This window comes from Paraclostridium sp., assembly GCF_051657365.1.
Lineage (GTDB): Bacteria > Bacillota > Clostridia > Peptostreptococcales > Peptostreptococcaceae > Paraclostridium.
On sequence record NZ_JBOFKN010000223.1, the window covers coordinates 1 to 103,283 of the forward strand.

Genomic DNA, 103,283 nt, shown 5'->3' on the forward strand with positions numbered 1-103,283 from the left:
TTTATGATGAATGACCTATTTTAAGATAGCCTCTTTTTTATAAAGAAAATAAATATAAATAATAAAAAAATCTATAATAAATTTAAATATACATACGTAGAATGAAATATAGACATATAAAAAGATAGATAAATATAAGACATAAGAAAATATTTAAGGGGGAGATATTATGCCAAATATAGTCTTAACAAGAATTGATAACAGACTAATACATGGGCAAGTAGCAACAATGTGGTCTTCTAGTGTAGGTGCAAATTTACTGTTAGTAGCAAATGATGAAGTAGCAACAAATGAATTTAGACAGGGGCTTATGGATATGGCAGCACCAAGTTTTGCCCAAACTAGATACTTTACAATAGAAAAAACTATAAACATAATACATAAAGCTAGTGAAGCTCAGCATATAGCTATAATTTGCGAGAATCCTCAAGATGTTTTAAGACTTGTAGAGGGTGGAGTTCCTATTAAAAAAGTAAATATAGGAAATATGCATATGGCACAAGGTAAAAGACAAGTTTCAAAAGCGGTATGTGTAGATGATGATGATGTGATTACATTTCAAAAGCTTAGGGAGTTAGGTGTAGAGCTAGAAATCAGAAGAGTTCCAAGTGAATCTGCTGAAAGTATAGATGGATTATTAAAATAAAGGGGAGGGAATTTTATGGAACTAGGATTTATGCAAATTGCTTTAATCTTAATTGTAACTTTTATAGCAGCTATAGACCAGTTTAACTTTTTGGAATCATTATATAGACCTATAGTAATGGGACCTATAGTTGGTGCTATAATGGGAGATTTAAATACTGGACTTATAGTTGGTGGATCTTATGAACTTATGATGATAGGAGCTATGCCTGTAGGAGGAGCTCAGCCTCCAAATGCTGTTATAGGTGGAATCATGGCAACTGTATTTGCTATAACGTCAGGATTAGATACAAGTGCAGCATTACCTGTAGCAATACCATTTGCATTATTGGGGCAATATGCTGTAACAACTTTATTTACAGTAATGTCACCATTAATGAGATTATGTGATAAGGCAGCAGAGCAAGCTAATCCAAAAGGAATAGATAAAGTAAACTACATGGCTATGGGAATACTTGGGGTATCATTTGCGTTGATAGTTTTAGCAGGATTATTAGCAGGGCAAGCAATAGGCGATACACTAACTCAAGTTTTACCACAACAAGTATGGACTGGATTAGAAGCTGCTGGAAAGATGATGCCAGCATTAGGATTTGCAATGTTACTTAAAGTTATGTTGAGCAAAGAATATGTAATATTTATGATGTTAGGATTTGTTTTAGTTGCATATTTAAATTTACCACTTTTAGCTTTAGCTATAATTGGATTAGTTGTAGCTGTATACGATTTTAATGCAAGTATAAAAACTAAAAATATTGGAGGAGGTATGAGTGATGGCATCTAATATAAAAAAAACAGCAATGATTCATACTGAATATATAGACAAAACAGAAGGTGAGACATTAGATAAAAAAACATTAAATAAAATGGCATGGAGATCTATGTTTTTACAAGCATCATTTAACTATGAAAGAATGCAAGCTGGAGGATGGTTATACTCTATACTTCCAGGGCTTCGAAAAATACACAAAAACAAACAAGATTTAGCTACTTCGATGAAACATAATTTAGAGTTTTTTAATTGTCATCCATTTTTAATTACATTTGTAATGGGGATAATTTTATCATTAGAGCAAAAGAAAGCAGATGTTCAAACTATACGTTCTTTAAGAGTAGCAGCTATGGGACCATTAGGTGGTATAGGAGATGCTATATTCTGGTTCACATTACTTCCGATATCTGCAGGAGTAGGAGCTAATTTGGCACTTGAGGGAAGTATAGCAGGGCCTATAATATTCTTGTTAATGTTTAATGTTGTTCACTTAGGTCTTAGATTTTGGTTAATGCATTGGTCATATAAGACTGGTACTGAGGGTATAACGAAGCTTACTAAAAATGCTAAAGAATTTACAAGAGCAGCAACTATACTAGGAATGATAGTTGTTGGAGCATTAATAGCTTCTTATGTAAATATAAATATAGTTACAGAAATACCTATAGGTGAAACGGCATTAAAAGTACAAGAGATACTAGATGGAATAATGCCAAAACTTTTACCGCTTGGATTAACTTTTGGAATGTATGGATTAGTTAAGAAAAATGTAAGTCCTATGATAAATATATTAATAATGGTAGTTATAGGTATAGTTGGAGCTTATATAGGATTATTCTAGGGGGAATCAAATGATTATAATAACAGGACATGGAAATTTTGCATCTGGATTAAAGAGTAGTTTGAATTTAATAGTTGGAGAATCTGATTTTGTAAAAGTAGTCGATTTTATAGAATCTAAAACTCCAAAAGAATTAAAATTAGATATTAAAGAGTTAGTAGATGATTTTTTAGGGGATAGAATATATATATTTACAGATTTAGCTGGTGGAACACCTTTTAAGGTTAGTTGTGAATTAGCATTAGACAACAATAAAATAGAAGTATTTTGTGGAACAAACTTACCTATGCTCGTAGAGTCTGCAATGATGCTATCCTTAGGATGTGGAATTGATAGCAGTTTAATAAAAGAAACAGGTATAAATAGTATAAATCCTAAAAAGAAAGTTGTAGATTTTACAGATGAAGGGATATAATAAAGAGTAGCTTATGCTACTCTTTTTTTATATAATGAAAAATATAGAAAAATGACATTATAAAAAAGGGTGTAAACATGGGCTTGTTTAAGAGGAGGTAGATAGTACATGAATATTCAAGTTCAAATATTAAAATATATACAAACATTTAAAAGTCCTATATTAAATATGATATTTTTAATTATAACTATGAGTACAGAAACACCGGTTATATTTATAGTTGCTTCTATTTTATATTGGTGTGTAAATAAAAGATATGGACAACGATTAATATTTGCATTAACTGGAAATATAGCTTTAAATACAGGCGTTAAAGAATTTTTTAAAGCACCTAGACCAATAGGTGTAAAAGGAATTGAATCTATGAGAACATCAACCGCCACAGGATATTCATTTCCAAGTGGTCATACTCAAATAGGAACTACATTTTGGGTAAGTATAATGAGTATAGTCAAAAATAGATATGTATATATAACTGGAACTATTATATTTTTAGGAATAGGAATATCTAGATTATATTTGGGAGTTCATTGGCCTATAGATGTATTATTTGGATGGATATTTGGTATAGTATTTACTATTACTTGTAATTACATATTGCATAAGGTAGAACAAAATGAAAAATATAGATACTTTAATTTTGTACTAATACCTATGGTACTATGGATATTTGTAGTAAATAGTATTGAATATGTAAAAATGGTTGGCTTAATAAGCGGATTTATAATAGGTTATATAATAGAAAAAGAATATATAAAATTCAATGTAGATGTTTGTATGAAGTCAAAAATATATAGATATTTATTTGGAGTTATAAGTTTAGGTGCAGTTTATATTATTTTAAAATTAATTATGCCATCAAATTATATAGGTGGATACTTAAGATATGCATTATTAATGATATACGCTATGGCTGGTGCACCATTATTATTTGAAAAATTTTGGAAGGAATGATAGATTTGAAAAAAGTAATCGTAATAGGTGGAGGAGCAGCAGGTATGCTAGCAGCTTCAACGGCAGCTAGTATGGGACATGATGTTACTTTATTAGAGAAAAATGATAGATTAGGAAGGAAGTTACTTATTACAGGAAAAGGTAGATGTAATATAACTAATGATTGTGATATAGAAGAATTGATAGAAAATGTACCTACCAATAGTAAATTTTTATATAGTGCATTTTATACATTTACAAATGATCAAGTTATAGATATGTTTAACTCTCTTGGAGTAAAAACAAAGACAGAAAGAGGAAAAAGAGTATTTCCAGAAAGTGATAAAGCTAAAGATGTAGTTGTAGCACTTGAAAAGCAAATGAGACAAAATAAGGTTGAAGTAATTTCTAATGCTAAGGTTGAAAAAATACAGCAAAGAAATGGTAAAGTAGAAAGTGTAATATTAAGTGATAAAAAGGTAATAAAATGCGATAGTGTTATAGTTGCAACTGGAGGTGTTAGTTATCCTAGAACTGGATCTACAGGGGATGGATATAAATTTGCCAAAAGCTTAGGACATACAATAGTAAAGCCAACACCTTCATTGATAGGGTTAGAAACTATACAAGATGTATATAGCCTTAATAAACTAGCACTTAGAAATGTTTCTATAAAAGTAATAGATAAAAAGGGAAAAAATATATATGAAGATTTTGGGGAAATGGAATTTAGTGATGTTGGTATAGAAGGTCCCATAATAAGATCTGCTAGTTGTAGAATGAAGTCTTTTGAAAATGAAACATACAAGGTTTTATTAGACTTGAAACCAGCTTTAACAGAAGAAACACTAGATAAAAGAATACAAAAAGATTTTAAAAAATACACTAATAAAAAATTTGAAAACAGCTTGGATGATTTATTACCTAAAAAATTGATACCGTACATAATAAATTTAAGTGAAATTGATAAGGATACAGTAGTACATCAAATATCTAGAGAGCAAAGAAAGCATTTAGTTAACTTACTGAAAAATATAGAGTTTAATATTAAGAAGTATAAGTCTATAGATGAAGCAATAGTAACATCAGGAGGAATAAAAACTAATGAAATAAATTCATCAACAATGGAATCTAAATTAATAGAAGGTTTATTTTTTGCAGGTGAAGTTATAGATGTTGATGCATATACAGGTGGTTTTAATCTTCAAATAGCATTTTCAACTGGATATTTAGCGGGAATAAGTTGTTAATAAATTTTAATAGATTTTGTAGTTTTAAAATATATTTTTTTAAAAAATAAGTATATAAAAAAAACAAATTGGCATAATAAGAACATGAACAACACAAACAGTAAATGGAGCTAAAAGTTGTTCAAAATAAATTTGCAAATTTAAAAATAAAAACTCCATAATTACTACAAAACTAATAAAGTGAGGTAATCAACATGACAAACTACAACCAAAAAGCAGTACCAGAAGCTAAAACAGCATTAAAACAAATGAAATTAGAAATAGCTAATGAATTAGGAATGTCAGATTATGAAGCTGCTGATAAAGGAAATATGACAGCAAGACAAAATGGATATGTTGGTGGATACATGACTAAAAAATTAGTTGAAATGGCAGAAAAGCAAATAAGCGGACAACAAAAGTAAAGGATTAAAAGAAGGAAGGTTCATAACCTTCCTTTTTTATTTTTTAAAACTATTATAATTTTAGGTAAAATAAAAGGAAAGAGTAAAAAAAAATAATCTGGATAAAATACTATAGAAATTAAATATATTAAAAGGAGTACAGATTATGAATATGAACTTTCAAGAAGTAAAAACAAAATTTATAAATGGGGATTTAGATGAAAAAATAAAAATATATACTACAACTGATGGGCTTACAGTTGAGCAATTTAAAGAATTATTAAAATACTATCCTATACAACATCTTAGCAAATTAGAAAAAGCTCTAGGCTAAGAAAAAACACTAAGGCTTTACTTCGCCTTAGTGTTTTTTTAATTTATTTACGTAATTATAAATTTTTTCATTGCCTAAATCTATTGTTCCTGTAGATAAATATTTTGATATGCTTAAAACATCGCTATTATTTAAATATTGAGCAGGTATATTTAATTCATATCCAGTTTCTAAAAGTAAATTTTTAAGTTGTATTTGTTGAGTTATAGTAGGTTTTATATTAGTAGAGATTGGATTTTTTCGTTTTGAATTTTTTATGTTTTCATTTTGTGTTTTAATTAAAGTATCTATATAACTTATGTATGAACTTTTAAAGTCTTCTTCATTTAATATATCTTGGTCTATTATTGTAGATATATCTTCATTTTCTAATATTGTATCCGCGAAACTAGTAGCTGTTAACTTACCTGTTGTAATACCTTTTTGGTACTTTCTTAAAATTTTTTTAGTATGAGAATAAATTTTACTGCGAGTTTCTAAATCTAATTGTTCTATATTCATATAACCACTCCTTATTATTTAAATTCGCATATTATATAGTATTAACAAGTATAAACATATTTATAATTGTAAACATTATAAATATGTTTTTAAAAGGAGGTAATTTAAGTGATAAATGGAATAATTAAGCTATTTTATTCTGAAATAGTTAAAACAAAGATGAAAAGTATGCCAAATAAAGATTATTCTTTACGAGAAGAGTTTAAAGATATAAGTAATATAGGTATGAAAATAGATAATTTTTTTATCTTAGTATTTAAAATAATATTAATGCTATCAATGCTATTTATAGCATTGAGTATTAATTTGTTGTTTGGTATAGGTGTGATTTTAATTATGATTACATATGTTTTGTATAAAACGTATGTAGAAGCACAAGTTAAAGATCAAGTAAAAGATGGAATGGGGTATATAAAAAACAATATAGAACAAGGAACTCAAAATATAGTTACTGATAAGATAAAACAAAAGATTAATGCATTAATAAGTTTGCTATTAATAGGAATATTTTCAAATTTTAACTACATAATAATAGGTTGCTTTATATTAGTTTTTATGTTTACTATAAAAGATATATATAGTAATATTAATAAATAGACTAATATAAAGAGGGGAGATGAAATACCTATATGAAGTACTATAATGAGAATGAAAGACTAAAGCGTGTTGTAGAAATATCCACCTTAGTAACTGAGTCTAACAATTTTTTTGATATAAAAGACAAGATTATAGAAAAGATGTTAGATGTAGTGCACCCAGCAAAAGCATGTGTAAATTTATTTTATAAAAATAATTATGAGTATGCTTATTTAGTGTGTTCTCAAACTTTAAACTATATATCACAAGTGTTTCCTATGGATAGACCAATAGGGGTTAAAATAAACTTTAGTGAATACCCACGATATATACATGAAGCAGTGGAAGAGCAAAGGGTTGTGTATGTAGAAAATGTATTCGAAGATGAAAGAGCCCTTAATGAAAGAGATTTAGCAACACAAGAAGGGTATGTAGGCAGAATAGTATTTCCCCTAATAGTGAATGAAAAAGTAACGGGTTTTATGACTTGCTTTTTAACGGCTGAAGATAAAATAAGTGATGAAGATATGAACTTTATATCATCGGTAGCATCGCTTATAAGTTTATCTATAGAGATAACAAGTAAAAATAATGATATTCAAACATTAATAAATAAACTAAGAGCTGCTATAGCATCTATAAATGAGGCTACTAAAAAACTATATCTAAATAAAGATATAAAAAGTTTCTTAGACCATCTAAGCAAACAAGCTTGTAATATTACTAATAGTAAAGAATCGGCGATAATCATAAATAGTAAGGGAAAAAATAGACAAGTATTTAGCTCTTACAGCTCACAAGGTGACAAATTGATAGAAGCATACTCTGTTTTAGAAAAATTGGTAGATGATAAAGTTACGGGAACATACTCTAATGAAGTAAGTAAGGACGAAAACGTAGGAAATGTAAGGACGTATATATATCATAAATTAATGAGTAAAAATGAAGTTATTGGATATATAGCGTGTACTAATAGTAAAAACTACACTAAAGATGATTTAAATATATTAAGTATTCTTGCAAAACAGGTATCGGTTGCGATGCAATTATATGAGTATAGCAAAAGTGAAGTAAAGCATCATGTTTTAGAAAATGAACTAAAAGTTTTAAACCAACAGCAAAAGCTTATAATGAATAAAGGAAATAAAGAACTAGGAGAAAATAGAGAGTTAACATATTTCCATAAACCTGCTAAAGTTGTAGGCGGAGACTTTTACCATACTATAAGAAAATCTGATGGTACAATTGTTACTATTTTGGCGGATGTAATGGGGCACGGTATAGTGTCTAACTATATGGTTGCTATGGTAAAAGGTGCTTTTCAGGTATTAGCGAATCAATTTAATAATCCTAGTGAAATAATGGAAAATATAAACCAATTTTTATTTGATGAGTTTGATAAAATGGGAGTTTTTGCAACTTGTGTAATTAGTGTTATAAAAAATGATGAAAACAAAATGACTGTATCTAATGCAGGGCATTATTATCCTATAGGTGTAGACTATGAAAATAATGCAAGTTTTATAAAGTGTAATAAGGGTATTCCTATAGGTATATTAGAAGATGTTGAATATTTAGATAAAGAAATTGATATATCTAAATATAAATCAATTTCTTTATATACAGATGGAATATTAGAAATAAAAAATGAAGATAAAGAAGAATTTGGGGTAGAAAGATTGAAAAAATTCTTAGAAAAAAATAGTAATGTAGATAAAGAACAGAAAGTTACTAATTTAAAGGCTGAATTATGGGATTTCTCTAAGAAAAGCAACTTTGAAGATGATATATTATTAGTTACCCTTAGAGAAAAATAAGGAGATTAATATGGTAGAAGTTGATCCAGAAGTTTTGATAATAAATGGAAGTCCAAGAAAAAATAAAAATTGTTATAGTATAATAAATGAGATAATAAAAAATTTAAAAGAAAATAATATAAGTTTTAAAGTCTTTAATATATATGACATGAATATAGAATATTGCACAGCTTGTGGGTTTTGCGAAAAAACTGGATACTGTAAATATAAAGATGATATGACACCTATGTATGATATGTTTGATAAATCAAAAGGAACTATAGTGGTAAGTCCTGTACACTTCGATTGCATATCAGCTAAATTAAAAACTGTAGTTGATAGAACTCAAGCAATATATGCAAGTAAATATATACTTAAAAATCCGTCTATAGATAGAACTAAAAAGCGAATAGGTATGTATATTGCAATTGGAGGAAGTGAACCCTATAAAACTCAATTTGAGGGTGGACAAATAGTAATGAATTTCTTCTTTAAAAGTATAAATACTAAACTTATGTATAATTCATATATAAATAGTAGTGATAAAATACCGTTTGATGAAAATGGAAAAGCATTATGCAATATAACTGAATATATGAAAAATTATGTCGAAAATATAAAAGAGCTTGAGTAAAAACAAGCTCTTTTTGTAGCATAAAATATAATAAAAAGGAGTAAAAATATGCTTAGATATATAACTAGTGGGGAGTCTCATGGTAGATGCTTAACGGCTATAATAGATGGGATTCCAGCTAATATGAAAATAGATATAGATAAAATTAACATAGAGATGAAAAAACGTCAGTCGGGATATGGTCGTGGTGGCCGCATGAAAATAGAAAGTGATAAAGTAGAAATACTAAGTGGAACTAGAGGTAGTGTAACTATAGGTAGCCCGATAGCTATGCAAATAATAAATAGAGATTATGAAAATTGGACCAACTATATGGATCCTATAGGTAATATAGATAGAGAAAGTAAAAAGGTCAGTGATGTAAGACCAGGACATGCTGATTTAGTAGGGTCATTAAAGTATAATTTTGATGATGCTAGGAATGTTTTAGAAAGATCTAGTGCAAGAGAAACTGCTAGTAGAGTTGCAGTAGGAGCTTTATGTAAGCAGGTGTTAAATGAATTTAATATTGAAGTTACATCTCATGTAGTACAAATAGGTTCTGTTAAAATAGACAAAGTTCATGATTTTAACTATATAAAAAACAATGTAGATTATAGTCAAGTAAGATGTGTAGATCATGATATAGAAAAGATTATGATAGAGGAAATAGATAATACAAAAGCTAATAAGGATACGTTAGGTGGAGTTATAGAAATAAGAGTTAAAAATGTACCTCCTGGACTTGGATCGTATGCACATTACGATAAAAAAATTGATGCACATATAGCTATGAATATTATGAGCATACAAGCTATAAAAGGGGTAGAAATAGGAATAGGATTTGATGTTGCGAGCAATAAAGGATCTGATGTTATGGATGAAATATACTACAACGAAAAAAAAGGAATATATAGGAATACTAATAGATTGGGTGGTATAGAAGGTGGAATGACAACTGGAGATGAAATAATCATAAGATGTGCAATGAAACCTATTCCAACATTGTATAAGCCTTTAAACTCAATAAATATAAATACACTTGAAAATTATAAAGCAACAGTTGAGAGATCTGATACGTGTGCTGTACCTGCATGCAGTATAGTCTGTGAGAATGTAATTGCATTTGTAATATTACAATTTTTCTTAGATAAATTTGGACAAGATGATATAGAAGATATCAAAAATAATTTTAATTCATATATGAATAGGTTAGGTGAAAGAGGATGGAAAAATCTATAGTAATTGATTATAGTTATGAAAATTTAGAATTGGAAAGTAAATATGATAAAATTTTAATAATAACAGATAAAAACGTATACAATCATCAATTTAAGTCGCTTATAAGCAATTTGAACCATGATGATATTGAAGTTTTTACAATAAAAAACGGAGAAGAATCAAAAGCATTATATGTATATGAAGAGATAATAAAATTTTGCATAAAAGTAAATATAACTAGAAAATCATTAGTAATTGCTTTTGGAGGTGGGGTAGTAGGTGATTTAGCTGGATTTGTTGCATCTACTTATATGAGAGGAATTGATTTAGTTCAAGTTCCTACGACATTATTATCACAAGTAGATTCGTCTGTGGGTGGAAAAACAGGTATAAATATAGGTAATATAAAAAATATAATAGGTACATTTTATCAGCCTAAGCTTACTTATATAAATGTTAATTCACTAAAAACATTAAAGAATGAAGATTACTTAGGTGGATTAGGAGAAGTTTTAAAATACGCATATATATATGATTATAACTTTTTAAAATATATAAAAGATAACTCAAATAAAATATTAGAACAAGATGAAAAAGTTTTGTTTAATATTATAAAAAAATGCACAGATATAAAATGGTATATAGTTAGCAAAGATGAAAAAGAAGGTGGACTTAGAAAAATATTAAATTTAGGTCATACTTTCGGTCATGGAATAGAAAAAATTTGCAACTTAAGTCATGGAGTAGCTATTAATATAGGTACAAATATGGCTTTTATTATTGCATTAGATAAAGGGTTTATTGATTATAATTATTATGAAGAATTTATTGATATATCTAATATATTAAATTTACCAACTACATTTAAAATAGAAAATAGTGAAGAAATATTAAATATTATGAAGAGTGATAAGAAAAATAGTTTTGGAAATATAAACTTAGTTGTACCTGTAGGTAGAGGAAAAGTAGAGATTATTGATGATATAACTGATGATGAAATATTAAATGTGATAAAGAGGTGTAATAATGCTTAAGGGAAGTTTTGAATTAATAGGAGATAAATCAATATCACACAGAGCTATAATGTTTTCCTCAATTGCTAAGGGAACTACTAAGATAAGTAATTTTCTCATGGGGCAAGATTGTTTAAGCACGATTGATTGCTTTAGACAAATGGGAGTAAACATATATATAAATGATGATAATGTCGTTGTAAAAGGTGTTGGACTTAGAGGACTTAAGGAACCTATAAATACTTTAGATGTAGGAAATTCTGGTACAACTATAAGATTAATGATGGGTATACTTGCAGGAAATAAATTTAAATCAACTATAATAGGCGATGAATCTATAGGTAAAAGGCCAATGAAAAGAGTAACAGACCCTCTAAGGTTAATGGGATGTGAAATAAATGGAAAATGTGATGCTAATTATACACCTATAAACATACACGGAGGTAATTTAAAAAAAATAAATTATAAAATGCCTGTTGCATCGGCTCAAGTAAAATCAGCTATTATTTTAGCGTCATTATACGCAAATGAACCTAGTACTATAATTGAAAAATCAATAAGTAGAAATCACACGGAAATAATGTTAAATTCATTTGGAGCAGATATAAAAACTAATGAGTTAGAAATAAATATTAATCCTGTAGATGAACTTTTCTCAAGAGAACATATAAATGTTCCTGGAGATATTTCTTCAGCAGCGTTTATCATAGTTGCAGCAAGTATTACTAAAGGGTCGGAAGTTATAATTAAAAATATAGGATTAAATAATACGAGAACAGGTATACTAGATGTTTTAAAAGCTATGAATGGAAACTTTGAAATTATAGATAAGAGATTAGTAGGAGGCGAATTAGTAGGAGATTTAGTTGTTAGATATAGTGAAAACTTAATAGGAACTACTATATCTTCACATTTAATACCTAGGTTAATAGATGAAATACCTGTAATAGCAGTTTTAGCAACTCAAGCAGAAGGTGAAACAATAATAAAAGATGCAAAAGAACTTAAGGTTAAAGAAAGTAATAGGATAAAAGCTGTGGTAGATAACTTGAAAAGTATGGGAGCAGATATAGAAGAACTAGAGGACGGAATGGTAATAAAAGGTAAAAGTAAGCTAAAAGGAGCTAATATAAAAACATTTAATGACCATAGGATAGCTATGGCATTTTCAGTAGCATCACTTGTATCTGAAGGAAAAACTATATTAGATAATACCTCTTGCATAGATATATCTTTCCCTGGTTACTATAAGCTAATAGATAATTTATTAAAGTAAAATTAGAATAAAATTTGATTTTATTAGGAATATTATGTATAATTGTAATGCAATATTTAAAAAAACTTAGGAGGACTTTAAAAATGAAATTACCAATAGCATTATCAAACAAACACGTTCATTTAAGTCAAGCTGATATAGACGTATTATTCGGAGCAGGTCATCAATTAGTAGAATTCAAGCCATTAAGCCAACCAGGTCAATATGCTTGTGAAGAGAAAGTTGATTTAGTAGGACCTAAAGGAACAATAAAAGGAGTTAGAGTTTTAGGACCAGCTAGACCTAACACACAAGTTGAGATATCTTTAGCAGATGGATTTGTTTTAGGTGTTAAAGCTCCAATAAAAGAATCTGGTGATATAGCAGGAACTCCAGGAGTAAAATTAGTTGGACCAGCAGGAGAAGTTGAATTAACTGAAGGTGTTATTGTAGCTTCAAGACATATACATATGAGTCTTGACGATGCAGCTAAATTCGGAGTTGAAGATAAGCAATTAGTAAAAGTTAGAACTTTCGGACCAAGATCTATAGTATTCGAAAATGTATTAGTAAGAGCTAATGCTAACTTTGCACTAGAAATGCACGTTGACGTTGAAGAAGGAAATGCAGCAGCTGTTAAAAACGGAGAAATGGTAGAATTAATAGCTGAGTAATATAAATAAAAAAAGCATGTGATTTTCACATGCTTTTTTTTATTTATAAAAGATAATTTATAGTTAATATTTATTATCCCAAATCTGTATGTTCTAAAAAATCAATTCCACAACTATACATAGTTTCTAATACGGGTATTAACCTTTCCCCAGATTCTGTTAAACCATACTCAACCTTTGGAGGAACCACAGGATATACCTTTCTATATATAATATGATGAGACTCGAGACTTCTCAATTGCTGAGTTAGCATTTTTTGCGTAACATCAGGTAGCTTTCTTTTTAAATCACTAAACCTAAGTGGATTAGGTGTTAAATACCAAAGAATTAATATTTTCCATTTTCCCGAAATCATTTTGTGAACTAAATTTATAGGGCACATTTCATACTTATTACATCTTTCATTCATATGACATTTAGAATGATCTTGAACTTCTAGTTGAATTTTCATTATAACCACCTTAAATCTAATAGTATACTTTTAGGTACTATATAACAAAAAAGTACCTACTTGTTAGAAAGATATCTAACTGATATCATTATACCATCAAATACCGAAGCTATCTATGAGTAAAATCTTTTTGAATTTTGAAAGAGATATACTACTTTTAAAATTATAATAAATAATGATGTATATATAAAAATATATACATATTTGCTATAATAAAATAGCATTATAATACAAAAAGGAGATATATTTATGAATAATAATATAGCAAAAATGATTGATCACACAGTTTTAAAAGCTGTAGCAACTACAGCGGATATAAAGAAATTATGTAAGGAAGCTAAAGAGTACAATTTCTTTTCAGTATGTATAAACCCAGCAAATATAGAACTTGCTAAAAAAGAACTAGAAGGGTCTGAGGTTAAAGTATGTACGGTTATAGGATTCCCTTTAGGTGCAAATACTTCAGAAGTTAAAGCTTTTGAAACGAAAGACGCTATAGAAAAAGGTGCAGACGAAGTAGATATGGTTATAAACATAGGAGCATTAAAAGATAAAAATTATGACTATGTTTTAAATGATATAAAGGCAGTTGTAGATGCAGCTAACAAAAATGCATTAGTTAAAGTAATAATAGAAACTTGTTATTTAACTGATGAAGAAAAGAAAATAGCTTGTGAGCTATCTGTTAAAGCTGGAACTGATTTTGTAAAAACATCAACAGGATTTGGAACAGGTGGTTCAACTCCTGAAGATATAAAACTTATGAGAGATGTTGTTGGACCTAATATTGGAGTAAAAGCTTCTGGAGGAGTTAGAACTCAAGACGATGCTAAAGCTGTAATTTCAGCTGGATGTTCAAGAATAGGAGCTAGTGCTTCCATTGCAATTGCTAAAGGTGAAGATTCAAATACAACTGGCTACTAAAAAAATTTAAAAAAGTGTTTAAAGTATACAAAGTTGGGTATTTATATAATGTTAAGCTTTAAAGTATACAAAAACCAAAAAATATATAATAAAATAGAAGGATTTTGTAATTAAATGTAGAAAACATTAATTAGGAAGTTCAAAACTATTCAAAATATTTACTCATTATAGAATTAAAAGCTATTTTGTGAGGAATATACAAGGAGGATACATACTATGGCAAAATTTATGAAAACAGTAGATGGTAACACTGCTGCTGCTCACGTTGCATATGCATTTACAGATGTTGCTGCAATATACCCTATAACTCCATCTTCAAACATGGCAGAATCAGTAGACGAGTGGGCTGCGCAAGGAAGAAAAAATATATTTGGACAAAAAGTTAAAGTTGTAGAAATGCAATCAGAGGCAGGAGCTGCAGGAGCATTCCACGGTTCATTACAAGCTGGAGCATTAACAAGTACTTTTACTGCATCACAAGGTTTATTATTAATGATACCAAATATGTATAAAGTAGCTGGAGAGTTATTACCTGGAGTATTCCATGTAAGTGCTCGTGCTTTAGCATCACAAGCGTTATCAATATTTGGTGACCATCAAGATGTTATGGCTGCAAGACAAACAGGATGTGTATTATTAGCTTCTGGATCAGTTCAAGAAGTTGCTGATATAGCACCAGTTGCACATTTAGCTGCAATAGAAGGTAGATTACCATTTATACATTTCTTTGATGGATTTAGAACATCTCATGAAATACAAAAAGTTGAATTATTTGAATATGACGACTATGCTAAATTATTAAATATGGAAGCTGTTCAAGAATTTAGAAACAGAGCGTTATCACCAAATCACCCTGTTACTCGTGGTACAGCACAAAATCCTGATATATTCTTCCAAACAAGAGAAGCTTCAAATAAATATTACAACGATATAGTTGGAACAATTGAAAAATACATGAACCAAATGTCTGAGTTAACTGGAAGAAAACATGGATTATTTGATTACTATGGAGCAGAAGATGCTAAGTATGTAATAGTAGCTATGGGTTCTGTAACAGAAGCTATAGAAGAAACAATAGATGCATTAAATGCACAAGGAGAAAAATATGGTTTAGTTAAAGTTCATTTATATAGACCATTCTCAATGAAACATTTTATGGAGTCTATGCCTTCAACAGTTGAAAGAGTATGTGTATTAGATAGAACTAAAGAGCAAGGAGCACCTGGAGAACCATTATACTTAGATGTTAAATCAGTATACTATGGAAAAGAAAATGCTCCTATGATAATAGGTGGAAGATACGGATTAGGATCAAAAGATACTACTCCTACTCATATAAAAGCAGTTTATGAAAACTTAAAATCAGGAAATCCTAAAGATCAATTCTCAGTAGGTATAGTTGATGATGTTACTAATACTTCTTTAGAATTATCAGGAGATTTAAGAATAGCTCAAAAAGGAACTGTAAGATGTAAGTTCTGGGGATTAGGATCTGACGGTACAGTTGGAGCTAATAAACAAGCTATAAAAATAATAGGTGATAACACTGATAAGTATGCTCAAGCTTATTTTGCATATGACTCTAAAAAATCTGGTGGTATAACAATGTCTCACTTAAGATTTGGTGAAGAGCCTATAAGATCAACTTACTTAATAGATGAAGCTGACTACATAGCTTGTCATAATCAATCATATGTATATCAATATGATCTATTAAAAGGATTAAAGAAAGGTGGAATATTCGTACTTAACACTATATGGAATGAAGATGAGTTAAACGAACATTTACCTGCAGCTATGAAAAATTACATGGCTAAAAATGATATTCAGTTCTATACAGTAAATGGTACTAAATTAGGACAAGAAATAGGACTTGGAAATAGAATAAACATGATAATGCAATCTGCATTCTTCAAACTAGCTCAAATAATACCAGAAGCTGAAGCTGTAGAATACTTAAAAGATTCTATAAAGAAAGCTTACGGTAAAAAAGGAGAAAAAATAGTTAACATGAACTATAACGCTGTTGACGCAGGTATGAATGCTTTAGTTAAAGTAAATATACCAGCTAACTGGGCAGATGCTAAAGATAGTGTTAAAGAAGAAGTTAATGAACCAGCTTTCGTAAAAGATATAGCAAGACCAATGAATGCTCAAGAAGGTGATGATTTACCAGTAAGTGCATTTAACGGAGTTGAAGATGGTACATTCCCAGTTGGATTAGCTGCATACGAAAAAAGAGGAGTAGCAGTAAACGTTCCTGAATGGATAGTTGACAACTGTATACAATGTAATCAATGTGCTTACATATGTCCTCATGCATGTATAAGACCAGTTTTAGTTAATGAAGAAGAAATGAAAAATGCTCCAGAAAAATTCGATACTAAGAAAGCTATAGGTAAAGGATTCGAAGGATTACAATATAGAATGCAAGTAAGTGCAATGGATTGTACAGGATGTGGAAACTGTGCTGACATATGTCCAGCTAAAGAAAAAGCTTTAGTTATGAAGCCTCTTGATACTCAAGAAGTTGAAATTGAAAACTGGGCATTCGCAGTTGATACTAAGAAAGTTGCTCCAAAAGGAGATTTAGTTGCTCCAACTACAGTTAAAGGAAGTCAATTTAGACAACCACTTATAGAGTTCTCAGGTGCTTGTGCTGGATGTGGAGAAACGCCATACATCAAGTTAGTAACTCAATTATTCGGAGATAGAATGATGATAGCTAATGCTACTGGATGTTCTTCTATATGGGGAGGATCAGCTCCATCAACTCCATATACTGTTAACCATGAAGGTAAAGGTCCATCTTGGGCAAACTCATTATTTGAGGATAATGCAGAATATGGATATGGAATGTTCATAGGAGTTAAGCAAATGAGAAGTAAATTAACTGAAACTATGGAAGAATTAGTATCTATGGAAATATGTGATGCAGCAAGAGAAGCATTCACTAATTGGTTAGAAGCTAAAGAAGATAGTGAAGCATCTGTTAAAGCAAGTGAAAAAGTTCTTGAAGTATTAGCAAATGCTCATAATATAGAAAATGCTGAAATAAAAGCATTAGTTGCTGAAATAGAAGCTAGAAAAGATTACCTAGTTAAGAGATCTCAATGGATATTAGGAGGAGATGGATGGGCTTATGACATCGGTTACGGTGGATTAGATCATGTTCTTGCTTCTGGTGAAAATGTAAATGTATTAGTATTTGATACAGAGATATACTCTAATACAGGAGGTCAAGCTTCTAAAGCTACACCAGTTGCAGCAATGGCTAAATTTGCAGCAGCAGGTAAGAGATCTAAAAAGAAAGATTTAGGTATGATGGCTATGTCTTACGGAAACGTATATGTAGCTCAAGTAGGTATGGGTGCAGATAAGAATCAATTAATGAAGGCTGTAGTAGAAGCTGAGAAATACGATGGACCATCATTAATAATAGCTTACTCTCCATGTATATCTCATGGTTTAAAAGAAGGTATGGGAAGAGCACAAGCTAACATAGATCAAGCTGTTAAGTGTGGATACTGGCATTTATACAGATTCAACCCAACTTTAAAATTAGAAGGTAAGAATCCATTTACATTAGATTCTAAAGAGCCAACTGAAAGCTTCAGAGATTTCTTAATGAAGCAAGTAAGATACGCTGCTATAGCAAAACAATTCCCAGATGTAGCTGAAGAATTATTTGAAATGGCAGAAGATAATGCTAAAGATAGATATGAAGGTTATAAAAAATTAGCTCAAAACTAATTTGTAATATAAATAGAGAGGATTGATTCCTCTCTATTTTTTTATGTTTGCACTTTTTGCAATAAAAATAGCACATGAGACAATTTATATTTTTGTACTATTGTTATATAATAATATACGTATAAATTTTTTTATTGAAGGAAGGTTTAATTTTATGTTACTAAGAGAAGTAATAAAAGATATAGAAGTAATAGATACTAAAGGTAATTTAGATATAGAAATAGATAATATACAATATGATTCTAGAAAAGTAGAAAGTAATGGATTATTTATATGTGTAAAAGGATTTACTGTTGATGGGCATGATTTTATTGATAAAGCAATAGAAAAAGGTGCAAAAGCATTTTTAGTAGAGGAAGATATAGATAGAGAAGGAATAACTTTTATAAAAGTTAAAAATACTAGAGAAGATATGGCAAAGGTTGCAGATAATTTTTACAAACATCCGAGTCAAAGATTTGAGGTAATAGGAGTTACAGGTACGAATGGAAAAACTAGTATAACTACATTTTTAGATGAAATACTAATTTCTGATAATAATAAAGTTGGATTAATAGGGACTATAAAAATATCTGATGGAGATAAAGAAATAGAATCTAATTCTACAACTCCTGAAAGTAGAGATTTACAGCAATATTTCGATAAGATGATAGATAATGGATGTAAATATTGTGCTATGGAAGTTTCATCTCATGCGCTAGCTTTAGACAGAGTGGCACAAACTAAGTATAAAGTAGGGGTATTTACAAACTTAACTCCAGATCACTTAGATTTCCATAAAGATTTAGATGACTATAGAGATGCCAAAGAAAAATTATTTTATATGACTACAAATGCTAATGTCATAAATATAGATGATAATGGTGGAAAAACAATATATAATAATATTAAAAATTTAGATACTAAGTGCTATTCTTATGGAATAGATAATGAAGCTGATTTTATGGCTAAAAATATAAAAATAGAAGCAAGAGGAGTTTCTTATAGACTTATAACTCCAACATATGAAGAAGACGTATTTGTTCCAGTACCAGGTAAATTTACAGTTTATAATACATTAGCAGTTATAGCTACTTGTTATGCTTTAGAAATACCTAAAGAAATAGTTATAGATGGATTAAAAAATACTGGTGGAGTTGCAGGTCGATTTGAAACTATATCAAATGATACGGGAATAAGTGTTATAGTTGATTATGCACATACTCCAGATGCACTTGAAAATGTTATAAAAACAGCTAGGGAATTTGCTAAGAAAAGAATAATAACTGTATTTGGGTGTGGAGGAGATAGAGATACTACTAAGAGACCTTTGATGGGAGATATAGCTCAGAAATATTCAGATGTATGCATTGTAACATCAGACAATCCTAGGACTGAAGATCCAAAGATTATAATAGATGATATTTTAGAGGGACTAGATAAAAACAAAAATAATTATAAAGTTGTAATAGATAGAAAAGAAGCTATCAAAGAAGCTATAGAGATGGCACAAAAAGATGATGTAATATTAATAGCTGGAAAAGGTCATGAAAATTACCAAATAATAGGCAAGGTTAAGCATCATTTTGATGACAAAGAAATAGCTAATGAATTTTTAAATATGAGATAAGACATAAAAAAAGGAAGAATTTCTTCCTTTTTTTATTTGGATAAATATAAAAAAGATGTATCAGAGGTTAATTACCAATGATACATCTTTTTTATATTATACGTTAAATCTGAATAATATAACATCTCCATCTTTAACTATATATTCTTTACCTTCAAGTCTAACTAAACCTTTGTCTTTAGCAGCAGTCATAGTTCCGACTGTAACTAAGTCATTAAACGCTATAGTTTCTGCTCTTATAAATCCTCTTTCTATATCAGAGTGTATCTTACCACCAGCTTGAGGAGCTTTAGTTCCAACTTGTATAGTCCAAGCTCTAATCTCTTGAGGTCCAGCTGTTAAGTATGATATAAGTCCAAGTAATGAATAAGAAGACTTTATAAGCTTGTCTAAACCTGATTGCTCAAGTCCTAGTGTTTCTAAGAATTCTTGCTTTTCTTCGTCAGTATCAAGCTCAGATATTTCAGCTTCTATTTGAGCACAAACAACAACAACTTCAGCATTTTCAGTTGCAGCAAATTCTCTAACTGTATTTACATATTGGTTGTTTTGAGCTTCATCAGCTAAATCATCTTCACTTACGTTAGTAGCATATATTACTGGCTTAGAAGTAAGTAAGTTTAATGAATCAACAAAAGTTTGTTGATCTTCAGTAAATTCCATAGTTCTAACACATCTGCTATCTTCTAAAGTAGCCATTATTTCTTTTAAGAACTCAAGCTCAGATGCTAAAGCTCTATCAGATTTAGCCGCTTTTTGAGTTTTTTGTATTCTTCTTTCTAATATTTCTATATCAGAGAATATTAATTCTAAGTTTATTGTTTCTATATCTCTTAAAGGATCTACAGAGCCATCAACATGGATAACGTTAGGATCCTCAAAACATCTTACAACGTGCACTATTGCATCAACTTCTCTTATGTGAGATAAGAATTTATTTCCAAGACCCTCACCTTTAGAAGCACCTCTAACTAAACCAGCTATATCACAAAACTCTATAGCAGTAGGTACAACCTTTTTAGAGTCGTATAATTTTCTTAATTGTTCTAATCTTTCGTCTGGAACAGCCACAACACCTACATTGGGTTCTATTGTACAGAAAGGGTAGTTAGCAGATTCTGCACCTGCTTGAGTTATTGCATTGAATAGTGTACTTTTACCTACGTTTGGTAAACCAACTATACCTAATTTCATATTATATCTTCCTCTCTTTTTAAGTCTCTAGTTTGTTTTAATTTAGACATACATTCTAATTATACATCATATATATTAGTGATGCAAATTATACTTTTGATGGGGTTGATTTAATGGCAATACCAATATGTTCAGGTTTATTGTTAGGATTAAGTATTATATTTGATGGGTATATGGAAAATATATATATTATAGCATCGACTTTTATAATATATACATATTTTGCTTATTACAAACGTGAATATAAAAAATTTATATTTGGAGTTTTAATTGGAATTTGTATAATTAATATAGCTACAATATGTTTGATAAAAGACGATATAAAATCGACAACTTTAGAAGTTGAAGAACAAAATAAGAATGAAACTGTAGTAATTCTTTTATATGATGGAGAAGATAAAAATTATAATCTAAGTGAAAGAGCTAATGAAATATATTTTGAACAAGGATATAAAGCTTACTTAAATAGTTTATACAATTTAAATAAGTATAAAGGATATTATGAAAAACTAGGGTCAAGTGATTTTAAAGATACTGCAAATGATATAGCTATAGGATTAAGAGAAAAACTAGATGATAATTATAAAGTTCTAAATACTTATATGTATACTAATCCATATTTAGAAAACACATTAAATGAAGTTATATTACAAGGTTATAAAGAGATAATTTTATGTCCTATGTTTATAACAGAAGGAAAAGATTTTGAGGTGTTTAATAAAAGATTACAAGGTATGGAACTTAGTAAGTATGGCGTAAACTTAGAGATTACAGATGTTTTTTATAAGTCTAATAATTTGGCTAAGTCATACACTGATGAAATTGTGGGAAATATAAATAATAAGGATGTAGATGCAGGGGTATTATTGATAGGTTTAGAAGATGAAAATAACTTAGAACAAGATATAATTTTTAGAGAAAAGATTAAGTATTACATAGAAAAAGAAAAAAATGCTAAAATTCAAATAAAATTACCTCTTTTAGAAAATAATAAAAACGATATAATTAAATCAGGAGAGCAACTTCTAGAATTTGGAATTGATGTATTGCATTTAGTTATACCTACATGCACAATTGATAATATGTATAATAAAAATTTAGTTGAAAGCATTTTACAAGAATTAGATGGTTCGGATGTTAAATTTCATTATATATATCCTAAGGATAAAGTTAAAATCTTGGTTGAAGAAATATACAATCAAATATCACTAATAAAAAAATAGGAGGAAAATATGAACGATATAAAAAAAATAAATTTATGTGAAAATGTAAATTTAACATTAATAAATTCTAAAAAATTCAAAACAAATTTAGTAAGTGTATACATACAAAGAGTATTAGACAAAGATGAAGTTACTAAAAATGCGCTAATACCAAATATAATTACTAACGCAAGCGATAAATATAAAACTTTACGAGATATGTCTAATAAATTAGAAGACTTATATGGGGCATCTATATTAGCGGATGTAAGCAAAAGAGGTGAAAGACAAGTTCTAAATATTAAATTAGTTACAACTAATGAACAATATTTAGATGAACCAATATTTACAGATGCTATAGAATTTTTAAATGAGATAATTAACAATCCTTTAGTAAATGATAATGGATTTAGTGAAGAATATCTTAAGCTAGAAAAACAGAACTTAAAAGAAAGAATTAAAGCTAAAATAAACGATAAAGGTAGATTTGCACTTGAAAGATGTTTTGAAGAAATGTGCAAGGATGAAAGATTTAGCATAAGTGAGAATGGATATATAGAAGACATAGATGCTATAACTGCAAAAGAACTATATAATCATTATAGAAATATTTTAAAAACATCTCCTATTGATATTGTAATAGAAGGTGAATTCGACGAAGCAAAAGTAGTGGAAATAGTTAAAAATAAATTTAAGTTTGATAGAGGTTCTATAATAGATATACCTAGAGAAAAATATGAAAAGGAAGTTACTTCAGTAAAAAATATAGTTGATAAAATGGATATAACTCAAGGTAAATTGGTTATGGGATATAGAACTAATATAGATTTTGCAGATGCAAATAAATATTATCCTCTAATAGTTGGATGTAATATATTAGGTGGTGGACCACATTCAAAGATGTTTATAAATATAAGAGAAAAAGAAAGTTTATGTTATTATATATATTCCTCTATAGAAAAGTATAAAGGAATACTATTTATATCGTCTGGTATAGAAACTCAAAATTATGACAAAACAACAGACTTAGTTAAAAAACAAATAGAAATGATAATAGACGGGAGCATAAGTGATGAAGAACTTGCAAACAGTAAAATATCACTTATAAGTTCTATGAGATCATTAACTGATAGCATAGGTGGATTATCAGATTTTAAATTTGCTCAAGATATAGGTAAAACAAATTTAAGTATAGACGATATTATAAATTATATAGACAAAGTAACTAAAGAAGAAATAGTTAATGTATTTAAAAATTTACAATTAGATACTATTTATTTCTTAAGAAACTAGGAGGACTATATGGAAAAGATAGTTAATGATATATTAAAAGAAGAAGTTTATTATGAAAAATTAGAAAATGGTCTTGATGTATACTTCATGCCCAAAAAAGGATTTACAAAGAAATTTGCAGTTTTAGCTACTAACTATGGATCAAATGATTTAGAATTTATTCCTATAAATAAAAAAGAAAAATTCAGAGTGAATGAAGGGATAGCCCATTTTTTAGAACATAAAATGTTTGAACAACCAGATGGAGGAAATGCATTTGATAAGTTTTCTAAGTTAGGAGCTAGTGCAAATGCTTATACTAATTTCACTATGACAGCTTACTTATTTTCGTGCACAGATAATTTTTATGAAAGTTTAGATCATCTTATAGATTATGTTCAAACACCATATTTTACAGATGAGAATGTAGAAAAAGAAAAAGGTATAATAGAACAAGAGATAAAAATGTATAATGATGATCCAGATTGGAATGTATATTTTAACTGTTTGAAAGCTATGTATTCTAATTATCCAGTTAATGTGGATATAGCTGGAACAGTAGATAGTATATATAAAATTACAAAAGATGAACTCTACACTTGCTATAATACTTTTTATAACCCGGGAAATATGGCTTTATTTGTTGTAGGAGATGTTGAAACTGAAAAAGTAATGGAAATTGCGAGAAAAAGTAATCATTATGATGTCGATAAATTAGAACAGGAAATAACTAGATTTTATCCAGAAGAGCCAGAGAGTGTTAATAAAAAAGAAATTACAGCTCAGTTCCCTATATCTATGCCAATGTTTAATATAGGATTTAAAGATAATTATATAGGAATAAAAGGTAAAGCATTATTAAAAAAAGAAATAGTAACAGAAATATTATTAGATATGATTCTAAAAAGAGGTAGTGAGATTTTTGAAGAACTATATATGGATGGGTTAATAAATGACAATTTTGGATGTGGATTTACATCTCAAATTGATTATGGATATACATTAATAGGTGGAGAATCCAATGACCCTAAAAAAGTTAGAGATATTATTATGAAATATATAAACAAATATCAAAATGAAGGTTTATCAAAAACTGACTTTGAAAGAGTTAAAAAGAAAAAAATTGGGCAGTTTATAAAGTATTTCGATTCAGTAAACTTTATAGCTAATAATTTTATATCATATAAGTTTAAAGATATAAATTTACTTGATTACTTAGATGTAATAAAAGAAATTGAATTTAACGAGGTTGAGGAAAGATTAAAAAATCATTTAAAAGAAGAGTTTTGCGCTATATCAATAGTAGAACCTAAATAAACATAAAAGTGCTAAAATTTTAGCACTTTTTTTATTATATAAAATAAAGGAAATTGATGGTTAATAGGTAATGTGGTATCATTTAGTTTATAAAAGGAGGTAATAAGTACATGATAGATATACATTGCCACATATTGCCGAATGTTGATGATGGGTCTAAAAGCCTAGAAGAATCAATAGAAATGGCGAAAATAGCACAAAATGAAGGAATAAAGACAATAGTTAATACATCTCATTATCACCCTGACTTTAAATATAAAAAAGGACAAGAATTAAGTGAGGTTCTTAATGATTTTAACAATACTTTAAAAAAACAAGGTATAAATGTAGATATAATATTAGGAAATGAGTTATATTTTACTGATGATTTAATTGGAAATTTACAAAATTTAGATTTTAATACTTTGAACAATAGTAGGTACTTACTTGTTGAATTTTCACCAAATAATTTTCCTAAAAACTTGGTGGATGTAGTATATGAAATTAAGTTAAGAAAATATATACCTATATTAGCTCATGTTGAAAGATACCCTAAAATACAAGAAAATCCAAATTTAATTTATGATTGTATAAATGAAGGTGCATTAATTCAAATAAATGCAGCTAGTGTAATAGGGAAAAATGGAAATGAAGCTGAAAAGGTAAGTGAAATACTTTTAGCAAATAACATGGTTCATTTTATAGCAACAGATGCACATAGTAGTACAAAGAGAAGACCTTTATTAAAAGAAACTTATAATTATATAACTAAAAAATATAGCGAAGATGTTTCTAAAAAATTATTTATAGAAAATCAAAAATGCATTTTGGAAGATCAAGATTTACATTTTGTAGAGCCTAGAGAGTATATAGAAAAAAAGAGTTTACTTAAAAGATTATTTAAAAGGTAGGTATTAAATTATGGATAGAATTGCATTTACTATATTTGGAATAGATGTAATGTGGTATGGAATACTTATGGCTACAGGGATGATTTTAGGTACATTGATAGCATTGAAAGAAGCTAGAAGAGTTGGAATAAAGGAAGATGATATACTAGATTTAGCTATAATTGCTATACCAGTAGGTCTAATATGTGCAAGATTGTATTACGTATTATTTAATTGGGAATATTATTTTAGTAACCCATCTCAAATATTAAACTTCAGAGGTGGAGGAATGGCCATTCATGGAGCTTTAATAGGTGGGGTTATAGCTGGGTACATATTCGCAAGATACAGAAAAATAAACTTTTTTAAATTAGCAGATACAGTAATCATTGGTATGCCTTTGGCTCAATCAATTGGGAGATGGGGTAACTTTATAAATCAAGAAGCACATGGTGGACCAACAAATTTACCATGGGGAATAATTGTAGATGGAGTTAAAGTTCATCCTACATTTTTGTATGAGTCTATATGGGATTTTGGTATATTTATATTTTTATGGATATTTAGGAAAAAGAAATCTTATGAGGGTCAAGTTATAGTTTTATATGCTATACTATATTCTCTTGGTAGATTTTTTATAGAAGGTCTTAGAACAGATAGCCTTATGATAGGTCCACTTAGAATGGCTCAAGTTATAAGTTTAGCAGGAGTAATAGGTGGTATAATAGTTCATATATATTTATCAAAGAAAAGCAAAAAAGAAATAGATAACACTAAGGAGCGATAAAATATGGAATTTCATCACGTATCAGTACTCTTAAATGAGTGTATTGATAATTTAAACATAAAACCAGATGGTATATATGTAGACTGTACAATGGGTGGAGCTGGACACTCAAAAGAGATAGTTAAGAGATTATCTAAAGATGGATTATTTATTGGATTTGATCAAGATATAAATGCAATAAATACAGCTAAAGAAAGATTAAGTGAATATAGTGACAGAGTTAAGTTTGTTCATAGTAATTTTGAAAATCTAAAAGAAGAACTTGAAAAATTAGGTATATATAAAATAGATGGAGTGCTTGCAGATTTAGGAGTTTCTTCGCACCAATTAGATGAGGCAGATAGAGGATTTTCTTATATGCAAGATGCACCTCTAGATATGAGAATGGACATAAGATGTTCTTTTTCAGCTCACGATGTAGTGAATACATATAGTGAAGAAGAGCTAGCAAAGATAATAAAAGATTATGGAGAGGACAACTGGGCAAAGCGTATAGCTAAGTTTATAGTAGAATCTAGAGAAGAAAAGTCGATAGAGACTACTGGAGAATTAGTAGACATAATAAAAAAGGCTATACCTAAAAAGGCAAGAATTGATGGGCCACATCCAGCAAAAAGAACTTTCCAAGCGATAAGAATAGAAGTCAACAATGAGTTAGGTGTTATAACTGAAATGATAGATGATGCCGCATCCGTTATGAACGAAGGTGGTAGGATATGTATAATAACATTCCATTCACTAGAAGATAGAATTGTAAAAAATGCATTTAGAGATTTAGCTACAGATTGTATATGTCCATCACACTTACCTATATGTCAGTGCGATAAAGAATCTTTAGTAAAGGTTATAACTAGAAAACCGATACTACCAACAGATGAAGAAGTTGAAGTTAACCCAAGATCAAGAAGTGCTAAATTGAGAGTTTGTGAAAGAATATAAAAGTCTAAGCGAGAGCTTAGACTTTTTTGTGTTTTATTGAATTAATTTTGTATCAATACATAAAAGGAGGCGCTATATAAAAAGCAAATATAAATATATAACTATTTTTATAAAAATTAAGGAGTTATATTATGAAAAGAAAAAAGAAAAAAGAAAATATAAATGAATATAGAGCAAACAAAAAGAATAATTATAAAAGAAGGATATTAAAAAAAATATTAAAGGGATCTATTAAATTAGGGTGTGTAGCATTTGTATTTTTATTTATATCGACATGTATGTATGGTTATAGTGAAGTATCTAAACTGAAATATAAAATAGGTGAGTTAGAATCAGTATTACATAATAAAACTATAGAAAAAGATAATATACAAGTAGAGATAGATTTACTTACTAGAAGCAAAGAAATAGAAAAAAAGGCTAATGAAGAATTGGGAATGGATTATCCTTTGGATAATCAAATAAAGTATATAGAAGTATCTAAGTAGGGGGGAGTTAATTGAGTAAAATAAAAAGGTTGAGCAAAAAAAGGTTAGTTGTTGTACTGATAATGGCATGTGTTGTATTTTTTATGCTTATATTTAGAACTGGGTATTTACAAATAGTAAAAGGGGATTGGTTAACAGCGAAGGCTCTAGATCAACAAACTAGAGATATACCTATAGAACCTAAAAGAGGAACTATATATGATAAAAATATGAAGGAACTAGCTGTAAGTGTTACTAAGTATACTGTGTGGGCTAAACCTGTTGAGGTAAAAGATAAAGAAAAATCTGCAAAAATAATAGCTCAGATGATCGGTGAAGAATATGATGACGTTTTAAAATTATTAAAAAGAAAAGACATGGCATTAGTTAAAGTTAAAAGATGGATAGATGATGAAACTGCTGCTAAGATAAGAGATTCTAAACTACCTGGGATATGGGTTGCTGAAGATAATCAAAGATATTATCCTTATGGTAATTTTGCTTCTTATGTATTAGGACATACTTCAGATGATGCAACAGGTATAGCTGGTATAGAAATGCAGTATGATAAACATTTAAAAGGTAAATCGGGTAGACTTATTGTCAGTACAGATGCATCAGGAAGAGAAATTCCTCATGGAATGGAAAAATATTATGAGCCAGTTCAGGGGAATGGATTAGTTTTAACAATAGATGAAGTAATACAACATTATACAGAAAAAGCAGTTCAAAAAGCATATGAACTTAATAATGCAAAAAGAGTTACGGCTATAGCTATTGATCCGAAAACAGGGGATGTATTATCTATGGCATCTAAACCAGATTATGATCCTAATCAATCAAGAACTCCTATATATCCATATTATGAAGAAGAGTTAGATGGTTATAGTGATAAAGATAAAATAAAAGGATACTTTTCTATGTGGAGAAATCCAGCAGTTAGTGATACATATGAGCCAGGATCAACTTTTAAACTTGTAACTTCATCTGCAGCTGTAGAAGAGGGCGTAATCAAAGAAGGTGAAAAATTTACTTGTAACGGAACTGTTACTGTTGCAGGACAAAAGATAAGGTGTTGGAGACATTATAAACCTCATGGAGCTCAAGAATTTAAGCAAGGTGTTCAAAATTCTTGCAACCCAGTATTTGTAGAATTAGGGCAACGTTTAGGTGTATCTAAAATGTATGATTACATAGAAGCTTTTGGATTTATGGATACTACGAAGTTGGATTTACCTGGAGAAGCTAAAGGAATTTTATATAATGAAAAAAATGTTGGACCTGTAGAGTTAGCAACTATATCATTTGGCCAATCTATTTCAGTTACACCAATGCAATTAATAAGTGCTATAGGGGCTATTGCAAATGACGGTAAGCTTATGCAGCCTAGAGTAGTTAAAGAAATGGTAGATAACCAAGGAAATGTGACAGAAACTATAAATCCTAAAGTGGTTAGACAGGTTATATCAGAAGATACATCAAAGAAAATGATGGAGATAGTTGAATCTGTTGTTAGTGAAGGATCTGGAAAAGCTGCATATATACCAGGTTATAGAATTGGAGGTAAGACAGGAACAGCTCAAAAGGTTATAGATGGTAAATATGCACAAGGTAAGTATATATGCTCGTTTGTAGGAATTGCTCCATGTGATAACCCAGAAATTGTAGTTCTTGCTATAGTAGATGAACCAACAGGAGTAAGTGCATTTGGGAGTACAACAGCAGGACCTATAGTGAAAGAAATAATGAATGATTCGTTAAAATATTTAGGGGTTGAGCCTAAATATAATGAAGATGAAAAACAAGAGTTTGAAAAGGAAAAAGTAAAAGTTCCTAATATTATAGATTTAAGCATAAAAGATGCAATTAAGGTTTTAGAAGAAAATAAATTGAAACCTATACAAGACGTAGACACTGAAATAAAAGGCAGTGCTAAGGTTGTAGATATATTTCCAAAACCGGGGGCAGAAGTTTCGATAGATTCAGGAATTGTAATATATACAGATAATTAAAGATAGAGGCATTAATAAACATCTTCAAAAAAATTAACATATAGTATATAATTAATGAGTTGATAGTTTAAGAGCAATGTATATAGTTCTATATACATTGCTCTTTATTAGGATTTCTAAAGGTTTACAAAAGTGTAAAGTATTTGATATTCTATAAAATTACATACTAAAATATTATAAATATAGATGATGAACGTATCAAAAAGATTTATAATGTGTTAGTAGACTTATTTAGAAGGAGGTTTAAGTATGGAATCTTTATCCATAAAAGAACTAGTGGTGGCATCTAATGGAACATTAGTAAAAGGTAATGAATTAGATGAAATAAAAAATATAGTTATAGATAGTAGAAGAGCTACAGTGGAGGATGTTTTTATAGCTATAATAGGCGAAAATTTAGATGGACATAAATTTATGCAAGCAGCTCTTGAAAATGGATGTAAAACTTTTATAAAAAATAAAAGTAATGGCATAAAAATTGTAAGTTCGGATATAAATTTAATAGAAGTAGAAGACACAACAAAAGCACTTGGAGATATTGCTAAGTTTTACAAAGAAAAATTTAATATACCATATATAGGAGTAACAGGTAGTGTAGGAAAAACTACAACTAAAGATATGATATATGCAGCTATATCTAATGAATTTAATACATTAAAAAATGAAGGTAACTTTAATAATCATATAGGTGTTCCGCTTACATTATTTAACTTAAATTCTAAACATGAATGTGCAATAATCGAGATGGGGATGTCGCATTTTAATGAAATAGAGTATTTAGCTAATATAGTAAATCCTAAAATAGGTGTTATATCAAATATTGGATTATCTCATATAGAAAACTTAGGATCTCAAGAAGGAATATTAAAAGCAAAACTAGAAATTACTTCTAATTTTGATAAGTCTAATACTTTAATAGTAAATGGAGACGATGAGTACTTAAAGAAAATATGTAAAGATGAACTAGGATATGATATAAAGACATTTGGATTTAATAAAAATAATGATATATATTGTTTAGATTACTCTATAAACGAGGAAAGCCTAAGATTTACATGTTTTATAGAAAATAAAGAAGTAGAAATATTTATACCTACTGTAGGTAAACATAATATATATAATGCTATGGCAGCTATTCTTGTAGGATTAAGTCTAGGAATGGATTTAGACGATATAAAAAATGGATTAAGAAATTTCAAGGCAAGTAAAATGAGGCTAGACATAATAAAAAAAGATGATTTGACAATAATCAATGATGCATATAATGCAAGTCCTGATTCTATGAATGCGGCACTTGATATATTAGGTAGATATGAAAAAAAACGAGTTGCAATACTTGGAGATATGTTTGAGATGGGAGAACATTCTGAGTATGGACATAGGCTTGTAGGTGGATATGCAATAAATAATGTAGATGTCCTAATTACTATAGGTGAAAGTTCTAAATATATAAGTGATGAAGCGATTGAATTAGGTATAGACAAATTAAATGTTCATCATTTTTACAATAAAGAAACAGCAATTGAAAAATTAAATGATATAATAGGTAAGGATGCTGTAGTTTTAGTTAAAGCATCTAGAGGTATGCAGCTAGAAAATATAGTACAATATTTAAACAGGTAGATAACATTAAAGAAACAGCCAGCAAGGGAGAGGAGTTATATTATGTTAGGAATAACAGAACTTACGTATACAGCGATGATTTCATTTCTTATAGTTATTATATTAGGTCCGATATTTATACCTATGTTAACTAAATTTAAATTCGGTCAAACGGTAAGAGATGATGGACCACAAACACATTTACAGAAAAACGGAACACCTACTATGGGTGGAATAATGATGATAGTAGCAATATTAGTTACGATTCTTACTAGAATGAAAATAAGTTCAGACATGACTATGGGACTTTTATGCATAGTAGGATTTGGATTTGTAGGATTTGTAGATGATTTCTTAAAAATAAAATTAAAAAGATCATTAGGGTTAAAAGCATATCAAAAGTTATTATTACAAGTTGCATTAGCTACATTATTAGCATATTATCAATATACTAATTCACCAAGTGCTACTCAATTTATAATACCTTTTACAAATATTACATTTAACTTAGGAGCTTTATACGTTCCTGTGATGGTATTTATAATACTTGGTACTGTAAATGCAGTTAACTTAACAGATGGATTAGATGGATTAGCATCAGGAGTAACTGTTATAGTTTCTTCTTTCTTCATGTTACTTGCAGCTAGCTATGGATATACAGATGTAGCAATACTAGCAGCAGCTACTATAGGAGCGTGTATTGGGTTCTTAGGGTTTAATTCTTACCCTGCAAGGGTATTTATGGGAGACACAGGTTCTATGGCCTTAGGAGGTGCTGTTATATCATTTGCAGTACTTACAAATAGTGTTTTAATAATACCTATAGTTGGAGGTATTTATTTTGCAGAAGCAATTTCTGTTATACTTCAAGTTGGATCTTATAAACTAAGAAAGAAAAGAATATTCAAAATGGCACCAATACATCATCACTTTGAACAATGTGGATGGCCTGAGACTAAAGTTATATTTGTATTTTGGATAACATCTATAGTATTAGCTTGGATAGGTATAATAGCAGTATTCTAATTTACGGGGGTAAGAACAATGGACTTAAAAAACAAAAATGTCTTACTTGTAGGACTAGCAAAGACTGGAGTATCTACTATAAAGAAATTAGATAAGTTAGGCTCAAAAATTATAGTAAATGATATAAAGTCAGAAGATGAATTAAAAGATATAATAAAACAAATAGAAAATCTAGAAAGTGTGGAATACATTTTAGGGCATCATTTAGAAAATGTAGATAATATAGATTTAACTATAGTATCTCCAGGAGTTCCTCTAGATTTACCGTTTATACAAAAACTAAAAAATGCAAAAATTAAAATAATTGGAGAAGTAGAATTAGCATATAAGCTATCTAACAATCCTACATTCATAGGAATAACAGGTACAAATGGAAAGACAACAACAACTAGTTTGGTTGGAGAGATATTTAAAAAAGCAAATAAAGATACATATATAGTGGGTAATATAGGAAACCCAGTTATAGATACTGTAGATTTAGCAGATGAAAAATCTTTTCTTATAACAGAATTGAGTAGTTTTCAGTTAGAAAGTACAGAAGATTTCAAACCTAAAGTAAGTACAATAATAAATATAACTGAAGACCATTTAAACAGACATCACACAATGGAAAATTATATAAATGCTAAAGCAAGAATATTAAAGAACCAAGATGCAAGTGATTTTTCAATATTAAATTATGATGATTCTACAGTAAGAGGTTTAGCGAATAATACAAATGCTAAAGTTTTATTTTTCTCACAAAAAGAAAAAGTAGAACAAGGTGCATATCTAGATGAAAATAATAATATAGTTATAAAGATTGACGGAGAAGAAATAATTTTCTTAAATAAAAATGAATTAAGTTTACCTGGAAATCATAACTTAGAAAATGCTATGGCAGCTACTTTAATGGCTTACGTATCAAACATAGATTTAAATATCATAAAAGATACTTTAAAAACATTTAAAGGTGTAGAGCATAGATTAGAGTTTGTAACAAACAAAGATGGGGTAATGTTTGTAAATGACTCAAAAGGAACTAATCCAGACTCAACTATAAAAGCTATAACTTCATATGAAAGACCGATAGTTTTAATAGCTGGAGGTATGGATAAGCAAAGTGACTTTACAGAGATGCTTAGCTATGCGACTAAAAATGTAAAAGCATTAGTATTATTAGGAGAAACAGCAGATAAAATCGAATTAAGTGCAAAAAAACAAGGTATCACTAACATAATAAAGGTTAATGATATGAAAGAAGCTGTTAAAAAAGCTTATACATTAGCTGAATCAGGAGATGTAGTTTTATTATCACCAGCTTGTGCAAGTTGGGATATGTATCCAAACTTCGAGGCGAGAGGATTAGACTTCAAAGAAAATATATATAAGTTATAATATATACTGGGAATGGAGGTAGGTCTAATTAATGCCTAAAGAGATAGTAAAAAAACGTGTTAGTAGGGGGATAAAAACAGATTTTGATAATGTTGTATTTTATACAACTATGTTGTTAGTATTTATAGGAATCATAATGGTTTTTAGTGCTAGTTTTATACAATCTACATTTAAACTAGATGATTCCTATTATTTTTTAAAAAGAAATGTAATTTATGCAACATTAGGATTTATTGTAATGATTTTCACGTCTAAAATTAATTATAGATTTTGGTATAAAAATTCTAAAAAATTAGGAATTGGAGTTATTATTTTGCTTTTGTTGGTTCTTTCTCCATTAGGAACTTCATTAAATGGAGCGCAAAGATGGTTAGGATTTGGAGGATTAACTATACAACCAGCAGAGTTAGCCAAGTTCGCAACTATAATAATAACTGCAAAACTAATAGAATTAAAATACGACAAGATAAAATCTTTAACTAAAGGAGTTATACCACTTCTTATAATACCTTGTATTTTCTTCGTATTGATAATATTGCAGCCTAACTTATCAACTGCAGGAACCGTAATATTAGTAACATTTGTTATGATATTTGTTGCAGGAATGGATATGAAAATTGTATATGCTATGTTTGGGGCTGGAGTTGCATTGTTTGGTGCAATGGTTTTAGCTGCACCCTATAGACTTGCTCGTGTTACATCATTTTTAGATCCATTTAAAGATCCATTAGGTTCAGGATATCAAGTTATACAAGGATTATATGCACTAGGTTCAGGTGGGTTATTTGGGCTTGGGCTTGGAAAGAGTAGACAAAAGTATTTTTACATACCAGAACCACAAAATGATTTTATATTTGCCATAATTGGTGAAGAATTAGGACTTATAGGCTGCGCAATAGTAATAATGCTATTTGTATTTTTAGTTTATAGATGTATAAGAATTGCAATAAGATGTCCTGATGTATTTTCATGCATGTTAGTTGTTGGAATAGGAGCTCAAATTGGTATTCAAGCTGCATTAAATATTGCAGTTGCAACATCATCAATGCCAGTTACAGGAGTAGCTCTACCATTTATAAGTTATGGAGGAACATCGCTTATAATATTTATGGCAGCAATAGGGATAGTACTTAATGTCTCTAAACATGTAAAAATGAATTAGACAGGAGATGGAATAAATGAAAGTTTTATTATCTGGCGGAGGTACAGGAGGTCATGTATATCCTGCAATAGCAATAGCAAATAAAATAAAAGAAGAAAATCCAGATGCTGAAATAGTTTTTGTTGGAACTGAAAAAGGAATTGAGTCTGAAATAGTTCCTAAGTATGGTTATGAATTAAAAACAGTTACAGTTCAAGGATTTAAGAGAAAAATAGATTTTGATAATGTTAAGAGGGTTTTTAAATTATTTAAAGGATTAGAACAATCAAGAAGAATTGTAAAAAAATTCAAACCAGATGTTGTTATAGGAACAGGCGGGTATGTTAGCGGACCTGTATTATTTAACTCATCTATGAGTAAAGTACCTACTATAGTTCATGAACAAAATTCTTTTCCAGGTGTAACTAATAAGATTTTAGCTAAAATGGTAACTAAAGTTTTAACTAGTTTTGAAGATTCTCATGTAAGATTTCCAGAAGAAACTAGAAATAAACTAGTACTTACAGGGAATCCAGTTAGAAAAGAAATACTTGTATCTAGAAAAAATGTATCTAGAAGAAAACTAGGAATACAAGAAGATAAAAAAATGATCTTATGTTATGGTGGTAGTGGAGGATCAAGAAAAATAAATGATTCTATGAAATTAGTCATAAGAAATCTTGTTAATGAAGATATAGCGTTTATATATGCAACTGGTAAAAACTTCTATCAAGGATTTATGGATGATATAAATGATTTAAATTTAAAACCATATCAAAAAGTTGTCCCTTACTTAGAGGATATGGCAAGTGCGTTAGCTGCCTGTGATATAGTTATAGGAAGTGCTGGAGCTATATCATTAGCTGAAATAACTGCATTAGGAAAGCCGTCTATAATAATACCAAAAGCATATACAGCAGAAAATCATCAAGAATATAATGCTAAGAGTGTAGAAGGCAAAGGTGCAGGTATCGCTATATTAGAAAAAAATCTTACTCCAGAAACTTTAAATGATACAGTGTTTAAATTATTAGGAGATAGAGAATTACTGATGGATATGGCTAATGCAAGCAAAGAAATTGGTAAGCCAGAGGCAATAGATATAATCTATAAAGAAGTTATGGAAGTTTATAATAGAAATAATAAACCAATTAAAAAAGTAAGTAGCCCAGAGATAGAAAAAAATGATCAAATAGAAACTGGAGCTAAAGAAGTTAAAACGATTGGAATAAAAAATAAAAAGTAACATATTTCCCCCCTAGGACATAGTATTAAAAATATAAGAAAGTTATATTTTAGCCTTAAATACTTGCTACTAGGGGGGAATAATTTTGTCAAAATATATAATTAATGGAGGCAATAAAGTAGAGGGGAGGCTATCTATAAGAGGAGCTAAAAACTCTGTGCTGCCTATAATGGCTGCATCTATATTAAATGAATCTGAGAGTATAATAAACAATATTCCTAATATATCAGATGTGCATGTAATGATAGATATACTAAAAAGCATAGGATGTAGAGTTGAATATAAAAATTCTACTTTATATATTGATAGTTCGAATATAGATAATAATAGTGTTAAGGAAGAATATATGAAGATGCTTAGGTCATCTATAATAGTAATGGGAGCTATGATAGGAAGATTTAAGGATATAAACATAAGTTATCCGGGCGGATGTTCTATAGGATCAAGACCTATTGACTTACACTTGGAAGCTTTAGAAAAATTAGGAGTTAATATTACTGAGGAAGATGGATATATATATTGTAATAGAGATGAATTAAAAGGTAGTATTATAAATTTATCTTTTCCTAGTGTCGGAGCAACAGAAAATGCGATGCTTGCTGCAGTTAAAGCAAAAGGAACGACAATCATAAATAATGCTGCTAGAGAACCAGAAATAGAAGACTTGCAACAATTTTTAAACTCTATGGGAGCAAAAGTTAAAGGAGCAGGAACAAATTGTATAAAAATTGAAGGTGTTGATAAGTTAATGGCTGCAAGTCATACGATAATACCTGATAGGATAGCTATAGGGACTTATATGATAGCAAGTGCTATAACTGGTGGTGTCCTAGAGGTAGATCGTGTTATAAGAGCGCATATGGATCCTATAGTTAAGGAACTATCTAATGCGGGGTGTACTATTGAATATAAAAATAATGGATTAATAATGACTCCACCTAAACAAATATTGCCTATAGATATTATAAAAACATATCCACATCCTGGATTTCCAACAGACATGCAGTCGCAAATGATGACTCTACTTTGTTTTGCTAAAGGTCAAAGTATACTTCAAGAAACTATTTTTGAAAATAGATTCATGCATTGTAGTGAACTTATAAAAATGGGGGCAAATATAAAGACTATAAATGAAAATAGTTGCAGGATAAAAGGTGTAGAAAGATTAAATGGAGATGTTGTCAAAGCTATGGATTTAAGAGGTGGGGCAGCATTGATACTGGCAGGATTAGCTGCTGAGGGTGAAACTGAAGTTTTAAATATTAATCATGTTGAAAGAGGATATGAAGATATAGAATTTGTATTAAAAAACCTTGGAGCTGAGATGAAAAAAATATAAAAAATGATGAAGAAATCCAATTAGTTGTATGTTACTATTGCGATTTCTTTTTTTTGAAAATTAAATTTGGACAGCTTAGCTTTAATTGAAAGGAAATTATTTAAATTAGTAGTATTTTATATATAGGAGTTTTATGCAAAAATATGATTTTGTTTGTATGAATAAAAATTATGTGAATCTAAAATTGTAAATTGTCAGGGGCGTTTTTTATAGAGAAGGGGTGAAACATGAAAAAAAATAAATATAGGATAAATAAAAGAGGAAAAATAACTCTATATTCCTTTATACTATTGGTAATATTGTCCGTATATATATGTATTAGTAGTAGTATTTTTGAGTTGAAAGAAATTAAATTAAGTGGAAATGAAAAATTAAGTAAGAAAGATATTATAGCTACATCAAATTTAAAACTAGGTGGAAATTTATTTCAATACAATATAGAAGATATAGAAAAAAGCATCTCGAATAATGCTTATATAAAGGACGTAAAAGTTAAACGTAAAATCCCAGATAAACTAGAGATAAATATAATAGAAAATAAAGAAGATGCTATAGTGAAATTAGGGAAAAATAATATATACATACAAAACGATGGGTTGATCTTATCTGAAAGCACTAAAATAACAAATGAAAATATACCTATAATAACAGGTATTAAATTGGAAAAAAATAAAGTTAAAGAACATATTGATATAATTGGAGAAACTAAACAAAATTTGTTGATTTTGATGTTACAGTGCTTAGGAAATAACAATATGAATAGGGAAATTGAAATGATAAACATTAATAAAAATGATGTAAAGATGAAAACTAATGATGATATTAATATAGATATAAAGTTAGACGATAATATAGATTATAATATAAAAAAGTTAAGACAAATATTGGTAGATTTAAAATCTAATAATATAAAAAATGGGAATGTTGATTTAACAAATAAAGAACAAGCGATATACTCTCCTTGATATGAAAGGTAATTTGAGATACAGGAGTCAGTATAAAGGATTAGTTATGGTGAATTCTTTCAAGTATTGAACAAAAAGGTAATATATTTACAAATTCTTATAAAAACATGCATAAAAAACTTGAATAATATAGGTGTTTCAAAGTAAAATATAGAAGGTGAATATTTATGATATAGGTAATTGGAGGCATTGCATTAGTAATAATAGTGGAGTATTATATTCCCATAACATATACAATGTATTACTTTTTATATATGTCAGTTCAATATTAGCTGTAATGGATTTTATTTTGAAACGATAAAATCTAGTTTTAACAATAATTATGATAACATTATATTTATAACTGGTTTTTTATGGGAATACATTGATTGCAATATTTTTAACTTATATAGGTGATAAATTAGGTGTTCCTATGTGTTATGTAGCAATATTAGTGTTTGCAACAAGATTATTTGACAAATTGTCAATTATAAGTAGATATATTATATCTAATTTATCCAATAAAAAAAGAGGAAAATAAACTTTTTTGTGGAATAACTTAGTTAAATATTAACAAAATGCTAATATAAAATGATATAATTAATACATAGATTTACTTTGAATATTAAATAAGGAGGTTTATAGATGCTAAACTTTGACGTAGAAATGGATAACTTTGCAAAAATCAAAGTAATAGGCGTAGGTGGCGGTGGAAACAACGCTGTCAATAGAATGGTTGAAGCAGAACTTAAAGGTGTTGAGTTTATAGCTGTTAATACAGATAAACAAGCTTTGTATACATCTAAAGCTGAGCACAAAATACAAGTTGGCGAAAAACTTACTAGAGGTCTAGGCGCAGGAGCTAACCCAGAGGTTGGTAAAAAATCTGCAGAAGAAAGTAAAGAGGAAATATTAAAAGTCCTTGAAGGTGCGGATATGGTATTTGTAACTGCAGGAATGGGCGGAGGAACAGGAACAGGAGCTGCACCAGTAGTTGCTCAATTAGCAAAAGAAATGGGTATACTTACTGTTGGAGTAGTAACAAAGCCTTTTGCATTTGAAGGTAAAGTAAGAATGAAAAATGCAGAACAAGGTATAAAAGAATTAAAGACTAAGGTAGATACTTTAATAACTATACCAAATGATAGATTATTACAAATAGTTCAAAAGAATACATCTATGTTAGAAGCATTTTCTATAGCTGATGATGTATTAAAGCAAGGTATAGAATCAATATCTGATCTTATCGCTGCACCTGGACTAATAAACTTAGACTTTGCAGATGTTCAGTCTATAATGAAAGAAAAAGGGCTAGCTCATATGGGAATGGGGAAAGCTCAAGGTGAGAATAGAGCGATAGAAGCTGCAACTCAAGCTATACAATCACCATTATTAGAGACATCGATTAAAGGAGCTAAGGGTGTTTTACTTAACATAACAGGCGGAGCTAATTTAGGTCTATTTGAAATAAATGAAGCATCTACGTTAGTTCAAGAGTCTTGTGATTCGGAGGCTAACATAATATTTGGAGCTACAATAAAAGAAGATTTAAAAGATGATCTTGTTATAACTGTTATAGCCACTGGATTTGAAGATGGACAGGATATGGAATTAGATTTTAATAGAAATAATGCTGGTAATCAAAATCCAGGATTTCAACAACCTAATATGAATAATCATATAAATAGAGAAGCTCAAAGACCAGTTATGCAAGAAGCTAAAAAAGAAGAAGAGCCTGTTGCTAAGCAAAGCACAAGTTCATCATATATAGAAAATGATGATATGGAAATACCAACATTTTTAAGAAGAAGAAGATAATCTTATCTTCTTTTTTTTTGCATTTTTTTGTTTTATTAGAGAATAAATTAATTACAATTCGACTATCAATTATGACATAAAACTCACATACTTTAAATTATAATATAGTTAAATGTTTAAGGGGGGATGATGGTGTATGTCGAGTATTATGCAATTGAGAACTTACTAATAAATTATATTATAATAAGCTGTACAGCTATTCTGACTAAAAACTATACTACTAATAAGAAAAAATGGAGTGGAGCTATATTAGGTATGGCATATTCTATTGCATATTTATTTCCTAATCTAAGTTTGATGTTTACATTGCCTATGAAAATACTAGTGATATTAATAGTTGCTAAAATTACCTTTCAATATCAAACTTTTCAAGAATATATACGGATTTTATTAGTATTTTATTTTGTTAATATATTCATAGCAGGCAGTTCTTTTTTTATAATATATTTTACAGGAACTACACATATGACCATATCTTTTATAATTTTAGTATCTTACATAAGTGGAATTATTCTTAAATATATTTATAACGACATAAAAGAGTTGAAATACATGAGTAGTATGAAAAAAGATATAAAGATATGCATAAATGAAAATGAAGTAGAATTAAAAGCTTTAGTAGATACAGGTAATTTACTAAAAGACCCTATAACTAAACAGGAAGTAGTAATTATAAGCGCTAATAAATTATATGAAATTTTACCAGAAGAATTCCAAAAGTTAGATTTTAAAAATATAAATATGACTACAATAAATAAAATTATAGAAGATGTAGATGAAAATATATCATATAGAATTAGACTTATACCTGTAAAGCAAATCAATGATGAAAATTTAGTCATAGGGATAAAGTCAGATTATGTACATGTTGATGGTCATAAAATACCTAATGTAATTTTAGGGCTTTCAAATTTTAATGAAGATGGATATAGTGCTATTTTAAATCCACAATTGCTAGTTAGTATATAAATTCAAAGGGGGAGAGTTTATTGAAAATATTAGTACGATTAAAAACAAAAGTTATAAGTTACATCTTTAGCGTTTTATCTAAGTTAGGGTTATTAAAACCAAAAGGATTATATTATTTAGGAGGTGTCAATATTTTGCCACCACCTCTTTCTAGTAAAGAGGAAGCAGAATTATTACAAAACTTAGAAAATGATGAGAGCATTAAAACTATTTTGATAGAAAGAAATCTTAGATTAGTTGTGTACATATCAAGAAAGTTTGAAAATACAGGGATTGATGTTGAAGATTTAATATCTATAGGCACAATAGGATTAATAAAGGCTGTAAATACATTTAAATTAAATAAAAATATAAAATTAGCAACGTATGCATCTAGATGTATAGAAAATGAAATATTGATGTATTTAAGAAAAAATAATAAGAAAAAATCAGAAGTTTCATTTGATGAACCGTTAAATGTAGATTTAGACGGCAATGAGTTATTATTATCTGATATTTTAGGCACAGAAAATGATGAAATATATAAAGTTATAGAAGAAGAGATAGATAAGGATTTATTAGTTATGGCACTTGATATCCTATCAGATAGGGAAAAACAAATTATGGAATTGAGATTTGGATTATCGACTAAAGGTGATGAAAGAACTCAAAAAGAAGTAGCTACAATGCTAGGAATATCTCAATCATACATATCAAGATTAGAGAAAAAAATAATATCAAGGCTAAAAAAAGAAATGAAAAAATTTGTATAGTATATAAATAATTCCTCTTAAAAAGTATAAAAATATACTATCTGTAAATAATTGTATAAGAAATACTTTTTAAGAGAGGACTGAGAAAAATGCAAATAAACAAAGTTGAAATCTGTGGAGTAAATACCTCTGAGTTACCAATTCTTAAAAATAATCAAATGACGGAACTTCTTATTAAGATAAAAGATGGAGATGACGTAGCGAGACAAGAGTTTGTAAGAGGAAATTTAAGATTGGTACTAAGTGTAATTCAAAAGTTTAACAATAGAGGGGAAAATATTGATGATTTATTTCAAATAGGTTGTATAGGACTTATAAAAGCAATTGATAATTTTGACTTAAGTCAAAATGTAAGATTTTCAACTTATGCAGTCCCTATGATTATAGGTGAGATAAGAAGATATCTAAGAGACAATAACCCTATAAGAGTAAGTAGATCCTTAAAAGATATTGCATACAAAGCGCTTCAGGTTAGAGAAAGGTTAGTAAGATCTAACTCTAAAGAACCGACTGTTTCTGAAATAGCTAAAGAATTAGAGCTAGAGGTAGAGGATGTAGTTATGGCTTTAGATGCTATACAAGATCCTATATCATTGTTTGATCCAGTTTATCAAGATAATGGAGATGCAATTTTCGTAATGGACCAGGTTCAAGATAAAAAAGATACAGATGAAAACTGGTTGCAAGAAATAGCACTTAAAGAAGCTATAAAAAAATTAAATGGACGAGAAAAGTTGGTTTTAGATTTGAGATTTTACAAGGGAAGAACTCAAATTGAAGTTGCTGATGAAATTGGAATTTCTCAAGCACAAGTTTCTAGAATAGAAAAAAATGCACTTAAAAATATGAGAAAATATATATGATATTTTATGCAAAAGCAACAATGCTTTTGCATATTTTTTTTACTTAATTGAAAACTCATATTAATTGTAAAAAAATGTAAAAGGTGTTATAATTTATAATGAATTATCTAAACAAAGAAGGAGAATTAAATGTTAAGCTCGTCATTATCTTATATTATAATAAGAAGTTTTCCAGAATGTGCATTATTAATATTAGCAAGTTATATATTACTAGGCATAAAGTTAAACTTTAAAGAGATGCTTAAACAGTCTATTTTATATTTAACTGTTTTAACTTGTATAAGAATGTTGCCTATAAGTTTTGGAATACATACTGTTTTAAGTATGTTTGCGTTAGGCATTATTTTATATAAGTTGAAGAATCAAGATATAATAAATACTATATTAACTATATCAAAGATATTTGTATGTTTAGCTATGAGTGAAGGAATATACATGTTAATTATTAATAATATTATGGGTGTTCCTACTGAAGTATTGACAGATAATACAAGGATATCAAGTGCATTATTAACACTACCATCATTATTAATATTTATTATATTAGTTGTAATTTTAAATAGAATAACTAAAAAATTAAGCAAGAACCATTAATATAATTAAAATAGGGGAAAAAATATGTCTGTTATAGAAAAGGTTTCCTATAATATTTCAAATAAAATAGGAAATAAAGCTAATAAGAGTAAAGATGAAATCGAAGTTATTAACTATGGGTTGTTTATGGCTATTCACACTTTAGTATCTATAATAATTACTATTATAGTAGGTGTATTAATAGGTAAATTAAATGAAATTTTATTAATATCTTTAGTTGCTTCGAGTTTAAAAAGGTGTTCTGGAGGAGTTCATGCAACATCTCCAAATAGGTGTTTGATAATAGGGGTTATAACATCAATAATATTTACATATATAAGTTTGATTTTTGGAAGATATAGTGATTTAAAAAATTTAATAATATTTAGTGCATTAATATTAAGTACATGCTATTTTGTTTTTTATAAAAAAGCTCCTGTAGGAACTAAAAATAAACCATTGAAAAAGGAATCTATAAGAAAAAAATTAAGAAAAAAATTATTTATAACTCTCAACTTATATTATATATTAATAGCAATATTTATATTATGTATGTTTGAAAATCTTATAGATTACAATTTTATAAATTATATATATTGTGTAGAATTGGGAATTGTATTGCAATGCATAGCCTTAACTAAGTTTGGAGAATATACTATTTTAAAATTAGATAGTATTCTTACATATAAAAATATATAGGGGGTTTAGTTATGAACTTTTTAGCAAATTTATTTTCAGATTTTGCCATATCTTTAGGAAATGGAGCAAGCACTATGTGTTCTTTGATGTTTTTTGAACCAGAGATGCCAAAATCAATGAGAGAAGAATAATAAATATAAACCATGAGGTATATTCCTCGTGGTTTATTGATTATTACAAAAGATTAGGTGAAAATAATGAATGAATTTGAAAGTATAAGAAATAAAAAAATATTTGAGATGTTAGCTATAATAAAAGTTATATATATTCTTTTAGGTATCGTAGCTATGATAAGTTCGCGTAAAAATATGAATAGTTTAAATTACATTATAGTAACTGTATATACTGTATCTATAGCATCACTAAGTATAGTATACTTTATGTGGTTATCAAAAAGACAATATAAAATAAGAAATGATATAGCTAAACCGAGAGATAATATAGAAACTATTTTACTAATGTTAATTTGTACGGTTATTATAATAGCTACAGGAAAAGAAAATAGTCCTTATAAATTTTTATATATTTTTATAATTATAATATCTTCTATACAATTTGGAAGGAATTATGCTATATATGTTTCTATAATATGCTCTATGTTAATATATGGAGTAGATATAATATCTATATATTTTGGAAGTGGATTTGGTGAAGTAGGAAAAGAATTACTTACTGGTTATTTTCAAATAGATATAGTAATAGTAAGTGCATTTTTAGTTACATCGTGGATACTTGGGATGTATGTGAATATTGAAAAAGAACATAGTCATGAATTACAAATACTAGCTAATGTAGATGAACTTACGGGTCTTTACAACCATAGATATTTTCAAGAATCTTTAGAAAATATAATGGAATTAGCTGATGAAAATAAAACGTCTGTATCCTTGTTATTTATGGATATAGATTATTTTAAAAACTATAATGATATAAATGGGCATCAAGCTGGAGATTTATTATTAAAAGAAATTGGAAATATATTAAAATCAAGTATAAGAGAAAATGATGTTGTGGCAAGGTATGGTGGGGAAGAGTTTGCAGTCATACTTCCAGATACTAATGAAGAGGATGCTGTAAAGGTAGGAGAGCGAATAAGAGTAAGTATAGAACAAACCTATTTTTATGGACAAGAAAGCCAACCGAATCATAATATGACTATATCTATAGGCGTATCATCTTATCCATTAAGAGCTAACAATAAACACCAGTTTATAAATACGGCGGACGATGCATTATATAGAGCAAAATCATTGAATAAAAATAGAGTAGAAGTATATTACAGTGTGCTAGAAGAAATAGCGGATCATATATACATAGATGAAGAAACAGGGAAATCTTTAAAACGATTTATAAATATGATAAACAAAAAAGATAGATATACTTATGGACATACAGAAAGAGTGGTAATATATTTAGGATGGTTTGCTAATTACTTAGAGCTAAATGAAAAAGATAAGCTTAATTTAAAGCTTGCAGCATATCTTCACGATATAGGGAAAGTAGAAATTCCAGAAGAAGTATTAAATAAAAAAGAGAAGCTCACTGATTCTGAATATGAAATGTTAAAGCAACATCCAACTCTAGGTGTAGAATTAATAAAACATATAAAATCATTTGAAGAACTACTTCCTCTTATAAAACATCATCATGAAAGGTATGATGGAAGAGGATACCCAGATAAGTTGTCTGGAGAAGATATACCATATTTAGCAAGGGTTATATCTATAGCTGATAGCTTTGATGCTATAACGTCGCATAGACCGTATAATGTCAGAAGAGGACATGCGGATGCGATAGAAGAACTTAAACGATGTGCTGGTTCTCAGTTTGATCCAGAGCTTGTTGATAAATTTATAAAAATGATAGAATTAAAAAATAATTAAAAAATGGCCAAGAAGGTCATTTTTTTTTATTCTTATACATATTTATTTTTAAGGGGAGGTAGATTATAATATGATTAGAATTTCTGATATAATGGATAAAGAAGTAATAAATGTAAAGAATGGCAAAAGAATGGGTTTTATAACAGATATAGATATGGATGTAAATGAAGGTAAGATAGTATCATTTTCGATAATAGGTGATGGAAGTATGAATTTATTTTCGCGAAATTCTGAAGGACAAGTAGTTTTTTGGAATGATATAATAAAAATAGGATGTGATACTATAATAGTTAATCAAGGTCAAGATCACAGTTTAGATGAATTTAATATATAAAGACAGGATGAAAAGGAGGGATAGACTTGTTATGTCCTTACTGCAACTATAAAGAATCAAAAGTAATAGATTCAAGACATACAGATAGTCAATCTATAAGAAGAAGAAGAGAGTGTGAATCATGTAAAAAAAGATTTACAACATATGAAAAGATAGAATTAACACCTATAATGGTTATAAAAAAAGATAATAGTAGAGAATATTTTGATAGAAGTAAAATAAAAAATGGAATATTAAAGTCCTCAGAGAAAAGACCAGTATCTATAGAACAAATAGAAGATATAGTACAATATATAGAAAATGACATAAATAAAGGTTACATATCTGAAATTGAAAGTAAAAAAATTGGTGAAATGGTTATGGATAAATTAAAAGATATGGATGAAGTTGCATATGTTAGATTTGCATCAGTATACAGACAATTTAAAGATATAAATACATTTGTAAAAGAATTAAAAAACATAATAATGGAGAAGAGATGATACAATGAATAATTACATAAGATTTGAAGATGCAAATAAAAAATGTAACTTTGCAAATTTAGCATTTACAAATATTAAAGTAGATATGGCATCTAAAGAAGATAGAAAAAATATTTGTAAAGAGTTAAAAATGAATTTTGAAAACTTAACAAACAATAAACAAACTCATTCAGATATAGTGAATATAGTAAGTAAAGATGATATAGGGAAGATCAAAGAAGGAGATGCATTAGTTACAAATTTAAAAAATATTCCATTATTAATTTTTGTTGCAGATTGTGTTCCAATTGCAATTATGGATCCTAATAAAGAAGCTGTAGCATTGTGTCACGCAGGTTGGAGGGGTACATATTCTAAAATTTCTGAAAATGCAATAAAAACTATGAAAAAACTATATGATACAAATCCTAGTGAATTAGTTTGTGTGTTAGGACCTTCAATAGGACCTTGCTGCTATGAAGTTTCTAAAGATTTAATTGAAAAATTTAACACAATCATTACAAATAAAGATGAAAAGTTCTATATAATTAAAGAAGACAAGTATTATCTGGATTTATGGAAAGTAAATGAACTAGTACTAAAGAGTTGTGGTGTAAAAGAAGAAAATATAATCAACTTAAATATTTGCACAAGTTGTAATAGTGATGAATTTCATTCTTATAGAAAGCACAATCAAACAACAAAGAGACTAGGTATGATACTTGAAATAAAGTAGAGAGGAGCTAACTTAAGATGAAAACTAAGGTTTTAGTTATAGATGATGAAAAACATATTGTTGAACTTCTTAAATTTAATTTAGAAACTATGGATTACGAGGTACATTCATCATATGATGGATTTGATGGATTTATTAAAGCTAAGGAGATTAGCCCTGATTTGATTTTACTAGATTGGATGTTGCCGAATATAAGTGGTATAGAACTTTTAAAGAAAATAAGAAGTGATAAAGATTTGAAAAATATACCTGTAATAATGTTAACAGCTAAAAATATAGAAAATGACAAAATAGAAGGATTAGATGCAGGGGCAGATGACTATATAACTAAGCCATTTAGCATCAAAGAATTATTAGCTAGAAGCAATTCAGTTTTAAGAAGGTATAATGTAAATAACTCTGAACCTGAAAAAACTATGTTAAGAGTTGGAAATTTAACTGTAAATTTACAAAAACATGAAGTTCTTAAAGGTGAAGAAAAAATAGATTTAACACTTAAAGAATTTGAATTATTAAGGTTATTATTACAAAATAAAGGTAAAGTCTTATCTAGAAATTACCTTTTAGATAAGATATGGGGATATGAATATTATGGTGAAACTAGAACGGTAGATGTTCATATAAGATATCTAAGAAAGAAAATTGAAGGAATTAATGAAGATGAAAAGTACATAGAAACTATTCGAGGAATTGGATATAAAATAGATTAAGGAGCATTTTAATATGACAAATAGCAGTATATATTTTTTCGTTGTTTTAATATCTATTATAGTTTCTATAATATCAATAAGATATGCTATGAATCTAAGAAATTACTTAAAAGAGTTTATATCTGTATCTAAAAAAATAAGTAATAAAGAATTTCATTCCAAGATAAACATCTCTGCAAAAGGAGAACTAGGAGAGTTAGTTGACAATTTTAATTATATGATAGACACAATAGACACGACTATACAAGAAGTTGAATATAAAAATTTACAACTTAAATCTATTGTAAAAAGTATATCGCATGGTATTTTAGCTATAGATATAAATGGAAATGTTTTACTGATAAATGAAGAGGGAAAGAATATAATAAAGACCTCAAAAAAAGAATTGATAGAAGGAAAGAATATAAATCACGTAATAAAAGATGAAACCATATTAAGAGAGATATCTAGGTTTATAGGATCTAAAAAAACAAAAATGAAGCAAATTACTAATGATGAAGAAATTGTATATAACATTAAATTAGATCCAATTTACCTTCAAAGTAGTAAAAATGTTATAATTGGATCTATAATAAATATAGAAAATATTACAGAACGAGTAAGATTAGAAAACATGAGAAGTGATTTTGTAGCAAATGTTACACATGAATTAAAAACTCCACTAACGTCTATAAGTGGGTTTGTAGAAACATTGAGGATAAATGAAAATATAGACTATAAAACTAGAGATAGATTTTTAGGTATAATTGAAAATGAATCTGATAGATTAAAAAGACTTATAGATGATATTTTACTTCTTTCATTTATAGAAAATAAAGATACTATATGTAATGAAAAAATAAATTTATCAAATATATTTAAAGAAGTATATGAGCTAACTATAAATTCTGCAAGATCAAAACATATAGAATTAAAGTATAAAATTGAAGATGAGGAGCTTGAAATTGACTCAAATAGAGACTATATAAAGCAAATATTTTTAAATTTAATAGATAATGCTATTAAATATACTTCTGATGGAGGATTTGTAGAAACTATAATATATCAAGATGAAAAAAATATAGTTATAAAAATAAAAGATAATGGAATTGGAATACCAAAAGACGATACTTTAAGGATTTTTGAAAGATTTTATAGAGTGGATAAAGCTAGAAGTAGAGATGTGGGTGGAACAGGATTGGGATTAGCTATAGTTAAGCATATCGTTAAATCTTTAAATGGAAACATAGATGTTAAAAGTGAATTAAATGTAGGAACTGAATTTATAGTTACTATACCTAAAAAAAATTTCCTTGATTAAGGAAATTTTTTTTGTTTTTTTGAGCAAAATAAATGTAGCAAAAATAAAAAGGAGGATTAAAAATGGATGATGCTACATTATTTAGGCGTGCATTTGGGGTAGCTTTAGTTTTGGGGGTATTATCAAGACTTATAGTTTTAAGGATAATAAACAAACAACAACCTACATTACCACAAGATTATATAGAACAATTAATATTATCTTTTATTGCATCAGCACTTGGAGCAATAGCATTTCCTGCATTATTAGATCAAGAATTTGCAGCATTAACTTTTTTATCTGTAGGAATACAACAATTCCAAGAAGTTGCGAGTGAAGAAGAACTTACTTTATCTAATATAGAACCAAATGAACTAGTTGGAAAAGGGATAACTTACATTCATGATGTTTCTAAAAATTATGAGGTTAGAAATTATTTAAGTATATTCTCATCTCTAGCGGCATCTATTGCATTTATATTAGGCAATAATATTTTGAAATTAAACTTTATTATGTGTGTTTTAGGATCAATTATAGCAACGGGAATAGTTGCTTACATATTCAAAAAAATATTAGCAAATAAAAGTTTAGAAGATATAGTAGATGTTGAGATAGTTCCGATAGAATTTGATGGACCATTATTAAAAGTTGGTGGAGTTGTTATAACCAATATAGGGTTAGAAAACTCGAGAAATAAGTATCTTAAAAAGGGTATAGGTTTAAAAGTTGTGCCAAAGGATTTAGTATCTGCAGGAATAATTGGAGACCCAGCACAACAACAAGCAATGCTTTACAATGTGTATACACATATGGGTATAGATAAAGATGTAGATGAACCAGAATTTTCTCCTATAGCTAGAACAAATCCAAGTGACAACTCGGTTAATTTTGGATTTATACCATTAGTAAAAGACATAGCTTTAACTGTAGAGGCAATAAAAAGCACACCTATACTAGATAGTTCAAAAGGCAATAATAATGCATATGCGAAAAGCAAATAAAACAAAGAATTATAAGAGGTGTAATTTATGAAAGGTATTTTCTTGATTGGAATTGCGATAGGTATTATTTCTAGGATTATAACATTGAAAAATGATAGAAAACAGTATCCAACGCAACCTAATATGTTAGTGTCACAAATTGTATTGGCAGTTATAGGTTCAGCGTTAGGAGCTATGTTAGTTCCAGCATTAATTAAAAAATCATATACATCTATAACTTTTTTATCTCTAGCTGCAAGTCAATTCAGACAAGTTAGACATAGCAAACGAAATGTGTTAAATGATATGGAAGATTCACTTTTAGTAAAGCGAGGAGGAGGTTTTATAGAAGAAATAGCTTTGACATATGAAGTAAGAAGCTATACATGCATACTTACAGCACTTACAACATCTTCTGTTTATCATCTCGCGAAAACGGAGTTATATTTAAATGAAAGCGGAAGTATATTTTTAGGTTCTATAGCAGGAATAGCATTAGCACTTATATTTAAAAAATTATTTGTAAGAGAGAGCATAGGTGCTATTGCAGAAGTAGTTCCTGCTAAAATATCATTTGATGGACCTTTATTAAAAGTTAATGATGTTGTAATTTCAAATATAGGATTAGAGTCATCTAGACAGAGATATTTAGACTATGGATTAGCTGTAGAAATAATACCTAAGGATGGAAGTTACACAAATAGTGGAATAATTTTAAATCCTGGACAAAGACAAACTATAGCAAACATAGCTTATTCTAGGTTAGGGATAATGAGAACTCCTGATGAACCAGACTTTATACCTCTTTTAAGAAGAAACCCTAAAAATGAAAGTTTACTAATGCCTTATATACCTATAGAAAAAGATATAAATAAATTAATTGCAGCTGTAAAAAGCACTCCTATAATAGAGAGTTCTAGAGGGAAAAACTGGGCATTAAAAAGATTTACTATAAAAAATTAAAAAGGGGTGTGAAATATGAATGTAAGTATAACTGATGCCACACTAGCTATAGTAACTATAAATAAAGATATGAAATCTTCTAACTTTCCTGTGTTTTATGTAGAAAATGAAAAAGAATTACAAGATAGAGCTTTGATAATATCTAAAACTATGGGTGGCATGGTACATGACGTATTACATGGAACTCTAATAATAGTAAGGCATTAAAGGTACCGTTAATGGTACCTTTTTATTGACTATTTTAAATAAAACGTGTTAATATAATGTGATGTACTTAAAATGAAAAGTGGTGAAATTTATGGAAGTAAATGTAAAAAACATAAATAATATAATAAGTAAAGTATATAAAGACAGTATTGCACAAGAATTAGGTATAGAAGTTGGAGACTTACTGATTTCTATAAATGATCAACCTATACATGATATAATAGAATATAGATTCTTGTTAAGTGATGAGTACTTAGAAGTTGAGATAAAGAAGAAAAACAATGAAATTTATGTATATGAGATAGAAAAAGAATATGATGAGGATTTAGGTATAGAATTTACTAATCCTATAATAGATAAAGCTAAAAGTTGTAGAAATAAATGCGTATTTTGTTTTATAGATCAACTACCAAAAGGAATGAGGGAGACGCTTTACTTTAAAGATGATGATTCAAGATTATCGTTTTTACAAGGAAATTTTGTAACTCTTACGAATATGAGTGAAGAGGATATAGATAATATAATTAAATATAGGATAAGCCCTATAAATATATCTGTACACACTACTAATCCAGAACTTAGACAAACTATGATAAAAAATAAGTTTGCAGGTAGATTATATGAAATAATGAAAAGATTAGCTGATGCGCAGATACAAATGAACTGTCAAATTGTTTTATGTCCAGGATATAATGATAAAGAAGAATTAGAGAGAACTGTATCAGATTTAACAAAGTTATATCCATATGTAAATAGTGCGGCAGCTGTTCCGGTAGGAATAACTAAACATAGAGATCACCTTCCAAATTTAGATATATTTAATGAAAATACAGCAAGTGAAACTATTGATTTAGTTCATAAATTACAAAATAAGTACCTTAAAGAAATAGGAACTAGATTTATATTTTTATCTGATGAATTTTATATGATTGCCAATAAGCAGTTATTAGAATATGATGAGTATGAAGGTTTTATACAATTTGAAAATGGAGTAGGTATGATAAGTAAACTTGAAAGAGAAATAAAAGATTACTTGAAAAATATACCTAACGATAAATCAAATATTAGCAAAAAAATATCTATAGCTACAGGGCATTCGGCATATAACTTTATGAATGATATGGCAAAGTGTGTAATGGAAAAATGTCCAAATGTAGAAATAGAAGTATACAAAATAATAAATAATTTCTTTGGGGATACGATAACTGTATCTGGACTAATAACAGCTACAGATATAATAGACCAACTTAAGGATAAAGATCTAGGACAAACTTTATATATACCAAGAAGTATGTTAAAAGCAGATGAGGAAATATTCTTAGATAATATGACTTTACAAGAGTTAAAAGACATTATGGATATTGAAGTCATACCTTGCTTAAATGAAGGTAAAGACTTTGTTGACAAGATATTAAAATAAGAAGGGAGATTATTATGAACGATAATAGACCAGTAGTTGCAGTAGTAGGAAGACCTAATGTTGGAAAATCAACATTATTTAATAAGTTAGCAGGAAAAAGAATTTCAATAGTTGAAGATACTCCAGGAGTAACAAGAGATAGAATATTCACAGAGGTTGAATGGTTGAATAAATATTTCACACTTATTGATACAGGTGGTATAGAGCCAAATAGTGATGACATAATATTATCTCAAATGAGAAATCAAGCTATGCTTGCTATGGATATGGCTCATGTTATAATGTTTGTTGTTGATGGGAAAGCAGGACTTACAGCAGCAGATAGAGAAGTAGCACAAATGCTTAGAAAAACAAAAACACCAGTTATACTAGTTGTAAATAAAATTGATAGCCAAAGTCAATTTGACAATGTATATGATTTTTATGAATTAGGACTAGGAACTCCATTTGGAATATCTAGTGCAAATAGTATGGGGCTTGGAGATTTACTTGATGAAGTTGTAGCTAATTTCCCAGAAGGATTAGACACAGAGTATGACGAAGATATAATAAGAGTAGCAATAACAGGTAAGCCTAATGCTGGAAAGTCTTCTATATTAAACAATATGCTAGGAGAAGATAGAGTTATAGTAAGTCCTATAGCAGGAACAACTAGAGATGCAATAGATACTTACTTAGAAAAGGGAGATCATAAATTCCTTTTAATAGATACAGCAGGATTAAGAAGAAAAAGTAAAATATATGAGAATGTAGAAAAATATAGTGTAATAAGAGCTATGAGTGCTGTTGATAGAGCAGATGTAGTACTTATAGTAATAGATGCTGAACAAGGTGTTACAGAGCAAGATACTAAGGTTGCAGGTATTGCACATGATGAAGGTAAAGCTTGTTTATTTGTAATAAATAAGTGGGACTTAATAGAAAAAAATGATAAAACGATGAGTTTATACACTAAAGAAATAAGAGATAAGTTCCCGTTCATGGCATATGCACCTATAGTTTTCGTATCTGCTAAAACTAATCAAAGAATGAATAAAATATTAGAATCAGTAGTATTTTTAGCTGAAGAACATGCTAAGAGAGTTCCAACATCAACATTAAATGATGTAATAGGAGAAGCTGTACTTCTTAATCAACCACCTTCAGATAAAGGAAAGAGATTAAAAATATACTATGGATCTCAGACAGGAACACAACCACCTAAGTTTACTTTATTTATAAATGATAAGAGCCTTACTCACTTCTCATATCAAAGATATCTTGAAAATAAAATAAGAGAAAACTTTGGATTTGAAGGTACGCCTGTTAGATTTGAATATAGAGAAAAGAGAAGATAGAAATTAGGGGGATGAATATGATAAATTACCTAATTATAGTTATTATTTCCTATTGTATAGGAAGCATATCAACTTCATATATTATTGCAAAAAAAATGATGGGTGTTGATATAAGAACCCAAGGTTCAGGAAATGCAGGATCAACAAATGTATTAAGAACTTTAGGCAAAAAAGCTGGAGCATTGACTTTTTTAGGCGATTTACTTAAAGGTGTCGCAGCAGTTCTTATTGCTAGATTAATAGCATATGTGACTCATATGGATATGATTAATTCAGCATATATAGCTGTTGTATTTGTTGTAATAGGACATAATTGGCCAGTGTTTTTAGGATTCAGAGGCGGGAAAGGTGTTGCTACATCTTTAGGTGCAATGATAGCAATTAATCCAATTATAGCTTTAAGCTGTTTTGCATTTTTTATATTAATTGTATATGTAACTAAGTATGTTTCGCTAGGATCTGTGCTTAGTATATGTACATCTCCTATAATAATGCTATTTATAGGAAACTACAAAGGTGTAGCTGTTACACTATTTTTATCTGCATCAGTAGCTTATAAACATAAAGAAAACATAAAGAGACTGATAAATGGAACGGAAAGAAAAATAGGTGAAAAAAAATAATACTTTAATTGTATTTAGGTGGTGTTTCTATGGAAAAAATTTGTGTATTAGGAGCTGGAAGTTGGGGAACTGCATTAGCTCTTGTGGTAGCTAAAAAAGGCTACGATGTTTCAATGTGGACTTTAAACGAAGAACAGTCTAAAAATATAAATCAAACTAGAGAAAACAAAGATTATCTTCCTGGAGTAAATATACCTGAAAATATAAGTGTTACAACTGAATTAGAAGAAGCTGTAAATAATAGTTCTATTATAGTATTGGCAGTTCCTTCTCAAGCTGTAAGAAGTATATGTAAGCAAATAAAGCCATTTGTAAAATCTAATCAAATATTAGTTGACGTTGCAAAAGGTTTAGAAAAAGGAACAGGATTAAGGTTATCACAAGTATGTGAAACAGAATTGCCAGAATGTAAATATGTAGTTTTATCTGGACCATCTCATGCGGAAGAGGTATCAAGAGATATACCGACTACTGTTGTTGTAGCATCAAAAGATTTAACAGCTTCAGAAAAAGTACAAGACATATTTATGAGTCCTAAATTTAGAGTATATACAAATCCAGATGTTGTTGGAGTTGAGCTTGGTGGAGCTTTAAAAAATATAATAGCATTTGGAGCTGGAATATGCGATGGATTAGGATATGGAGACAATGCTAAAGCAGCTCTTATGACTAGAGGAATAAGAGAAATAAGTAGATTAGGAGTTGCATTAGGCGCAAAAGCATCTACTTTTTCAGGACTATCAGGAATAGGAGATCTAATAGTTACTTGCACAAGTATGCACAGTAGAAATAGAAGAGCTGGTATTCTTATAGGGCAAGGTAAGAGCTTAGATGAAACGCTAAAAGAAGTTAAAATGGTTGTTGAAGGAATTACAGCGACTGAAGTTGCTTATGAAGTTGCTAAAGAATTGAATATAGAAATGCCTATAACTAATGCTATTTATTCTGTCCTACATAACGGATCAGATACAGATAAAGTAGTAGATGAGTTAATGATGAGAAATCGAACTCACGAAGTTGAAGAGGTAGTTAAAGAAAAACTAGATATTTAAATCTAGTTTTTTTTTCTTTTTGTAATATTAATCCTATTATTCAAATATACTTTATTAAGAATTTGTATGCAGGAGGGTTATAGATGAATAATATATATGAAGATATAGCAAAAAGAACTCAGGGGGATATCTATATAGGTGTAGTTGGTCCTGTTAGAACAGGTAAGTCTACTTTTATAAGAAAATTCATGGAGTTGTTAGTTTTACCTAATATAGAAAATGAATTTAAGAGAGAAAGAACACAAGATGAAATACCTCAAAGTGGTTCAGGTAAGACTATAATGACAGTTGAGCCTAAATTTGTTCCAGCAGATGGAGTAGAAATAAAAATTAAAGAAAATGTTTCAATGAAAGTTAGAATGGTAGATTGTGTAGGGTACATAGTTGATGGCGTTTTAGGACATGAGGAAGATGGAAAGCAAAGACTAGTATCTACTCCATGGTCAAATGAAGCTATGACTTTTGAAAAAGCCGCAGAAATAGGAACTAAAAAAGTTATAAGAGACCACTCTACTATAGGTATTGTAATAACTACAGATGGAAGTGTTACAGGCATAGATAGACATGGATATTCTATACCTGAAGAAAGAGTTATCAATGAGTTAAATGAATTGAGAAAACCATTTGTAATAGTTTTAAATACTCTAGATCCATACGCTGAAGAAACTTTAGAATTAAAAAGAGAATTAGAAGAAAAATATGATAAACCAGTAATACCATTAAATGTTTTAGCTATGGATGAAGAAGACATAGAAGAAGTTATGGAAAATGTGTTGTATGATTTTCCTGTTAATGAAATAAATATAAACTTCCCTAAGTGGATAGAAGGGTTAGAAAAGAATCATTGGATAAAGAATAATATAATATGTGCAATAAAGCAGAGTATAAATGATGTTGGGGTTATAAGAGATGTAAATAATATTATAGATGGATTTGAGGAGTTAGATTTCTTAGAAGAAACCCAAGTTGATAATGTTGAGTTAGGAGAAGGGGTAATAAGTATAAATTTAGGAACTAAAAAAGATTTATTCTATAATGTATTGGAAGAGAAGAGTGGGTTTAAAATAGATGGAGAGTATGAGTTACTAAACTTAGTAACTAGACTATCTAGAGTCAATACAGAATATGAAAAAGTAGAGCAGGCGTTAATAGATGTTAGAGAAAAAGGATATGGATTAGTAGCTCCTACAATAGATGAGTTAACATTAGATGTTCCAGAAATAGTAAAGCAAGGGAAACAATACGGGGTAAGGTTGAGAGCTAAGGCTGGATCTATTCATATGATTAAAGCTGATATTTCAACAGAAATATCTCCAGGAGTAGGAACAGAACAACAAGGTAAAGAAATGTTAGAAAGTCTTTTAAAAGGATTTGAAGAAAATCCAAATGAAATATGGGAATATAATTTATTTGGAAAATCATTACATGATCTTGTTAAAGATCAACTACAAAGTAAGTTGTATATGATGCCAGAAGACGTAAGATTTAAGATACAAAAAACTTTACAAAAAATAATCAATGATGGTTGTTCAAATATAATAACTATTATTTTATAAAAAGATGGGCGCATACTATATAGTATGCGCCTTTTTATGTGAAAAAGTTCCAAATATAATTCCAAATATATGCTTTTGATTGTTAATAAAGATGAAAACATAAAATGAATATAAATTTAGATAAAGTAAGTTATTTATAAGTAATTCATTTTTAGTTAAATTCAATATAAGAAGGAGTTGAATTTTAATTGAAGAAATAAATATAGTATGCAGTAATTTATGTTAGGGGGATAAAGATTGAAGAGGGTAAAATTAAAGTATAATAAAATAATTTTAGGGTGTATATTAATTTATATAGTTTCAAATGTGATTATTATGGTAATGAAGAATAATATAGATACTTTAGTGTTAGAAAATCAAACCATACAAGAAAGTTTTAAGAAGAAAGGATTAATAATAAGGGATGAATATTTGATAAATGCTAATATGGATGGAAATATAGAATACTGTGTAAAAGAAGATTCAAGGGTAAAGAAAGATGATCAAATAGCCTATATATATAATGAAAATGTAAATAAATCAGATAAAGAAAAATTAAATTCATTACAAACAGATATATCAAATATACAAGTTGGGAATACAAAAGTTGTCAAATCAGATGTAGAAAAAATAAATAAAAATATAAGTGATATAAGTCTTGGGATACAAAAAAAAATATTAGATAATAATATAGACATACATAAGGAAGTTGAAAATATCAATTTTTTAATAAAAGATAGAAATCATTTAATAAATAGTGATTTCAATGATAAATCACTTAAAAATAAACAATCACAGGCAAAAGAGGTTAGTGATTTAATAAATAAAAATACTGAGACTTTTAGAGCTGAAAATTCAGGAAGTATATCTTATCAGTTTGATGGCAATGAAGATAATTTTAACTTTGATAAAATTAGCGAAATAAAAACAATGGATATAGAAAGCATAGAAAGTAAATACATGGATATAGAAAAGGATACAATTGTAAAAAAGGGAGAACCTGTAGCTAGGGTTATTAATAATTCAAAACAGTATGTAGCTATAAGTTGTAGTGATGATGAAGTTAAAAAAATGGAGATAGGACAAGAAGTTATTTTATCTAGTAAGATTGAAAAAATAAATGCTAATGTATATGATATATACAAAGATGGTTCAAATTACATAGTTATATTAGAGATAAGTGAACAAAATGTGGAAATTTATGATACAAGAGTCCAAGAATTTGATATAATATATAAGTCAATAGAAGGTTTAAAAGTTCCTAAGAATGCTATTTTGAAGGTTGATGATAAACAAGGAGTTTACGTTGTATCTGAAACTGGAGATGCAAAATTTGTAGAAGTAAAAGGAACTTTATATGAGAGTGAAGAATATATAATTATTGATCATTATAAAAATGACATAAAAGGAATAGATACTGTAAGTATTTATGATGAAATAATATTAAACCCTAAATTTAAGAAAGGGTTTTATCTAAAGTAGGTGATTAAATGAACACTATTAAATATAATATGGATACTATAAAAAATAGAATTGAAAATTCGTGTCAAATATCAAATAGACCAAAAGAAGATGTTAAACTGATAGCAGTAACAAAAACTGTAGATGTAGATGCAATAAAAGAAGCTATAAGTTGTGGAACTACAGATGTAGGTGAAAATAAACCCCAGGAATTAGCAAGAAAGTTCGATGCAATAGGTGATAGCGTAAGATGGCATTTTATTGGAAGTTTACAAACTAACAAGGTAAAATATATAATTGATAAAGTTTACATGATACACTCGATAGACAGGCTTTCATTATGTGATGAAATTCAAAAAAGAGCAGAAAAAATAGACAAGCAAGTGAATTGTTTAATTCAAGTGAATATATCTAAAGAAGAAAGTAAGCATGGGATACTTGAAGAAGATGCTATAGACTTTATAAAAGATATATCCGAAAATTATCCAAACATAAGTGTAAAAGGACTTATGACTATGGCACCTAATACAGAGGATGAAGAAGTAATCAAATCTGTATTTAAAAGATTAAAAGATTTATCTATAAATATAGATAATGAAAATATAAATAATGTGTCTATGAATGAGTTATCTATGGGGATGAGCAATGATTTTGAAATAGCTGTTCAACAAGGAGCTACTTTTGTAAGAGTGGGTACTTCTATATTTGGGCAGAGAAACTACAATAAAAAATAAAAATATAATGTAATGGAGGATGTTGATTATGGGCAATGGTTTTTTAGGCAAGATAAAAGATTGGATGACTGATGAAGTAGATGAAGATTTAATGGACGAAGAAATGGAAGAAATAGAAGAAGAAATAGAAGTAGAAGAAGATTTAGGCGGTGGAGTAGGATCTATAACACAACCTAAGAGTAACAAAATAGTTAATATACATACAGCTGGACAAATGAAAGTAGTTATAGTTGAACCTAAAAAATATGAAGAAGTTACTTCTATAGCAGATCAACTAAAACAAAGAAGAGCTGTAATAGTTAATTTAGAAAACTTAGATGATGCAGTTACTCGTAAATCTATATTTGATTTTATGAATGGAGCTGTTTATGTATTAGATGGAAGTATACAGAAAGTATCTAAAGCTATATTTATATTAGCACCTAATAATGTAGATATAGATGCGAACATGAAAAAAGAATTAGAAAGTAAAGCATTTTTCCCATGGCAAAATAAATAAAAAGGAGTAATATAAATATGATAAAATACTCTTTAATTGTTTTAACTAATATTATTCAATATGCAATAATAATAAGAGCATTTATGACTTGGATACCAGGAGCTGTAGAATCAAAGGCATATGATGTAATAGGTATGTTAACAGAACCTATAGAGGGACCGATAAGAAATGTAATGCACAGATATTTTGAGGGTCCCATAGATTTTTCACCTATAGTTGCAATATTTGCATTACAACTTATAAGAATATTAATAAGTTCTATATTTTAACTGGTGATTTAGCAATTAATTATGGATAAAATAACACTTACGAATCACATTAGAGATATTGATTTAAAAAATAAAATGTTTAAAGTTATAGATAAAGCATATGCTTGTATAAAAAACTATGATATAAGATATACAGATTTTTTAAATCCTTATGAGATAAAAAGTGCAACAGCTATATTAACTAGTTTTAGCGACATTAAATATACCGTTGAAGGCGGTATAAATGAAGCTGAAAGAAGTTTAATATGCATATACCCTTATTATATGGAATATGAAGATATAGAATTGCCAGTTAAAGCATTACAAATAGAGGGAAATTTTAAATTTAAAGAAATAAAACATAAAGATTATCTAGGTTCATTACTTGGACTAGGTATAAAAAGAGAAAAAATTGGAGATATAAATATACATGATAACTTTTGTCAAGTTGTTGTTAGTAAAGATATATCGGATTTTATAGAAATGAACTTAACTAAGGTTTCTAAAAATAATATTACTGTAAAAGAAATAAGTACTAATCAAATAAAATACTCACAGTATAAGTTTAAAGAAATATCGTCTACTATATCATCTCAAAGATTAGATTGTATAATAAGTGGAATATATAATATTTCAAGGCAAGATAGTTTAAAACTTATAAATTCAGAAAAAGTATTTGTTGATTATGAAAAGATAACTTCTATATCAAAATTAGTTCAAAGCGAATCTCTTATATCGGTAAGAGGAAAAGGAAGAGTAATAATAACTGAAATAGGTGAAGTTACTAAAAAAGGCAAGATCAAGGTAAAAGCGAGAATAATATTATAGGAGGGGAATATATGCTAACTCCAGTAGAAATAGAAAATAAAGAATTTAAAAAAGGAATACGTGGATATAGAGAAGATGAAGTAGATGAATTTTTAGACATAGTAAAAGAAGATTTTGAGAATGTATACAGAGAAAATCTAGACTTGAAAGAAAAGGTTAGAATGTATCATGATCAAATAAATAAATATGAAAATATAGAAGAAACATTAAAAGCAACACTTATTACAGCTCAAACTGCAGCTGAAGATACTTGTAGTGCGGCTCATAAAAAGGCTAAAATAATAGTAGAAGAAGCTGAGTTAAGATCAAGACAAATAATTGAACAAGCTAACAATAGGGTTATAGAAATTAGAAAAGAATATGATTCTATTGTCAAGGAGTTTAAAGTATTTAGAAATAAATTTAAATCTTTATTAGAAGATGAGATTAGAAGTGTAGATGATATATTTTCTGATATAGATGAAAATAGTGTTGAAAAAATAGAAGAGCTTCAAAAAGAATTATCAGATGCTCTAGAATAAAAATATATTGACTATTTGTACAATTTATTATAAAATTTCATACATATACAATATTATATTTATAAATAAAGGCTATGATGGAGAAAGTAGGCTTTAGATAATTTTACAGAGAGTTGGGTAAGCTGAGAACCAATAAATTTATAAAGATGAAGATCACTCCGAAGCTGCAGGCTGAACGATTAAACTATTAAGCTGTGCCGGGTAGATACCGTTAAATTGAAAGAGTGTTACATATGTAAATACTAAATTTACATGTGTGAAATTAGGGTGGTAACGCGAGTAATAACTCGTCCCTTTCTAGGGGCGGGTTTTTTTTATGTATAAATTAAATAAAAACCAAAAAAGGAAGGTGGATTAGAATGACTAAATTTAAGTCACTAGTGGACTCTTCAGTAAAAGAAGCGGAAGCTAATGTATCTGAGTACTGGAATGATATAAATATGCTAGAGAAAACTCTAGAAAAAGGTAAAAATGATCCTAGTTTTGTATTTTACGAAGGACCTCCGACAGCAAATGGTAATCCAGGAATACACCATGTTATAGCTAGAACTCTTAAAGACTCTGTTTGTAGATATAAAACTATGAATGGATATCAAGTAAAAAGAAAAGCTGGATGGGATACACATGGATTACCAGTTGAGATACAAGTAGAAAAAGAATTAGGTTTATCAGATAAGCAACAAATAGAAGCTTATGGATTAGATAAATTTAATAAAAAGTGTAGAGAGTCTGTTTTTACATTTGAAAAACAATGGAGAGATATGACTGAAAGAATGGCTTATGAAATAGATTTAGACAATCCTTATATAACTTTAGATAACAATTATATAGAATCTGTATGGTGGATACTAGATAAGTTTAATAAAGAAGGATATGTATATGAAGGTCATAAGATACTTCCATATTGCCCAAGATGTGGAACTGGTCTTGCATCTCACGAGGTTGCTCAAGGATATAAAGAAATAAAAAATAATACAGTAATAGCTAAGTTTAAAAGAAAAGATGCTAATGAATATTTCTTAGCATGGACAACAACTCCTTGGACTTTACCATCAAACGTAGCTTTAACTGTAGGACCTAAAATAGATTATATAAAAGTTAAACAAAATGATGAAGTTTATTATGTTGCTAAAGCTTTAGCTAATAAAGTTTTAGGTGAAGACTATGAAGTTATAGAAGAATTAAAAGGTAAAGATTTAGAGTATGTTGAATACGAACAGTTAATGCCATTTGTTGAAGCTGATAAAAAAGCATTCTTTGTAACTTGTGGAGATTACGTAACAACTGAAGATGGTACAGGTATAGTTCATACAGCACCAGCATTTGGTGAAGATGACTACAACTTAGGTAGAAAATATGATTTACCAGTATTACAACCAGTTTCAGAATCAGGTAAATTTACAACTACTCCATGGGAAGGCAAATTCGTAATGGAAGATGGAGTAGATGTTGAAATAATAAAATGGTTACATGGAGAAAATAAATTATTCAGCAAGGAAAAAGTAGCTCATAACTACCCACATTGCTGGAGATGTCAAACTCCACTTTTATACTACGCTAAACCAAGCTGGTATATAGAAATGACTAAATTAAAAGACCAATTAATAGCAAATAACAAAACTGTTGAATGGTATCCAAGCTTCGTTGGAGAAGGAAGATTTGGTAACTGGTTAGAAAATTTAAATGACTGGGCAATATCTAGAAGTAGATATTGGGGAACTCCTCTTAATGTATGGAAATGTGAATGTGGACATAAAGAGTCTGTAGGTTCTAGAAAAGAATTAGCTGAGAAAGCTATAGAAAATATAGATCCAGAGACTATAGAGTTACACAGACCATATGTTGATGATATACACTTTAAGTGTGAAAAGTGTGGAGAAACTATGACAAGAGTAACTGAAGTTATAGACTGTTGGTTTGATAGTGGATCTATGCCATTTGCACAACATCATTACCCATTTGAAAACAAAGAAAACTTTGATGAGTTATTCCCAGCAGACTTTATATGTGAAGGTATAGATCAAACTAGAGGTTGGTTCTACTCATTACTTGCTATATCTACTTTCGTTACAGGAAAAGCTCCATATAAAAAAGTTTTAGTTAACGATTTAGTATTAGATAAAGAAGGTAAAAAGATGAGTAAATCAAGAGGAAACACAGTAAATCCTTTTGAATTATTTGATCAATATGGAGCAGATGCATTAAGATGGTATTTATTATATGTATCTCCACCATGGACTCCAACAAGATTTGATGTAGATGGATTAAAAGAAGTACAAAGTAAATTCTTAGGAACTATGAAAAATGTTTACAACTTCTTTACTCTATATGCAAATACTGATGGAATAAACCCTTCAGAATTCTTTGTTGAATACAAAGATAGACCAGAACTTGATAGATGGATATTATCTAAGTTTAACAACTTAAAGAAAGAAGTAGAAGAAAACTTAGAAATATTTGAATTAAATAAGACTGTTAGAATGATACAAGAGTTTATAAATGAAGATTTATCTAACTGGTATATAAGACGTTCAAGAAGAAGATTCTGGGCTACTGAATTAACTGAAGATAAGAAATCAGTTTATAATACAACTTATGAAATATTAACAGAACTTTGTAAGTTAATAGCTCCATTTACACCATATATAGCAGAAGAAATATACAGAAACTTAACTAATGAAACTTCAGTTCACTTAACAACATATCCAAAAGCTAAGATGGATTTAATAGACAACAACTTAGAAGAAAAAATGGATTTAGTTAAAAATTTAGTCACATTAGGAAGAGCATCAAGAGAAGCTACAAGAATAAAAGTTCGTCAACCAATACAAAAAGTTTTAGTCGATGGAAAATTCGAAGAAACTATAAGTGATGTAGTGGATTTAATAAAAGAAGAATTAAATGTTAAAGAAGTTGTATTTGCAAAAGATTTAGGTGAATATATGAACTTTACATTAAAGCCAAACTTTAAAGTTCTAGGTCCAGTTCTAGGATCTAAAATGAAATTCTTTGCAGGTACATTAAATAAACTTGATGCAAGTGAAGTGGTTTCTAAATTAGAAGCTGGTGAGTCTATAACTGTAGATATAGATGGTGAAGATTTCAACTTTAACAAAGAACATGTGTTAATAAATATATCAGCTAAAGAAGGATTTAATGTTACAATGGAAAATAATCTATTTGTAATATTGGATACAACTTTAAATGAAACTTTAATAAATGAAGGATATGCAAGAGAGTTTATATCTAAAATACAACAATTAAGAAAATCTAATGACTTTGATGTATTAGATAACATAGATATACAATATTGTTCAGATGACGAAATAGCAAAAGCTATAAATGAATATTCAGATTATATAAAATCAGAAACTCTAGCTATAGAAATAAGTAGAGTTGAAGATGAAGATATAGAAAAACATAACTTAAATGACCATATGACTGGTATAAAAGTTATAAGAAAATAAAAAAATAAAAAAATTCCTAGATGAATAATCTGGGGATTTTTTTGTTTTTGCAAGAATTAAAAAAAATTATGCAAAAAATGGTTAAAGATATTGTATACAACTTAATTATAAAAAGCATTTTGATAATACAACTTTAAAAAATATTGCAAAATAACTCGAAATATATCGAAAATAATAAAAAATAAGAACTTTTGCAAAATTCATGAAAATGTTTGCCTGATATGATAAAATAAAGAAGAATCAAAAGACAACAGGGGAGGACTTGTGAATGAATACAGCAAGCAAAAAGAAATCAAAAGTTCAAATTTTTATGGATTGGATAGAAAAGCTTGGAAACAAACTACCTCATCCAGTATTAATGTTTATGTATATAGCTGCATTTGTATTAATATTATCAGCGGTGTTAGGAACATTTGGGGTAGTGGCGCAAACACCACTTGGGGATTTTCCAATAAACAACTTATTAGGTCAAGAACCAATACAAGTTTTAAAGGTAGGAGCTAACGGAACTGCAGTTGCAGAAAGATATTCAAATGGACTGTCTTATGTAATAGGTACAGGAATATCTAACTTTATGAATATGTATGCAATAGGTACTATACTTATAATAATGTTAGCAATCGGACTTATGGATCAAAGTGGATATTTATCAATAGCAATGAAAAGTATAGTCTCAGCAACACCTACTAAACTAGTAACACCAGTTGTTATATTCTTAGGAGTTATGTCTAATATGGCATCTGATGCAGGGTATGTTGTGTTAATACCTCTTGCAGCATTAATGTATTATACGTTAGGTAGACACCCATTAGCAGGGCTTGCAGCAGGTTTTGCTGGAGTTTCAGGTGGGTTTAGTGCAAATCTTTTTGTAAGTTCAACTGATGCCTTACTATTACCTTTTACACAAGCGGCAGCGGAAACAGGCGATGCCATGGTAGGGACTAGTTTAGCTAGTGGACTTTCAGTAACAAGTAACTGGTTTTTCATGATGGGATCAACTTTAGTAATTATAATATTAGGAACAATAGTAATTGATAAATTTGTAGAGCCAAGATTAGGGACTTATAATAAAAAAGAAGCTGATGTTGAAGAAGATCATGAAGTAACTCAAAAAGAAAAAGAAGCATATAAGTTTACTAACAAAATATTATTATTAGTTATAGGACTTATAGTATTAGCTGCATTACCGATAGATACAGGAAATAAGATACCTTTAGTTGGAGATTTATCTACTAATGTTGGATTATGGGTAGTTAATTCAGATGGGACAGCTACTTTCAATCTTGTAGATAGTTTCTTAGATTCTATATTCTTTAAAGGTGACATGGTAATCATGTTAATGTTTGTTATATTTGCAATAAGTGGATTAGTTTATGGATTTAAGTCAGGTAAATTTAAAAAGAGTGCAGATATAGTGCCTGCTATGTGTAAAGCAATGGCTGATATGGCACCAATAATAGTTATATTATTCTTTGTTGCACAGTTTATAAACTACTTTAATGATTCACATTTAGGAGTATTAGTTGCATCCTTAGGAGCAAAATTAGTATCACTTATTCCAGAGGGAAACATGTTTATGTCTATACTTTTAATGGTAGCATTTATATTCTTAACAGCCTTTGTAAATTTATTTATGGGTGGAGCATCATCTAAGTGGGGATTACTTGCACCGATATTTGTGCCAATGTTAATGGTTGCTGGATTTTCACCAGCAGGTGTACAGTTAATGTATCGTATAGGAGATTCTTCTACGAACATAATATCACCGTTGATGAGTTATCTTGGAGTTATAGTAGTATTTGGACAAAAGTATAAAAAAGATTTTGGAGTTGGAAATTTAATGAGTATGATGATGCCAATATCAATGGCATTTTTAATAGGATGGACTGTATTTGCTATTATTTGGGCTTTAGTAGGATTCCCAATAGGACCCGGAACTCAATTTTTTATATAATAAGTTAAAGAAAAAGAACAAAGAGTATACTCTTTGTTCTTTTTTATGTTTTAAAATAAATAGTTGACTTTTTAATTATTAAATCATATTATATAAAATAAATGACAATACTAAAATAAAATATAAATATCCGATGAAAAGGAATAGTAGCTAGATAAATATTTAATACAGAGAGTTGGGGAGCTGAGAAACCAATGTAAATAAGTCTTGTGAATGGGCCTTAGAGGAATTAGGCGAAATTAAAAAAGAGTAGCTGATATCGTGACTGCACGTTATAGCAGATGAAATTAAGTGATATGCATTTTTCAAACATGCATATAATTTAGGTGGTACCACGGAAAATATATCCGTCCTATTGATTTAGGGCGGATTTTTTATTATAAAAAATAAACAGGAGGAAAGTTAGAATGAATAGAATAGCTATAATAGGAGCAATGGATGAAGAAGTAGATATATTAAGAGATATAATGGATGTAAAAGAAACAATAGAAAAAGCAAGTTTAAAATTTTATGTAGGAAATATAGAAGAAAAAGAAGTTGTTTTAGTTAGATGCGGTATAGGTAAAGTTAATGCAGCTTTATGTGCTCAAATGCTTATAAGTGAATTTAAAGTTGATGCAATAGTTAATACAGGAGTTGCAGGCGCATTAAATGAAGAATTAGATGTATATGATATAGTTATTTCAACTGATGCTATACAACATGATTTTGATACCACTGTATTTGGAGACAAAAAAGGAATGATACCTAGAATGGAAAATTCTATATTTGTGGCAGATGATAAATTAATAAATGCAGCATATGAATCATCAAAAGAAGAGATTAAAACTCATAAAGTTTTAAAGGGTAGAGTTTTAAGTGGAGATATATTTATAAGTAATAAAGAATTAAAAGATGAATTAGTTAAAGAATTTGATGGGTATTGTGGTGAAATGGAAGGAGCAGCTATAGCACATGTTTGCTATGTTAATAATACTCCATTTGTTGTAATTAGAGCTATGTCTGATAAAGCTGATGGAAGTGCTGATGTTACTTATGAGGAATTTGTAGGGCAAGCGGCTCATAATTCTAAGGACATAGTGCTTAGAATGTTAAAAAATTTATAGGAGGAGTTAAATATGAGTGAAAAGAAGATAATATTTAGTGGAGCTCAGCCATCAGGAAAATTGACATTAGGTAATTATTTAGGAGCAATAAAAAACTGGAATGAATTGCAAGAAGAATACGATTGTTATTACAGTGTAGTTGATTTACATGCAATAACAGTACCTCAAGAAGCAAAAAATTTAAGAGCAAATACTATGCAATTATTAGCTCAATATTTAGCTAGTGGTCTAGATCCAGAGAAAAATACTATATTTATACAATCACATGTAAGTGCTCACACAGAACTTATGTGGATATTAAATACAATGACATATATGGGCGAGTTAAGCAGGATGACTCAGTTTAAAGATAAATCACAAAAAAGTGAAGCAAACTTAAATGCAGGATTATTTACTTACCCTGTATTAATGGCAGCAGATATATTATTATATCAAACTGATTTAGTTCCAGTTGGAGAAGATCAAAAGCAACATTTAGAGCTAGCTAGAGATTTAGCTAGTAGATTTAATAATAGATATAGTCCTACATTTAAAGTTCCAGAACCGTATATACCAAAAGCTGGAGCTAGGGTTATGAGTTTACAAGAACCTAATAAAAAGATGAGTAAATCAGATGAAAATGAAAATGGATATATTTTATTAATAGATGATGAAGACACAATAAGAAGAAAAATAAAAAGAAGTGTTACAGATTCTATAGGTATAGTTCAGTACAATGATGAACAGGCTGGCATAAAGAATCTTTTAGATATATATTCAAAATTAGATAATAAGTCAGTACAAGATTTAGTAAGTATGTATGAGGGTAAAGGATATGGAGACTTTAAAAATGATATATCTGAAGTTATAATAGAAACATTAAAACCGTTAAGAGAAAAATATGAATATCTATTATCTAATAAAGATTATTTAGAAACTGTATATGCACAAGGTGCCCAAAAAGCAGAGTATCAAGCAAGAAAAACGCTTAGAAAAGTATATAAAAAAGTTGGATTAATAGAGAAGAAATTCCTTTAATTCCAAATTTAAAAAGTCCTAATTATTAGGACTTTTTTGTATTTTTAATATAAAAACTCACATAATAAAACCTATAGGCAACTTTTAGGAAGCAATAGGATGTGTTAGTTTGAAAAAGTATAGAAGAGGAAATAGAGTAACTAATGGTTTTATAAATATGAAAGATATCGATAAAAAAATAAATGGAAATGAAAGTGATCCTATTTATTTAAAAACTCTTCAAGTTGTAAATAATAAATTAGATAGTTTAATGTACACTATTGAAAGAAGCAGAATTAGAGACTTTATGATGTTAACAGATAGTAGAAAAAGATTATTTACAACAAATTTTATAGCTGGAATAGGAAAAGGATTTGGGCAAGCTATTGGGTTTAGTGTTTTAACTGCTGTATTTATATATATGATATCTACATGGGTGGACTTACCTATAATAGGTGAATATATAGCTGAATTTCTAGACATTGTTGATAAATATAGAAGAAAATAAAGGAGGATATTATGGATATTAAAAAGTATCAGAAAATTTTATTAAAAGAAAAAAACAATATAATAAATTTAGTTTCAGAGATGGAAGATAATACTGTATTTGGAAATACGACAAAGCATAGTAGTGAAAAATATACATCAGGTGAATTATCAAGTTATGATAATCATTTAGCAGATATAGGGACTGAAGTTTATATGCAAGAAATGCAAAACAGTTTAACTAATCATGAAAAATTTAAATTAAACGAAATAGAAGATGCACTTAATAAAATAGAAAACGGAAGTTATGGTAAATGTGAAAAATGTAGAAATAAAATAAATGATGATAGACTGGAATTTATTCCTGAAACGAGATTATGTTCAAGTTGTGCAAAAGAAGAAGAAAGACCTATAAATAATATCGAAAGTGTAAGTGTGAAAGATAATTTTAGTGGACCTAATTTATATAGAAGTACAGTTGAAGATTTAGTAGACATGAATAGAGATATGAGGAAGGATTATTAAGAAAAGAGGCTATGATGTGAAGAAATTAATAATATCTATAGGATTTGTATTTTTATTAGTTGGAATTATGTTTAATGTTAGTAACTTAAATTTATTTGGATTAGGAGAAAAACAATTAACAAGAATAAATAATAAGAATATAGTAAAAAAATATGAAGATATTATAATAAAAAAAGGAAATGAAGATAAAAAAGTGATTGCACTAACTTTTGATGATGGTCCTGATGAAGACTTTTCGCCTCAGATACTAGATATATTGAAAAAATATGAAGCTAAAGCAACCTTTTTTGTTGTAGGTCAAAAAGTTGGATGGAATCCTGATATAGTAAAAAGAGCATCTAATGAAGGTCATGAAATAGGGAATCATACATTTACACATATAAATATATGTAAAAGTTCAACTGAACAAATAAACAGTGAAATAAATAAAACACAAGAAATAATAAAAGAAGTAACAGGAAAAGAACCTGAATTGTTTAGACCGCCTTACAGGGCTATAAATGAAAATTTATTTAACCTAATGAAATCTAAAGATATGAAAGTGGTCTTATGGTCTGATTTAGATCCAAAAGATTGGAGTAATCCAGGTGCTTACAATATTGTAAAAACAATAGAGACTAAATCAGAGAATGGAACTATAATTTTACTTCATGATTATAATAAAATAAGAAATAATAAATCCCAAACTATACAAGCATTAGAAGAAATAATACCTAAGATGCAAGGTCTAGGATATGAATTTGTAACAATCTCAGAAATAATAAAATAGATTATAAATCAAAAGAAGGTAGATAATCTACCTTCTTTTGATTTATAATCTATTAATATATATAATATAAATAGATTAATACTATAAGGAGGAATTTTTATTGGCATATATATTAATAATACTAGGATTAATAGGAATAGATCAGATATCAAAATATGTAGCTATAAATTATTTAGCTAACATAGGTAGCATACCTATAATAAAAGATGTAGTTCACTTGACATATGTTGAAAATAGGGGAGCAGCATTTGGAATGTTCCAAAATAATCAAATGATATTTGTTATAGTAGCTATTGCGGCTTGCATATTTGGTATATATTATTTATACAAAAAGGAAATAAACTTATTAGGTAAAGCAGCTATTATTCTTATAATGTCAGGAGCTATAGGTAATCTTATAGACAGAGTTAGACTAGGATTTGTCATAGATTATTTTGATTTTAGAATAGTTTGGGACTATGTGTTTAATATAGCAGATGTTTTTGTAGTTGTAGGAACTATATTATTATGTATTTACATTATATTTTTTGAAAATGACAAGTAGGTGAAATTATGGAAGAAAAAAGACAGTTTTTAGTTACGGAAGAAGAATCAGAAAGATTAGATGTATATTTAGCAGAGCAATTAGGAGATATGTCTAGAAGCTATATACAAAAATTGATAAAAGAAAAAAAAGTTACAGTTAACAATAAAATAGAGAAAGCTAAGTATTTAGTTAAAGAACATGACGATATAGTTATAGAAATTCCTGAGCCTAAAGAGCTTGCTGTTTTAGCTCAAGATATACCAATAGATATAGTATATGAAGATAATGATTTATTAATCATAAATAAATCTCAGGATATGGTAGTACATCCTGCTCCAGGTAATTATGAAAATACTTTAGTAAATGCTATATTATATCATTGTAAAGATAATTTATCGTCTATAAATGGAGTTATAAGACCAGGGATAGTTCACAGAATAGATAAAGACACGTCAGGGCTTTTAATGGTTGCTAAAAATAATAATGCTCATAATTCTTTGGCAGAGCAATTAAAAGACCATTCAATAACAAGAGAATATGAATTCATATGTCATGGAGTTATGAAAGAAGATAAAATTACTGTAGACAAGCCAATAGGAAGAAATCCAAAAGATAGATTAAAAATGGCTATAGTAAAAGACGGAAAAAATGCAGTTACACATTTTGAGGTTATAAATAGATATGATAACTTTACACATGTAAAAGCAACTCTTGAGACAGGAAGAACTCATCAGATAAGAGTTCATGCATTGTCTTTAAATCATCCACTTTTAGGAGATCCTATTTATGGACCTAAATCTAATAAGTTTGGGGTTAAGGGACAAGTACTACATGCTAAAAAGCTTGGATTTATACATCCAACAACTAAAGCATATATAGAATTTGATTCAAGACTTCCGTTATACTTTGAAAATTTAATAAAGAAAATTAAGTAAATTAAGTAAATTAGTTGAGAAAATGCAATAAGTGTTATATAATGATAAAAAATGAAGATTACCTTTAAGTGATACAGAGATATCATAAGGCAAGATAATTAAATGCTTATTATTAATATAAGGATTTAGTTTACAAGCTAATTATAGCTTCTTGCCAAGTGGTGAGAAGCTTTTTTATTTACCTACTATAAAAAGGAGGATTTCAATGAAAGAGAAAGCTCAATTAATGGACGAAAAAGCTATGGCAAGAGCTATAACGAGAGTTAGCCATGAAATTATTGAAAAAAACAAAGGTATAGAAAATGTAGTTTTAGTTGGAATAAAAACTAGAGGAGTACCTATTGCAAATAGAATAGCTAAAAAAATAGAAAGTATAGAGGGTATATTAGTTAACACTGGAGAAATTGATATAACTTTATACAGAGATGATTTAAAAAAAATAGATGCAGACCCAGTTATAAATGGTTCTAACATACATTTTGATATAAATAATAAAGTTGTAATATTGGTTGATGATGTATTATATACAGGAAGAACTGTAAGAGCAGCATTAGATGCTATAATGGATATAGGAAGACCAAACTCTATACAACTAGCGGTATTAGTAGATAGAGGACATAGAGAACTACCTGTAAGAGCAGATTATGTAGGTAAAAATGTTCCTACATCGAAACACGAAATAATATCAGTTATGTTAAATGAAATTGATGAACAAGATTCGGTAACTATAAAAGAATAGAAACATAAAATTATATAAGGTTAATACCTTTTAATTCAGTACAGAGATGCTGGAAAAGGGAGAATTATTTCTCCCATACTAAAAATAGGGAGGTTTTTTTATGAAAAAAACAATTTTATCATTACAACATTTACTAGCAATGTTTGGAGCAACAGTTTTAGTTCCAATACTAACAGGGTTTGATCCATCTGTTGCAATATTTTGTGCAGGGATAGGTACATTAATATTCCATACTTGTACAAAAGGTGTAGTACCAGTATTTTTAGGATCAAGTTTTGCATTTATACCAGTTATATTAGCGGCTAAAGAAGCTCATAATGGAGACTTAGCATATGCACAAGGAGGTATAATTGTAGCTGGACTTATCTATTTAGCAATGTCAATTATAATAAAAAAAGTTGGGGTAACAAAAATAAAGAAATATTTCCCTGCACAGGTTGTTGGAGCAATGATAGCGGTTATAGGATTAAACTTAATTCCTACAGCGATAGACATGGCATCAAACAATTTTATTATAGCAATAATAACACTAGGATCAGCAATAGCTATAAATGTATTTGGTAAAGGTTTTGCAAAGCAATTAAATATAATAATCGCTGTGGCTATAGGATATATAATATCTTTAATAATAGGTAACGTAGATGTATCACTTATGAGTGGATCATCATTTTTACAAATGCCAGCATTTAGATTACCTAAGTTTAGCTTAGAAGCGACGGTATTAATTGCACCGGTAGTTTTAGCAGTATTCATGGAACATATAGGTGATATGACTACTAATGGAACTGTAGTTGGAAAGAATTTCATAGAAGAACCAGGTCTTCATAGAACGTTAATGGGAGACGCATTGGCTACAATAGCAGCAGGATTATTAGGTGGACCAGCAAATACCACTTATGGAGAAAATACAGCTGTACTTGCAATAACTAAAAATTATGATCCATCAATATTGAGAAGAACAGCTATATGTGCAATATTACTTGCATGTGTAAGTAAATTTGGTGGATTTTTACAAAGTATACCTACAGAAGTTATGGGAGGAATAAGTATAATGCTATTCTCTATGATCTCATATGTAGGACTTAAGACTATAAATGATAGCAAATGTGTAAGCAATAAGAAAAATATACTAATAATAGCAACTATAATGATAATAGGATTAGGAACTACTTACTTAGGGAATAAAGGCATCGTAATAGGTATACCTATTACAAAGTCAGTTACGATAACAGGACTTAGCTTAGCTGCGATAGTAGGAATAATATTGAATAGAATATTAAATAATGGTGATTTCAAAGCTGAAGAAGCAGAAGAACAACCAGTTCTTAATTCACAACTTGTATAAAAAAACAGGGCTTAGCCCTGTTTTTTTAATTTTACAACAAGTTCTTGAGATGGAGTAACATATATAGTGCTATTAGTTTCATATATAACCATACCAGGTTTAGAACCATTAGGTTTTTTTACGTTTTTCTTTAAAGTATAGTCTACAGGAACCTGAGAAGACATTTTCGACTTACTGAAAAATGCAGCTAACATTGCCCCTTCGAATAAAGTAGACTCAGGAACTTCTTTTCCGTCACTTTTTATTATAACGTGAGAGCCTGGAATATTTTTTGTATGCATCCAAATATCGTCGTTGGTTGCAATTTTTAAAGTTAAAAAATCATTTTGTTTATTATTTTTACCAACTAAAATTGTAAATCCATCAGAAGATAAATATTCATTTGGATTAGTAGTTAAATTGTTTTTTTCTTTTTTAGCCTTTATTTTTCCACGCATGTATCCAAGTTTTTGTAACTCTTCTTTTATATCGTCAAGTTCAGCTAAATTATCGCAGTTATCTATGCTAAGTATTATATTTTCTAAATAACTTATCTCATCTAGGCTAAGAGCGACTTGAGCTGTTATTTCTTTTTTAGCATGCTTTAATTTTGTATATTTTTTAAAGTATTTCTGAGCATTTTCAGATGGAGTAAGATTTTTATTAAGATTAATTTTAATAGTACAACATTCAGGGTCATAGAAGTTTTGAACTTCAATAAAATCCATTCCTTTTTCAATCATATATATATATGAAGTTAGAAGTTCTCCTTTTACTTTATATATATCAGCATTATCAGATTCTTTAAGTTCAACTTCTTGTTTTTTTAATTTGTTATATAGTCTATCTAGTTTAATAGAAATACTTTTTTTGAAATCAGATGCGCGTTGATGAATTCTTTCCTTAGAATCTTTATTAGCATAAAAACTTTCTATTATACATGAAATGCTTTCGCTATGAACTACTTTTAAATTATTAAAAAGTGTTAAGTCAATACAACTGAAGTCTATAAGTTTATCAATAGATGGATCTATTATTAAACATGGAGTATAAGTATTATTTTTAATAGATGAAATTACAGAAATAAATTGATTATATAAATTATCAAAATCTATATCTGTAATACTAGATGCAACTTGCGAAGAATCTAAGCTTGATCTAAAACAGATTTCTTTTGATATAGTAGGACTTATTCCTAAAAATTTAGAATATATAAACTTTGATATAGTATCATCAAAGGTAGATATCATACTTTTAAAATCATTTTTTGATATATCATCTAAAGGATTAAATTTATCTTGTGCTGGGGGTAATACATAAGTCATGCCAGGAAGTAGTTGTCTAACTCTACTTATACTAGGTGGAATTCTTTTTATAGAATCAACTATTTTGTTTTCTTCATGAGTAATTATTATATTACTATGTCTTCCCATTATTTCTATTATTATATCTTTGGTAGTTTTTGTTTTAAGTTCATCAAGAGACTCTACTGTTATTTTTATAATTCTTTCAAATCCGACTTGAGATATATTTATTATATTTCCGCCTTGTATATATTTTCTAAGTAACATACAAAACATTGGAGCACTTATAGGGTTTTCTTTTTTGTAAACTTTTGAAAGATAAATCCTAGGATTAGATGCACTTGCACTAAGTACAAGTTTAAAATTTTCTTTATTATTTCTTATATGTAAAACTATTTCATCGTTTTCTGGTTGATATATTTTATCTATTTTACCACCAACTAATTTAGTTGATAGTTCATCTGTAATTGAGTGAACAACTAAACCATCGAATGCCATAATATCATTCCTTTCAAATTTTATTGATAAGTAGATTATTACACATATGCATAATAATGTGAATATAATATTTAGAATATAGTTTAAAATAATATATAGTTTATAATCAATATAATTTCCTTTTATGAACAAAATATTGTATAATAAGCTAAGAATTCAAATTTATAGGAGGGATATAAATGAACTTCTGGAAATTACATGGAGTCGGGAATGATTTTATAGCAATTGATGGTAGATTTGATAATATAGATTGTAATGATTATTCAGATTTAGCTAAAAAAGTTTGTCATAGACATTTTGGTGTTGGAGCAGATGGATTATTAATAGTTAAAAATTCAGATATATGTGATGTTGAAATGGTATATTATAATTCAGATGGATCTAGAGCTAACATGTGCGGAAATGGATTAAGATGTTTTTGTAAATTTGTGTATGATAATAATATAGTGCAAAATAATGAATTTAGTGTATATACACTTGATGGTATAAAAAAAATATCTTTAAGCATAGAAAAAGAAAAAATTAAGAATATAAGAGTAAATATGGGAAAACCAAACTTCAATCCAAACAATATTCCAGTGAATACGAACAAAGAAGTCTTTATAAATGAAAAATTAATAATAAATAATAAAGAACTAGAAGTAAGTTCAGTTCTTATGGGTGTTCCACATACTATTGTATTTGTAGATAAACTTGTAAAAGAAGATATATATAAGTATGGTAATTTAATTGAAAAAAATGAGATATTCCCTCAGAAAACTAATGTTAACTTTGTGAAAATAAATGATAAAGATAACATTCAGGTATATACATGGGAAAGAGGTTGTGGTTATACTCTAGGATGTGGTACAGGAATGACGGCATCTGTAATAATAGCTAATTATCTAGGTAAAGTTAATAATATAGTAAATGTTAACTCAGAAGGTGGAACAGTAAAGATAGAAATAATAGATGATATATATATGATAGGTAATGCAGTTAAAATATGTGAAGGAATTTTGGAGGTGTAGTAAATGGCTATCAGCATGACGGGCTTTGGAAGAGGCGAATACAAAAATGATAATTATCATTTTACGGTAGAATGTAGAACTATAAATCATAAGTATGCAGATATAAATGTACGTCTACCAAGGAAAATATCTTTTTTAGAGGATAAAATAAGAAATATAGTCAAAGATTATGTAAAAAGAGGTAGAGTTGATTTATATATAAAACTTGACTTAATAGGTAGTGAAGATGTAAACTTAAAATTTGATGAGAAGTTGGCATCACAGTATGTGAATATATTAAATAATATAAAATCAACATTTAATTTAGTTGATGATGTAAGTGTTATGAATATAGCTAAATTCCCAGATATAATAAAAAGTGAAGAAAAAGAAGAAGATGCAGAATTAGTATGGGAAATGTTAAAGGAAGCTTTAGATGAGTGCCTTACAAAGTTAAAAGAGATGAGAAGTGAAGAAGGTATAAAACTTGCTAATGATATAGATATGAGATGTGACTTATTGAAAGATTATATTGAACAAATAGAAAACTACTCATATAATGTTGTTAATGAATATAAAGAAAAGTTAAACAATAGAATTTCTGAAATATTAGACAACCCAAGTCTTATAGATGATAATAGACTGGCTCAAGAGGTTGCTATATATGCAGATAAATGTAGCATAACAGAAGAAATCGTAAGGTTTAAAAGTCATATTGTTCAACTTAAAAAAGCTATACATAAAAATGAATCTATAGGTAGAAAAATAGATTTTTTAATACAAGAGATGAATAGAGAAACAAATACTATAGGATCTAAATCATCAGACTTAAATATAACAAACTTAGTGGTTGAAGTAAAAAGTGAATTAGAAAAAATAAGAGAACAGATACAAAATATAGAATAGGAGAGATGTTTATGAGTATGAACCTTATAAATATAGGATATGGTAATGTAGTTATGGCTAATAAGGTAGTTGCTATAGTAAGCCCAGAGTCAGCTCCTATAAGAAGACTGATACAAGAAAGTAAAGAAACTGGAAGATTAATAGATGCTACTTATGGAAGAAAAACGAGAGCAGTTATAATAACTGATAGTCAATACATAATATTATCATCAGTTCAACCGGAAACTGTAGCTCATAGATTTATAGATAAAGAAGAGCATATAGAGAATTAGAAAGGAAGATATAAATGAAGAGGAAAGGTTTATTGTTAGTTGTTTCTGGGCCATCTGGAGCAGGTAAAGGAACTATATGTAAAGAGTTTTTACAAAATAATGAGGATGTTAAGTTATCTATTTCTGCAACTACTAGAAATCCAAGAGAAGGTGAAGTAGATGGAGTAAACTATTTCTTTGTAACTAAAGAAAAGTTTAAATATATGATAGATAACAATGAGTTATTAGAACATGCTCAAATATATGATAATTTTTATGGTACACCTAAAGCTGCAATATTAGAAAACCTAGAAAAGGGAAATGATGTTGTTTTAGAAATAGAAATGCAAGGTGCTAGACAAATCAAAGATGTTTACCCAGAAGGTGTATTCATATTTATACTTCCACCATCTCTTGATGAATTGAAAAATAGAATAGTTGGAAGAGGAACAGAAACAGAAGAACAAATAAACAAAAGATTTGGTTCAGCGCTTGATGAAATATGCCAAATACAAGACTATGATTACTTTGTAGTAAATAATGATGTCAAAACTTCAGCTCAAGAAATAGAACATATAATATCAGCTGAAAAAAATAAAGTTTATAGATACAAAGAAAATATAATAAAGAAATTCAAGGAGGAATTATAAAATGATAAAACCATCAATAAACGAAGTATTAAACCAAATCGACAATAGATACTATTTAGTAGTAACGGTAGCTAAAAGATCTAGAGAGTTGATAGATGGAGCAATACCATATGTTCCTGCAACTAAGCATCAACAAATAAAACCAGTTACATTAGCTACACAAGAAGTTGCTGATAGAAAAATAGGTTTTAGAAAGTTAACAGAAGAAGAGATAGAAATAGAGGAAGCTAGACAACATTTAGCTCAAGTTCAAAACATAATAGAGGAGTAATATCATGCTAAAGGACAAGACGGTTGTTATTGGTGTGTGTGGAGGAATTGCTGTATATAAAGCTTGTGATTTAGTAAGTAAACTAAAAAAAACAGGTGTTAATGTACATGTAATTATGACTAAATCAGCAACAGAGTTTGTAGCTCCGCTTACGTTTCAAACATTAAGTCAAAATTATGTTGTAGAAGATATGTTTGAATCTCCAAAGACTTGGGATGTAGAACATATTTCATTAGCTAAAAAAGCAGATGTATTTGTATTGGCACCCGCCACTGCAAATGTAATTGGAAAAGTAGCTAATGGAATTGCAGATGATATGTTAACAACTACAATTATGGCTACTAAAGCTAAGATACTTGTAGCTCCAGCTATGAATACTAATATGTATGAAAATCCTGTGGTTCAAAAAAATATACAAACATTAAAAGACTTGAACTGTGAATTTGTAGAACCTGAAAGTGGTAGATTAGCTTGTGGCGATATAGGATCAGGGAAACTTGCATCTGTAGACTCTATATTTGAAAGTATAATGAAACTTTTACAAGTTAAAAAAGATTTAGATGGTACAAGCATAATTGTTACCGCTGGGCCTACTGTTGAAAATATAGACCCTGTAAGATATATAACAAATAGATCAACAGGTAAGATGGGGTATTCTATTGCTAAAAAAGCTATAGAGAGAGGGGCAGATGTAACATTAATATCTGGACCTACAAATATAATACCACCTCAAAATTTAAAAAAATTTATAAAAACTGAATCAGCAGAGGATATGTATAATGCTGTTTTAGAAAATATTAATGAAAACCAAGTAATAATAAAGAGTGCTGCAGTTGCTGATTATAAGCCAAAAAACTATTCTGGTAAAAAAATTAAAAAGTCAGATGATGATTTAAGTATAAAACTAGATAGGACTAAGGATATAGCTTTAGAAATAGGCAAAATAAAAGAAGATAAAATCCTAGTTGGATTTGCAGCAGAAACTAATGATTTGCTAGAAAATGCTAAGGGAAAAATAAAAAAGAAAAACTTAGATTTTATAGTAGCAAATGACTTAACACAAGATGGTGCAGGCTTTGGTGTCGACACTAATATAGTAAAGGTCATAGACAAAGATGGAATTATAGCTGAGTACCCTAAAATGAAAAAAGAAGAGGTAGCAGATGTTATCTTAGATAAGATAAAAACTCTATTAAATATATAAGCATCTATATTAAATATAGATGCTTAATTTTCATTTATAGATAAATAGTATATTTTTAGGGCACTTATAAAGAATGTATTTACTGTAAATGATAAATATAAGCATACAATATTAAAAATAGAGGTTGAATTATGAAACAATATGCAAAAATTATAGTACGAAATAATTCTATATACACTGATAATTTATTTACATATGAGGTGCCTGATTTTTTAAGTGAAAATATTAAAATTGGACATAGAGTACTAGCTCCATTTGGAATATATAATAAGCCATTAGAGGGTTTTGTATTTGATATAGTAAATCATGTAGATGAAAATATAAAAACAAAAAAATTAGTAGATTTATTAGATGAAGAACCGATATTTAATAAAGATGATATAAGTTTAATAGTATGGATGAAAAATAAGTATTTATGCACCTATATAGACTGTATAAATTTACTATATCCTAAGGGATATAAGCTAAATAATTATAAAGTTATTACACTTATAAATGATGATTATAAAAGTAAAAATAACAATGAAAATGAAATTATAAGCATTTTAAAAGAAAATAAATTCAAAGTTAAATTTGATAAAATAAAAAAAATTCCTAATGCGAATAATTTAATATATAAAATGCAGAAAAATAATGTTATAGATGTTAAATGGGAGTACAAAGATCATAAAAATGAAAAGAAAATTTATTCTATATCATTAGCGCAGGATAAAAGTGAAATAGATAAATATATACTAATAAATAAAATCAGACTTGGGATTAAGCAAAAAGAAATTATAGAGTTTTTAAAAAAAGAAAAAGTAGCAGATTTAAATGAGCTAATACAAAACTTAAAAACAACAAGAGCAAGTGTGAATAAGCTTAAAGACAAAGGTATCATAAATATAAATGAAGTTGATTTTTATAGAAAGCCAGAAGAAATATATTCGGTTGAGCAAAAAAATATAAAATTGAATGAAGAGCAATTAAATGTTATAAATAAAATTAACAATGAGATGTTTTATGAAAATAAAAAGCCATATATGATCCATGGTGTAACTGGTAGTGGAAAAACCGAAGTATATATGGAAATAATAGAAAATGCGCTGAATCAAGGCTTAGATAGTTTAGTCTTAGTTCCTGAAATATCTTTAACTCCTCAAACAATATCTAGATTTAAAAATAAGTTTGGAAATATAGTTGGTGTTTTTCATAGTCAGTTGTCTGAGGGTGAAAAACATGATGTGTACAAGCAAGTAAAAGAGGGGAATATAAGAATATTAATAGGGGCTAGATCAGCTCTATTTACACCATTTACAAGCTTGGGTGTTATAATTATTGATGAATTCCATGAAAGTGCATATAAGTCAGAAAAAAACCCTAAATTTAGTGCTATAGATGTAGCTAAGTTTATAGCTAAAAAAAGAGATGTATCATTGATTCTAGGATCTGCAACACCTTCAATAGAAGAATATTATAAAGCAGTAAATGGAGAGTATAACTTACTTGAAATAAATAAAAGAGCTAATAATAAACCTATGCCGAAGATTGAAGTTGTTGATATGAAAGATGAACTTATGGTAGGAAATAAAAGTATATTTAGTTCGAAGTTAAGATTCGAAATAGATAAGGCTATAAAAGATAATAACCAAGTAATGCTATTTTTAAATAGAAGGGGATATTCAAGTTTTGTATCTTGTAGAAAGTGTGGATATGTATTTACTTGTGAAAATTGTGATATATCACTTACATATCATAAAAAAAATAATACAGGAAAATGTCATTATTGTGGATATGAAAAGGAAATTCCTACAGAATGTCCAGAATGTAGAAGTAAATATATAAAACCATTTGGGATAGGAACTCAGAAGATAGAAGAAGAAATAAAATCTATATTTCCAAATTTAAAAGTTTTAAGATTAGATAGAGATACAACCTCTAGAAAAGGATCTTTTGAGAGGATCTTAAATGATTTTAAAAATAGAGAAGCTGATGTACTTATAGGGACACAAATGCTTAGTAAAGGTCTGGATTTTGATAATGTAACACTAGTAGGAATACTATCAGCAGACATGATATTGAAATTCCCTGATTTTAGAAGTTCAGAGACGACCTTTCAGTTAACAACCCAAGTTGCAGGGCGTGCAGGAAGATCTGATAAGGATGGTAAAGTAATATTGCAAACTTATGATACTGATCATTATGCAATTAAGCATGCGGTAGATTATGACTTTAAAGGATTTTATGAAGATGAGATAAAAATAAGAAAATTATTTGATTATGCTCCATTTAATAATATGATCAGTGTAGTTTTAAGTGGTAAAGATAATAAACAAGTAGAGAATAATGCCATAAAAATGAAGGAATCTTTAGAGTATATCTTAAGAGAAAGAGGAATAAATGATTTATCTTTCATATTAGGGCCTAATCAATGTTCCATAGGTAAGATAAATCAAAATTATAGATGGCAGATATTATTTAAAGATGAGGATATTGAAATTAATTTATTAAAGGGTATAATAAAATATATATGTATAACTAAGCGCGAAATAGTTTTTGATAAGGATATTAATGTATCTATAGATATTAATCCTTATAGTGTATTATAAAATTTAGGAGGAATAAAAAATGGCGTTAAGACAAATTGTTCAAATAGGAGAACCAGTATTAAGAAAGAAGTGTAAAGTTGTAGATGAAATTGACGAAAAGATAATACAACTATTAGATGATATGGCTGACACTATGTACGAAGCTGATGGAGTTGGACTTGCAGCACCACAAGTAGGTATATTAAAGAGAATTGCCATAATAGACGTAGGTGAGGGAATAATAGAACTTATAAATCCTGAGATAGTAGAAACTTCAGGAACTCAAACTGATGATGAAGGGTGTCTAAGTATTGTTAATGAATGTGGGCCAGTTACAAGACCATATTATGTTAAGGTAAGGGCTTTTAATAGATATGGTCAAATGTATGAAATAGAAGGTGAAGAACTTTTAGCTAGAGCATTTTGCCATGAAATAGACCATTTAGATGGAGTATTATTTGTAGATAAAATTGAAAAGTAGTAGGAGCTGATATATATGAAAATAGTATTTATGGGGACGCCTGAGTTTGCTGTTCCATGCTTACAGAAGATAATAGATGAGGGACATGAGGTGTTAGCTGTTGTTACACAACCAGATAAACCAAAAGGTAGAGGAAAAAAACTATCAATGCCTCCTGTTAAAGAATTAGCTTTAAAATATGATATTGAAGTATATCAACCACTTAAAGCTAGAGAAGAATCATTTGTAAACAAATTAAAAGAAATTAATCCAGACTTAATAGTAGTTGTAGCATTTGGACAAATATTACCAAAAAGCATATTGGATATACCTAATTTTGGTTGTGTTAATGTCCATGCATCTTTACTACCTAAATATAGAGGAGCGGCACCTTTAAATTGGGTTATAATAAATGGTGAAGAAAAAACAGGTGTAACTACAATGTATATGGATGTAGGCTTAGATACAGGAGATATGATTTTAAAGAGTGAAATACCTTTAGACGATGAAATAACAGCAGGCGAGCTTCACGATAAAATGATGATAGATGGAGCTAATGTTTTAAAAGAAACTATACAGCTTATAGCACAAGGTAAAGCTCCAAGAGAAAAGCAAAATGATGATGAAACGTGTTATTCTCCTATAATGGATAAGTCATTAGGAAATATAGATTGGAGTAAATCTGCCAAAGATATACATAATCTTGTTAGAGGTGTAAATCCATGGCCTAGTGCATATACAACTTATGGGGATCAAACTATGAAAATATGGAAGACTAAAGTATTAGATAAAAATAGTGATAAAACTCCAGGAAGTATATTAAATGTTGATAAAGATGGTTTAGATGTTTGTACAGGACAAGGTGTTATTCGAATAAGTGAAATACAAATGTCTGGAAAGAAGAGAATGATAGTATCTGAATATATAAAAGGAAATACTATAAGTACTGATATTGTATTAGGAATTTAAGATGATAAACTTTAAAAAATATATGACAACCATTGGATTTTTCATAACTATATTAATAGTAGCGTTAGCAGGATTGAATATTTTTATGAAAAGTTTTGAAAATCTTTTTTCTATATTTATAAATGGATTAATAATATTACTATTAATTATAACTATATTCTCGAGTATAGTAACATATAAGGTATTAAAAGGTAAAATAGTTAGTGAATTTATAATGAAATATAATTTTAAAATTGTAGACTTATTGTACCCTATGCTTATAGTATTAGGAAATACTTTAAGTATACCTAAAAATGAAATAAGAAAAGTTTATATTAAGCTAAATAATGACTATATATATAGTAATAGGTATAATATAAAATCTGAAGACATACTTATTCTTATACCGCACTGTATTCAAAAAAGTGAATGTAAGTTGAAAATTACAACTGATGTGAAAAACTGTAAAAGTTGTGGACTTTGTAATGTAGCTGATTTATTGAAGTTGCAGAATAAATACAATGTAAATGTATTTATAGCGACAGGTGGTACATTAGCTAGAAAAAAAATAAAAGAATTTAGGCCTAAGGCTGTAGTAGCTGTAGCTTGTGAAAGAGACTTAACTGCAGGCGTTCAGGATATAAAACAAATTCCAGTTTTGGGAGTATTTAATAAGAGACCAAATGGTCCATGCGTAGATACGAAAATTGATGCTGAAGAAGTTGAAAATGCAATAAAATTCTTTATAGGAGAGTGATAAGTATGATGCCATTTTATGGTGGTTATGGGTATTATGGAATTGACCCTACTTTATTTATTTTAATACCTGGTATACTTTTTACCATGTATGCTCAGTTTAAAGTTAATAGCACGACTAGTAGGTATTTTAGAGTTAAAAGTAAGTTAGGTTATACAGGAGAGCAAACAGCTAGGAAAATATTAGACTCGAATGGACTTTACAATGTTAGAGTTGAAATGGTTAGAGGTAGATTAAGTGACCATTATGATCCTAGAAGCAATGTGGTTAGATTGTCTGAAGATATTTATTATGGAACATCTATTACATCTGTATCGGTTGCGGCACATGAGTGTGGGCATGCAATTCAACATGCTAAAGGATATGCTCCGTTACAAATAAGAAGTAGTTTAGTTCCTGTAGTAAATTTTGCATCAAATATGTCTTGGTTTTTAATATTTATAGGGCTTTTTATGGCGGGACCATTATTAAAAATAGGTATAATTTTATTTTCAGCATCTGTAATATTCCAAATAATAACTTTACCAGTAGAATTCAATGCATCTAGTAGAGCTTTAGTTCAAATTGGAAATGAAGGTATATTGGAAGGAAAAGAAATAAAACAAGGTAGAGATGTGTTGACAGCAGCGGCATTAACATATGTAGCAGCAGCCTTAACATCAGTGCTTCAATTATTAAGATTAATTGCAATATCACAAAGACGTGATGACTAATAGAGATTGTCCTAGGGGTTTCTAGGACTTTTTCTGTTTAAATATGGAGGTATTTAATGAACGCAAGAGAATTAGCATTTAAAACACTATATGACATAGAGAGAAATAAAAACTATTCAAATATGTCTATAAACAAAAATTTTAAAAATATAGAACTTAATGATCAAGAAAAAGGTCTTGCTACTGAGCTTATTTATGGAATTATAGAAAATAAATATTATTTAAATTATATAATAGATAAGTTATCTAAGATAAAATCGAAAAAGATGTCTACATATGTTAAAATAACATTATGGTTAGGAATTTATCAAATACTGTTTTTAGATAGTATAAAGGACCATGCAGCAGTAAATGAAAGTGTAACTTTAATAAAAAAACATGATAAAAAATCATCAGGATTTGTAAATGCAATACTAAGAAATGTAATAAGAAACAAAGAGAGTATAATGGAGATAGAAAAAGATGATAAAGTTGAATATTTATCTATTAAATATTCGTATAGTCAATGGTTAGTTAAAAAATGGATTGAAGCTTTTGGATTAGAATTTACAGAGGATTTATTAGATGCAAATTCAGATAAGCCTAATTTATATATAAGAGTAAATACACTTAAAACAAATAGAGATGACCTTATAATTAAGTTGGAAACTGAAGGTGTAAAATGCAGCAAAGTTAATGGTATAGAAGAAGCTATAATGGTTCAAAATTTGAAGAATATAGAGAAAAATAAATTATTCAGAGAGGGATACTTTACTATTCAAGATATAAGTTCTATGTTAGTTGGTAAAGTTACAAATCCAAGTGAAGGAAGTTTAGTTTTAGATATGTGTAGCGCTCCCGGTGGAAAAACTACTCACTTAGGGACTATCATGAAAAATACTGGACAAGTTGTAGCAAGAGATATTTTTGAACATAAGATAAAGTTAATTGAAAATACTGTAAAAAGACTAGGTCTTAAAAATATTAAAGTTGAAAACGTTGATGCTTTGAATAAAGATGAAAGTAGTATAAATAAATTTGATTATGTCGTATGCGATGTACCGTGTTCTGGAATGGGTATAATAAAGAGAAAGCCAGAAATTAAGTTTAAAAAAGAAGAGGATTTAAAGGATTTACCTACTATACAAAAAAATATTTTAGACAATGCTTCTAATTATGTTAAAATTGGCGGAAATTTAATATATAGTACATGTACTATACATGATGAAGAAAATATAGATATAATTGAATCGTTTTTAAATGAAAATAATAATTTTGAATTAGTACCTATTGATGAAGTTAAAATAGATTTAGATAACCAAGATAAAGGATATATAAAGATATATCCAAATATACATGGTATGGATGGATTTTTTATAGCTAAATTAAAGAGAGTAAGGTAGGGCTTAAGATGGACAACAAAGTATGTTTAAAAAATTTAAATGAAGAAGAGTTAAAAGAATTTATAAAGAGTATAGGGGAGAAAGCTTTTAGAGCTACTCAAGTATATGGGTGGATTTATAAAGGTGCTAAGACTTTTGATGATATGAAAAATATTCCGAAGTCTTTAAGAGAGAAATTAGAGGAAACTTCATATATAGGAAATTTAGATACTGAACTTAAATTAGAATCGAAGATAGATGGAACGAGAAAATATCTGTTTTTATTAAATGATGGGAATATAATTGAAAGTGTCATGATGGAGTATGAGCATGGCGTTACGGTTTGTATATCTAATCAAGTTGGATGTAGAATGGGGTGTAGATTTTGTGCATCTACAATAGATGGATTACTAAGAAACTTAGAACCTTGGGAAATATTAGATCAAATAATAAAAATACAAGAGGATATAGGCAAAAGAGTGTCAAATATTGTATTGATGGGAAGTGGAGAACCACTTGATAATTTTGATAACACTAAGAAATTTCTACAATTAGTAAATGAGAAAAATGGTCTTAATATAGGATATAGACATATAACTCTATCTACTTGTGGTGTGGTTCCTAAAATGTATGAATTAGCAGATTTAAAGATACCTATAAACTTAGCACTATCATTGCATTCGCCTTTTGACGAGTCTAGAAAAGAAATAATGCCTATAGCCAATGCATATTCAATAAAAGAAGTTATAGATGCATGTAAATATTATATAAAAAATACAAATAGACGAGTTACTTTTGAATATTCACTTATAAAAGGAGTTAATGATTCAAAGGAAGATGCAAATCAGTTGGCTAAAATTTTAAAGGGAATGTTATGTCATGTTAACTTAATACCTATAAACAAAGTTGAAGAAAGAGATTATGAAAAGCCAGATAAAACATATGTATATAAGTTTAGAGATTTATTGTTAAAGGAAAATATAGCTGCTACTATAAGAAGAGAAATGGGAGCAGATATAAATGGAGCCTGTGGTCAATTAAGAAGAAAACACAAATAGTATAAAGGGGGAAAATTATGATATATAGTTGTGTTTCCCATATCGGAAAAGTTAGAAAAAACAATGAAGATTTTTGCAAAGGTGAAATCATACCTACTAAATCAGGTGAAATAGGGATATTTGCTATAGCTGATGGAATGGGTGGTCACAATAAAGGTGAAGTAGCAAGTGAATTAGCAGTAGAAAATATAATGCGTTTTTTGAAAAACAACTTAGTACAAAATGAAAATGTGAAAATAAATTATATAGATGATATACTTAAACAGGCTTATAATAATGTAAACTCAATAATATACAAAAAGGCTAAAGAAGATGAAGGTTGTAGCGGAATGGGAACTACTTTAACTACTGTTATAATACATAAAGACAAAGCATATATTGCAAATGTAGGAGATAGTAGGTGCTATTTATTAAAATCTGGAGAATTAACTAAGATTACAAGAGATCATTCTCTAGTTGAAGAATTAGTAGCGAAACATGCTATAACTGAAGAGGAAGCAAAAACACACCCTAAAAGAAATGTTATAACTAGAGCATTAGGAACAGAACAAATTATAATTGTTGATATTTATAAACAAAACATAGGCAATGATGATAAAATTTTATTAGCTACTGATGGATTAACAAGTTTTGTTGATAAAAATGATATTGAAAGTATTGTATCTAGTGATGAAAATATAGAAGATATAACTGAAAAATTAATAGATAAGGCTAATGAAATTGCTGGAAAAGATAATGTATCGGTTATATTAATTAAGTATGATTAGGATGGTGATATAGTGGGAGAGACAGTTCTAGGAAATAGATATGAAATAATAAAAAAGATCGGCGATGGAGGGATGGCTTTTGTATATGAAGCTAGAGACAAACTTTTAAATAGAACAGTTGCTATAAAAGTTTTAAGACCTGAATTTGTAGATGATGATGAATTTTTAACAAAATTTAAAAGAGAAGCTGAAGCTGTTGCAAGTCTTTCTCATCCTAATATAGTTAATGTATATGATGTAGGTGAAGATGGAAAAGTACATTATATAGTTATGGAACTTATAGAGGGACAAAACTTAAAAGATATTATAAAAAATGAAGGAACATTAGACGAATATACGGCACTAGATATAACCAAGCAAATAGCAAAAGCTTTAGGTGCAGCACATAAAAAAGGCATTATACATAGAGATATAAAGCCACATAATATATTGATTTCTAATGAAGGAAGAATAGTGAAAGTAGCTGATTTTGGAATAGCAAAAGCTGTTTCAAGTTCTACTATAACTAGTACTGGAAGTGTAATTGGATCTGTTCATTATTTTTCACCAGAACAGGCTAAGGGCAAATTTGTAGGAAACACTACTGATTTATATTCATTAGGAATAGTTTTATATGAAATGATAATAGGAAGAGTTCCATTTAGAGGAGATAGCCCTATATCTATAGCTCTTCAACATATAAATGATGAAATAGAATTCACTCAAGAGGAAAAAATTTCAATACCTCAAAGTGTTAGAAATATAATAAAAAAATTAACATCAAAATCTAGTGCAGATAGATATCAAGGTGCAGATGAATTAATAGAGGATATCGAATATATAGAGAAAAATATAGATTTAGACTTTATAAAAGAATATGATAACTATGCTACACAAAAAATAGATGAGAGTGAATTGAACAAAGCTTTAAAAATGGGGAATACTAATCCTGATATTAGGTATGACAAAGATGATTTAATAGAGGATGACGAAGAAGAAATAGTTCCTAAAAAAAGTAATAAAAGTAATAAAAGAAGTAAAAAAGATAAAAAGACTGAGAATCCTAAGAGTAAAAAAAGATGGAAAATAGCAGCAGTTATATTATCATTAATCCTAATTGTCCAGGTTATATTTATAGGCAAGATAGCATTAGGGTTTAAAGGTAATAAAGTAGAAGAAGGAACTACCCCAAATCTTATAAATATGCAACTAGATGAAGCTCAAGCAGTAGCTAATAAACTAGATGTTGAGATAAAAATTAGAATAGAAGAATATAGTGATAAATTTGAGAAAGATCATATAATGTCGCAGGCTCCAAATGCAGGAACTCCGATAAGTAAAGGTGACACTATAACTGTTGTTATAAGTAAAGGTCAAAATCAAGCTTCTGTACCAAATTTAGTTGGACTTACGCTAGGAGAAGCTGAAAATATAATTAAAGAAAATAAATTTGAAATGGGAAATATAAAATATGAGAATAGTGATTCTCATAAAAAGGATGAGGTAATTTCTCAATCTCCAAATTCAGGAAGTGTAAAAGCTGGTGATAAAATAAATTTAGTAGTTAGCTTAGGGCCTAAAGTTGTGGAACCAGAAAAACCAGTGGTACCTGAAGTTCCAGTGGAGCCGGAGAAGCCAGTAGAACCAGAGACGCCGGTAGAACCAGAGACACCAGTAGAACCAGAAACTCCAACGCAACCAGAGACACCAGTAGATCCTAATGCTCCTGTAGATAATACGGGTCAGCCAAGTGGAACAACTGGATCAGGAACAGCAGGTAGTGGAACTACTACTCATCAAGGAACAAATACTAATAATCACCAACAATAAAAATTTAAATATATAAATTATAATAATTGTATTAAAGTCCAATGATTGATAATTATTGGACTTTTTTGTAATATTTATGTAAATAATATTACTTATCAATTTGAAAATAATTAAGGAGGATTTTAATGATAGAAGGAATTATTACCAAAGGTATTGGAGGGTTTTACTATATAGATACTGATCAAGGTGTTTATGAATGTAGAGCTAGAGGGATATTTAGAAAAGATAAAGTAACACCATTAGTTGGTGATAATGTAAAAATAAATGTAGTAGATGAAGAAAATAAAAAAGGTGTTTTAGAAGAGATAAAAGAAAGAGAAACTGAATTAGTAAGACCGCCAATATCTAACGTAAATAAGGCTATAATTGTTTTTGCAGTTAAAAATCCAAATCCTAATTTATCTTTGCTAGATAGATTTATAGTTTTGGCTGAAAGAGAATATTTAGAAATAGTTATAGTATTAACTAAAGCAGATCTAGCGACAGAGGAAGAATTAGAAAAAATAAAAAGAATATATGAACTTAGTGGTTATAAGGTAATTCCTGTTAGTAATGAAGAAAATTTAAATATAGATAAAGTAAAAGAAGAGTTAAAGGGAAATATAGTTGTATTTGCTGGGCCTTCTGGAGTTGGAAAATCTACTTTATTAAATCATATAGATAGTAAATTTCAACTGCAAACAGGAGAAGTTAGTGATAAAATAAAAAGAGGAAAGCATACAACAAGACATGCAGAACTTTTAAAACTAGAATGTGGAGGAATGGTAGCGGATACTCCTGGATTTAGTTCACTAACATTAGATGACATAGAAGAAAATGAACTTAAAGAATACTTTATAGAATTTGATGAATTTTCTGATGGATGTAAATTTGGTGGTAGATGTATGCATGAAAATGAACCATTATGTGGTATAAAAGATGCAGTAAGTGAAAATAAAATAGCCAAAGAAAGATATGAAAGCTACCTACAATTACTAAACGAAAAAAGACAAGGGAAGAGGAGGTACTAAGTATGATAAAAATGGCACCATCGATTTTATCAGCGGATTTTGCAAGATTATTAGAAGATGTTAAGAAAGTTGAAAATGCAGGATGTGAGTATTTACACATAGATGTTATGGACGGACACTTTGTTCCTAATATAACGTTAGGACCTGCAATTGTTAAATCTTTGAGAAATGATGTTAATATGGTATTTGATGCACATTTAATGATAGAAAATCCAGATAATTACATTAAAGATTTTGCTGATGCAGGATGTGACATTATAGTTGTTCACGAAGAAGCGTGTACTCATTTACACAGAACTATACAAAACATAAAGTCACACAATGTAAAAGCTGGGGTAGCATTAAATCCAGCAACACCTATTGAAAATATAAAATATGTATTAAAAGATTTAGATATGGTTCTTATAATGACTGTAAATCCAGGATTTGGGGGGCAATCGTTTATAGATACTATGATAGATAAAATTAAGGAATTAAAAACTTTAATAAATGAGCAAGGATTAGATATAGATATACAAGTTGATGGAGGAATAAAGCCTTCAAATGTAGATAAGGTAGTTCAAGCTGGAGCCAATGTTATAGTAGCAGGTTCAGCTATATTTAATAGTGATGATATAGATGCTACAGTTAAACAATTTAGATTAAATGCATCTAAATAAGGGGTAATTATGAAAGCATGTATTTTATTAAATGGAAAAGTTAAGGATAGTGAATTTGTAAAAAAAACTATAGATGATAATAATTATGAGTATATAATTTGTGCAGATGGAGGAGCTAAACATTTATATGATTTAAAAATAGCTCCAGATTATATATTAGGAGATTTGGATTCTTTAGAAAAACCTATAATAGATTATTATAAAAAAAAGGGCGTTAAATTTAAAAAATTTCCACAGAGAAAAAATGAAACAGACACTCAATTATGCGTACACTTGGCTAAAGACCTAGGAGTATCTCAAATACATCTTATAGGGGCTCTAGGAGGGCGTATTGACCATACTATTGCTAATATAAATCTAATGTATTACATAAAAGAGTTAGGAATTAGTTCTATAATTAAAAATAGTGATGAAGAAATATATATAATTGAGAATGGAAAAATAAGTATAAACGGAAAAAAGGGTAGCACTATATCTATATTGCCTATAAAAGGTAATGTAAATGGAGTAACACTTGAAAAATTAGAATATCCACTTGATAATGCTAACATAAATTTTGGTAATCCAATAGGGTTATCTAATATTATGAAAGAGGATAGTTTTAATGTGAAAGTAGATAAAGGTAGTTTAATAATTATAGTAAATAAGGTACTAGTATAGCATAAGCTATACTAGTATTTTTTTTATTAAAATAAAAAATAATAGTTAAAGCTTGGTCTATTTTATATAAATTGTATTAAAGAAAGATAAATATGAATAGTATATTTTATAAAGTTATTTATAGGAGGGAATAGTTTGAGAAATCAATATAGAAATTTACTTGGAATTTTATGTTTAGCGACAGGAATGACTGTTATTTTAGCATTAATACTTCCAAACTGGATATGGATGATATTATTAGCTATTGTACTCATAGGTTGTGGAGTCATGTTATTTATGTAAAATAAATATTATTATATCTAGGGGGGATTAAATTATGAAAGTAATAACTATTAAATGTCCTAAGTTCTTATCTAAAATAATAACTTTTTTTATGAAAAAAAATTAAAAACATAAACAAAAAAATAAAGCCTACAGCTAGTAGGCTTTTTTTATTAAAACTAAGCTCTCTCAACTTTTCCAGAACGTAAACATCTAGTACAAACTTTTATTCTCTTTGGAGTACCATCTATTATCGCTCTAACGTTTCTTAAGTTAGCAGACCAAGTTCTTCTGCTATGTTTATTTGAGTGGCTCACTTGGTTTCCTGAAACCTTACCTTTACCACATACGTTACATACCTTTGCCATTTTTCGTACACCTCCTTAAATGATAACTATAACACTGAAAACACAGTTTATGTTAACATAAATCTCTAAAAAATGCAATAGAAATATATATTTGTCTTACATATATTGAAGAAATTCTTGTTATCATATAAAATTATATATATAATTCTATATAAAGTAAATATTAAAGTTAAAAATAAAACTAAAAATAATTTTAGGGGGGTCAAACCATGAGCGCTAAAATAAATAATCAATTTGGAACTATAGAAATAGACAAGCAAGTTATAGCACAAATAGCATATCAATCGGCTATGGAAAGTTATGGGCTAGTTGGACTAGCACATAAAAGTAAAGGCATAGTAGAATTACTAAAAGGTGAAAATGCTACTAAAGGTGTTAGTGTACAAGAATTAGAAGATGGAACGATAGCTATAGAGCTTTATGTAATAATGCAATATGGAACTAATATATCAACTGTTGCAAATAACATCATAGATAAAGTAAAATATACACTTGAGAAAATTACTGCAATAAAAATAAGTAAAATAGATGTTAATGTTCAAGGAATAAGAGTTAAGTAATTTAGGAGGAAAAATATGATTCAATATATTGATGGGAAAAATTTAAGAGACATGATGGTCTCTGGGGCTAATAATCTCCAAAATAATAAAGACTTAGTAGATAAACTGAACGTGTTCCCAGTTCCAGATGGAGACACAGGTACGAATATGTCTCTTACAATATCTTATGCGATGAAGGAACTATCAAAAGTTAGTGATGATGATATAACTAATATAGGTAAGTCTTTAGCAAAGGGGTCTTTGATGGGAGCTAGAGGTAACTCAGGAGTTATACTATCTCAAATCATAAGAGGATTTACGAAATCTATAGAAGGCAAGGAAAAATTGAATTCTATGGATTTTGCACAAGCACTAAAGAATGGTTCAGATACAGCGTATAAAGCGGTTATAAAGCCTATAGAAGGAACTATATTAACTGTAGTTAGAGAAAGTGGAGAATACGCTATAAAAGCAGCAAAGAAAGAACAAGACATGCTGAAGTTTTTAGAATTAGTTATAAAAGAATCTAATGCATCATTAGAAAGAACGCCAGATTTACTTAAAAATTTAAAAGATGCTGGGGTTGTTGATTCTGGAGGTAAGGGATTAGTTCTTATATATGAAGGAATGTATGCTGCTTTAAAAGGCAATCCAATTACTATTAACGAAAATAGCAATAATACATCTTCTGTTGAAGTTGTTCAAGGTGAAATAAATACTGATGATATAAAATTTGCATATTGTACAGAATTTATATTAGAAAGTAATAAAGTAACTTACGATAAGATAAAAGATATAATGTTAGATTATGGAGATAGCTTAGCTGTAGTTGGAGATGATGGATTAATCAAAGTTCATGTACATACAAATGAACCAGGAACAGTGCTTCAACAAGCTTTAAAGTACGGACAGTTAGTAACTATAAAGATAGAAAATATGAAGGTTCAGCATGAAAATATTTTAGTTGAAAACCAAACGGCAGTGGCACAAGAGCAGACGAAAGAATACGGATTTATAGCAACATCTATGGGAGCTGGATTAGCTGATATATTTAGAGATTTTGGAGTTGACTACATCATAGAAGGTGGTCAAACAATGAATCCAAGTACAGAAGATTTTATGAAAGCTATAGATTCTATAAATGCTGAAAATATAATTATACTACCTAACAACAGTAATATAATTATGGCTGCAAATCAAGCTAAGGCCTTAAGCGAGAAAAATATAATAGTTATACCTAGTAAAACTGTACCTCAAGGATTTACATCACTTGTAAGTTTTAATGCTGATGCAACGGTTGAAGAAAATGAAGCGACTATGTTGGAAGCTTTATCAATGGTTAAATCAGGGCAAGTAACTTATGCCGTTAGAGATACTATTATGAACGATATAGATGTAAAAGAAGGTAACTTCATAGGAATAGGAGAAGGTAAACTTTTATCAGCTGGAGAAAGCAAGGAAGAAATAACTTTAGGACTTATAGAAAAACTTGTTGATGAAGATAGTGCTATAATAACTTTATTCTATGGTGAAGATGTAAATGAAGATGAAGCAAATGAATTTAAAAACATGTTAGAAGAAAAGTATGAAGATATAGATGTAGAGCTTTACTACGGAGGACAACCAATTTATTATTATTTAATATCTGTTGAATAATATTTTATAAATCCTGTATAATCTTACTATTAGGTAAGTTAGATTATACAGGATTTTTTTATTTTTAATTTTAAAATGTGAATCAATATTTCGAAATATAGATTCATATAAGTAAATTTTTTATTAAGGTGATAATATGAATAATTTAAATAAAGAAATTAAATATGTAAAAGGGATAGGGCCTAAAAGGGCTAATAAGTTAAGCAAGTTAGGGATATATACTATACTTGATTTAGTATATTACTTTCCAAGACAGTATGAAGATAGAAATAACTTAAAAAAAATATTTGAACTTCAAGATGAAGAAAAAGTAACTATAAAAGTTTTAGTAAATAGTATAGAAACATCTAATATTAGAAAAGGATTAGTTATAACCAAAGTAGGAGTAAGAGACGAAACTGGATTTGCAAAATTGGTATTTTTTAATCAAGAATATATAAGCAATACCTTGAAAAAAGGAGATACTATATTAGTATTTGGAAAAGTTAAGAAAAGTGTTCAGGGAATTGAACTTAGTTCTTGCGAAATAGAACAACTTACAAATAATCCTAAAAGCACATGTGGGATAATGCCAATATATTCACTTACTTATGGTTTAACAAATAAAGAACTTATAAATATTATTAAAACTGTTTTTAATAATGAACAAATAAATATAAAAGAATACCTACCGAAACGGATAATTGAAAAATATAAATTATGTAGTATTGATTATGCAGTTAAAAATTTACATACACCATCAAATAAGGAAAGTCTTAAAGTTGCATTGTACAGGTTAGTATTTGAAGAATTTTTAATGCTACAGTTAGGTTTATTTTTATTTAAAAATGGAGTAACTGAAAAATCAGGGATATACTTTGAAAAAAATAACAATATAAACAACGTATTAAAGTCATTGCCATTTAAATTGACTAATGCTCAAAATAGAGCGTTAAATGAAATATTAGATGATATGAATTCTGAAAAAGTAATGAATAGATTAGTACAAGGGGATGTTGGTAGTGGAAAAACAGTTGTGGCGCTTTTATCATTAACAAATTGCGTTTTAAATGGATATCAGGGAGCTTTAATGGCGCCTACTGAGATATTAGCCGAACAACATTATATTTCACTAAATGAAACGCTATCACGATTTGGTGTAAAAATAGGACTACTAGTTGGTAGTTTGACAAAAAAGAAAAAAGAAATTGTATTAGAGCAAGTTAAAAATAATGAGATAGATATATTGATAGGTACACATGCATTAATAGAAGATAAAGTAGAATTTAATAATTTGGGGATTGTTATAACTGATGAGCAGCATAGATTTGGAGTTAGACAGAGGAATAAATTATCTGAAAAAGGATATAACCCAGATATTTTAGTAATGACAGCAACACCTATACCTAGAACATTAGCATTGATTTTATATGGGGATTTAGATATATCTATAATAGATGAGCTACCACCAGGAAGACAACCTATAGAAACTATAGCTGTATATAAGGATAAAAGAGAGCGAGCTTACAATAAGTTAGTAAGAAGTGAAGTTGAGAAAGGTAGACAGGTATATATAGTATGTCCGTTGGTAGAAGAAAGTGAAGCAATAGAGGCTAAGGCTGCGGTAGACTTAGTAGAAGAATTAAAAAGCGAATATTTTACTGACTTGAGATTAGGTCTTTTGCATGGTAAAATGAAACCTAGTGAAAAAGATGATATTATGAAAAAATTTAAAAATAAAGAACTAGATATATTAGTTTCAACTACAGTTATTGAGGTTGGAGTAAATGTTCCAAATGCAACTCTTATGATAATTGAAAATGCTGAAAGATTTGGTTTAGCTCAACTTCATCAGCTAAGAGGTAGAGTAGGAAGAGGAAGCCATAAGTCTTATTGTATATTAATATATTCATCAAAATCACAGGTTTGTTCACAACGAATGAGTATAATGGAAGAAACTACAGATGGGTTTAAGATATCAGAAAAAGATTTAGAAATAAGGGGGCCTGGAGAGTTCTTCGGGACGAGGCAACATGGACTTCCAGAGCTTAAAGTAGCTAACATATTTAAACATATGAAAATATTAAAAATAGCACAGCAAGAGGCTAGATATATAATAAGTGAAGACCCAAAATTAGCTAGTTATGAAAATAAGAATCTAAGAAAAGAAGTTTTAAAAAAGTTTGAAAATAGATTGCACGAAATATCATTAAATTAAAAAATAAATTATGCTAAAATAGTATGGAAGGAGAAATTATATTGAGAGTAATTTCAGGAAAAGCTAGAGGATTAAAATTAAATGCACCTAAAAATGAAGATGTGAGACCAACAACGGATAGAGTTAAGGAGTCACTGTTCAATATAATAAATGGATATATAATAGATGGAGAAGTGCTAGATTTATTTGCAGGTACAGGGTCTTTAGGAATAGAATGTTTATCTAGAGGTGCTGATAAAAGTGTATTTGTAGATGTAAATAGAAGTAGTATAGATATAGTAAAATCCAATATAAAAAAAGCTAGAGTTGAGCAAAATAGTGAAGTTATAAATTTAGATTATAAATCTGCAATAGATAAATTGAAGAATACGTTACATAAATTTGACATAATTTTTATGGATCCGCCATATTATGAAAATATATTTATAGATGCTTTGAAAAAAGTAGAGGAATCTAATATACTAAAAGTAGATGGAATTATAGTTGTAGAACATGATACAAAGCAGGAATTTCCTGAAAATATAGGTAGATTAGTGAAAAATAAGAGTAAAAAGTACGGCAACACTACTCTTACATTCTATTGTATGGAGGATTAATAATGAAAAGTACAGTTAGAAAAGCTATATTTGCAGGTAGTTTTGATCCTATAACTAATGGACATTTAGATATAATAGAAAGAGCTTCGAAGTTATTTGATGAACTACAAATAGGGGTGTTATATAATCCTAATAAAAAAGGATTATTTACATTTGAAGAAAGAGTAAGACTAATAAAAGAATGTACAAAACATATTGAAAATACTAAAATAGTAAGTTTTGAGGGATTATTGGTTAATTATTGTGAAGAAAATGAAATTCAAACATTGGTAAGAGGTATCAGAAATGGTGCTGATGTAGAATATGAGCTTCAAATGGCCCATATGAACAAGGAATTAAATCCCAATATAGAAACAGTTATACTTCCGACTACTACAAAGTACTCATACATAAGTTCATCGCTTATAAAAGAAGTTTTAAACTTTGATGCTAATATAGAGAATTTAGTTCCTAAGGTAATAATAGAAGAATTAAAAAGAAAAACTAATAGGGGGAGATAATATGAATATAGACTTAGAAATGATGGAATTGCTAGAGGAATTAGAAAGTGCCATAAATAATGCAACTTCAATTCCTTTTTCTCATAAATCGGGGATAGATAAAGAAGAAGTTTTAAGCATAATATCTGATATAAAAGCTATACTTCCAGAAGAAGTAAAGCAGGCAGTATGGATAAATAAAGAAAGACAAAAAATATTAAGTAATGCTAATCAAGATGCAGAAATTTTAATTGAACAAGCTAATAAAGAAGCAAACCAAATAATAGAAAAAGCAATGAAAGAAACTGAAGATATGAAGAAGAATTCTGAAGATATAATAAAATCATATATTGATTCGGATGGATTAGTAGTAGAAGCTGAAGAAAAAGCTAAAGCTATAGTAGAAAAAGCTGAATATACAGCTAGAGAAATAAAAATAGGATCTATAAGATATGCAGATGATGTATTAGAAGGGTTACAATATAACCTTCAAAATGTAATTGATGAAATTTCAATAAATAGAAGAGAATTAAGTGAATAATAAAAATAGCTATCTATAATTTTATAGATAGCTATTTTTATTATTCACTTAATTTGTTTTTGAATTTAATTTTTTTAATAATGTAAATGTAAAACCCAAATAAATTAATATGAGTATAGGTAAAATAATATGGCAATTATTTATGTAGTGAATCCAAATTGAATTATTAGTTAATATATTGGAAAAAGTTGTTTGATTTATAAAAAGTGAAAGTGAATCTACAAATGGATAAAAAACAAATGTGAAAATAAATGCAAATATACCATGCATAAGTTTAGAACAGATATATATAGTTGTATTTATATCTGTTAGAGATAAAAAGCTACAACATTGAGCTAAAATTGATAAACCACTAAATGCTATTATAAAGCTGCATAATGAAACTCGTATAATTTCAGGAATATTTGTAATTGATGAAATTTGGTTACAACCTATAGTTATTTCGAATAAACCACTTATAAAAGAGGTGCATAATTCTTTTGAAAAACCAAATAAAGATAGTGGTAAATATATTATGGATGATATCAAGTTAATTACATTAAATATTGAAAGGATTTTAAAAACTACTGAAAAAACGATAACAAATCCTCCAACCATAAGGATTGTATTTATTCCATTGAATACAGCATCTCCAAATAAAACAAAAAATCCCTTGTTTTCATTTTTTCTCATAGTTACAATTTTGGTTATTTCTAACCTTAAACTTTTGTTGTTGTCTTTAATAAATTCTCTACCGTAATTTTTAAACAAAATTCCTACTGTGAGAGAAGATAAATAATGACAAAAAAGAATTAAATAGCCAATTGATGAATTATTAAACATTCCAATTGCTACAGCACCTACTATAAAAAGTGGGCCAGAGGTAGAGCAAAAAGAGACTAATCTTTGTGCTTCATACTTAGATATTTCATTGTTTTGTCTAAGTTCAGAAGCTAGTTTAGCTCCGATGGGATATCCGGAAACTGTAGAAATTGCAAATACCAAAGAACTTTTACCGGAAACATTGAAAAGTCTTCTAGTTATAGGGTTAACCACAAGACCTATAATATCTACAAATTTTAATTTAACTATTAAGTTAGCTGCTATTATAAATGGTAGTAGTGACGGAATTAGTGTATCTGTCCATATAGAAAAACCGGTTTTAGCAGCATTTATAGATTCGTTTGGAAATGATATTATTCCCATTATCAATATCATAACTATTAAAGATGGAATTAAAAATGTTATAAACTTACTTTTTTTCATTTGGGCACCTACTTTTAATATAATCTATGATAATTATATTAAAAATAGGTACAATCTATGATAATAACTTGATGCATATATACAGATTTTATTTTACATATATAGGTGATGTATAATAGTCCATAGGGCCTTTGAGTAAGTTCTTATTACTTTTGTAATAAGGTATATTGTACATGTTAGTTGCTTTTATATCATATTTAATCAATGTTTCAAACACCAAATTATTTTCAAAGTTTATATTTGAAAATTTATTTATTATTTTAATATCTGAACTTGATTTTATTTTTTTTATAATTTCACGACCCTTATCATTGAATGCTAAAACTCGCACATAAGGTAGGGTTTCTAGATTCTTAACATCATTCATGTCATCTTTAGTTATGCCTAGTAATATATTATTTAATATTCTTTTGATTTTAGTTAAAGTATATCTTTTTGATTTTATTAGTTGATGAAGCTCTGATAAGTTGCTAGATGTAAATATAGATTTATAAATTTTATTCTCTATACCTTCGTTTACATCAAAATAAGAATTTAGTTTATCAAAGTCCCTAACCACTATTTCTCTAATTGTATCAAAATAATATTCATCAAACATAGGATTGAAATTATTATTTATATTTTCTGAAATTATATTTAATGTTTGTTTTGGGACGACTGATGAAATTTTACTTAATGTATTATCAGTGCTAAGTGTTTTGCGTATAGCTGTAGCGGAACAAATACTGCTATCTATAGATTCTGAATTGTAATCAGCTAGTATTCTAGATATAGTAAATGGTTTTATTGAACTTTCATGTTTTAATAAACTTTTTATGTATTCGATACCTAATATGTTATTTGATGAACTTAAAATATTACTAAGTTTATCTTCAGATATATTTAAGATACCATTACTTGATATATATTCATATAAAGCTTTGCTTCTTGCTGTAGCAAATAAAAGCCCAATATCTAAATTTTTCTTTAAAATAGATTTAAACTCATCTGGTTCCTCTACTAAAACTCTGGAAATTTCTATTAATGTATCGATACAACCTTCTTCGCTACCAAAACAAATTGAGTCTATACAATTTAAAGAATTAAGCAGTGTTATAGCCCCATGAGTGAATATTTCTGCGCTTTGGCAAGCGTAAAGTGTAGGAAGCTCGATAACTAAATCTACACCGTTTAAAACAGCTATTTCAGCTCTCTTATATTTATCAAATAAAGCTGGTTCACCTCTTTGTAAAAAATTTCCGCTCATTACAGCAACGCTGTGAGTAGAATTTGTTATTTCTATTGATTTTTTTAAGTGATATAAATGACCATTATGAAATGGATTATATTCAACCACTAGTCCTACTATTTTCATAAAAATCTCCTTTTCGCTAAAATTATAAAAAAAATATCAAAAAACAAAGGATTTATTGTTAATATATCGAATTACTAAAATTATAAAAAATAATTATATATTATTATAATATTAAACAAAAATGAGAACAATAATTCTTAAGATAATTATAGTTTAAGTTAAAAAATTAAAAAATCTTATAAAGTATATACTTTTATTAT

Annotated in this window: 104 protein-coding genes and 2 other annotated features; of the genes, 97 read left to right on the forward strand and 7 right to left on the reverse strand. The window is 28.5% G+C overall.

Going from position 1 to position 103,283, the window contains the following annotated elements; genetic code table 11:
- The first annotated feature begins 169 nt into the window (after positions 1–169).
- The 8 genes from agaB to ACRCYC_RS17330 all read left to right on the forward strand — a co-directional run bounded on the left by agaB (position 170) and on the right by ACRCYC_RS17330 (position 5,573).
- Complete coding sequence (agaB, locus tag ACRCYC_RS17295) at positions 170–646, forward strand: PTS galactosamine transporter subunit IIB (protein ID WP_438620346.1); 477 nt, start codon at positions 170–172, stop codon at positions 644–646.
- 15 nt (positions 647–661) lie between these two features.
- A complete protein-coding gene (locus ACRCYC_RS17300; RefSeq protein WP_438620347.1) occupies positions 662–1,429 on the forward strand; it encodes a PTS mannose/fructose/sorbose/N-acetylgalactosamine transporter subunit IIC in 768 nt (255 codons plus the stop codon).
- Positions 1,419–2,258, forward strand: a complete 840-nt coding sequence (locus tag ACRCYC_RS17305; protein WP_438620348.1) for a PTS system mannose/fructose/sorbose family transporter subunit IID — start codon at positions 1,419–1,421, stop codon at positions 2,256–2,258. The genes ACRCYC_RS17300 and ACRCYC_RS17305 overlap by 11 nt, the downstream gene beginning before the upstream one ends.
- 10 nt (positions 2,259–2,268) lie before the next feature.
- The gene (locus ACRCYC_RS17310; protein ID WP_438620349.1) at positions 2,269–2,673 is read left to right on the forward strand and encodes a hypothetical protein; all 405 of its coding nucleotides are present in this window, start codon (positions 2,269–2,271) and stop codon (positions 2,671–2,673) included.
- Between the two features lie 108 nt (positions 2,674–2,781).
- Complete coding sequence (locus ACRCYC_RS17315) at positions 2,782–3,627, forward strand: phosphatase PAP2 family protein (protein ID WP_438620350.1); 846 nt, start codon at positions 2,782–2,784, stop codon at positions 3,625–3,627.
- 5 nt (positions 3,628–3,632) lie between these two features.
- Complete coding sequence (locus ACRCYC_RS17320; protein WP_438620351.1) at positions 3,633–4,856, forward strand: NAD(P)/FAD-dependent oxidoreductase; 1,224 nt, start codon at positions 3,633–3,635, stop codon at positions 4,854–4,856.
- 194 nt (positions 4,857–5,050) lie between these two features.
- Complete coding sequence (locus ACRCYC_RS17325; RefSeq protein ID WP_438620352.1) at positions 5,051–5,260, forward strand: small, acid-soluble spore protein, alpha/beta type; 210 nt, start codon at positions 5,051–5,053, stop codon at positions 5,258–5,260.
- 145 nt (positions 5,261–5,405) lie between these two features.
- Positions 5,406–5,573 (forward strand): hypothetical protein, encoded by a 168-nt coding sequence (locus tag ACRCYC_RS17330; RefSeq protein WP_438620353.1) that lies wholly within the window; start codon positions 5,406–5,408, stop codon positions 5,571–5,573.
- 27 nt (positions 5,574–5,600) lie between these two features.
- On the opposite strand, the gene ACRCYC_RS17335 is transcribed toward ACRCYC_RS17330, so the two are convergent.
- Positions 5,601–6,074 (reverse strand): hypothetical protein, encoded by a 474-nt coding sequence (locus ACRCYC_RS17335; RefSeq protein WP_438620354.1) that lies wholly within the window; start codon positions 6,072–6,074, stop codon positions 5,601–5,603.
- A gap of 108 nt (positions 6,075–6,182) precedes the next feature.
- Between ACRCYC_RS17335 and ACRCYC_RS17340 the strand changes: the two genes are divergently transcribed.
- The 7 genes from ACRCYC_RS17340 to pduL all read left to right on the forward strand — a co-directional run bounded on the left by ACRCYC_RS17340 (position 6,183) and on the right by pduL (position 13,222).
- Positions 6,183–6,671: a hypothetical protein gene (locus tag ACRCYC_RS17340; protein WP_438620355.1), complete on the forward strand. Its 489-nt coding sequence runs from the start codon at positions 6,183–6,185 to the stop codon at positions 6,669–6,671.
- A 32-nt stretch (positions 6,672–6,703) separates the two neighbouring features.
- The gene (locus ACRCYC_RS17345) at positions 6,704–8,467 is read left to right on the forward strand and encodes a SpoIIE family protein phosphatase (RefSeq protein WP_438620356.1); all 1,764 of its coding nucleotides are present in this window, start codon (positions 6,704–6,706) and stop codon (positions 8,465–8,467) included.
- A gap of 10 nt (positions 8,468–8,477) precedes the next feature.
- A complete protein-coding gene (locus ACRCYC_RS17350; protein WP_438620357.1) occupies positions 8,478–9,080 on the forward strand; it encodes a flavodoxin family protein in 603 nt (200 codons plus the stop codon).
- Positions 9,081–9,128: 48 nt separating this feature from the next.
- Positions 9,129–10,301, forward strand: a complete 1,173-nt coding sequence (aroC, locus tag ACRCYC_RS17355; RefSeq protein WP_438620358.1) for a chorismate synthase — start codon at positions 9,129–9,131, stop codon at positions 10,299–10,301.
- The gene (gene aroB / locus ACRCYC_RS17360) at positions 10,286–11,314 is read left to right on the forward strand and encodes a 3-dehydroquinate synthase (protein ID WP_438620359.1); all 1,029 of its coding nucleotides are present in this window, start codon (positions 10,286–10,288) and stop codon (positions 11,312–11,314) included. The genes aroC and aroB overlap by 16 nt, the downstream gene beginning before the upstream one ends.
- Positions 11,307–12,569 carry a 3-phosphoshikimate 1-carboxyvinyltransferase gene (aroA, locus tag ACRCYC_RS17365; RefSeq protein ID WP_438620360.1) on the forward strand — a complete coding sequence of 421 codons (1,263 nt, stop codon included), beginning with the start codon at positions 11,307–11,309 and terminating at the stop codon, positions 12,567–12,569. Before aroB ends, aroA begins: the two co-directional genes overlap by 8 nt.
- Positions 12,570–12,652: 83 nt before the next feature.
- The gene (pduL, locus tag ACRCYC_RS17370; protein ID WP_438620361.1) at positions 12,653–13,222 is read left to right on the forward strand and encodes a phosphate propanoyltransferase; all 570 of its coding nucleotides are present in this window, start codon (positions 12,653–12,655) and stop codon (positions 13,220–13,222) included.
- A gap of 73 nt (positions 13,223–13,295) precedes the next feature.
- Here pduL and ACRCYC_RS17375 read toward each other — a convergent pair whose 3' ends face one another.
- A complete protein-coding gene (locus ACRCYC_RS17375; protein WP_438620362.1) occupies positions 13,296–13,673 on the reverse strand; it encodes a winged helix-turn-helix transcriptional regulator in 378 nt (125 codons plus the stop codon).
- A 249-nt stretch (positions 13,674–13,922) separates the two neighbouring features.
- Between ACRCYC_RS17375 and deoC the strand changes: the two genes are divergently transcribed.
- The 3 genes from deoC (at position 13,923) to ACRCYC_RS17390 (ending at position 19,959) form a co-directional block, all read left to right on the forward strand.
- Entirely contained in the window at positions 13,923–14,597 is a 675-nt protein-coding gene (gene deoC / locus ACRCYC_RS17380) for a deoxyribose-phosphate aldolase (protein ID WP_438620363.1), read from the forward strand.
- Between the two features lie 216 nt (positions 14,598–14,813).
- Positions 14,814–18,350, forward strand: coding sequence for a pyruvate:ferredoxin (flavodoxin) oxidoreductase (gene nifJ, locus ACRCYC_RS17385; RefSeq protein ID WP_438620364.1), 3,537 nt, complete (start codon positions 14,814–14,816; stop codon positions 18,348–18,350).
- A gap of 154 nt (positions 18,351–18,504) precedes the next feature.
- On the forward strand, positions 18,505–19,959 hold the full coding sequence (locus tag ACRCYC_RS17390) for a UDP-N-acetylmuramoyl-L-alanyl-D-glutamate--2,6-diaminopimelate ligase (protein ID WP_438620365.1): 1,455 nt from the start codon (positions 18,505–18,507) through the stop codon (positions 19,957–19,959).
- A gap of 96 nt (positions 19,960–20,055) precedes the next feature.
- On the opposite strand, the gene ychF is transcribed toward ACRCYC_RS17390, so the two are convergent.
- Positions 20,056–21,153 carry a redox-regulated ATPase YchF gene (gene ychF, locus ACRCYC_RS17395; RefSeq protein WP_438620366.1) on the reverse strand — a complete coding sequence of 366 codons (1,098 nt, stop codon included), beginning with the start codon at positions 21,151–21,153 and terminating at the stop codon, positions 20,056–20,058.
- Between the two features lie 113 nt (positions 21,154–21,266).
- On the opposite strand from ychF, the gene ACRCYC_RS17400 reads away from it, so the two are divergent.
- The 54 genes from ACRCYC_RS17400 to ACRCYC_RS17665 all read left to right on the forward strand — a co-directional run bounded on the left by ACRCYC_RS17400 (position 21,267) and on the right by ACRCYC_RS17665 (position 75,026).
- Positions 21,267–22,376, forward strand: coding sequence for a hypothetical protein (locus ACRCYC_RS17400; protein ID WP_438620367.1), 1,110 nt, complete (start codon positions 21,267–21,269; stop codon positions 22,374–22,376).
- Positions 22,377–22,385: 9 nt separating this feature from the next.
- Positions 22,386–23,648 carry an EF-P 5-aminopentanol modification-associated protein YfmF gene (gene yfmF, locus ACRCYC_RS17405; protein ID WP_438620368.1) on the forward strand — a complete coding sequence of 421 codons (1,263 nt, stop codon included), beginning with the start codon at positions 22,386–22,388 and terminating at the stop codon, positions 23,646–23,648.
- Positions 23,649–23,657: 9 nt separating this feature from the next.
- Positions 23,658–24,944, forward strand: a complete 1,287-nt coding sequence (gene yfmH / locus ACRCYC_RS17410; RefSeq protein WP_438620369.1) for an EF-P 5-aminopentanol modification-associated protein YfmH — start codon at positions 23,658–23,660, stop codon at positions 24,942–24,944.
- Positions 24,945–25,054: 110 nt separating this feature from the next.
- A complete protein-coding gene (locus tag ACRCYC_RS17415; protein ID WP_438620370.1) occupies positions 25,055–25,834 on the forward strand; it encodes a tyrosine-protein phosphatase in 780 nt (259 codons plus the stop codon).
- A 10-nt stretch (positions 25,835–25,844) separates the two neighbouring features.
- Complete coding sequence (lgt, locus tag ACRCYC_RS17420; RefSeq protein ID WP_438620371.1) at positions 25,845–26,600, forward strand: prolipoprotein diacylglyceryl transferase; 756 nt, start codon at positions 25,845–25,847, stop codon at positions 26,598–26,600.
- Between the two features lie 3 nt (positions 26,601–26,603).
- Positions 26,604–27,539, forward strand: coding sequence for a 16S rRNA (cytosine(1402)-N(4))-methyltransferase RsmH (gene rsmH, locus ACRCYC_RS17425; RefSeq protein ID WP_438620372.1), 936 nt, complete (start codon positions 26,604–26,606; stop codon positions 27,537–27,539).
- 131 nt (positions 27,540–27,670) lie between these two features.
- On the forward strand, positions 27,671–28,027 hold the full coding sequence (locus tag ACRCYC_RS17430; protein WP_438620373.1) for a septum formation initiator family protein: 357 nt from the start codon (positions 27,671–27,673) through the stop codon (positions 28,025–28,027).
- Positions 28,028–28,038: 11 nt separating this feature from the next.
- The gene (locus ACRCYC_RS17435; RefSeq protein ID WP_438620374.1) at positions 28,039–30,018 is read left to right on the forward strand and encodes a stage V sporulation protein D; all 1,980 of its coding nucleotides are present in this window, start codon (positions 28,039–28,041) and stop codon (positions 30,016–30,018) included.
- Between the two features lie 249 nt (positions 30,019–30,267).
- Positions 30,268–31,641: a UDP-N-acetylmuramoyl-tripeptide--D-alanyl-D-alanine ligase gene (locus tag ACRCYC_RS17440; RefSeq protein ID WP_438620375.1), complete on the forward strand. Its 1,374-nt coding sequence runs from the start codon at positions 30,268–30,270 to the stop codon at positions 31,639–31,641.
- 39 nt (positions 31,642–31,680) lie between these two features.
- The gene (gene mraY / locus ACRCYC_RS17445; RefSeq protein WP_438620448.1) at positions 31,681–32,646 is read left to right on the forward strand and encodes a phospho-N-acetylmuramoyl-pentapeptide-transferase; all 966 of its coding nucleotides are present in this window, start codon (positions 31,681–31,683) and stop codon (positions 32,644–32,646) included.
- 18 nt (positions 32,647–32,664) lie between these two features.
- Entirely contained in the window at positions 32,665–34,023 is a 1,359-nt protein-coding gene (gene murD / locus ACRCYC_RS17450) for a UDP-N-acetylmuramoyl-L-alanine--D-glutamate ligase (protein WP_438620376.1), read from the forward strand.
- Between the two features lie 31 nt (positions 34,024–34,054).
- Positions 34,055–35,185, forward strand: a complete 1,131-nt coding sequence (gene ftsW / locus ACRCYC_RS17455; RefSeq protein WP_438620377.1) for a putative lipid II flippase FtsW — start codon at positions 34,055–34,057, stop codon at positions 35,183–35,185.
- 16 nt (positions 35,186–35,201) lie between these two features.
- Positions 35,202–36,410, forward strand: a complete 1,209-nt coding sequence (murG, locus tag ACRCYC_RS17460) for an undecaprenyldiphospho-muramoylpentapeptide beta-N-acetylglucosaminyltransferase (protein ID WP_438620378.1) — start codon at positions 35,202–35,204, stop codon at positions 36,408–36,410.
- Positions 36,411–36,495: 85 nt separating this feature from the next.
- Positions 36,496–37,749, forward strand: coding sequence for a UDP-N-acetylglucosamine 1-carboxyvinyltransferase (gene murA, locus ACRCYC_RS17465; RefSeq protein WP_438620379.1), 1,254 nt, complete (start codon positions 36,496–36,498; stop codon positions 37,747–37,749).
- Between the two features lie 338 nt (positions 37,750–38,087).
- Entirely contained in the window at positions 38,088–38,714 is a 627-nt protein-coding gene (locus tag ACRCYC_RS17470) for a cell division protein FtsQ/DivIB (RefSeq protein WP_438620380.1), read from the forward strand.
- A 364-nt stretch (positions 38,715–39,078) separates the two neighbouring features.
- Entirely contained in the window at positions 39,079–39,234 is a 156-nt protein-coding gene (locus ACRCYC_RS17475; RefSeq protein WP_438620381.1) for a DUF1290 domain-containing protein, read from the forward strand.
- A gap of 104 nt (positions 39,235–39,338) precedes the next feature.
- Entirely contained in the window at positions 39,339–40,511 is a 1,173-nt protein-coding gene (gene ftsZ / locus ACRCYC_RS17480; RefSeq protein ID WP_438620382.1) for a cell division protein FtsZ, read from the forward strand.
- 126 nt (positions 40,512–40,637) lie between these two features.
- Entirely contained in the window at positions 40,638–41,480 is an 843-nt protein-coding gene (locus ACRCYC_RS17485) for a sigma-E processing peptidase SpoIIGA (RefSeq protein WP_438620383.1), read from the forward strand.
- 20 nt (positions 41,481–41,500) lie between these two features.
- A complete protein-coding gene (gene sigE / locus ACRCYC_RS17490; RefSeq protein ID WP_438620384.1) occupies positions 41,501–42,232 on the forward strand; it encodes an RNA polymerase sporulation sigma factor SigE in 732 nt (243 codons plus the stop codon).
- 89 nt (positions 42,233–42,321) lie between these two features.
- Positions 42,322–43,095 (forward strand): RNA polymerase sporulation sigma factor SigG, encoded by a 774-nt coding sequence (gene sigG, locus ACRCYC_RS17495; protein WP_438620385.1) that lies wholly within the window; start codon positions 42,322–42,324, stop codon positions 43,093–43,095.
- Positions 43,096–43,224: 129 nt separating this feature from the next.
- Positions 43,225–43,689, forward strand: coding sequence for a hypothetical protein (locus ACRCYC_RS17500; protein WP_438620386.1), 465 nt, complete (start codon positions 43,225–43,227; stop codon positions 43,687–43,689).
- Positions 43,690–43,713: 24 nt separating this feature from the next.
- Positions 43,714–44,367 (forward strand): accessory gene regulator ArgB-like protein, encoded by a 654-nt coding sequence (locus tag ACRCYC_RS17505; protein WP_438620387.1) that lies wholly within the window; start codon positions 43,714–43,716, stop codon positions 44,365–44,367.
- An 11-nt stretch (positions 44,368–44,378) separates the two neighbouring features.
- Entirely contained in the window at positions 44,379–44,498 is a 120-nt protein-coding gene (locus ACRCYC_RS17510) for a cyclic lactone autoinducer peptide (protein WP_438620388.1), read from the forward strand.
- A 66-nt stretch (positions 44,499–44,564) separates the two neighbouring features.
- Positions 44,565–46,250, forward strand: coding sequence for a bifunctional diguanylate cyclase/phosphohydrolase (locus ACRCYC_RS17515; RefSeq protein ID WP_438620389.1), 1,686 nt, complete (start codon positions 44,565–44,567; stop codon positions 46,248–46,250).
- Positions 46,251–46,320: 70 nt separating this feature from the next.
- Positions 46,321–46,584, forward strand: a complete 264-nt coding sequence (locus ACRCYC_RS17520; RefSeq protein WP_438620390.1) for a YlmC/YmxH family sporulation protein — start codon at positions 46,321–46,323, stop codon at positions 46,582–46,584.
- A 26-nt stretch (positions 46,585–46,610) separates the two neighbouring features.
- Positions 46,611–47,066 (forward strand): transcriptional regulator NrdR, encoded by a 456-nt coding sequence (gene nrdR, locus ACRCYC_RS17525; protein ID WP_438620391.1) that lies wholly within the window; start codon positions 46,611–46,613, stop codon positions 47,064–47,066.
- Between the two features lie 4 nt (positions 47,067–47,070).
- Positions 47,071–47,781, forward strand: a complete 711-nt coding sequence (gene pgeF / locus ACRCYC_RS17530; RefSeq protein ID WP_438620392.1) for a peptidoglycan editing factor PgeF — start codon at positions 47,071–47,073, stop codon at positions 47,779–47,781.
- Positions 47,782–47,798: 17 nt separating this feature from the next.
- The gene (locus tag ACRCYC_RS17535) at positions 47,799–48,491 is read left to right on the forward strand and encodes a winged helix-turn-helix domain-containing protein (RefSeq protein WP_438620393.1); all 693 of its coding nucleotides are present in this window, start codon (positions 47,799–47,801) and stop codon (positions 48,489–48,491) included.
- A 13-nt stretch (positions 48,492–48,504) separates the two neighbouring features.
- Entirely contained in the window at positions 48,505–49,791 is a 1,287-nt protein-coding gene (locus ACRCYC_RS17540) for a HAMP domain-containing sensor histidine kinase (protein ID WP_438620394.1), read from the forward strand.
- Positions 49,792–49,853: 62 nt separating this feature from the next.
- A complete protein-coding gene (locus ACRCYC_RS17545) occupies positions 49,854–50,771 on the forward strand; it encodes a YIEGIA domain-containing protein (protein WP_438620395.1) in 918 nt (305 codons plus the stop codon).
- Between the two features lie 27 nt (positions 50,772–50,798).
- Positions 50,799–51,713 (forward strand): YIEGIA domain-containing protein, encoded by a 915-nt coding sequence (locus ACRCYC_RS17550; RefSeq protein WP_438620396.1) that lies wholly within the window; start codon positions 50,799–50,801, stop codon positions 51,711–51,713.
- 15 nt (positions 51,714–51,728) lie between these two features.
- Positions 51,729–51,920, forward strand: a complete 192-nt coding sequence (locus tag ACRCYC_RS17555) for a capping complex subunit for YIEGIA (protein WP_438620397.1) — start codon at positions 51,729–51,731, stop codon at positions 51,918–51,920.
- Positions 51,921–52,011: 91 nt separating this feature from the next.
- Positions 52,012–53,340 (forward strand): DUF512 domain-containing protein, encoded by a 1,329-nt coding sequence (locus tag ACRCYC_RS17560; RefSeq protein WP_438620398.1) that lies wholly within the window; start codon positions 52,012–52,014, stop codon positions 53,338–53,340.
- A gap of 14 nt (positions 53,341–53,354) precedes the next feature.
- Entirely contained in the window at positions 53,355–54,677 is a 1,323-nt protein-coding gene (gene der, locus ACRCYC_RS17565; protein WP_438620399.1) for a ribosome biogenesis GTPase Der, read from the forward strand.
- 11 nt (positions 54,678–54,688) lie between these two features.
- On the forward strand, positions 54,689–55,300 hold the full coding sequence (gene plsY, locus ACRCYC_RS17570) for a glycerol-3-phosphate 1-O-acyltransferase PlsY (RefSeq protein WP_438620400.1): 612 nt from the start codon (positions 54,689–54,691) through the stop codon (positions 55,298–55,300).
- Between the two features lie 29 nt (positions 55,301–55,329).
- Complete coding sequence (locus tag ACRCYC_RS17575; protein WP_438620401.1) at positions 55,330–56,352, forward strand: NAD(P)H-dependent glycerol-3-phosphate dehydrogenase; 1,023 nt, start codon at positions 55,330–55,332, stop codon at positions 56,350–56,352.
- A gap of 83 nt (positions 56,353–56,435) precedes the next feature.
- Positions 56,436–57,908 (forward strand): stage IV sporulation protein A, encoded by a 1,473-nt coding sequence (gene spoIVA / locus ACRCYC_RS17580; RefSeq protein WP_438620402.1) that lies wholly within the window; start codon positions 56,436–56,438, stop codon positions 57,906–57,908.
- A 237-nt stretch (positions 57,909–58,145) separates the two neighbouring features.
- A complete protein-coding gene (locus tag ACRCYC_RS17585; RefSeq protein WP_438620403.1) occupies positions 58,146–59,369 on the forward strand; it encodes an HlyD family efflux transporter periplasmic adaptor subunit in 1,224 nt (407 codons plus the stop codon).
- 8 nt (positions 59,370–59,377) lie between these two features.
- Positions 59,378–60,082: a YggS family pyridoxal phosphate-dependent enzyme gene (locus ACRCYC_RS17590; RefSeq protein WP_438620404.1), complete on the forward strand. Its 705-nt coding sequence runs from the start codon at positions 59,378–59,380 to the stop codon at positions 60,080–60,082.
- A gap of 28 nt (positions 60,083–60,110) precedes the next feature.
- Positions 60,111–60,581, forward strand: a complete 471-nt coding sequence (locus ACRCYC_RS17595) for a cell division protein SepF (RefSeq protein ID WP_438620405.1) — start codon at positions 60,111–60,113, stop codon at positions 60,579–60,581.
- Between the two features lie 17 nt (positions 60,582–60,598).
- Positions 60,599–60,850, forward strand: coding sequence for a YggT family protein (locus ACRCYC_RS17600; protein ID WP_438620406.1), 252 nt, complete (start codon positions 60,599–60,601; stop codon positions 60,848–60,850).
- A 21-nt stretch (positions 60,851–60,871) separates the two neighbouring features.
- Positions 60,872–61,657 (forward strand): RNA-binding protein, encoded by a 786-nt coding sequence (locus tag ACRCYC_RS17605; protein ID WP_438620407.1) that lies wholly within the window; start codon positions 60,872–60,874, stop codon positions 61,655–61,657.
- An 11-nt stretch (positions 61,658–61,668) separates the two neighbouring features.
- Positions 61,669–62,178, forward strand: a complete 510-nt coding sequence (locus ACRCYC_RS17610) for a DivIVA domain-containing protein (RefSeq protein ID WP_438620408.1) — start codon at positions 61,669–61,671, stop codon at positions 62,176–62,178.
- Between the two features lie 65 nt (positions 62,179–62,243).
- Positions 62,244–62,476 (forward strand) — a binding site (T-box leader).
- Positions 62,477–62,537: 61 nt separating this feature from the next.
- Complete coding sequence (ileS, locus tag ACRCYC_RS17615) at positions 62,538–65,645, forward strand: isoleucine--tRNA ligase (RefSeq protein WP_438620409.1); 3,108 nt, start codon at positions 62,538–62,540, stop codon at positions 65,643–65,645.
- 268 nt (positions 65,646–65,913) lie between these two features.
- Positions 65,914–67,599 (forward strand): AbgT family transporter, encoded by a 1,686-nt coding sequence (locus ACRCYC_RS17620; RefSeq protein WP_438620410.1) that lies wholly within the window; start codon positions 65,914–65,916, stop codon positions 67,597–67,599.
- A 124-nt stretch (positions 67,600–67,723) separates the two neighbouring features.
- Positions 67,724–67,957, forward strand: a binding site (T-box leader).
- Positions 67,958–68,006: 49 nt separating this feature from the next.
- Positions 68,007–68,705 carry a 5'-methylthioadenosine/adenosylhomocysteine nucleosidase gene (locus ACRCYC_RS17625; protein WP_438620411.1) on the forward strand — a complete coding sequence of 233 codons (699 nt, stop codon included), beginning with the start codon at positions 68,007–68,009 and terminating at the stop codon, positions 68,703–68,705.
- A 12-nt stretch (positions 68,706–68,717) separates the two neighbouring features.
- The gene (gene trpS / locus ACRCYC_RS17630) at positions 68,718–69,722 is read left to right on the forward strand and encodes a tryptophan--tRNA ligase (RefSeq protein WP_438620412.1); all 1,005 of its coding nucleotides are present in this window, start codon (positions 68,718–68,720) and stop codon (positions 69,720–69,722) included.
- A gap of 109 nt (positions 69,723–69,831) precedes the next feature.
- Positions 69,832–70,209 (forward strand): DUF5665 domain-containing protein, encoded by a 378-nt coding sequence (locus ACRCYC_RS17635; RefSeq protein ID WP_438620413.1) that lies wholly within the window; start codon positions 69,832–69,834, stop codon positions 70,207–70,209.
- 11 nt (positions 70,210–70,220) lie between these two features.
- Positions 70,221–70,712 (forward strand): TraR/DksA C4-type zinc finger protein, encoded by a 492-nt coding sequence (locus tag ACRCYC_RS17640; protein ID WP_438620414.1) that lies wholly within the window; start codon positions 70,221–70,223, stop codon positions 70,710–70,712.
- A 16-nt stretch (positions 70,713–70,728) separates the two neighbouring features.
- Positions 70,729–71,481: a polysaccharide deacetylase family protein gene (locus ACRCYC_RS17645; protein WP_438620415.1), complete on the forward strand. Its 753-nt coding sequence runs from the start codon at positions 70,729–70,731 to the stop codon at positions 71,479–71,481.
- 100 nt (positions 71,482–71,581) lie between these two features.
- On the forward strand, positions 71,582–72,025 hold the full coding sequence (gene lspA, locus ACRCYC_RS17650; protein WP_438620416.1) for a signal peptidase II: 444 nt from the start codon (positions 71,582–71,584) through the stop codon (positions 72,023–72,025).
- An 8-nt stretch (positions 72,026–72,033) separates the two neighbouring features.
- Positions 72,034–72,942 carry an RluA family pseudouridine synthase gene (locus ACRCYC_RS17655; protein WP_438620417.1) on the forward strand — a complete coding sequence of 303 codons (909 nt, stop codon included), beginning with the start codon at positions 72,034–72,036 and terminating at the stop codon, positions 72,940–72,942.
- A 205-nt stretch (positions 72,943–73,147) separates the two neighbouring features.
- Positions 73,148–73,681: a bifunctional pyr operon transcriptional regulator/uracil phosphoribosyltransferase PyrR gene (gene pyrR / locus ACRCYC_RS17660; RefSeq protein ID WP_438620418.1), complete on the forward strand. Its 534-nt coding sequence runs from the start codon at positions 73,148–73,150 to the stop codon at positions 73,679–73,681.
- 100 nt (positions 73,682–73,781) lie between these two features.
- Positions 73,782–75,026, forward strand: coding sequence for a uracil-xanthine permease family protein (locus ACRCYC_RS17665; protein ID WP_438620419.1), 1,245 nt, complete (start codon positions 73,782–73,784; stop codon positions 75,024–75,026).
- Between the two features lie 11 nt (positions 75,027–75,037).
- Here ACRCYC_RS17665 and ACRCYC_RS17670 read toward each other — a convergent pair whose 3' ends face one another.
- Positions 75,038–76,807 (reverse strand): Rqc2 family fibronectin-binding protein, encoded by a 1,770-nt coding sequence (locus ACRCYC_RS17670; RefSeq protein ID WP_438620420.1) that lies wholly within the window; start codon positions 76,805–76,807, stop codon positions 75,038–75,040.
- Positions 76,808–76,986: 179 nt separating this feature from the next.
- Between ACRCYC_RS17670 and dapF the strand changes: the two genes are divergently transcribed.
- The 19 genes from dapF to ACRCYC_RS17765 all read left to right on the forward strand — a co-directional run bounded on the left by dapF (position 76,987) and on the right by ACRCYC_RS17765 (position 94,129).
- Complete coding sequence (gene dapF / locus ACRCYC_RS17675) at positions 76,987–77,817, forward strand: diaminopimelate epimerase (RefSeq protein ID WP_438620421.1); 831 nt, start codon at positions 76,987–76,989, stop codon at positions 77,815–77,817.
- A gap of 3 nt (positions 77,818–77,820) precedes the next feature.
- Positions 77,821–78,702, forward strand: a complete 882-nt coding sequence (locus ACRCYC_RS17680; protein WP_438620422.1) for a YicC/YloC family endoribonuclease — start codon at positions 77,821–77,823, stop codon at positions 78,700–78,702.
- An 11-nt stretch (positions 78,703–78,713) separates the two neighbouring features.
- On the forward strand, positions 78,714–78,974 hold the full coding sequence (gene remA / locus ACRCYC_RS17685) for an extracellular matrix/biofilm regulator RemA (RefSeq protein WP_438620423.1): 261 nt from the start codon (positions 78,714–78,716) through the stop codon (positions 78,972–78,974).
- 14 nt (positions 78,975–78,988) lie between these two features.
- Positions 78,989–79,603 (forward strand): guanylate kinase, encoded by a 615-nt coding sequence (gene gmk, locus ACRCYC_RS17690; protein WP_438620424.1) that lies wholly within the window; start codon positions 78,989–78,991, stop codon positions 79,601–79,603.
- A gap of 1 nt (position 79,604) precedes the next feature.
- Positions 79,605–79,874 carry a DNA-directed RNA polymerase subunit omega gene (gene rpoZ, locus ACRCYC_RS17695; RefSeq protein WP_438620425.1) on the forward strand — a complete coding sequence of 90 codons (270 nt, stop codon included), beginning with the start codon at positions 79,605–79,607 and terminating at the stop codon, positions 79,872–79,874.
- Between the two features lie 4 nt (positions 79,875–79,878).
- Positions 79,879–81,078 carry a bifunctional phosphopantothenoylcysteine decarboxylase/phosphopantothenate--cysteine ligase CoaBC gene (gene coaBC / locus ACRCYC_RS17700; protein ID WP_438620426.1) on the forward strand — a complete coding sequence of 400 codons (1,200 nt, stop codon included), beginning with the start codon at positions 79,879–79,881 and terminating at the stop codon, positions 81,076–81,078.
- A gap of 131 nt (positions 81,079–81,209) precedes the next feature.
- Positions 81,210–83,666 carry a primosomal protein N' gene (gene priA, locus ACRCYC_RS17705; protein WP_438620427.1) on the forward strand — a complete coding sequence of 819 codons (2,457 nt, stop codon included), beginning with the start codon at positions 81,210–81,212 and terminating at the stop codon, positions 83,664–83,666.
- Positions 83,667–83,685: 19 nt separating this feature from the next.
- Positions 83,686–84,126 (forward strand): peptide deformylase, encoded by a 441-nt coding sequence (gene def, locus ACRCYC_RS17710; RefSeq protein WP_438620428.1) that lies wholly within the window; start codon positions 83,686–83,688, stop codon positions 84,124–84,126.
- 15 nt (positions 84,127–84,141) lie between these two features.
- Positions 84,142–85,074, forward strand: a complete 933-nt coding sequence (gene fmt / locus ACRCYC_RS17715) for a methionyl-tRNA formyltransferase (RefSeq protein WP_438620429.1) — start codon at positions 84,142–84,144, stop codon at positions 85,072–85,074.
- A gap of 1 nt (position 85,075) precedes the next feature.
- Positions 85,076–85,810, forward strand: a complete 735-nt coding sequence (locus ACRCYC_RS17720; protein WP_438620430.1) for a DUF116 domain-containing protein — start codon at positions 85,076–85,078, stop codon at positions 85,808–85,810.
- Positions 85,811–85,815: 5 nt separating this feature from the next.
- Positions 85,816–86,523, forward strand: a complete 708-nt coding sequence (locus tag ACRCYC_RS17725; protein WP_438620431.1) for a zinc metallopeptidase — start codon at positions 85,816–85,818, stop codon at positions 86,521–86,523.
- 56 nt (positions 86,524–86,579) lie between these two features.
- On the forward strand, positions 86,580–87,905 hold the full coding sequence (rsmB, locus tag ACRCYC_RS17730; RefSeq protein ID WP_438620432.1) for a 16S rRNA (cytosine(967)-C(5))-methyltransferase RsmB: 1,326 nt from the start codon (positions 86,580–86,582) through the stop codon (positions 87,903–87,905).
- Between the two features lie 8 nt (positions 87,906–87,913).
- Positions 87,914–88,942, forward strand: a complete 1,029-nt coding sequence (rlmN, locus tag ACRCYC_RS17735) for a 23S rRNA (adenine(2503)-C(2))-methyltransferase RlmN (protein WP_438620433.1) — start codon at positions 87,914–87,916, stop codon at positions 88,940–88,942.
- A gap of 17 nt (positions 88,943–88,959) precedes the next feature.
- Positions 88,960–89,709: a Stp1/IreP family PP2C-type Ser/Thr phosphatase gene (locus ACRCYC_RS17740; RefSeq protein WP_438620434.1), complete on the forward strand. Its 750-nt coding sequence runs from the start codon at positions 88,960–88,962 to the stop codon at positions 89,707–89,709.
- A gap of 12 nt (positions 89,710–89,721) precedes the next feature.
- Positions 89,722–91,518 carry a Stk1 family PASTA domain-containing Ser/Thr kinase gene (pknB, locus tag ACRCYC_RS17745; protein WP_438620435.1) on the forward strand — a complete coding sequence of 599 codons (1,797 nt, stop codon included), beginning with the start codon at positions 89,722–89,724 and terminating at the stop codon, positions 91,516–91,518.
- Between the two features lie 125 nt (positions 91,519–91,643).
- Positions 91,644–92,528, forward strand: a complete 885-nt coding sequence (rsgA, locus tag ACRCYC_RS17750) for a ribosome small subunit-dependent GTPase A (protein WP_438620436.1) — start codon at positions 91,644–91,646, stop codon at positions 92,526–92,528.
- Between the two features lie 2 nt (positions 92,529–92,530).
- Positions 92,531–93,187: a ribulose-phosphate 3-epimerase gene (gene rpe / locus ACRCYC_RS17755; RefSeq protein ID WP_438620437.1), complete on the forward strand. Its 657-nt coding sequence runs from the start codon at positions 92,531–92,533 to the stop codon at positions 93,185–93,187.
- Between the two features lie 9 nt (positions 93,188–93,196).
- Positions 93,197–93,847: a thiamine diphosphokinase gene (locus tag ACRCYC_RS17760; RefSeq protein WP_438620438.1), complete on the forward strand. Its 651-nt coding sequence runs from the start codon at positions 93,197–93,199 to the stop codon at positions 93,845–93,847.
- Between the two features lie 135 nt (positions 93,848–93,982).
- Positions 93,983–94,129 (forward strand): 2-oxoglutarate translocator, encoded by a 147-nt coding sequence (locus ACRCYC_RS17765; protein WP_438620439.1) that lies wholly within the window; start codon positions 93,983–93,985, stop codon positions 94,127–94,129.
- A 158-nt stretch (positions 94,130–94,287) separates the two neighbouring features.
- Here the strand turns inward: ACRCYC_RS17765 and rpmB are convergent, their stop codons facing one another.
- Positions 94,288–94,476, reverse strand: a complete 189-nt coding sequence (gene rpmB / locus ACRCYC_RS17770; RefSeq protein ID WP_021122933.1) for a 50S ribosomal protein L28 — start codon at positions 94,474–94,476, stop codon at positions 94,288–94,290.
- Between the two features lie 209 nt (positions 94,477–94,685).
- Here rpmB and ACRCYC_RS17775 point away from each other — a divergent pair, with 209 nt between their 5' ends.
- The 6 genes from ACRCYC_RS17775 to ACRCYC_RS17800 all read left to right on the forward strand — a co-directional run bounded on the left by ACRCYC_RS17775 (position 94,686) and on the right by ACRCYC_RS17800 (position 100,484).
- Entirely contained in the window at positions 94,686–95,036 is a 351-nt protein-coding gene (locus ACRCYC_RS17775; RefSeq protein WP_438620440.1) for an Asp23/Gls24 family envelope stress response protein, read from the forward strand.
- A gap of 15 nt (positions 95,037–95,051) precedes the next feature.
- Complete coding sequence (locus ACRCYC_RS17780; RefSeq protein ID WP_438620441.1) at positions 95,052–96,671, forward strand: DAK2 domain-containing protein; 1,620 nt, start codon at positions 95,052–95,054, stop codon at positions 96,669–96,671.
- Between the two features lie 136 nt (positions 96,672–96,807).
- Positions 96,808–98,868, forward strand: coding sequence for an ATP-dependent DNA helicase RecG (recG, locus tag ACRCYC_RS17785; RefSeq protein ID WP_438620442.1), 2,061 nt, complete (start codon positions 96,808–96,810; stop codon positions 98,866–98,868).
- Positions 98,869–98,909: 41 nt separating this feature from the next.
- Positions 98,910–99,464 carry a 16S rRNA (guanine(966)-N(2))-methyltransferase RsmD gene (gene rsmD / locus ACRCYC_RS17790; RefSeq protein ID WP_438620443.1) on the forward strand — a complete coding sequence of 185 codons (555 nt, stop codon included), beginning with the start codon at positions 98,910–98,912 and terminating at the stop codon, positions 99,462–99,464.
- 2 nt (positions 99,465–99,466) lie between these two features.
- Positions 99,467–99,964 (forward strand): pantetheine-phosphate adenylyltransferase, encoded by a 498-nt coding sequence (gene coaD, locus ACRCYC_RS17795; protein WP_438620444.1) that lies wholly within the window; start codon positions 99,467–99,469, stop codon positions 99,962–99,964.
- 1 nt (position 99,965) lies between these two features.
- Positions 99,966–100,484 carry a hypothetical protein gene (locus tag ACRCYC_RS17800; RefSeq protein ID WP_438620445.1) on the forward strand — a complete coding sequence of 173 codons (519 nt, stop codon included), beginning with the start codon at positions 99,966–99,968 and terminating at the stop codon, positions 100,482–100,484.
- A 48-nt stretch (positions 100,485–100,532) separates the two neighbouring features.
- Here the strand turns inward: ACRCYC_RS17800 and ylbJ are convergent, their stop codons facing one another.
- Both ylbJ and ACRCYC_RS17810 read right to left on the reverse strand, forming a co-directional pair.
- A complete protein-coding gene (gene ylbJ / locus ACRCYC_RS17805) occupies positions 100,533–101,729 on the reverse strand; it encodes a sporulation integral membrane protein YlbJ (protein WP_438620446.1) in 1,197 nt (398 codons plus the stop codon).
- A gap of 88 nt (positions 101,730–101,817) precedes the next feature.
- The gene (locus ACRCYC_RS17810; protein WP_438620447.1) at positions 101,818–103,083 is read right to left on the reverse strand and encodes a nucleotidyltransferase; all 1,266 of its coding nucleotides are present in this window, start codon (positions 103,081–103,083) and stop codon (positions 101,818–101,820) included.
- Between the last annotated feature and the right edge of the window lie 200 nt (positions 103,084–103,283).

Coding starts and splice junctions, on each gene's coding strand:
- agaB (WP_438620346.1), top strand. CDS start 170: ATGCCAAATATAGTCTTAACAAGAATTGATAACAGACTAATACATGGG.
- ACRCYC_RS17300 (WP_438620347.1), top strand. CDS start 662: ATGGAACTAGGATTTATGCAAATTGCTTTAATCTTAATTGTAACTTTT.
- ACRCYC_RS17305 (WP_438620348.1), top strand. CDS start 1,419: ATGGCATCTAATATAAAAAAAACAGCAATGATTCATACTGAATATATA.
- ACRCYC_RS17310 (WP_438620349.1), top strand. CDS start 2,269: ATGATTATAATAACAGGACATGGAAATTTTGCATCTGGATTAAAGAGT.
- ACRCYC_RS17315 (WP_438620350.1), top strand. CDS start 2,782: ATGAATATTCAAGTTCAAATATTAAAATATATACAAACATTTAAAAGT.
- ACRCYC_RS17325 (WP_438620352.1), top strand. CDS start 5,051: ATGACAAACTACAACCAAAAAGCAGTACCAGAAGCTAAAACAGCATTA.
- ACRCYC_RS17330 (WP_438620353.1), top strand. CDS start 5,406: ATGAATATGAACTTTCAAGAAGTAAAAACAAAATTTATAAATGGGGAT.
- ACRCYC_RS17335 (WP_438620354.1), bottom strand. CDS start 6,074: ATGAATATAGAACAATTAGATTTAGAAACTCGCAGTAAAATTTATTCT.
- ACRCYC_RS17345 (WP_438620356.1), top strand. CDS start 6,704: ATGAAGTACTATAATGAGAATGAAAGACTAAAGCGTGTTGTAGAAATA.
- ACRCYC_RS17350 (WP_438620357.1), top strand. CDS start 8,478: ATGGTAGAAGTTGATCCAGAAGTTTTGATAATAAATGGAAGTCCAAGA.
- aroC (WP_438620358.1), top strand. CDS start 9,129: ATGCTTAGATATATAACTAGTGGGGAGTCTCATGGTAGATGCTTAACG.
- aroB (WP_438620359.1), top strand. CDS start 10,286: ATGGAAAAATCTATAGTAATTGATTATAGTTATGAAAATTTAGAATTG.
- aroA (WP_438620360.1), top strand. CDS start 11,307: ATGCTTAAGGGAAGTTTTGAATTAATAGGAGATAAATCAATATCACAC.
- pduL (WP_438620361.1), top strand. CDS start 12,653: ATGAAATTACCAATAGCATTATCAAACAAACACGTTCATTTAAGTCAA.
- ACRCYC_RS17375 (WP_438620362.1), bottom strand. CDS start 13,673: ATGAAAATTCAACTAGAAGTTCAAGATCATTCTAAATGTCATATGAAT.
- deoC (WP_438620363.1), top strand. CDS start 13,923: ATGAATAATAATATAGCAAAAATGATTGATCACACAGTTTTAAAAGCT.
- nifJ (WP_438620364.1), top strand. CDS start 14,814: ATGGCAAAATTTATGAAAACAGTAGATGGTAACACTGCTGCTGCTCAC.
- ACRCYC_RS17390 (WP_438620365.1), top strand. CDS start 18,505: ATGTTACTAAGAGAAGTAATAAAAGATATAGAAGTAATAGATACTAAA.
- ychF (WP_438620366.1), bottom strand. CDS start 21,153: ATGAAATTAGGTATAGTTGGTTTACCAAACGTAGGTAAAAGTACACTA.
- ACRCYC_RS17400 (WP_438620367.1), top strand. CDS start 21,267: ATGGCAATACCAATATGTTCAGGTTTATTGTTAGGATTAAGTATTATA.
- yfmF (WP_438620368.1), top strand. CDS start 22,386: ATGAACGATATAAAAAAAATAAATTTATGTGAAAATGTAAATTTAACA.
- yfmH (WP_438620369.1), top strand. CDS start 23,658: ATGGAAAAGATAGTTAATGATATATTAAAAGAAGAAGTTTATTATGAA.
- ACRCYC_RS17415 (WP_438620370.1), top strand. CDS start 25,055: ATGATAGATATACATTGCCACATATTGCCGAATGTTGATGATGGGTCT.
- lgt (WP_438620371.1), top strand. CDS start 25,845: ATGGATAGAATTGCATTTACTATATTTGGAATAGATGTAATGTGGTAT.
- rsmH (WP_438620372.1), top strand. CDS start 26,604: ATGGAATTTCATCACGTATCAGTACTCTTAAATGAGTGTATTGATAAT.
- ACRCYC_RS17430 (WP_438620373.1), top strand. CDS start 27,671: ATGAAAAGAAAAAAGAAAAAAGAAAATATAAATGAATATAGAGCAAAC.
- ACRCYC_RS17440 (WP_438620375.1), top strand. CDS start 30,268: ATGGAATCTTTATCCATAAAAGAACTAGTGGTGGCATCTAATGGAACA.
- murD (WP_438620376.1), top strand. CDS start 32,665: ATGGACTTAAAAAACAAAAATGTCTTACTTGTAGGACTAGCAAAGACT.
- ftsW (WP_438620377.1), top strand. CDS start 34,055: ATGCCTAAAGAGATAGTAAAAAAACGTGTTAGTAGGGGGATAAAAACA.
- murG (WP_438620378.1), top strand. CDS start 35,202: ATGAAAGTTTTATTATCTGGCGGAGGTACAGGAGGTCATGTATATCCT.
- ftsZ (WP_438620382.1), top strand. CDS start 39,339: ATGCTAAACTTTGACGTAGAAATGGATAACTTTGCAAAAATCAAAGTA.
- ACRCYC_RS17485 (WP_438620383.1), top strand. CDS start 40,638: ATGATGGTGTATGTCGAGTATTATGCAATTGAGAACTTACTAATAAAT.
- sigG (WP_438620385.1), top strand. CDS start 42,322: ATGCAAATAAACAAAGTTGAAATCTGTGGAGTAAATACCTCTGAGTTA.
- ACRCYC_RS17500 (WP_438620386.1), top strand. CDS start 43,225: ATGTTAAGCTCGTCATTATCTTATATTATAATAAGAAGTTTTCCAGAA.
- ACRCYC_RS17505 (WP_438620387.1), top strand. CDS start 43,714: ATGTCTGTTATAGAAAAGGTTTCCTATAATATTTCAAATAAAATAGGA.
- ACRCYC_RS17510 (WP_438620388.1), top strand. CDS start 44,379: ATGAACTTTTTAGCAAATTTATTTTCAGATTTTGCCATATCTTTAGGA.
- ACRCYC_RS17515 (WP_438620389.1), top strand. CDS start 44,565: ATGAATGAATTTGAAAGTATAAGAAATAAAAAAATATTTGAGATGTTA.
- ACRCYC_RS17520 (WP_438620390.1), top strand. CDS start 46,321: ATGATTAGAATTTCTGATATAATGGATAAAGAAGTAATAAATGTAAAG.
- pgeF (WP_438620392.1), top strand. CDS start 47,071: ATGAATAATTACATAAGATTTGAAGATGCAAATAAAAAATGTAACTTT.
- ACRCYC_RS17535 (WP_438620393.1), top strand. CDS start 47,799: ATGAAAACTAAGGTTTTAGTTATAGATGATGAAAAACATATTGTTGAA.
- ACRCYC_RS17540 (WP_438620394.1), top strand. CDS start 48,505: ATGACAAATAGCAGTATATATTTTTTCGTTGTTTTAATATCTATTATA.
- ACRCYC_RS17545 (WP_438620395.1), top strand. CDS start 49,854: ATGGATGATGCTACATTATTTAGGCGTGCATTTGGGGTAGCTTTAGTT.
- ACRCYC_RS17550 (WP_438620396.1), top strand. CDS start 50,799: ATGAAAGGTATTTTCTTGATTGGAATTGCGATAGGTATTATTTCTAGG.
- ACRCYC_RS17555 (WP_438620397.1), top strand. CDS start 51,729: ATGAATGTAAGTATAACTGATGCCACACTAGCTATAGTAACTATAAAT.
- ACRCYC_RS17560 (WP_438620398.1), top strand. CDS start 52,012: ATGGAAGTAAATGTAAAAAACATAAATAATATAATAAGTAAAGTATAT.
- der (WP_438620399.1), top strand. CDS start 53,355: ATGAACGATAATAGACCAGTAGTTGCAGTAGTAGGAAGACCTAATGTT.
- plsY (WP_438620400.1), top strand. CDS start 54,689: ATGAATATGATAAATTACCTAATTATAGTTATTATTTCCTATTGTATA.
- ACRCYC_RS17575 (WP_438620401.1), top strand. CDS start 55,330: ATGGAAAAAATTTGTGTATTAGGAGCTGGAAGTTGGGGAACTGCATTA.
- spoIVA (WP_438620402.1), top strand. CDS start 56,436: ATGAATAATATATATGAAGATATAGCAAAAAGAACTCAGGGGGATATC.
- ACRCYC_RS17590 (WP_438620404.1), top strand. CDS start 59,378: ATGAACACTATTAAATATAATATGGATACTATAAAAAATAGAATTGAA.
- ACRCYC_RS17595 (WP_438620405.1), top strand. CDS start 60,111: ATGGGCAATGGTTTTTTAGGCAAGATAAAAGATTGGATGACTGATGAA.
- ACRCYC_RS17600 (WP_438620406.1), top strand. CDS start 60,599: ATGATAAAATACTCTTTAATTGTTTTAACTAATATTATTCAATATGCA.
- ACRCYC_RS17605 (WP_438620407.1), top strand. CDS start 60,872: ATGGATAAAATAACACTTACGAATCACATTAGAGATATTGATTTAAAA.
- ACRCYC_RS17610 (WP_438620408.1), top strand. CDS start 61,669: ATGCTAACTCCAGTAGAAATAGAAAATAAAGAATTTAAAAAAGGAATA.
- ileS (WP_438620409.1), top strand. CDS start 62,538: ATGACTAAATTTAAGTCACTAGTGGACTCTTCAGTAAAAGAAGCGGAA.
- ACRCYC_RS17620 (WP_438620410.1), top strand. CDS start 65,914: ATGAATACAGCAAGCAAAAAGAAATCAAAAGTTCAAATTTTTATGGAT.
- ACRCYC_RS17625 (WP_438620411.1), top strand. CDS start 68,007: ATGAATAGAATAGCTATAATAGGAGCAATGGATGAAGAAGTAGATATA.
- trpS (WP_438620412.1), top strand. CDS start 68,718: ATGAGTGAAAAGAAGATAATATTTAGTGGAGCTCAGCCATCAGGAAAA.
- ACRCYC_RS17640 (WP_438620414.1), top strand. CDS start 70,221: ATGGATATTAAAAAGTATCAGAAAATTTTATTAAAAGAAAAAAACAAT.
- ACRCYC_RS17655 (WP_438620417.1), top strand. CDS start 72,034: ATGGAAGAAAAAAGACAGTTTTTAGTTACGGAAGAAGAATCAGAAAGA.
- pyrR (WP_438620418.1), top strand. CDS start 73,148: ATGAAAGAGAAAGCTCAATTAATGGACGAAAAAGCTATGGCAAGAGCT.
- ACRCYC_RS17665 (WP_438620419.1), top strand. CDS start 73,782: ATGAAAAAAACAATTTTATCATTACAACATTTACTAGCAATGTTTGGA.
- ACRCYC_RS17670 (WP_438620420.1), bottom strand. CDS start 76,807: ATGGCATTCGATGGTTTAGTTGTTCACTCAATTACAGATGAACTATCA.
- dapF (WP_438620421.1), top strand. CDS start 76,987: ATGAACTTCTGGAAATTACATGGAGTCGGGAATGATTTTATAGCAATT.
- ACRCYC_RS17680 (WP_438620422.1), top strand. CDS start 77,821: ATGGCTATCAGCATGACGGGCTTTGGAAGAGGCGAATACAAAAATGAT.
- remA (WP_438620423.1), top strand. CDS start 78,714: ATGAGTATGAACCTTATAAATATAGGATATGGTAATGTAGTTATGGCT.
- gmk (WP_438620424.1), top strand. CDS start 78,989: ATGAAGAGGAAAGGTTTATTGTTAGTTGTTTCTGGGCCATCTGGAGCA.
- rpoZ (WP_438620425.1), top strand. CDS start 79,605: ATGATAAAACCATCAATAAACGAAGTATTAAACCAAATCGACAATAGA.
- coaBC (WP_438620426.1), top strand. CDS start 79,879: ATGCTAAAGGACAAGACGGTTGTTATTGGTGTGTGTGGAGGAATTGCT.
- priA (WP_438620427.1), top strand. CDS start 81,210: ATGAAACAATATGCAAAAATTATAGTACGAAATAATTCTATATACACT.
- def (WP_438620428.1), top strand. CDS start 83,686: ATGGCGTTAAGACAAATTGTTCAAATAGGAGAACCAGTATTAAGAAAG.
- fmt (WP_438620429.1), top strand. CDS start 84,142: ATGAAAATAGTATTTATGGGGACGCCTGAGTTTGCTGTTCCATGCTTA.
- ACRCYC_RS17720 (WP_438620430.1), top strand. CDS start 85,076: ATGATAAACTTTAAAAAATATATGACAACCATTGGATTTTTCATAACT.
- ACRCYC_RS17725 (WP_438620431.1), top strand. CDS start 85,816: ATGATGCCATTTTATGGTGGTTATGGGTATTATGGAATTGACCCTACT.
- rsmB (WP_438620432.1), top strand. CDS start 86,580: ATGAACGCAAGAGAATTAGCATTTAAAACACTATATGACATAGAGAGA.
- rlmN (WP_438620433.1), top strand. CDS start 87,914: ATGGACAACAAAGTATGTTTAAAAAATTTAAATGAAGAAGAGTTAAAA.
- ACRCYC_RS17740 (WP_438620434.1), top strand. CDS start 88,960: ATGATATATAGTTGTGTTTCCCATATCGGAAAAGTTAGAAAAAACAAT.
- rsgA (WP_438620436.1), top strand. CDS start 91,644: ATGATAGAAGGAATTATTACCAAAGGTATTGGAGGGTTTTACTATATA.
- rpe (WP_438620437.1), top strand. CDS start 92,531: ATGATAAAAATGGCACCATCGATTTTATCAGCGGATTTTGCAAGATTA.
- ACRCYC_RS17760 (WP_438620438.1), top strand. CDS start 93,197: ATGAAAGCATGTATTTTATTAAATGGAAAAGTTAAGGATAGTGAATTT.
- rpmB (WP_021122933.1), bottom strand. CDS start 94,476: ATGGCAAAGGTATGTAACGTATGTGGTAAAGGTAAGGTTTCAGGAAAC.
- ACRCYC_RS17775 (WP_438620440.1), top strand. CDS start 94,686: ATGAGCGCTAAAATAAATAATCAATTTGGAACTATAGAAATAGACAAG.
- ACRCYC_RS17780 (WP_438620441.1), top strand. CDS start 95,052: ATGATTCAATATATTGATGGGAAAAATTTAAGAGACATGATGGTCTCT.
- recG (WP_438620442.1), top strand. CDS start 96,808: ATGAATAATTTAAATAAAGAAATTAAATATGTAAAAGGGATAGGGCCT.
- coaD (WP_438620444.1), top strand. CDS start 99,467: ATGAAAAGTACAGTTAGAAAAGCTATATTTGCAGGTAGTTTTGATCCT.
- ACRCYC_RS17800 (WP_438620445.1), top strand. CDS start 99,966: ATGAATATAGACTTAGAAATGATGGAATTGCTAGAGGAATTAGAAAGT.
- ylbJ (WP_438620446.1), bottom strand. CDS start 101,729: ATGAAAAAAAGTAAGTTTATAACATTTTTAATTCCATCTTTAATAGTT.
- ACRCYC_RS17810 (WP_438620447.1), bottom strand. CDS start 103,083: ATGAAAATAGTAGGACTAGTGGTTGAATATAATCCATTTCATAATGGT.